103 protein-coding genes, 1 tRNA gene and 1 riboswitch (1 of these 105 cut by a window edge) are annotated in these 113,989 nt (G+C 64.6%); of the genes, 58 read left to right on the top strand and 46 right to left on the bottom strand.

What is annotated here, in order from left to right:
• The 3 genes in view from DV027_RS08100 to DV027_RS08090 are tightly spaced (each overlapping or abutting the next) and all read left to right on the top strand, a layout consistent with a single transcriptional unit that may run on beyond the window.
• Window positions 1-886, top strand: the 3' portion of a protein-coding gene (locus DV027_RS08100) for a glycosyltransferase (RefSeq protein ID WP_130731360.1). Its footprint begins 257 nt before the window's first position; 886 of the gene's 1,143 nt are visible here — the last part of the coding sequence; the start codon falls outside the window, past its left edge; it ends in the stop codon at window positions 884-886.
• Window positions 883-2,088 carry a glycosyltransferase gene (locus DV027_RS08095; protein ID WP_130731359.1) on the top strand — a complete coding sequence of 402 codons (1,206 nt, stop codon included), beginning with the start codon at window positions 883-885 and terminating at the stop codon, window positions 2,086-2,088. Before DV027_RS08100 ends, DV027_RS08095 begins: the two co-directional genes overlap by 4 nt.
• On the top strand, window positions 2,085-3,050 hold the full coding sequence (locus DV027_RS08090) for a glycosyltransferase family 2 protein (protein ID WP_130731358.1): 966 nt from the start codon (window positions 2,085-2,087) through the stop codon (window positions 3,048-3,050). The genes DV027_RS08095 and DV027_RS08090 overlap by 4 nt, the downstream gene beginning before the upstream one ends.
• A 104-nt stretch (window positions 3,051-3,154) precedes the next feature.
• Here the strand turns inward: DV027_RS08090 and DV027_RS08085 are convergent, their stop codons facing one another.
• On the bottom strand, window positions 3,155-4,486 hold the full coding sequence (locus DV027_RS08085; protein ID WP_130731376.1) for a UDP-glucose dehydrogenase family protein: 1,332 nt from the start codon (window positions 4,484-4,486) through the stop codon (window positions 3,155-3,157).
• Between the two features lie 322 nt (window positions 4,487-4,808).
• Between DV027_RS08085 and DV027_RS08080 the strand changes: the two genes are divergently transcribed.
• From DV027_RS08080 to DV027_RS08025, 12 genes are all read left to right on the top strand, one after another.
• Window positions 4,809-6,287, top strand: coding sequence for a mannose-1-phosphate guanylyltransferase/mannose-6-phosphate isomerase (locus tag DV027_RS08080; protein WP_130731357.1), 1,479 nt, complete (start codon window positions 4,809-4,811; stop codon window positions 6,285-6,287).
• A gap of 352 nt (window positions 6,288-6,639) precedes the next feature.
• A complete protein-coding gene (locus DV027_RS08075; protein WP_242621795.1) occupies window positions 6,640-8,139 on the top strand; it encodes an exopolysaccharide biosynthesis polyprenyl glycosylphosphotransferase in 1,500 nt (499 codons plus the stop codon).
• Between the two features lie 38 nt (window positions 8,140-8,177).
• Window positions 8,178-8,993 (top strand): WecB/TagA/CpsF family glycosyltransferase, encoded by an 816-nt coding sequence (locus DV027_RS08070; protein WP_207303450.1) that lies wholly within the window; start codon window positions 8,178-8,180, stop codon window positions 8,991-8,993.
• 41 nt (window positions 8,994-9,034) lie between these two features.
• A complete protein-coding gene (locus tag DV027_RS08065; RefSeq protein WP_130731355.1) occupies window positions 9,035-11,209 on the top strand; it encodes a GumC family protein in 2,175 nt (724 codons plus the stop codon).
• Between the two features lie 19 nt (window positions 11,210-11,228).
• Window positions 11,229-12,380 carry a glycosyltransferase family 4 protein gene (locus DV027_RS08060; RefSeq protein ID WP_130731374.1) on the top strand — a complete coding sequence of 384 codons (1,152 nt, stop codon included), beginning with the start codon at window positions 11,229-11,231 and terminating at the stop codon, window positions 12,378-12,380.
• Window positions 12,380-13,858 carry a flippase gene (locus tag DV027_RS08055; protein WP_130731354.1) on the top strand — a complete coding sequence of 493 codons (1,479 nt, stop codon included), beginning with the start codon at window positions 12,380-12,382 and terminating at the stop codon, window positions 13,856-13,858. The genes DV027_RS08060 and DV027_RS08055 overlap by 1 nt, the downstream gene beginning before the upstream one ends.
• A 13-nt stretch (window positions 13,859-13,871) precedes the next feature.
• Window positions 13,872-15,248, top strand: a complete 1,377-nt coding sequence (locus tag DV027_RS08050) for an outer membrane beta-barrel protein (RefSeq protein WP_130731353.1) — start codon at window positions 13,872-13,874, stop codon at window positions 15,246-15,248.
• A gap of 59 nt (window positions 15,249-15,307) precedes the next feature.
• A complete protein-coding gene (locus DV027_RS08045; protein WP_130731352.1) occupies window positions 15,308-15,898 on the top strand; it encodes a polysaccharide biosynthesis/export family protein in 591 nt (196 codons plus the stop codon).
• A 198-nt stretch (window positions 15,899-16,096) separates the two neighbouring features.
• A complete protein-coding gene (locus DV027_RS08040; RefSeq protein ID WP_130731351.1) occupies window positions 16,097-17,248 on the top strand; it encodes an acyltransferase family protein in 1,152 nt (383 codons plus the stop codon).
• 200 nt (window positions 17,249-17,448) lie between these two features.
• Window positions 17,449-18,525 carry a dTDP-glucose 4,6-dehydratase gene (gene rfbB / locus DV027_RS08035; RefSeq protein ID WP_130731350.1) on the top strand — a complete coding sequence of 359 codons (1,077 nt, stop codon included), beginning with the start codon at window positions 17,449-17,451 and terminating at the stop codon, window positions 18,523-18,525.
• The gene (gene rfbA / locus DV027_RS08030; RefSeq protein WP_130731349.1) at window positions 18,522-19,421 is read left to right on the top strand and encodes a glucose-1-phosphate thymidylyltransferase RfbA; all 900 of its coding nucleotides are present in this window, start codon (window positions 18,522-18,524) and stop codon (window positions 19,419-19,421) included. Before rfbB ends, rfbA begins: the two co-directional genes overlap by 4 nt.
• A 233-nt stretch (window positions 19,422-19,654) precedes the next feature.
• Window positions 19,655-20,425, top strand: a complete 771-nt coding sequence (locus DV027_RS08025) for a glucose 1-dehydrogenase (protein ID WP_130731348.1) — start codon at window positions 19,655-19,657, stop codon at window positions 20,423-20,425.
• 176 nt (window positions 20,426-20,601) lie between these two features.
• Here DV027_RS08025 and DV027_RS08020 read toward each other — a convergent pair whose 3' ends face one another.
• The 5 genes from DV027_RS08020 to DV027_RS08000 all read right to left on the bottom strand — a co-directional run bounded on the left by DV027_RS08020 (window position 20,602) and on the right by DV027_RS08000 (window position 25,167).
• Window positions 20,602-21,147: a DUF4232 domain-containing protein gene (locus tag DV027_RS08020; protein ID WP_130731347.1), complete on the bottom strand. Its 546-nt coding sequence runs from the start codon at window positions 21,145-21,147 to the stop codon at window positions 20,602-20,604.
• Window positions 21,144-21,596: a hypothetical protein gene (locus DV027_RS08015; protein ID WP_130731346.1), complete on the bottom strand. Its 453-nt coding sequence runs from the start codon at window positions 21,594-21,596 to the stop codon at window positions 21,144-21,146. The genes DV027_RS08020 and DV027_RS08015 overlap by 4 nt, the downstream gene beginning before the upstream one ends.
• A 14-nt stretch (window positions 21,597-21,610) precedes the next feature.
• Entirely contained in the window at window positions 21,611-22,960 is a 1,350-nt protein-coding gene (locus DV027_RS08010) for a voltage-gated chloride channel family protein (RefSeq protein WP_130731345.1), read from the bottom strand.
• 111 nt (window positions 22,961-23,071) lie between these two features.
• Window positions 23,072-23,151, bottom strand: a riboswitch (Fluoride riboswitch).
• Between the two features lie 164 nt (window positions 23,152-23,315).
• A complete protein-coding gene (locus tag DV027_RS08005; protein ID WP_130731344.1) occupies window positions 23,316-24,260 on the bottom strand; it encodes a 2-hydroxyacid dehydrogenase in 945 nt (314 codons plus the stop codon).
• A 364-nt stretch (window positions 24,261-24,624) separates the two neighbouring features.
• A complete protein-coding gene (locus tag DV027_RS08000) occupies window positions 24,625-25,167 on the bottom strand; it encodes a Dps family protein (RefSeq protein WP_130731343.1) in 543 nt (180 codons plus the stop codon).
• A 280-nt stretch (window positions 25,168-25,447) separates the two neighbouring features.
• On the opposite strand from DV027_RS08000, the gene DV027_RS07995 reads away from it, so the two are divergent.
• Window positions 25,448-26,425 (top strand): hypothetical protein, encoded by a 978-nt coding sequence (locus DV027_RS07995; RefSeq protein ID WP_130731342.1) that lies wholly within the window; start codon window positions 25,448-25,450, stop codon window positions 26,423-26,425.
• An 82-nt stretch (window positions 26,426-26,507) separates the two neighbouring features.
• Here the strand turns inward: DV027_RS07995 and DV027_RS07990 are convergent, their stop codons facing one another.
• From DV027_RS07990 to DV027_RS07965, 6 genes are all read right to left on the bottom strand, one after another.
• A complete protein-coding gene (locus tag DV027_RS07990) occupies window positions 26,508-27,338 on the bottom strand; it encodes a phosphoenolpyruvate hydrolase family protein (RefSeq protein WP_130731341.1) in 831 nt (276 codons plus the stop codon).
• On the bottom strand, window positions 27,338-28,546 hold the full coding sequence (locus DV027_RS07985) for a Tm-1-like ATP-binding domain-containing protein (protein WP_130731340.1): 1,209 nt from the start codon (window positions 28,544-28,546) through the stop codon (window positions 27,338-27,340). Before DV027_RS07985 ends, DV027_RS07990 begins: the two co-directional genes overlap by 1 nt.
• Before the next feature lies 1 nt (window position 28,547).
• On the bottom strand, window positions 28,548-29,675 hold the full coding sequence (locus DV027_RS07980; RefSeq protein WP_408884458.1) for an arabinose transporter: 1,128 nt from the start codon (window positions 29,673-29,675) through the stop codon (window positions 28,548-28,550).
• A 34-nt stretch (window positions 29,676-29,709) separates the two neighbouring features.
• Complete coding sequence (locus DV027_RS07975) at window positions 29,710-30,006, bottom strand: putative quinol monooxygenase (RefSeq protein WP_130731338.1); 297 nt, start codon at window positions 30,004-30,006, stop codon at window positions 29,710-29,712.
• A 78-nt stretch (window positions 30,007-30,084) separates the two neighbouring features.
• Entirely contained in the window at window positions 30,085-31,446 is a 1,362-nt protein-coding gene (locus DV027_RS07970) for an aminotransferase-like domain-containing protein (RefSeq protein ID WP_130731337.1), read from the bottom strand.
• A gap of 250 nt (window positions 31,447-31,696) precedes the next feature.
• On the bottom strand, window positions 31,697-31,975 hold the full coding sequence (locus tag DV027_RS07965) for a hypothetical protein (RefSeq protein ID WP_130731336.1): 279 nt from the start codon (window positions 31,973-31,975) through the stop codon (window positions 31,697-31,699).
• A 44-nt stretch (window positions 31,976-32,019) separates the two neighbouring features.
• Between DV027_RS07965 and DV027_RS07960 the strand changes: the two genes are divergently transcribed.
• Window positions 32,020-34,155 (top strand): beta-N-acetylhexosaminidase, encoded by a 2,136-nt coding sequence (locus DV027_RS07960; protein ID WP_130731335.1) that lies wholly within the window; start codon window positions 32,020-32,022, stop codon window positions 34,153-34,155.
• A gap of 111 nt (window positions 34,156-34,266) precedes the next feature.
• Here the strand turns inward: DV027_RS07960 and DV027_RS07955 are convergent, their stop codons facing one another.
• Both DV027_RS07955 and DV027_RS07950 read right to left on the bottom strand, forming a co-directional pair.
• Entirely contained in the window at window positions 34,267-35,619 is a 1,353-nt protein-coding gene (locus DV027_RS07955; RefSeq protein WP_130731334.1) for a purine-cytosine permease family protein, read from the bottom strand.
• Window positions 35,620-35,741: 122 nt separating this feature from the next.
• The gene (locus DV027_RS07950; RefSeq protein ID WP_130731333.1) at window positions 35,742-36,428 is read right to left on the bottom strand and encodes a hypothetical protein; all 687 of its coding nucleotides are present in this window, start codon (window positions 36,426-36,428) and stop codon (window positions 35,742-35,744) included.
• Window positions 36,429-37,028: 600 nt separating this feature from the next.
• On the opposite strand from DV027_RS07950, the gene DV027_RS07945 reads away from it, so the two are divergent.
• Window positions 37,029-37,613 (top strand): hypothetical protein, encoded by a 585-nt coding sequence (locus tag DV027_RS07945; RefSeq protein WP_130731332.1) that lies wholly within the window; start codon window positions 37,029-37,031, stop codon window positions 37,611-37,613.
• Window positions 37,614-37,778: 165 nt separating this feature from the next.
• On the opposite strand, the gene DV027_RS07940 is transcribed toward DV027_RS07945, so the two are convergent.
• Complete coding sequence (locus tag DV027_RS07940) at window positions 37,779-39,200, bottom strand: TolC family outer membrane protein (RefSeq protein WP_130731331.1); 1,422 nt, start codon at window positions 39,198-39,200, stop codon at window positions 37,779-37,781.
• Between the two features lie 92 nt (window positions 39,201-39,292).
• Entirely contained in the window at window positions 39,293-39,979 is a 687-nt protein-coding gene (locus DV027_RS07935) for a protein-L-isoaspartate O-methyltransferase family protein (protein ID WP_130731330.1), read from the bottom strand.
• A 181-nt stretch (window positions 39,980-40,160) separates the two neighbouring features.
• On the opposite strand from DV027_RS07935, the gene DV027_RS07930 reads away from it, so the two are divergent.
• The 3 genes from DV027_RS07930 (at window position 40,161) to msrA (ending at window position 43,941) form a co-directional block, all read left to right on the top strand.
• A tRNA-Cys gene (locus DV027_RS07930) sits at window positions 40,161-40,234 on the top strand.
• 331 nt (window positions 40,235-40,565) lie between these two features.
• Complete coding sequence (locus DV027_RS07925) at window positions 40,566-43,259, top strand: valine--tRNA ligase (RefSeq protein ID WP_130731373.1); 2,694 nt, start codon at window positions 40,566-40,568, stop codon at window positions 43,257-43,259.
• A gap of 127 nt (window positions 43,260-43,386) precedes the next feature.
• Complete coding sequence (msrA, locus tag DV027_RS07920) at window positions 43,387-43,941, top strand: peptide-methionine (S)-S-oxide reductase MsrA (RefSeq protein WP_130731329.1); 555 nt, start codon at window positions 43,387-43,389, stop codon at window positions 43,939-43,941.
• A 91-nt stretch (window positions 43,942-44,032) separates the two neighbouring features.
• Here msrA and DV027_RS07915 read toward each other — a convergent pair whose 3' ends face one another.
• The 5 genes from DV027_RS07915 to DV027_RS07895 all read right to left on the bottom strand — a co-directional run bounded on the left by DV027_RS07915 (window position 44,033) and on the right by DV027_RS07895 (window position 49,603).
• A complete protein-coding gene (locus tag DV027_RS07915; RefSeq protein WP_130731328.1) occupies window positions 44,033-45,394 on the bottom strand; it encodes an ABC transporter ATP-binding protein in 1,362 nt (453 codons plus the stop codon).
• Window positions 45,395-45,403: 9 nt separating this feature from the next.
• On the bottom strand, window positions 45,404-47,047 hold the full coding sequence (locus DV027_RS07910) for an ABC transporter permease (RefSeq protein WP_207303453.1): 1,644 nt from the start codon (window positions 47,045-47,047) through the stop codon (window positions 45,404-45,406).
• A gap of 71 nt (window positions 47,048-47,118) precedes the next feature.
• Complete coding sequence (dut, locus tag DV027_RS07905) at window positions 47,119-47,580, bottom strand: dUTP diphosphatase (RefSeq protein WP_130731326.1); 462 nt, start codon at window positions 47,578-47,580, stop codon at window positions 47,119-47,121.
• The gene (coaBC, locus tag DV027_RS07900) at window positions 47,577-48,806 is read right to left on the bottom strand and encodes a bifunctional phosphopantothenoylcysteine decarboxylase/phosphopantothenate--cysteine ligase CoaBC (RefSeq protein WP_130731325.1); all 1,230 of its coding nucleotides are present in this window, start codon (window positions 48,804-48,806) and stop codon (window positions 47,577-47,579) included. The genes dut and coaBC overlap by 4 nt, the downstream gene beginning before the upstream one ends.
• Entirely contained in the window at window positions 48,806-49,603 is a 798-nt protein-coding gene (locus DV027_RS07895; protein WP_130731324.1) for a class I SAM-dependent methyltransferase, read from the bottom strand. The genes coaBC and DV027_RS07895 overlap by 1 nt, the downstream gene beginning before the upstream one ends.
• A 29-nt stretch (window positions 49,604-49,632) precedes the next feature.
• On the opposite strand from DV027_RS07895, the gene mutM reads away from it, so the two are divergent.
• The 6 genes from mutM to gyrB all read left to right on the top strand — a co-directional run bounded on the left by mutM (window position 49,633) and on the right by gyrB (window position 57,657).
• Window positions 49,633-50,487, top strand: coding sequence for a bifunctional DNA-formamidopyrimidine glycosylase/DNA-(apurinic or apyrimidinic site) lyase (gene mutM, locus DV027_RS07890; protein WP_130731323.1), 855 nt, complete (start codon window positions 49,633-49,635; stop codon window positions 50,485-50,487).
• Window positions 50,488-50,617: 130 nt separating this feature from the next.
• Complete coding sequence (rpsT, locus tag DV027_RS07885) at window positions 50,618-50,887, top strand: 30S ribosomal protein S20 (protein WP_130731322.1); 270 nt, start codon at window positions 50,618-50,620, stop codon at window positions 50,885-50,887.
• A gap of 367 nt (window positions 50,888-51,254) precedes the next feature.
• Window positions 51,255-52,718, top strand: a complete 1,464-nt coding sequence (gene dnaA / locus DV027_RS07880; protein ID WP_130731321.1) for a chromosomal replication initiator protein DnaA — start codon at window positions 51,255-51,257, stop codon at window positions 52,716-52,718.
• 108 nt (window positions 52,719-52,826) lie between these two features.
• Window positions 52,827-53,951, top strand: a complete 1,125-nt coding sequence (dnaN, locus tag DV027_RS07875) for a DNA polymerase III subunit beta (RefSeq protein ID WP_130731320.1) — start codon at window positions 52,827-52,829, stop codon at window positions 53,949-53,951.
• Window positions 53,952-53,973: 22 nt separating this feature from the next.
• Window positions 53,974-55,098: a DNA replication/repair protein RecF gene (gene recF / locus DV027_RS07870; protein ID WP_130731319.1), complete on the top strand. Its 1,125-nt coding sequence runs from the start codon at window positions 53,974-53,976 to the stop codon at window positions 55,096-55,098.
• A gap of 90 nt (window positions 55,099-55,188) precedes the next feature.
• Window positions 55,189-57,657, top strand: coding sequence for a DNA topoisomerase (ATP-hydrolyzing) subunit B (gene gyrB / locus DV027_RS07865; RefSeq protein WP_242621794.1), 2,469 nt, complete (start codon window positions 55,189-55,191; stop codon window positions 57,655-57,657).
• A 6-nt stretch (window positions 57,658-57,663) separates the two neighbouring features.
• Here the strand turns inward: gyrB and DV027_RS07860 are convergent, their stop codons facing one another.
• Window positions 57,664-58,344 (bottom strand): HAD hydrolase-like protein, encoded by a 681-nt coding sequence (locus tag DV027_RS07860; RefSeq protein WP_130731318.1) that lies wholly within the window; start codon window positions 58,342-58,344, stop codon window positions 57,664-57,666.
• Between the two features lie 344 nt (window positions 58,345-58,688).
• On the opposite strand from DV027_RS07860, the gene glmU reads away from it, so the two are divergent.
• From glmU to DV027_RS07825, 7 genes are all read left to right on the top strand, one after another.
• Entirely contained in the window at window positions 58,689-60,056 is a 1,368-nt protein-coding gene (glmU, locus tag DV027_RS07855) for a bifunctional UDP-N-acetylglucosamine diphosphorylase/glucosamine-1-phosphate N-acetyltransferase GlmU (protein ID WP_130731317.1), read from the top strand.
• Window positions 60,056-61,879 carry a glutamine--fructose-6-phosphate transaminase (isomerizing) gene (gene glmS / locus DV027_RS07850; RefSeq protein WP_130731316.1) on the top strand — a complete coding sequence of 608 codons (1,824 nt, stop codon included), beginning with the start codon at window positions 60,056-60,058 and terminating at the stop codon, window positions 61,877-61,879. The genes glmU and glmS overlap by 1 nt, the downstream gene beginning before the upstream one ends.
• A 68-nt stretch (window positions 61,880-61,947) precedes the next feature.
• Window positions 61,948-62,943 carry a glycine oxidase ThiO gene (gene thiO / locus DV027_RS07845; RefSeq protein ID WP_130731315.1) on the top strand — a complete coding sequence of 332 codons (996 nt, stop codon included), beginning with the start codon at window positions 61,948-61,950 and terminating at the stop codon, window positions 62,941-62,943.
• Between the two features lie 22 nt (window positions 62,944-62,965).
• The gene (thiS, locus tag DV027_RS07840) at window positions 62,966-63,166 is read left to right on the top strand and encodes a sulfur carrier protein ThiS (protein ID WP_130731314.1); all 201 of its coding nucleotides are present in this window, start codon (window positions 62,966-62,968) and stop codon (window positions 63,164-63,166) included.
• Between the two features lie 5 nt (window positions 63,167-63,171).
• Window positions 63,172-63,942, top strand: a complete 771-nt coding sequence (locus DV027_RS07835; protein ID WP_130731313.1) for a thiazole synthase — start codon at window positions 63,172-63,174, stop codon at window positions 63,940-63,942.
• Window positions 63,939-64,562, top strand: a complete 624-nt coding sequence (locus DV027_RS07830) for a thiamine phosphate synthase (protein WP_130731312.1) — start codon at window positions 63,939-63,941, stop codon at window positions 64,560-64,562. Before DV027_RS07835 ends, DV027_RS07830 begins: the two co-directional genes overlap by 4 nt.
• A 226-nt stretch (window positions 64,563-64,788) precedes the next feature.
• Window positions 64,789-67,410, top strand: a complete 2,622-nt coding sequence (locus tag DV027_RS07825) for a cation:proton antiporter (RefSeq protein WP_130731311.1) — start codon at window positions 64,789-64,791, stop codon at window positions 67,408-67,410.
• Between the two features lie 114 nt (window positions 67,411-67,524).
• Here the strand turns inward: DV027_RS07825 and DV027_RS07820 are convergent, their stop codons facing one another.
• The gene (locus tag DV027_RS07820; protein ID WP_130731310.1) at window positions 67,525-70,257 is read right to left on the bottom strand and encodes a DUF4175 domain-containing protein; all 2,733 of its coding nucleotides are present in this window, start codon (window positions 70,255-70,257) and stop codon (window positions 67,525-67,527) included.
• The gene (lysA, locus tag DV027_RS07815) at window positions 70,254-71,624 is read right to left on the bottom strand and encodes a diaminopimelate decarboxylase (protein ID WP_130731309.1); all 1,371 of its coding nucleotides are present in this window, start codon (window positions 71,622-71,624) and stop codon (window positions 70,254-70,256) included. Before lysA ends, DV027_RS07820 begins: the two co-directional genes overlap by 4 nt.
• A 78-nt stretch (window positions 71,625-71,702) precedes the next feature.
• Between lysA and cdd the strand changes: the two genes are divergently transcribed.
• A complete protein-coding gene (cdd, locus tag DV027_RS07810; protein ID WP_130731308.1) occupies window positions 71,703-72,101 on the top strand; it encodes a cytidine deaminase in 399 nt (132 codons plus the stop codon).
• 12 nt (window positions 72,102-72,113) lie between these two features.
• Here cdd and DV027_RS17475 read toward each other — a convergent pair whose 3' ends face one another.
• Complete coding sequence (locus DV027_RS17475; protein WP_165399143.1) at window positions 72,114-72,275, bottom strand: hypothetical protein; 162 nt, start codon at window positions 72,273-72,275, stop codon at window positions 72,114-72,116.
• Complete coding sequence (argH, locus tag DV027_RS07805; RefSeq protein ID WP_130731307.1) at window positions 72,272-73,702, bottom strand: argininosuccinate lyase; 1,431 nt, start codon at window positions 73,700-73,702, stop codon at window positions 72,272-72,274. Before argH ends, DV027_RS17475 begins: the two co-directional genes overlap by 4 nt.
• Before the next feature lie 48 nt (window positions 73,703-73,750).
• On the opposite strand from argH, the gene DV027_RS17470 reads away from it, so the two are divergent.
• From DV027_RS17470 to DV027_RS17465, 11 genes are all read left to right on the top strand, one after another.
• Window positions 73,751-73,909, top strand: coding sequence for a hypothetical protein (locus DV027_RS17470; protein ID WP_165399140.1), 159 nt, complete (start codon window positions 73,751-73,753; stop codon window positions 73,907-73,909).
• A 43-nt stretch (window positions 73,910-73,952) separates the two neighbouring features.
• On the top strand, window positions 73,953-74,771 hold the full coding sequence (locus DV027_RS07800) for an N-formylglutamate amidohydrolase (protein WP_130731371.1): 819 nt from the start codon (window positions 73,953-73,955) through the stop codon (window positions 74,769-74,771).
• 29 nt (window positions 74,772-74,800) lie between these two features.
• A complete protein-coding gene (locus DV027_RS07795; protein WP_130731370.1) occupies window positions 74,801-75,670 on the top strand; it encodes a shikimate dehydrogenase in 870 nt (289 codons plus the stop codon).
• Between the two features lie 5 nt (window positions 75,671-75,675).
• Window positions 75,676-76,305, top strand: a complete 630-nt coding sequence (gene coaE, locus DV027_RS07790; RefSeq protein WP_130731306.1) for a dephospho-CoA kinase — start codon at window positions 75,676-75,678, stop codon at window positions 76,303-76,305.
• On the top strand, window positions 76,302-76,982 hold the full coding sequence (gene dnaQ, locus DV027_RS07785; RefSeq protein ID WP_130731305.1) for a DNA polymerase III subunit epsilon: 681 nt from the start codon (window positions 76,302-76,304) through the stop codon (window positions 76,980-76,982). The genes coaE and dnaQ overlap by 4 nt, the downstream gene beginning before the upstream one ends.
• Window positions 76,983-77,077: 95 nt before the next feature.
• Complete coding sequence (locus DV027_RS07780; protein ID WP_130731304.1) at window positions 77,078-79,420, top strand: adenylate/guanylate cyclase domain-containing protein; 2,343 nt, start codon at window positions 77,078-77,080, stop codon at window positions 79,418-79,420.
• Window positions 79,417-80,313, top strand: coding sequence for an MlaE family ABC transporter permease (locus tag DV027_RS07775; RefSeq protein ID WP_130731303.1), 897 nt, complete (start codon window positions 79,417-79,419; stop codon window positions 80,311-80,313). The genes DV027_RS07780 and DV027_RS07775 overlap by 4 nt, the downstream gene beginning before the upstream one ends.
• A 2-nt stretch (window positions 80,314-80,315) precedes the next feature.
• A complete protein-coding gene (locus tag DV027_RS07770; protein ID WP_130731302.1) occupies window positions 80,316-81,011 on the top strand; it encodes a P-loop NTPase family protein in 696 nt (231 codons plus the stop codon).
• Entirely contained in the window at window positions 81,011-81,961 is a 951-nt protein-coding gene (locus DV027_RS07765; protein WP_130731301.1) for an MlaD family protein, read from the top strand. Before DV027_RS07770 ends, DV027_RS07765 begins: the two co-directional genes overlap by 1 nt.
• Entirely contained in the window at window positions 81,958-82,860 is a 903-nt protein-coding gene (locus DV027_RS07760) for a hypothetical protein (RefSeq protein WP_130731300.1), read from the top strand. Before DV027_RS07765 ends, DV027_RS07760 begins: the two co-directional genes overlap by 4 nt.
• Before the next feature lie 23 nt (window positions 82,861-82,883).
• Complete coding sequence (locus DV027_RS17465) at window positions 82,884-83,051, top strand: DUF4304 domain-containing protein (RefSeq protein ID WP_165399142.1); 168 nt, start codon at window positions 82,884-82,886, stop codon at window positions 83,049-83,051.
• A gap of 488 nt (window positions 83,052-83,539) precedes the next feature.
• Here DV027_RS17465 and DV027_RS07755 read toward each other — a convergent pair whose 3' ends face one another.
• From DV027_RS07755 to sucC, 7 genes are all read right to left on the bottom strand, one after another.
• Window positions 83,540-85,000, bottom strand: a complete 1,461-nt coding sequence (locus DV027_RS07755; protein WP_130731299.1) for a SulP family inorganic anion transporter — start codon at window positions 84,998-85,000, stop codon at window positions 83,540-83,542.
• A 31-nt stretch (window positions 85,001-85,031) separates the two neighbouring features.
• A complete protein-coding gene (locus DV027_RS07750) occupies window positions 85,032-85,559 on the bottom strand; it encodes a 6-pyruvoyl trahydropterin synthase family protein (RefSeq protein ID WP_130731298.1) in 528 nt (175 codons plus the stop codon).
• Entirely contained in the window at window positions 85,552-86,292 is a 741-nt protein-coding gene (gene queC, locus DV027_RS07745; RefSeq protein ID WP_130731297.1) for a 7-cyano-7-deazaguanine synthase QueC, read from the bottom strand. The genes DV027_RS07750 and queC overlap by 8 nt, the downstream gene beginning before the upstream one ends.
• A 2-nt stretch (window positions 86,293-86,294) precedes the next feature.
• Complete coding sequence (gene queE, locus DV027_RS07740; protein ID WP_130731296.1) at window positions 86,295-86,930, bottom strand: 7-carboxy-7-deazaguanine synthase; 636 nt, start codon at window positions 86,928-86,930, stop codon at window positions 86,295-86,297.
• A gap of 87 nt (window positions 86,931-87,017) precedes the next feature.
• Window positions 87,018-88,028: a biotin synthase BioB gene (bioB, locus tag DV027_RS07735; RefSeq protein WP_130731295.1), complete on the bottom strand. Its 1,011-nt coding sequence runs from the start codon at window positions 88,026-88,028 to the stop codon at window positions 87,018-87,020.
• 109 nt (window positions 88,029-88,137) lie between these two features.
• Window positions 88,138-89,010, bottom strand: a complete 873-nt coding sequence (gene sucD, locus DV027_RS07730; protein WP_130731294.1) for a succinate--CoA ligase subunit alpha — start codon at window positions 89,008-89,010, stop codon at window positions 88,138-88,140.
• Between the two features lie 5 nt (window positions 89,011-89,015).
• Entirely contained in the window at window positions 89,016-90,215 is a 1,200-nt protein-coding gene (gene sucC / locus DV027_RS07725) for an ADP-forming succinate--CoA ligase subunit beta (RefSeq protein WP_130731293.1), read from the bottom strand.
• A 186-nt stretch (window positions 90,216-90,401) separates the two neighbouring features.
• On the opposite strand from sucC, the gene DV027_RS07720 reads away from it, so the two are divergent.
• The 10 genes from DV027_RS07720 (at window position 90,402) to mltG (ending at window position 99,547) form a co-directional block, all read left to right on the top strand.
• The gene (locus DV027_RS07720; protein ID WP_130731292.1) at window positions 90,402-91,226 is read left to right on the top strand and encodes an acyl-ACP desaturase; all 825 of its coding nucleotides are present in this window, start codon (window positions 90,402-90,404) and stop codon (window positions 91,224-91,226) included.
• Between the two features lie 36 nt (window positions 91,227-91,262).
• On the top strand, window positions 91,263-92,144 hold the full coding sequence (locus DV027_RS07715; protein WP_408884457.1) for a Dabb family protein: 882 nt from the start codon (window positions 91,263-91,265) through the stop codon (window positions 92,142-92,144).
• Window positions 92,145-92,181: 37 nt separating this feature from the next.
• Window positions 92,182-92,940, top strand: coding sequence for a glycine betaine ABC transporter substrate-binding protein (locus DV027_RS07710; protein ID WP_130731291.1), 759 nt, complete (start codon window positions 92,182-92,184; stop codon window positions 92,938-92,940).
• 8 nt (window positions 92,941-92,948) lie between these two features.
• Window positions 92,949-94,223, top strand: a complete 1,275-nt coding sequence (locus DV027_RS07705) for a class I SAM-dependent methyltransferase (RefSeq protein ID WP_130731290.1) — start codon at window positions 92,949-92,951, stop codon at window positions 94,221-94,223.
• 6 nt (window positions 94,224-94,229) lie between these two features.
• Entirely contained in the window at window positions 94,230-94,757 is a 528-nt protein-coding gene (locus tag DV027_RS07700) for a YdcF family protein (protein ID WP_130731289.1), read from the top strand.
• Window positions 94,758-94,814: 57 nt separating this feature from the next.
• Window positions 94,815-95,801, top strand: coding sequence for an ACP S-malonyltransferase (gene fabD, locus DV027_RS07695; protein WP_207303449.1), 987 nt, complete (start codon window positions 94,815-94,817; stop codon window positions 95,799-95,801).
• A 68-nt stretch (window positions 95,802-95,869) separates the two neighbouring features.
• Window positions 95,870-96,625 carry a 3-oxoacyl-[acyl-carrier-protein] reductase gene (gene fabG / locus DV027_RS07690; RefSeq protein WP_130731368.1) on the top strand — a complete coding sequence of 252 codons (756 nt, stop codon included), beginning with the start codon at window positions 95,870-95,872 and terminating at the stop codon, window positions 96,623-96,625.
• A gap of 256 nt (window positions 96,626-96,881) precedes the next feature.
• Window positions 96,882-97,121, top strand: a complete 240-nt coding sequence (locus DV027_RS07685; protein WP_003618476.1) for an acyl carrier protein — start codon at window positions 96,882-96,884, stop codon at window positions 97,119-97,121.
• Window positions 97,122-97,213: 92 nt separating this feature from the next.
• On the top strand, window positions 97,214-98,479 hold the full coding sequence (fabF, locus tag DV027_RS07680; RefSeq protein ID WP_242621792.1) for a beta-ketoacyl-ACP synthase II: 1,266 nt from the start codon (window positions 97,214-97,216) through the stop codon (window positions 98,477-98,479).
• A gap of 57 nt (window positions 98,480-98,536) precedes the next feature.
• On the top strand, window positions 98,537-99,547 hold the full coding sequence (mltG, locus tag DV027_RS07675; RefSeq protein ID WP_130731286.1) for an endolytic transglycosylase MltG: 1,011 nt from the start codon (window positions 98,537-98,539) through the stop codon (window positions 99,545-99,547).
• Window positions 99,548-99,599: 52 nt separating this feature from the next.
• Here the strand turns inward: mltG and DV027_RS07670 are convergent, their stop codons facing one another.
• The 8 genes from DV027_RS07670 to DV027_RS07635 form a co-directional block, all read right to left on the bottom strand.
• Window positions 99,600-100,415 (bottom strand): lipid-binding SYLF domain-containing protein, encoded by an 816-nt coding sequence (locus DV027_RS07670; RefSeq protein WP_207303448.1) that lies wholly within the window; start codon window positions 100,413-100,415, stop codon window positions 99,600-99,602.
• Between the two features lie 126 nt (window positions 100,416-100,541).
• The gene (locus tag DV027_RS07665; protein WP_130731285.1) at window positions 100,542-101,330 is read right to left on the bottom strand and encodes an inositol monophosphatase family protein; all 789 of its coding nucleotides are present in this window, start codon (window positions 101,328-101,330) and stop codon (window positions 100,542-100,544) included.
• A 24-nt stretch (window positions 101,331-101,354) separates the two neighbouring features.
• A complete protein-coding gene (locus DV027_RS07660; protein ID WP_130731284.1) occupies window positions 101,355-101,855 on the bottom strand; it encodes an MmcB family DNA repair protein in 501 nt (166 codons plus the stop codon).
• An 18-nt stretch (window positions 101,856-101,873) separates the two neighbouring features.
• The gene (locus tag DV027_RS07655) at window positions 101,874-102,647 is read right to left on the bottom strand and encodes a nucleotidyltransferase family protein (RefSeq protein ID WP_130731366.1); all 774 of its coding nucleotides are present in this window, start codon (window positions 102,645-102,647) and stop codon (window positions 101,874-101,876) included.
• Between the two features lie 8 nt (window positions 102,648-102,655).
• Complete coding sequence (locus DV027_RS07650) at window positions 102,656-103,438, bottom strand: sterol desaturase family protein (RefSeq protein WP_130731283.1); 783 nt, start codon at window positions 103,436-103,438, stop codon at window positions 102,656-102,658.
• On the bottom strand, window positions 103,435-104,541 hold the full coding sequence (locus DV027_RS07645; RefSeq protein ID WP_130731282.1) for an LptF/LptG family permease: 1,107 nt from the start codon (window positions 104,539-104,541) through the stop codon (window positions 103,435-103,437). Before DV027_RS07645 ends, DV027_RS07650 begins: the two co-directional genes overlap by 4 nt.
• Window positions 104,538-105,770 (bottom strand): LptF/LptG family permease, encoded by a 1,233-nt coding sequence (locus DV027_RS07640; RefSeq protein WP_242621791.1) that lies wholly within the window; start codon window positions 105,768-105,770, stop codon window positions 104,538-104,540. Before DV027_RS07640 ends, DV027_RS07645 begins: the two co-directional genes overlap by 4 nt.
• 40 nt (window positions 105,771-105,810) lie before the next feature.
• Window positions 105,811-106,764, bottom strand: coding sequence for a metallophosphoesterase family protein (locus DV027_RS07635; protein WP_242621790.1), 954 nt, complete (start codon window positions 106,762-106,764; stop codon window positions 105,811-105,813).
• Window positions 106,765-106,830: 66 nt separating this feature from the next.
• Here DV027_RS07635 and DV027_RS07630 point away from each other — a divergent pair, with 66 nt between their 5' ends.
• Together DV027_RS07630 and DV027_RS07625 are read left to right on the top strand one after the other, a co-directional pair.
• On the top strand, window positions 106,831-107,823 hold the full coding sequence (locus tag DV027_RS07630) for a diacylglycerol/lipid kinase family protein (protein ID WP_275100985.1): 993 nt from the start codon (window positions 106,831-106,833) through the stop codon (window positions 107,821-107,823).
• Window positions 107,824-107,835: 12 nt separating this feature from the next.
• Complete coding sequence (locus DV027_RS07625; protein WP_165399141.1) at window positions 107,836-108,798, top strand: hypothetical protein; 963 nt, start codon at window positions 107,836-107,838, stop codon at window positions 108,796-108,798.
• Here DV027_RS07625 and spt read toward each other — a convergent pair.
• The 5 genes from spt to DV027_RS17720 form a co-directional block, all read right to left on the bottom strand.
• Window positions 108,782-109,984, bottom strand: a complete 1,203-nt coding sequence (spt, locus tag DV027_RS07620) for a serine palmitoyltransferase (RefSeq protein WP_130731279.1) — start codon at window positions 109,982-109,984, stop codon at window positions 108,782-108,784. The genes DV027_RS07625 and spt overlap by 17 nt on opposite strands.
• 6 nt (window positions 109,985-109,990) lie before the next feature.
• Window positions 109,991-110,242: an acyl carrier protein gene (locus DV027_RS07615; protein ID WP_007400085.1), complete on the bottom strand. Its 252-nt coding sequence runs from the start codon at window positions 110,240-110,242 to the stop codon at window positions 109,991-109,993.
• A gap of 198 nt (window positions 110,243-110,440) precedes the next feature.
• Window positions 110,441-112,183, bottom strand: coding sequence for a fatty acyl-AMP ligase (locus tag DV027_RS07610; protein WP_207303447.1), 1,743 nt, complete (start codon window positions 112,181-112,183; stop codon window positions 110,441-110,443).
• A gap of 53 nt (window positions 112,184-112,236) precedes the next feature.
• Window positions 112,237-113,370 (bottom strand): CDP-glycerol glycerophosphotransferase family protein, encoded by a 1,134-nt coding sequence (locus DV027_RS07605; protein ID WP_130731277.1) that lies wholly within the window; start codon window positions 113,368-113,370, stop codon window positions 112,237-112,239.
• 439 nt (window positions 113,371-113,809) lie between these two features.
• Window positions 113,810-113,989: hypothetical protein (locus DV027_RS17720; RefSeq protein WP_207303446.1), on the bottom strand; the 180-nt coding region annotated here is incomplete at its 5' end.

Genomic DNA, 113,989 nt, shown 5'->3' with positions numbered 1-113,989 from the left:
CACGCTGAGCACGGGCGACCTGATCTCGTTCTGTGACCAGGATGATTACTGGAAGCCCGACAATCTCGCGCGCGTGCGCGAGGTCTTTGTCAGGGACCCCGATGTGATGATGGTCTATCACAACGCGCGTCTTGTCGATGAAAACCGCAGGTCCATCTCCACCTTCTATGCCACGCCCCCCATGCCGCCCGTGGCCCGGGCGCTGACCCTGCAGCCGTGGAGCTTTTCCTACGGGTACATGCAGACCTTCCGCGCCGTGCTCAAGCCCGCCGGCGCCCTGTGGCCGCGCATGCGCGACCATTACAATCCCGGCAAGGAAATGGGGCATGACCTGTTCTATTTCCTTGTGGCGTCAGGCGTGGGCTCGATTGCCTATATTGATGAGGAACTGACCGAATACCGCCTGCACGGGGGCAACACGGTGGGCTCGGGCAAGCGCACGCAGCCCACCTTTCTTGACCGCTGGCGCTACCGGCTGGAAGACCGGGCCGATACCTACCGCTACCTTGCGCGCATGACGGTGCAGGACAGCAACCTGTTTGCCGATCTGGCCCTGACCCCCTCATGGCCTGAAAGCCTGCGCATGCGTGCGCGCACCGCGGCAAGGGTGTGGGGGGCGCTTGAGCCACTTTACACCGCGCGCGCCGAGGTGTGTTCCGCCAGCCTGCCGCGCCGTATTGCCGCCTTCGTGCGGCTGGTGCGCGCGGGGGGCTATAGCGAGCGCTCGTTCTGGACCTTCGGCCCCCGCGCCATGCAGAAGGATGCGGTGCTTGGCGTGCTGCTCGCCCCGCTCGTGCGCCGCTTTGGCCATGAATCCTCCCGCACGGACCGCGCGTGCCATCGCGGCCAGGCCTGTCCCGCCCCCGGCGAGGCCGTGGCGGCATGAACGGTATGGCCGGGACAGGTGCGGGGTCGGTCATGGCGGATGCAACCGCACCGACGGTTGCGATCTACCGTACCCAGATCCTGCCCCTGTCCGAGACATTCGTGCGCGACCAGGCGCGTGGCCTGCGGCGCTGGCGGCCCGTGCTGCTGGGCGAGCGCACCATAGGCCAGCTGCCGCTTGATGGCATGGACGTGCGCGCGCTGCATGACGGGCCGCCCACGTTCGTGCAACGCCTGACCGGCATGGCCGCCCGCATGCTCGAACGCCCCGTGCCGGGCATGCTGAACCTTGCCCGCGGCTTCGCGCCCCGGCTGGTGCATGCCCATTTCGGCTTTGATGGTGTGGAGGCGTGGCCGCTTGCGCATGCGCTGGGCGTGCCGTTGCTGGTCACCCTGCATGGATCGGACATTACCACCCGCATGGAGTGGTTCGCGCGCGGCGGCGGCGGGCAGCGCTGGCGGGCCTATCCGCGCAGGCTCAAGCACCTGGCCAGTATCAGGCAGGTCAATTACGTCGCGGTGTCGCATAGCATCCGCGAGGCGGCGATCCGTGCGGGGCTGCCCGAACAGCGCATTCATGTCTGCCCCATCGGCATCGACCTTGCGCGCTTTCACCCTGCCGGGCCGCCCGTGGCCGAGCGTGCGCCGGTCATCCTGTTCGCGGGCCGACTGGTCGAGAAAAAGGGCTGCCGCTACCTGATCGAGGCCTTTCGTAGCGTGCGCGCGCAGGTGCCCGATGCCCGCCTGCTCATTGCAGGCGACGGGCCGGAGCGCGACATGCTGGCGGGCCTTGCGGCCGATATCGGGGGCATTACGTTCAATGGCCGCTATTCCGCAGCGCAGATGCAGCCGCTTCTGGCGCAGGCGCGGGTGTTTTGCCTGCCCAGCGTCACGGCGGCCAATGGCGATGCCGAGGGCATGGGCCTTGTCCTGCTCGAGGCCCAGGCCTGCGGCGTGCCGGTGGTCACATCCGCCCGTGGTGGCGCCACCGAGGGCATCGAGCATGGCAGGACCGGCTTCGCCTTTGCCGAGGGCGATGTCGCGGCGCTGAGCGCCTACCTGATCCGGCTGCTGCGTGATGATGCGCTTGCCACGCGCATGTCGGAAGCAGGGCCCGCTTTCGTGGCGAAGCACCATGACCTGTCCTACTGGGCAGGCATGCTCGAGAAGATTTACGATAGCATGACAGGACGCACCTCATGACCGCTCCCATGTCCGTCACCCTGGTCATCACGGCGTATAATGCGCAGGATTTCATCATGCGGGCCGTCAATTCGGCGCTTGAGCAGACGCAGCCGCCGCTTGAAATCGTGGTGGTGGATGACTGCTCCACCGACAGCACGCCCGACCTGCTGCGCCGGGTGGCGCGCGCGCATGACATCATCCGTGTCGTGTCCACCCCTGCCAATGGTGGTCCGTCGGTCGCGCGTAATACCGGCCTGGCCGTGGCGAAGGGGGACTGGGTCGCCTTTCTTGATGGCGATGACGCCTTTGCGCCCAACCGGCTTGAAGTGCTCATGGCGCGCGCGGCACATGATGACTGTGATGCCGTGGCCGATGACCTGGGCTATTACGATGCCATGGCAGGCCAGGTGACGGGCCGGGCAATGGGGGCAGGGCAGGTGCCGCTCCAGACCATAAACCTGCGTGATTACGTGCGCCATAACCGTTCAGGCGGCACCGGTTTTGACTGGGGCCTGCTCAAGCCGATGTTCCGGCGTGCGTTCCTCGAGGCGCATGGCCTGCGCTACGACCCGCAGGTGCGGCATGGGGAGGACTTCCTGCTGGTGGTCTCGTTCCTGCTGGCGGGCGGGCGGCTGTGCCTGATCGACCAGCCCACCTATCTTTACACCCAGCGCCAGGGCAGCGTGAGCGGCCGGGCCTCCGGCATGTCGCGCACCGTCATCGCCTATCGTGACATGCGCGACATGGCGCTGGCGCTGGCGCGTGACCCGCGCATCAGCACTGATCCCGTGCTTGTCGACCTGCTGCGCCAGCGTGCCGAGGGGTTGCAGCGGCTTGATGACTCACACTTCGTCTCGGTCGCCCTGCGCGCGGGCGCGGTGGGGGCGATCATGCGGCGCATCATGGACCGCCCGGCCTTCCTGCCTGCCATGATGCGCCAGGTTGGCGTGGCCCTGCGGCGTCGCCTCTGCCATTCGTGAAATCATCAAGGAGTTTCAGGCAGGGCGTGCGTTCCTTGCTTGGTTTTTTTGTTGATTTCGCCTGATCCGGGCCATGCAGGCACCTGCATGGCCCGGATTGTGTTTCAGGCGGTGTGCACCATGTCCGGCCGCCCGAGCGAGATGTAATCGAAGCCCGCTTCCTTCAGGCTCTCGGGATCCCAGATGTTACGCAGGTCAGCAATCTTGCGGCCTGTCATGCGGGCCTTGAGCTTCTCGGGGGAGAGTGAGCGGAATTCATTCCACTCGGTCAGCACCACGAGAATATCCGCCCCCGTGGCGGCATCAAGCGCATCCTTGCAGTAGGTCACGGCCTGGGGCAGCACGGGGCACGCGGTTTCCATGCCCGCAGGGTCGAAGGCGCGGATTTTGGCGCCCCCCTTGTCAAGCTGGTCAAGCACGACAATCGAGGCCGCCTCGCGCATGTCATCGGTCTCGGGCTTGAAGGTCAGGCCGAGCACGCCAATCGTCAGGCCCTTCACATCACCGCCCGCCAGTGCGATCACGCGCTCGCCCATGGCCTTCATGCGCTGTTCATTGACGGCAACCGTCGTCTCGATCAGCCGCACGGGCGAGCCCGCGTTGCGCCCGATGGCGGTCAGCGCGCGCGTATCCTTGGGGAAGCACGAGCCACCAAAGCCGGGGCTGGGGTGGAGGAACTTCTTGCCAATGCGCCCGTCAAGCCCGATGGAGCGGGCGACATCATTCACATCAGCCCCCACCTTCTCGCACAGGTCGGAGATCTCGTTGATGAAGGTGATCTTCATGGCCAGGAAGGAGTTGGCGGCGTATTTGATCAGCTCCGCCGTTTCCAGTCCGGTAAAGACAATGGGGCGCTCAAGCAGGTAGAGCGGGCGGTAGAGCTTGCGCAGGATGTTCTGCGCGCGCTCCGTGCCGCCCGGCTTTGACTGGTCGGTGCCGATAATGACCCGGTCAGGCTTCATGAAATCGACAATGGCGTTGCCCTCGCGCAGGAACTCGGGATTCGACGCCACATCGAAATCAAGGTCCGGTCGCGTCGCGTGCACGATCTTGGCAATCTCGCGCCCGGTGCCTACCGGCACGGTCGATTTGGTCACGATCAGCGTATAACCCTCGGCCACGCGCGCGACCTGCTCGACCGCGGCATAGACGTAACTCGTATCGGCCTGGCCATCGCCCCGGCGCGAGGGCGTGCCCACGGCCACGAATACGGCATCAGCACCCTTTACGGCAGCGGCGATGTCATCGCCAAACGTCAGGCGTCCCGCCTCCACGTTTTCCGCCACCAGGCGGTCGAGGCCGGGTTCGTAAATCGGGATCCGCCCCTCACGCAAGGCGGCCAGACGGTCGGGGTTGGTTTCAACAATGGCAACATCCGTGCCGAACTCTGCAAAACATGTACCGGAGACCAACCCCACGTAGCCTCCACCGATCATAGCAATTCGCACCTGGACCTCCCTGGTCTGTCTGTGAACCTGCCTTCATGCGCAGGTCCGCGTGTAGCGTTTTTCAAATCAGCTTGAAACAATGAAAAAGTAATAAGGCATGTCGGTTCCGGCGTGCCGAATATTTCATGCCAGTGACACACAAGGGCATGAACACGACAAAAATATGTTTGCACACCACATTCTTGACAAAAAAATTCTGGCTTAGTGCGTTCACCACACGAATGTTCGCCTTCTCTCAGTGCCTGTGCCACCCGCAACCGGGGGCCGCGGGCTGGTGTGACATGAAACCCGCAGGACGGAGACACGATCCATGACGTTTATGACAGCGACGGATGTAACCGTACCCAGGCCTGAAACCCCCTTGCCGCCCATCACGCCCATCGTGCTCTCGGGTGGCACGGGCACGCGGCTGTGGCCGGTCTCGCGCGCCAGCCACCCCAAGCAGTTCTGGGCGCTGGCCTCGAATCAGACCATGATCGGTGAAACCCTGCAACGCGCCACGGGCGAGGCCTTTGCGCCGCCCATCGTGGTGTGCAATCAGGCGCATCGCTTTCTCGTGGCTGAACAGCTGCGCGAGAATGGCTGCGAGAACGGCCGCATCATCCTTGAGCCTGCCGTGCGCAACACGGCGGCCGCCATTGCCGCCGCCGCCCTCATGGCCGCACAGGATGACCCCGAAACCCTGCTGTGGATCATGGCCGCCGATGCCGCCTTCCGCTACCCCGAGCGCCTGGCCCCCGTGCTGGAAAAAGCGGCGAAGGTAGCGCGTGAAGGCTATATCGTCACCTTCGGCATGAAGCCCGACGTGGCCGAGACAGGCTATGGCTATATCCGCACCGGTGCGCCGGTGCACCCCGACCGCCCTGATGAGGGCGTGTACCGCGTGACACGGTTCATTGAAAAACCGGATCACCTGCGCGCGACCGAAATGCTGCGCGAGGGGGGGTATGTGTGGAATTCGGGCATGTTCGTGGCTCCTGCCTCGGTCATGCTGGCCGAACTGGCCCGGCACGAGCCCGCGGTGCTTGAAAACGTGCGCACGGCCCTGGACCGCAGCCAGCATGACCTGACCTTCTGCCGGCTTGATGAGGAAGCCTTCCTGCGCTGCCCGAGCGTCAGCATTGATTATGCCGTGATGGAACGCACCGACCGCGCGCTGGTCATTCCCGCCGATCTTGGCTGGTCGGATGTGGGGAACTGGAATGCGCTGTGGGAACTGGGCGACAAGGATGCAGGCGGCAACGTGGTCGTGGGCGACGTGGTGCTCGAGCAGTCCCATAACTGCTACGTGCGCAGCGAGGGCATGCTGACGGCGGTGGCGGGGCTAACCGATATCGTGCTGGTTGTCACGACCGATGCGGTGCTCGCCATCCATCGTGATTACGCGCAGGACGTTTCGGCCCTTGTGGCCCAGCTGAAAAAGGCGAGCCGGACGGAAGCCGAAATTCACAATCGCTGTTACCGGCCCTGGGGTTTTTACGAGGGGCTGATTCAGGGCGAGCGGTTTCAGGTCAAGCGCATCGTGGTCTATCCCGGGCAGAAACTTTCGCTGCAGAAGCATTTCCACCGTGCCGAGCACTGGGTCGTGGTCAGCGGCACGGCGCTGGTCACGCGAGATACGGAAAATCTGCTGTTGCAGGAAAACGAAAGTGTCTATCTGCCGTTAGGCTGTATGCACCGCCTGGAAAATCCCGGCCGCATTCCACTGACCCTGATCGAGGTGCAGTCCGGACCATACCTTGGGGAGGACGATATCGTTCGCTTCGAGGATACATACGGGCGGCAGTAACGTGGCAGCAATGGGGGCATTCAGGGGCAGATGCCCATGAGTGCCCCTTGGGGAAGGGGTGATGCCGGGGGTGTAGAATATTCGTTCCGGTATAATAACGGTTCCATCAAATCGTTAATTTTTTAATAAATTAGATGTGACGGTTAAATCATGATTCCATACTGTGGCAATGACATATTTTGGCCCTAAAATACCCAGAATAATGCCGCTACGGGAACTGGAGTCCCGAAAGTCTTAAAAACAATAAAAAGGCGAAGAGTGTTTGGTGCCCGCGTTGCGTAATGCGGGGAATGGCAAGGGAAGCTGTATCCGGTGGCAGGCTGCGGCCCGCATTGACAGGAGATGTTTCAAAATGAGCGAGGCACTCAGGCATTTGGAAAATGGTGAATCCGACCTGTCGCTATCAACGGGGGTCGATGGCATCTCTTCGCGGTTGCGCCTGATGCACCGGGCAGGTGAAAGCAGCTTTTCCTATCGCCATCCCGTCGTGTCGCAGGTGGTGGTGCTGTCAGATACGATGTGCGTGTGCCTTGCCGTGGTGGCCTGCATCGCCTGGCAGCGCATTTTTGATACGCCCGAACTGTCCGGCGCCCTCCTGCTGGCCAATGTCATGGCAGGCGGCGCGTTCTTCCTGTTCCCCAAGAATGTGCCATTGCTCGACATTCCTGATATCACCCGGCTTTCTTTCCAGCTCCGCTATCTGGCACCTCCTGTCGTGTTTGGCCTGATCGTATTCTGCGCCATTCTGGTCATGCTGTCCTGGCCGGTGGGCGTTGCAATGCGGATGGGCGGCGAGTGGCTGGTCTTTGTCGTGGTGGCGCTGGCGGCTGAACGGATCATCGGCACTTATGTGCTGCATACGGAGGCGATGGCCCATCGCCTGACGCGCAAGGTGGCGATTATCGGTTCAGGCGCGGAGGCGACCCAGATGGCCGCGCGCATCAATACCCGCATGCAGCGCATGTTCCGCCTTGTTGGCATCTTTGATGACCAGGGCAGCAATGTTGACGGCACGATTGATGAGCTCGTGCAGCGCGGGCGCGAGGATGGCATTGATGCCGTCATCATGAGCTTCCCCCCCGCTGAAGGCGGCCAGCAGCATGTGATGGATGTGCTGTGGCGGCTGCGCGGCGTACTGGCCGATGTTTATGTCGTGCCCACGCTCATGACGGAGGACTGCCACTTCTGGCCGGTCGAGCGCTTCGGGCCGTTTTCGCTCACGGTCTTGCAGCGCCGCCCCCTGAGCGAGTGGGACATGCTCGAAAAGCGCGCGTTCGACCTGAGTGCCAGCGTGCTGATCCTGATTGCGATCGCTCCCGTCCTTGCCCTCGTGGCGCTGGCCATCAAGCTGGATTCGCGTGGGCCGGTGCTGTTCTGCCAGCCGCGCCAGGGCTTCAATAACCGTTATTTCAACGTGTTCAAGTTCCGCTCCATGTATACCGACATGGCCGATAGCGGGGCCGCGCGCCAGACCTCGCGCACCGACCCGCGTGTTACGCGCGTGGGCCGTGTGATCCGGCGGCTGAGCATTGATGAGCTGCCCCAGCTTTTCAACGTGCTGCGTGGCGAGATGTCGCTGGTCGGTCCCCGCCCGCATGCGCCCCAGACCCGCGCGGGCGGTCAGCTATTGCATGAGGCGATGGAAGAATACGTGGCCCGCCACCGTGTGCAGCCCGGCATTACCGGGTGGGCGCAGATCAACGGCTCGCGCGGCGAACTTGTCACGCGCGAGGATCTGCGCCGCCGCGTGGTGCTGGACCTGGAATACATACGCGCCTGGTCGATCTGGCTGGATATGAAGATCATCTTCCTGACCATCAAGCGCGAGATTTTCTCACGGAATGCGTTCTGAATTCCTGAACTGCAATAATGATGAACGGTGTATTCAAAATGAACGCGAATACGGAAATAAAACTGGATGATGCCATTGTCGATGTCATGGGCCTGCCCCTGCTCGACATCACGCGCGCTGAAATTGTCACGCGCGTGGTCGACGCCGTAAAGGGCGGGCGCAAGATGGCCATCGTCAACGCCAATGCCCACATGGCGGTTGAATCCCAAAAACATCCGTGGCTGCGCGGGCTGTTCCGCCGGGCGGATATCGCGTTCTGCGATGGCGCGGGCGTGCAGCTCGCCGCCCGCGTGCTGACCGGGCGCCGCCTGCCGCGCACCACGCCGCCGGAATGGATCGGCCCGGTGCTCGAGCGCCTCGGCCCCGAGGCTTCGGTGTTCTGGATCGGAGGCAGGCCGGGCGTGGTCGATGCGGCGGCGCAGGCGTTCTCTGCCCGCTATGGCGTGCGCACGGCAGGCACGCAGCATGGTTTTTTTGACCTCACCCCCGGCTCGCGCGAGTCCACGCAGCTGCTCGGGCGCCTGCTGGCGAGCAAGCCCGACATCATCCTGCTGACCATGGGCATGCCCCGGCAGGAAATCTGGCTGCGCGACAATATCGACCACCTGCCCACCGGCGTGTTCATCACGGCGGGCGCGCTGGTTGACCACGCGGCAGGCCGGGTGAGCCGGCCGCCGCGATGGGTGGCCAATATGGGGCTGGAATGGCTGGTGCGCCTGATGCGCGAGCCGCGCAGGCTGTGGCGGCGTTACGTGCTGGGGCTGCCGGTGTTCGGCTTTTATGTCCTGGTCTACCTGCAGCGCAGGCTCCGCCTGCGGGCAGCCTCCCCCCTCTCACGGAAACTCGCCGGGTAAGCAGCATGAATTATGTTTCCATACAGGGACGGAACCCTTCAATGTCATGGACCGCACAGGATGTCGGCCTCGTCATTCGCCAGACATGCCGCGCCTTCCTGCGGCACCGGATGCTGTTTGCCCTGACCGTGCTTGGCGTGGTGGGGGTAGGGGGCGCTGTCACGCTCTCGCTCAAGCCGCGTTATACGGCCACGGCCACGGTCGTGGTGGCGGGCCATGCGCAGCAGGATCCCCTCGCGCCCAATGGCCAGCAGCAGAACCAGGCGCCGCCGGATGATGAGCTGGTCTCGACGGAGGCTGCGATGATCCACTCGCGCGATGTGGCCGCCGCCGTGCTGGCGCAGCTGCCGCCCCCCACCCAGCCTGCCCATGTCGGCCTGCGCGACCGGTTGTGCCACATGGGGCTGGGTTTCGTGTGTCATGTGGCAAAACCGGTGGACCCGCAGGTGCAGCGCATGCATGAGGAGGATGCCTTCCTCAACAGCCTGACCATCACGCCCGAGCCGCGCACCCAGATCCTTGACATCAGCGTGGTCGATGGCGACCCGGTACGCGCCGCGGCGCTGGCCGATGCGGTGGTGACCAACTACCAGCGCATTGCGCTCGCGCGCCAGACGGCGGACATCAACCGCGTGGCCGCGTGGCTAGACAGCCGCACCGCCGCCCTGCGCCAGCGCTGGCTCGACGCGGTGCAGAAGGCCAACGCCTTTGACAACGCCCACGGCCTGACCAATACGAACGAGGGCAGCACCTCCAGCCCCCTGATCGAGCGCCAGATTGCCGATACGGCCTCCAACCTCAGCCAGGCGCAGGGTCGCCTTGCCGCAGCCCAGGCCCGTGCCGATGCCCTGAAGGATGCAGCCGCCCGGGGCGATGCGCGCGCCGCCGTCGCCCTGTCGCAGGAGCCGATCCTGGTGGCCACCGCCAATTCGCTCATGCAGCTTGAAAGCACGCGCCAGGAGGAGGCGGCCACCTACGGCCCCCAGCACCCCCGCCTGCGCGCGCTTGACCAGCAGATCGCAACCACAAAAGCCAGTCTTGCCGCCGAGACGCAGGCTGCGCTGAACACCATCCGCGAGGACCAGATCTCCGCCCGCGCCGAGGTGGACCGCCTGAACGAAAACCTTGACCTGCTGCGCCAGAAGGCAGGTGGCCAGAGCGGCCCGCAGGCGGAATACCGCACGCTCGACCAGGAGGCGCAGAGCGCGCGCACGGTGTATGAAACCTTCCTCGAGCACGCCAAGGAAGTGGTGGACCGCGCCGCCCTGCTGCAGCCGCCCATCGCCATGGTGTCGCATGCCTCGGCACCGGATGTGCCCAGCTTCCCCAACCGCAAGAAGCTTGGCATTGGCCTGATTGCCGTGGCCCTTGCCGCGGGAGCGGGTGCGGTGCTGCTGCGCGATTACTTCACGGCGGGCTTTACCGAGATCGAGCGCCTGCGCGCCGCCATTCCGCTGCCGCTGCTGGCCGTGGTGCCCAAGGTGGGCGGGCGCAGCGAGCAGACCGTGCGCCGCCATGTGCTCGACCACCCCTATTCCCGCGCAACCGAGGCCGTGCGCAGCCTTGTCATGCAGCTTTCCATGCGGGTGCATGAGGGCGGCCAGCCGCTCTGCCTTGCCATTACCTCCGCCGGGCCGGAGGAAGGCAAGAGCACGCTGGCGCTTTGGATGGCCACCGTGGCAAGGCGTGGCGGGCAGAAAGTGCTGGTGATCGATGCCGACCACCGGCGCGGCATGCTCGACCATTACCTGACCGATGGCACCACGGGCCGCCCCTCGCTGGGCATGAGCGACCTGGTCACGACAGGCACGCGGGTGGCGGACGCGATCCGCACCGACCCCGAGGCCGGGTTTGACTACATCCCGGCAGGGCGGACCATCGAGCACGCCTTCAGCCCCGTCGAAATCCGCCGCCTGCGCGCGATGCTGGTCGAGCTCAAGCATTCGTATGAACTCATCATCATCGACTGCCCGCCGCTGCTGGGGCTGAGCGATGCGCTGGTGCATGCGAACATGGCCGATCAGGTGATTTTCGTGTGCCGGTGGAAGAGCACGGCCCAGCGTGCCGTCATGGCCTGCCTGGAGCGGCTTGAAGCCTGTGGCGCGCACCTTGCCGGCGTGGTGGCCACCATGGTGGAGGATAACGCGATGGACGTGATGGGCTACAGTTACGGCAACAGGGATATCAGGATCCTGAGCCGTTTTGATGAACAGTAAAAAACGGGGGGATGAAACATTGAAAGTCCTGCATATCTGCCGCCAGTTCAGCCCTTCGGTCGGTGGGCTGGAAGACTCCCTGCTCAACCTTGCCAGCAGCCAGCGCCAGAAGCTGGGCATCGATGCCGAGGTGCTGACGCTTGACACCGTGTTCGGTCGCCCCGGCAGGCTGCCGCACCGGGATGTGGTCGATGGCATACCCGTCACCCGCCTGGCGTGGCGGGGTTCGACCAAATACCCGCTGGCGCCGCAGGTGCTGCGGCATATTAGCGGGTTTGACCTGCTGCACGTGCACGCGATCGACTTCTTTTTCGATTTCCTGGCCTGGACATGGCCGCTGCACCGCAAGACCATGATCGCCTCGACCCATGGCGGCTTTTTTCATACAGGCGCGCTCAGGCGCATCAAGGAAATCTGGTTCCGCACCATCACCCCCATCTCGGTGCGGGCGTATGAAAAGATCGTGGCGTGCAGCTACAGCGACGCCGACCTGTTCCGTCATGTGGCGGCGGGCCGCCTGCTCACCATCGAGAACGGCATCAACCAGACCCGCTTCCGTGATGCGGCGTCGCGCACGCCCAACCGCACCATCCTCGCCTTTGGCCGCTTTGCGGTGCACAAGCGCCTCAAGCTCCTGTTCCAGCTTGTGGCCCTGCTGCGTGCCTATAACCCCGGCTGGAAAGTGATCGTGGCGGGGCAGGATTCCAACCTCACGGCAGAGGACCTGCGCCAGCAGGCCCGCGCCTGCGGCATAGAGGACAGCCTGCGCATCGTGCCCGGCCCGTCGGACGCCGAACTGCGCGACCTGATGGGGGAGGCCAGCTTCTTTGGCTGCCTGTCGGCGCATGAAGGCTTTGGCCTTGCGGCGGTGGAGGCCATGTCGGCGGGGCTTGTGCCCATCCTGAGCAACATCACCCCCTTTGCCCGGCTCATGCAGCAGGGTGCGGCAGGGGTGATGGTGGACCCCGACAACCTCGCCCCCGGCGCGCGGGAGGCCGAGGACATGGCCGCCGCCCTGCCCGAGACGGCGGATGCCCTGCGGGCGCGCAACATGGACGTGGCCAGCCGGTATGATTGGCACAGCGTGGCGCATGAATACGCGCAGCTGTACCAGCAGGTCCTGGGCCACGCGCGCCCCGGGGCCAACATGGTTGCGGCAGGGGCGGAGTGATGGCCAGGAGCAAGTTTTCCACCAATTTCCTGTTCAATGTCTTTGGCTCCATCTTCCCCATTATCGTCTCGCTGGGCACGGTGCCGTTCTACCTGCACCTGATTGGCACGGACCGGTACGGCATTGTCGCCATTTCATGGATCCTGCTGGGGTATCTGGGGTTTCTTGATTTCGGGCTGTCGCGCGCCTCGGCCAATGCGCTGGCGCAGCTGGGGCACGCGACCTCACGCGAGCGCTCGCCCGTGCTCATGACCGCGTTTTACAGCAATCTGGGACTGGGCGCGCTGGGCGGGCTGATCCTGTACCCCATTGGCGACATGGTGCTGCTGCACTTCGTGCGCATACCACCCGACCTGATGGCCGAGACACGGCATGCCTATCCGTGGATGGCGGTGATGCTGCCGCTGGGCATGATCAATGGCGTGGCCACGGGGGCGATGGAATCGCGCGAGCGCTTCCTGCTCTCCAACATGCTCAACTCCTCCACCACCATGGCGGGGCAGATCATCCCGCTGATCTGCATCCATATATGGGGGCCACAGCTTACGGTTGTGCTGCCCTCGATCGTGCTGTCACGGCTGGGCATGATCATGCTGTCCTACTGCGTGGTGATGGCGCTGGAATGGCCCATCCGCCCGCTCGACTTTGACGTGACATGGCTCAAGCGCCTGCTGGGCTATGGCTCGTGGGTCAGCATATCGAGCCTGATCAACCCGCTGCTTGATACCTCCAACCAGCTTATCATCGGCGCCACGCTGGGTGTGACATCGGTGGGACAGTATACCGTGCCGATGAACCTGGCCATGCGCTCGCAGGTTGTGGCGACCGCCCTGGCCCGCACGCTGTTCCCGCGCCTGTCCCGCGCCGAGCGTGGCGAGGCAGTTGACCTGACGCGCAGGGCCACCTCCTCGCTCACCTATGGCTTCGGGCTGATCTGCGCGCCGGGCATCGTGTTCTCGGGCGCGTTCCTGCACATGTGGGTAGGGGGCAACTTTGCCGATGTGTCGCGCCCGGTGGCCGAGATCCTGATGTTTGGCGCCTGGACCAACGGCATTGCCTTCCTGCCTTACGGGCTTTTGCAGGGGCAGGGGCGGCCGCATATCACGGCCAAGGTGTCAATGGTCGAGATCCTGCCGTTCTTTTGCGTATTGTGGCTGTTCATCAAATGGTGGGGGCTGCCCGGCGCCGCAGCGGCATGGACCCTGCGGGTCACGATTAATTTAGTTGCACTTTATCTGTTGTCGGATTGCCTGTCACGGCAGACTTGGCGCCTTGTGCCAGGTATGATGATTATGACAGGGGCATTGATTGTGAGTCTGCTGGTTCCCATGACCCTGCTGGTCTCGGCGGGGGCTGCCGTTGTGGTGGGGCTGGCAATGGCCTTCGCCGCCTACCGGCTGGACCCCGGGCTGCATGATATGGTGCACCGGTTGGTGCCACGCGCTGGGGGCAAGCCCCGCGTTACGATTACAGGTTAGGTTAGGGCAGGGTATGAAGGTAGTGCGGTTGCGTGGTCGCGGCGGGGTGCGGCGTGGCCTGCGGTATGGGTCGGTGGGGAGCATGGTGGCGCTGGGGGTAGGGCTGCATGCGCATGCGGCCCATGCCCAGCTGATCCAGCAGCTTTTTCCCTCCGATGTGCCGGGTTATTCCACCGACCTGACCGGCTCGGTCGTGACCCACCAGATGATGGGCCAGCAGAGCGATGGCATCGGCATGGGGAGCTGGCTGCTCAGGCCCAGCGCATCAGAGAACGTGGGTTACAACACCAATACGCTGGGCATTCCCGGCTCCGGCAGCCCGGCGGTGCAGACATCGGCCAATGTCAGCGCCAGTTCACGCTGGCGGCGGCATGCGCTCGGGGCCTCGGTGGGGATGGATGACCACCGCTACCCTACCCAGTCCATCGCCAGCTACACCAACTGGCATGGCAGCATCGGCGGGTCGCTTAACCTGGGCCATGACACGCTCAGCGCTGCGTTCTCGCACTATCAGTACCACCTTTCGGCCACCAATCTGGGCGTGTACGGGGTGGTCTATCCCGTGCCCTACCAGGTCAATGATGGGCGGCTGAGCTATACCAAGGTGTTCGGGCGCTTCAGCCTGATCCCGGCATTCGACTATCAGGATTTCTCGTTCGGCACGGCGCCGGGGCCGATTTCGATCGATTACGATTCAATCAGCCACAAGGTCGAGACCGGATCGCTGACCTCGCGCTACGAGTTCTCGCGCGGGGATGCGCTTGTTGCCGTGCTGCGCGGATCGGCCGCGCAGTTCGACCAGGCGGTCCAGGCGTCGACCAACAACTACGCCGATGGGGCGGGGTTTGTGGGTGTTGACTTCCGCCGCGGGCAGGTGTGGCAGTACCGGCTGCTTGTCGGTGGCGAGACGCGCAGCTTCAAGAATGGCTATAGCCCCTCGGTCAGCACGCCTACCTTCGAGGCCAACGTGGCGTGGATGCCGCGCCGTATCGATACCGTGACCCTGACCGCGGCCCGCCATATCAGCGACCCCGAAACGCCTTTCGCCCGCAACCAGGTCATTACCGACGTGCGGCTGCAATGGGACCATGAACTGCGGCACAATGTGTTCGTGCGTGCCTATGGCGAGTTCGGGGAAAGCAGCTCGCAGTCCAGCCAGCAGACGGAGGGCTCGGCCGTGGCGAGCCTTGAGGGCAGCCGCCTGCAAAAACAGATTCATTTTGGCGGAACAGTGTTCTGGAACATCGATCGCCATGTGCGTGCCTCACTTACCTATAACTATGTCAATAACGCCACATCGGGCGGAAACGTGAATTACCTGAACATCCCGGGGCGTCTTTCGACGTTTACGAGCAATACGGTACTATTGGGTTTTTCCATCTCCGGCTAAGGGGCCACATGGCCCCACCCGGAAAGAGGAAAACAGCATTGAATGATTTGGGAGTGGCCATGTTTGCAATGATACGGAAAACGTGTCGGCCTGGAATACTGCACGCAATCGGTGCCACGGCCCTGCTGGCGCTCGGCTCATGCGCATCGGGGCAGGAACAGTCCTTTGCCCCGGTGGATGGCCGGGCCTATCACCTCGGGCCGGGCGACCAAGTGCGTGTCATCACCTATAATGACCCGCAGTTGAGCAATACTTTTACGGTGAGTGACAACGGCAATATCGACTTTCCGCTGCTCGGCGCCGTGCCGGCATCGGGCTCGGCGCCGGGGGCGCTGGCGCAGCGCATTGCCGCCGACCTGGCCAAGAAGGGGATTCTGTACCAGCCCAGCGTTTCGGTCGAGATTGCGCAGTACAGGCCGATCTACATCCTTGGCGAGGTCAATCATCCCGGCCAGTATCCCTACCAGCCGGGCATGACCATGCTTACCGCCGTGGCCCTTGCGGGTGGCTTTACCTACCGCGCCGTGACCGGGCATGCGACCGATGTGCGCCATGAAGACCTCGATACCCCCGCGCATGAAGGCCGCATCTCACGCGAGACGGTGCTGCTGCCCGGTGATGTCGTGACCATTGAAGAGCGGTTCTTCTAGTCCGTGCAGGGTGCTTCCGGGCTTGCCGCGCAAGGAGCCCGGAAGCATCGCGCCAGCATAAGTCAGTTTTTGGTGAAGCCTGTGCCTGATGGCTTCAGGGTGTGTTGTTTTATTGTAATATAAAGGCGGCATCCGGAAACTTTTATTGTTTTTATGTTTATGAGTTGTTGTTCAGGCAATCTCTGAAGGGGGAATCACATGCCCAGGGCCCGTTCCATCCCCAGCCTGACAGGAGTGCGTGGTGTTGCGGCGCTATGGGTTTTCACCACCCATTTCTATGGTCTGGCTGCCGATATACTGCATATGCCATGGCTGTTGCAGTCGCTTTTCCTATTCAACGGCTTTCGGGGCGTTGACCTGTTCTTCGTTCTGTCGGGCTTCATTCTCATGCATGTGCATGAGGCGCAGTTCCGCATGCCGACATGGCGCGTGATACGGGATTTTTTTATTGTCCGTTTCTTCCGCGTCTATCCGCTCAATACGGTCGTGCTGCTGGCCATCGTGCCACTGGTGCTGTTTGCGCCAGGTTACGTGGCCATGCAGCGCGCCTATACCGACCCCGCCTTTGCCTACAGGGCGCATAACCTGTCCTGGCCCGGCTTTGTACAGACGCTGCTGCTGGTGCAGAGCTGGACAGTGCTGAAACTGGGTGAGTGGAATATCGTATCATGGACGCTGAGCGCGGAAGTGCTGGGCTATATCCTGTTCCCCATGCTGGCCATGATGGCGATGCGCATCACATCCGTGCGCAGTGCCGTGGCCCTGTGCGTGGCAAGCCTGGCCGCACTGGTGGTGATCCTGTTTGCCGCGCACCATGCCAACAACAACCCCACGGGCACGTTTGGCGCCATTCGCATGTTCTTCTGTTTTGCAGCCGGGGTCGTGCTGTACCGCGTCTATCACCTCGCACCTGACAGCACGGAGCGTTATGCGGCGGCCCTTACGCTGGGGGCCGTGGGGTTCATTGCCCTGACCCTGTTCTTTCCGGTCGTGCCGGTGTGTGACGTGTTCGGGTTTACTGCGCTGGTGTTCGGCCTCGCCTACCAGCGCGGCGTGGTCAATGCCGTGCTGGCCTCGGCGCCGGTGGTGTGGCTGGGGCGCATATCATTTTCGTTTTACCTGACGCATTACCTCATCATCGGCATCCTGGCCTGGTGCATGGGGCCGTGGCTGCGGCAGCTGGACCTTGCCGCGGGGCTTGTGGCGGTGGTGGCCATTTTCGCGCTGTGCCTGCTGGTGGGCGTGGTCTGTTACCATCTGGTCGAGCGGCCATCGCAGCGCCTTGGGCGGCGCATCATGCAGCGCATCGATGCGCGTGATGCGATGGTGGCCGCACGGCATATGGCCTGATCGGGCATGCGGTCAAAATCTGAACAGGCGAAGAAAGTTTGTTCATATTTATGACATATAGGCATCTTTAACTACGGCGTTAAGTTATGACGGTTTTGATATGATTGCCAATATTTTCATCTGGCATGTCCACGCGAAATAATTGGCCTGTCGCGTGCGGTGCCCGCACCAGTGCACGCGGCAAGGAAAAGGAATAGGCAATGCGTATATTGATAACGGGAGGCTGCGGATTTATCGGTTCAGCAGTCGTGCGGCATCTGGTCCGGCACACCACGCATGAGATCCTCAATGTGGATGCCCTGACCTATGCCGCAAGTATAAAGGCAACGGAAGATGCCGCCGACAGCGGTCGTTACCGGCTGGAAGTCGCCAATATTACCGACCATCAGGCCATGGACCGGGTGTTCGAGCAGTTCGCGCCCGATGCGGTCATGCACCTTGCCGCCGAAAGTCATGTCGACCGCTCCATTGATGGGCCGGGCACGTTTGTCAGCACGAACATCGTAGGCACCTATACCCTGCTCGAGGCAGCAAGGCGGTGGTGGGTGAAGCAGGACGAGGCCCGCCGCAAGGCCTTCCGCTTTCACCACATCTCGACCGATGAAGTCTTTGGCGCGCTCGAGATGGGTGATCCGCCGTTCAACGAGCATACGCCCTACGACCCGCGCAGCCCGTATTCCGCCTCCAAGGCGTCATCCGACCATCTGGTGCGGGCATGGTACCATACCTATGGCCTGCCCACCTTTGTCACCAACACCACGAACAATTATGGCCCGTGGCACTTCCCCGAAAAGCTGATCCCGCTGGTGACCATCAACGCCATCGAAGGGCGTGAACTGCCGGTTTATGGCAGCGGGCAGAACGTGCGCGACTGGCTGTTTGTCGAGGACCATGCCGAAGCGCTGGTCCGCGCGGTCGAGCGCGGCCAGCCTGGCGAGACCTATGCCATCGGCGCCCGCCAGCCCCGCACCAACATGCAGGTGGTCGAAGCGATCTGCACCATTCTTGATGAACTGCGCCCCGACCTTGCCGGCCCGCATGCGCGCCTGATCCGGCATGTGCATGACCGCCCGGGCCATGACTTCCGTTACGAGATCGACCCCACCCATGCTGAGCAGGCGCTTGAGTGGCGGGCGAAGCATGATTTTGAGCACGGTATCCGCCGCACGGTGCAGTGGTACCTCGATAACCGCGCCTGGTGGGAGGGCATCCGCGCCGCCCGCTACGATGGCCAGCGCCTTGGGCAGACAGGTGACAAGATGGGAACAGCAGCATGAGCGGACACGGTAGCGCAAAGCCGACCAAGGGCATTCTTCTGGCAGGCGGATCGGGCACGCGCCTGCACCCCATGACGCTGGCGGTAAGCAAGCAGTTGCTGCCGGTCTATGACAAGCCGATGATCTTCTACCCGCTTTCCACGCTCATGCTGGCGGGGATACGCGATATCATGATCATTTCCACCCCGGCCGACCTGCCGCTGTTCCGCCGCCTGCTGGGCGATGGCGCGGATATGGGGGTCACCTTCACCTACCGCGAGCAGCCCACGCCCGATGGCATTGCCCAGGCTTTTGTCATTGCCGATGACTGGCTGGATGATTCGCCGTGCGGGCTTATTCTGGGTGATAACCTGATCTTTGCCGACCATCTGGGCAAGCAGATGCGTGCCGCCGCCACCCGGCCAAGCGGGGCCACCGTCTTTGCCTATCAGGTGCGTGACCCCGAGCGTTATGGCGTGGTGAGTTTTGGCGAGGACGGGCATGCAATCGATATTGTTGAAAAACCCACCGAACCCAAATCAAACTGGGCAGTAACAGGGCTGTATTTTTATGATGGCCGGGTACGTGAGTATGCGCGCAGCCTCAAGCCCTCGCCGCGTGGCGAACTGGAAATTACCGACCTCAATCGCCTTTACCTGCAATCGGATGAGCTGCATGTGCAGCGCCTCGGTCGCGGCTGTGCGTGGCTTGATGCCGGCATGCCCGACAGCCTGATGCAGGCCGGGCAGTTCGTGCAGACCATCCAGTCCCGCCAGGGGCTGCTGGTAGGCTCGCCGCATGAGGTGGCCTTTCGCATGGGGTTCATTGATGCCGCAGGGCTTGAAGCCTATGCCAAGCGCATGATCAAGACGGAGCTTGGCAAGGCGCTCATGGCCATTGCCCATGGCGAGGGGTAATGCCTGGGCAGGCCTACCATCATAAGTATGAAAGTTTCATGATGCCGCCTTTTTCAAAAAAAGGCGGCATTCTTTTGGGCTGGCTGTTCAGGGCATCGTTCATATTTAAAGGAGCCTGACGCGTATCATTGAGGCGTAAGGGCAGATACGGCAGGGTAAGAAAAACCTGGCGGCCAGGGCGGTTCGATTTCTGCGGCGCCTGCGCACGGGTTCATCGAAGCAGGAGAGTATTCATGGGACGCGTATCGGGAAAAGTCGCCCTTGTCAGCGGGGCAGCACTTGGCATTGGCCGGGCCACCGCCCAGCTTCTGGCCCGCGAGGGGGCAAAGGTTATCATTGGCGACCTCAAGGAAACCGAAGGCGAGGCCGTGGTGGCCGAGATTGAAGCCGCGGGTGGCGAGGCAATGTTCACGACACTCAACGTAACCGAGGAGGCAAGCTGGCAGCAGGCCATGGCCGCCGTGCAGGCCCGGTTCGGGCGGCTGGACATTGCGGTCAACAATGCGGGCATCGCCTATACCGGCACGGTCGAGCAGACCAGCCTTGAGGAGTGGCGGCGCGTGCAGTCGGTCAATCTCGATGGTGTGTTTTTAGGCACGCGCTACGCCATCGAGGCCATGAAGCCGCATGGCGGCGGGTCGATCATCAACCTGTCCTCCATCGAGGGGCTGGTGGGCGACCCCACGCTTGCGGCCTATAATGCCAGCAAGGGCGGCGTGCGGCTTTTTACCAAATCAGCTGCGCTACACTGCGCCAAATCGGGCTACAAGATCCGCGTCAACTCCGTTCATCCCGGCTATATCTGGACCCCCATGGTGCAGGGCCTGACCGCCGCGACCCCGGACCAGCTTGCCGCCCGGCAGAAGCTGGTTGACCTGCACCCGCTGGGCCACCTGGGCGAGCCCGATGACATTGCCTACGGTATCGTGTTCCTTGCATCGGACGAATCAAAGTTCATGACCGGCAGCGAACTGGTTATTGATGGCGGCTATACAGCCCAGTAAATAACAATTTCCATCGATGGGTCTTTTAAATAACACTCATATGTTAATGTTCTGAATTTAACAGGGTGTATTTTGAATGAACCGTGACGGTTCTTGTAACGTGCCCCCGCAGGATCCTGAGCCTGTGGGGGAAATGATGGGCAGCGGCGCAATCCCTGCAGGGCCGATCAGTGACTTTACGAGTGCGGATGGGCTTCTGGCTCGGGAAATGAGCCGTGAGCCTGACCCTGTCCCGGCGGCCCCACGGTCCATGGCTGCTGCTCAAGCATCGGGGGGCGCTGGGCCGGAGCGCACAGGGCATGGGCAAAAGCATGGCGCACCCGCCCATGCCGCAGGGTCAGCACGAGCGTTGCGGGCGTGATGCACGTGCCAGGGTCGAACACATCGCCCGAAACCCAGCGGAGGGCCGTTGTCACCTCGCCACCCGCAGGCAGTGCGATGGCAGGTGGCGGCACGGCCTGCTGCCATGTCACGGGAATGGAATGGTTCCGGCCATCTTCGAACGATAGCGACCCCATGCTGGCAAGGGAACAGGCCCGCGCCCCCTTGTTGCGCAGCACAAGCCATGTGCCGCTGTGCATCATGCCATTGAACGCGCCCTGCCCATCATCAAGGGTCATGGTCATATGCCGGGCCGTGCAGGCTGACAGGGCGCGCGCCTGTGCATGTGCTGACAGGCCCACCAGCATGGCGGCCAGTAGGGCGGCATGATGACGGTTCATGGGCCGGGCCTTATCGGTCCGGTGGGTTGTGCATCAAAACGCAGCACATGCCCGGTGTCGGGATCAAGATGGCAGTTCCACGTAAAACCCACCCACTGAATTGCGTTTCCGGCCCGCAAAAACTGCCCCCGGCCTGACACCAGCGCGGGACTGGTCACGACCTGGCTGCCAGTTGCCGCATCCTGCAGAAAAAAACGGTGCGGCAGGCCACCCATGCGCACCAGCACCGCCCGCGCGGCATCCTGGCACAGGAAAGTGGTCATCTGCCACGCCATGTCCTGCCCCTGCACGGCGCGGCGCGTGGCGGGGTCGGCAATCCGGCCGATATGCCGGTCGATGATCCGTTTTTCGGCGGCAGAGGGGCCGGGCATGGCAGGCGCGCCACAGGCCGGGCGCAGCATGGCCAGCAGGCCCAGCCCGATGGAGAGGAGGCCGCGCATCGTGTTCATGTTCATGATCCTGTTCATGACTGCCCGCCCGGAGGCCGCCCAAGCCGTGCCTGGCGCAGCGCCAGGCCAGTCATGCTGCCTGCCTCATGCCGCTTGGGCACCGCGACGCGCTGGGACAGGTAGATGCCCGAATGGCCCGAGCACATATAGGCCACGAAACAGCCCGTGGCGAAATAGACGATATCCGCCGTGCCGAACAGTTCCACCCCCATGAGCATGCAGGCCAGCGGCGTATTGGCAGCCCCCGCAAAGACCGCGACAAACCCCACCCCCGCCAGCAGGTCCGCCGGGGCGTGCAGCAACGGGGCCAGCGCATTGCCCAGACCCGCCCCGATGAAGAAGAGCGGCGTGACCTCGCCCCCCTTGAAGCCAGCGGCCAGCACGACCACCGTAAAGACCAGCTTCCATGCCCATGCCAGCGGATAATGCCCGCTACCAAAAAAATCGGTAATCGATGCGCCGCCCGCCTCGGGTGCCACAATGCCCAGCCCCAGATAGTCATGCGAGCCGCACAGCCATACCAGCGCTATGGTCGCGATGCCGCCCAGTGCGGGCCGCAGCCATGCAATCGGGCAGAGCTGGCGCAGGTAACCTGCCAGCCGGTGCACTGATTCCGCAAATACCAGGCTGGCCAGCCCGAAGGCGACCGCCGCCACCATGACCTTGCCCAAAAGCAGAAGGTCGGCATGGAAAAAATGCCCATCCACCCCCGCATAGCCCTGAAAGGCCAGATGATAGGGCACATGTTCCATGCCCCATGCATGGCATGTCCAGTCTGCCAGGATGGCGCTTACGGCCACGGGCACCAGGGCATCATAATCGATGCGCCCGACCCGGATCACTTCCATGCCGAACACCGCACCCGCCACCGGCGTGCCGAACACGGCGGAAAACCCCGCCGCAATGCCGGACATGAGCAGGACCCGGATTTCATACGGGTTGGTCAGGCGCCATGCGCGGCCCACCGCGCTGGCAATGCTGCCGCCCATCTGCACCGCCGTGCCTTCACGCCCCACCGATGCCCCGAACAGGTGGCTGACCACCGTGCCCACCAGCACCAGCGGTGCCATGCGCAGCGGCACGCCGCCGCCGGGTTCGTGAATCTGGTCCACGATCAGGTTGTTGCCCCCTTCCGCCGCGCGACCAAAAACGTGATAGAGCAGCCCCACGGCAACACCCGCCACCGGCAGGGCGTAAAGCAGCCACGGGTGCAGCAGGCGTGTCTGCGCCGCCCGGTCGAGCAGCCACAGGAACAGGGCGCACAACGTGCCCACGCAGGCCGCCATGGGCAGCAGCAGGCTGGCCCATTTGAGCAGGCCCCCGGACTGGCGGGCCACAGCCCGCGCCAATACAGCAATATTCATGGTATTTCGGTAAACCCGGCATTCAGGATGGACTGGCAGGCCAGCCTGGCTGGCCGTGGATCATGGCTGTGCGAAACGCTACACGGATTCCTCCCCTTGTTGCCGTAAAGGCAGTGGGCAGGAATCATCAGCGCCCTTGCGGGCAGCGGTTCGACCAGCATGGTCCGGCAGAATCCATTGCCGTGTTGATCTAAAAAAGCCCGTATTGGCGTAAGGGTCAACCGTGGAAATATGTGGCCCGGCAGGGCGGCTCCCCATCATGAAAAGTTTCAGGAGAACGCCTCCTTTCCGGGGGAAGGGGAGGCGCCCCAGAATCTTTTATTATTTCCCGGCCATCTTTTTCTGGCCTGCGGCTTCAGTATCCCCGCCGGGGGTCGCACAGCAGGGCGGGCCGCTCGTTGCGCTCCATCTGCCCGATCACTTCCACCACATAACGCGCCTGTGCCTCCCGCGAGGCTTCGGAGGCCACATGCGGGGTAATGGTCACGCGCTCATGGCGCCATAACGGATCATCGGGCGGCAGGGGTTCGGGCACCACCACATCAAGCACCGCGCCGCCGAGCACGCCCTCATCAAGCGCGCGGAGCAGGTCGGCCTGCACCACATGGTCGCCACGCCCCACATTGACCAATCCCGCCCCGCGCGGCAGTTGCGCCAGCAGGGCGTAATCGATCATGCCGCGTGTCTGCGGCGTGCTGGGCAGCAGGTTGACCAGAATATCCACCTCGCGCAAAAAATCAGGCAGCCCCTCCGGCCCGGCAAAGGTGCGGATGCCCGGCACTCTCTGCGCCGAACGCCGCCAGCCCGAAACCTGAAAGCCGACCTGTCGCAGCACGCGGCCCACATGGGCGCCCAGATGGCCCATGCCCATCATGCCAACACGGGTCTGGCTGCTGGTGCGCATGCTGGTGCGCGGGTTATGCCAGTGATGCGCATTTTGCTGCACCGCCCATGTCCGCGCCTCACGCAGCAGGCCGAGTGTCGCCCACAACACGTAATCGGCCATCAGGGCTGCTGTCTGCTCGCCCCCCATGCGCACGAGGGGCACATGGTGCGGAAAGGCCGGGTTGTCGAGCAGGTGATTGACCCCGGCCCCGGTGCAGATGATGGCCCGCATGCCCCCCATGCGCGCGAGATCATCTGCCGTGGGGTCCCATACCAGCGCATAATCGTCAGCCGTGATTTTCAGCGCCGGGTCATGCCATGCGGCAAGGGGCAGGTCGGGGGCGACGTGCCCAAAGGCCGCGCGCCATGCGGGCATGGCCGCGGGTCCGTCCGAGCTGATGACAAGCCTTGGCATTTCTTCTCCCATTCCGTGTCCTGCAGCCCTTCAGGCCGTCATGAGAGATTTACGGCCAGGTGGCATGGTCATGCAATGAGTTGCCACCACACCCTGCCATAACGGGCGACCCCTCGGCGCATCTGCTCGTGGCGCGCCATGAAGCCGGGGGCGATGTCATCGCGCAGGGTATGCATGCAGGATGATCGGGGGAGGGAGGGCAGGGCGGCACGTCAGCCAGTTCGGCTGTGTACTGTCGATAAACCAGCGATCCGGGAGCATGTGCCTGCGCCATCAGGGATACCGGTAATCCCGGGTTTGTTCTGGCCGCAGGCAGGCCGTGCCTGCCGGCACCGCCTGCCACGCAATACGGGGCGCAGGCCCGTCAGCTATTCGCGCCAAAGGCCGGGCGGGTTGATTCGAACAGGAACCATGTGCGGCGCTCGGTCTCGTCAATCCAGTTTTCAATCAGGCTGGCTGTCGCCACGTCATTGCCTTCGTCGCACACGGCATGCACGGCGCGCAGGCGCGCGGTCAGGGCCAGGTTATCCTCGCGCAGTTCAGACAGCATGTCCTCGGGGGTCACGTATTCAGCATCGTTATCGGCCACCCTGGTCAGGCGCGCGATCTCGCCCACCGAATGCAGGGTGTTGCCACCGATCTTGCGCGCGCGCTCGGCCAAGGGGTCGGTCATGGCGAAGATCTGGCTGCTCTGCTCATCCAGCAGCAGGTGATAATCGCGGAAATGGCGGCCGCTCATATGCCAGTGGAAGTTCTTGGTCTTGATATAAAGCGCGAAAACATCGGCCAGGACCGCCTTCAGCCCTGCCGCGATGTCACGCACCGCCTCGTGCGCGAGGTCGGTCGGCGTGCCGAGATAGGTCTGCACATGGGCGGCACCTGCTGCAACTGCCTTGTCTGTCATCATGATCTCCGTGGTCTGTCATCGGGTCGGACATGAACGCTGCGCTGCCGCAAGTGCTGCGTCAGCGCCCCTGCGCCCCAACGCATGGGGGGTGGCAGGGTTCATGCCTGCCGTTTGTGTATTGCAATTGATATGCGTTTGCATTATCAATTCACTTACTCACGGCGTTATCAGGCAGTTTTCCCAACCGTCGATTTCCCAGCACAGGGCCGTGAAAACTCATGCGGCATCGCCACCACGTTCCGGCGATGCCGCCCCTTTCCTTTCCCGCAGGGATCATGCCATGAGCGAGACAACAGGCTGCACGGCCGACTGGCACCTTGACCACTCCACCCCTGACCAGCTGCTGCATTACTTTGACCCCCATTACCCCTTTGCCCGGCAGGCCAATGTGCTGGCCCGGCGCTTCCGTGATGTGCAGGCATTGTGCGATGGCGGCGAGGCCACGCCCGCGCTGACCCGGCTGCGCAATGCGCTGGCGTTCCATCTCATCAAGCTGTCGCGGTGGTGGCGGTTTGATTTCTGTCCGCGCGGGGTCACGGGGGTGAACAACCCGCTGTTCCTCACCTACGTCAAGAACCATGCCGAACGCAGCGTGAATGATGAAAGCCTGCTCGATGTCTTTACCGCGCAGCGTTACATGCATGCGGGTGATGGCGGCCACATCTTCATACTGGGGCATGACCCGCGGAGCGATCCTACCATTTCCATTTTATATGGCGTGGACGGGCAGCGGGCGTTCCGGTTTGCCACCGGTTCGCATGGGGCCGAGCCTTTGTGGAACGGCCAGGCCTACCCTGATTTTGCCTCCGCGTGGCTTGCGGCGCGCGCGGTGCATGCGCTCGTTTGCGATAACAGCACGGACATGCATGAATTCGAGACCGCGCAGCGCGAGCATATGTGGGCGCGCACATGGCACCAGCAGCATTTTCATCGCAGCCGCAAGCTGCCGCTCATCCAGCTTTATGCGCAGGCTCAGGCGCAGCTTTCCAACTGCCAGTCGGCCTTTGGCCGCGCGGAAATGAAAACCGTGACCGACCGCCTGGCCTTCACCCTGGCGCAGACCGCCTTCCAGCGGCGTATGACCGTGGCCGACCTGATCGAGGAGAGCGACATGCTGGCCATCAACCTGCGTGCCGCCAACACCATAAAGCAGCGCGCACGCGCCTATGTGGCGACCTGCATCGACCCCATTCTGAAGCCCGAGATGGATATCCTGCTTGACCGCGTGGTCTCTTACGTGCCCCGGCGCTGCCCCTGAGCCTGCGCCCGCCTGCGGGCAGGGGGCGGCATGAAGGCCCGAGGCCCGATGCGCCCCGCCAGCAGGATAAATCGCGACGCGATCAGCGTGTCAGGGCCTTGAAATTGCGGGTCTGCTCGGTCAGCGCGACCTCAACCGGCAGGCGCTCCATGCTTGAGGCACCATAAAAGCCGTGGCAGTCCGGGCAGGCGGAGAGCACTTTCTGCGCATCGGCCGGCATGGCGATCGGCCCGCCATGGCATAGCGTGATGATGTCGGGGCGCACGCCGCGCGCGGCATCGATGATCGCGTTGATCTGCGTAATGCAATCATCCAGCGTCAGCGCCGTCTCCGCGCCGATGGCGCCCCCTGTGGTCAGCCCCATATGGGCCACCAGCACGTCAGCACCCGCTTTCGCCATGTCCACCGCCTGGGCGGGATCGAACACGTAGGGCGTGGTCAGCAGGTCCTTTTTGTGGGCGCGGGCGACCACATCCACCTCAAGGCTGTAGCTCATGCCGGTTTCCTCAAGGTTCTTGCGGAAATTGCCGTCAATCAGCCCCACGGTGGGAAAGTTCTGGATGCCCGAAAACCCGACCCGCTTCACATCATCAAGGAACACATCAAAATCCACGAACGGGTCGGTGCCGTTCACGCCGGCCAGCACGGGGGTGGTGGGCACCACGGGCAGCACCTCGCGCGCCATGTCCATCACGATCTGGTTGGCGTTGCCATAGGCCAGAAGCCCGGCCAGCGAGCCACGGCCCGCCATGCGGTACCGCCCGGAATTATAGATGACGATCAGGTCGATGCCGCCTGCCGCCTCGCATTTGGCGGACAGGCCGGTGCCCGCGCCACCGCCCACGATGGGCGTGCGCGCGGCGATCATGCTGCGAAAGCGGGCGAGGATCTCGCTACGGGGAATACGGGGCATCAGTGCTGGTCTCCATAAAGATGTAAAAATTCATGCGCCAGTGCCGCGGCAAAAGCCGGGTCATTGATCGCGTGGGGAAGGCGGATCAGCCTGCGGCGCGGGGTCTGCTCCAGTGTTTCGGCCAGCGCTGCATAAAAGGCTTCATCGGCGGCAGGGTCATGAAACGGGCCGCCGGGCTGGTCGAGCATGGAAAAACCGCCCTCGGGGTAGAGAAAGCGCACTTCGCCGGGGCAGCGGTTGAGCTGGTGGCCAATCATGTGGCCCATTGCCCGGCATTCCGCTTCATTCGTGCGCATCAGCGTGATCTGGGGGTTATGCTCCACAAACACGCGGCCCTTGTAATGGGCGGGCACGCTGGCGCGGACCCCGAAATTGACCATGTCCAGCCCGCCGCAACTGCCCACGTAAGGCAGCCCCGTGCGGATGACGGCGCCAAGCCGGTCGGCATCGCACGCAAAGATGCCGCCTGCCACGTAATCGCAGAATTCGGTCAGTGTCGTATCGATGAAGCCGCTGATCATCCCGTCATCGGCCAGCCGCTCCATGGCGCGGCCGCCGGTGCCCGTGGCATGGAACACAAGGCAGTCGAACCGGCTGGAAAGCTGGTGCACCACCTGCTCCACGCAGGGTGTGGTCACGCCAAACATGCTCAGGCCGATGGCGGGGCGCGGGTCGGGCACGGGGCGGCAGGGGGTGCGCGCCATGCCCGCCATGGCGTGGGCCGCATTGCCCAGCACCACGCGCGAGATGCGGTTGAGCCCCTCCATGTCCGTAACGGGATAGAGCATGGCAATGTCGGCGCCCCCCACATAGGGCGCGGTATTGCCCGAGGCCACGGTCGAGACCACCAGCTTGGGCAGGCCGATGGGCAGCGCCTGCAGGGCAGGCGACACCAGCGCCGTGCCGCCCGAGCCCCCAATGGCCAGCACGCCACGCATATCGGTACGCGCGCGCAAAAATACACACAGCGCCTCGGCCATGGCCGCTATGGCCCGCCCCCGGTCACCACAGAAAACGTAGCCTTCCCCCTTCGGGTGGCAGCGCGCGACCATGCGGGCGCTGATATCGGCCACGTGCCCCGCCTGCCGCGTGCCGATATCGACAATCAGCGCGGGTACCCCGCTCTCGCGCAGGGTCTGGCGCAGATAGGTCAGTTCGGCCTGCTTGGTGTCGCAGGTGCCCAGAATGTAAACATGGCTTGAATTCATGTCATGCCTCCGCGCGCTGGCGGGCCAGCAGGGCAAGCACAATGCCCGCGCCCAGCGTGGCGCACGCCCCGCCCAGCCCGAACACGACCGCGTAGCCACACCGGTCAGCCAGCAGCCCCGCCAGCGGGCCGGTGGCTCCATAGGCCAGGTCCTGAAACGCCGCGAAGCCGCCCAGTGCCGTGGCCCGCATGGCAGGCGCCACCAGCCGCACCACCTCGACCCCAAGGGCGGGGAACACCATGGAGCACCCCGCCCCGGTCAGCAACGCGCCCGCCAGCGCCAGCATGGGCGAGGGAGCGGCCCAGAGCAGGTATTGACCCGCGGCCTCGACCACCAGCGAGAGCAGCGCCACCCGCAGCCCGCCAATCCGGTCAGGCAAGTGCCCGCACACAAAGCGCCCGGCCACGAAGGCCGTGCCAAAACAGGTCAGCCCCAGCCCGGCGCCGGGCCAGTGGGCGTGGATGAAGCGCAGCGGCAGGAACGCGCCCAGTGCGGCAAAGCCCACGCCCTGAAGGGCCACCGCCATGCCCAGCCAGAGGATTGTGCCCAGAACGTGCCAGAATGGTGGCCTGCCACCCGCATGCGTCGGGGTGGCGGGTATGGTGTGTACCAGCGCCAGTCCTGCCAGCGGCAGCAGGGCGGAGAGGCCCATGAGCACGCCCAGCCCCGCCTGCTGGTACAGCGCCAGACCGATCGGGCCGCCCACGGCAAAGGCGCCGTACATGGCCGCCCCCGTCCAGGCCAGCACGCGGCCCGCGCGCGCCTGCCCCACCAGGCCGATGCCCCAGCCCAGCATGCCCACGATGGTCAGGCTTTCGCCCACGCCCAGCAGGAGCCTGCCCGCGATCAGGACGGCGTAGCGTGCGCCGGCGTGCAGGCCGGGCAGGGCGGCGAGGGCGCAGATCAGGCTGGCGGCCCCATACACCATCAGCCCCGTGCGCATGCATGGCCGGCCGCCTTTCGTATCCGCCATCTGGCCTGCATGGTTGCGGCTGAGAATGGTGGAAAAGAAGGCAATGCCCACGGCAAGCCCCGCCAGTCCGTTGCCGTAACCCGGCCAGTGCAGCACGGCCACCGGAATGGCGGCGAGCGGCAGGGCCACGGCCATGTAGGCCAGGAACAGCGCCATGGCGAGGCGACCAAGGTGGCGCAGTGATGCGGCCTCAGAGTTCACGGGTAATATGTACCTGCAGCGGCGCGGCCAGTGCCGTGGCGAACACGGCCTTCATGGCCTGGAAGTGCGGTGTCTGTTCATGGGCCACGAGGGCCTCGGGGCTGGCCCAGCGCTCGACAAACACGAAAACGGCCGGGTCGTTGATGTCACGGTGGCACTGGTAGGACAGGTTGGCCGCTTCCTGCCGCGACAGCGCCACGCAATGGCGGATGGCCTCAAGCGCCGCCGTTTCGTGCTCCGGCAGGATGCGGAGCGTTGCAATGACCGTGATGGGCTGCGCTGTCATGACAATATCCTCGCCAGATGTGTTGCATGGTGTGGCGAGCATAGGGTGGTGTGACACTTTTCTTCCACGAAGAAAGTGTCACGTGACACTATTGTCCATGCCATCAAGCACATGGCGCAGCCGGTGCAGCGCCTCGCGCAGGGCGGGCAGGGGTGTCGGGCCAAGGCACAGGCGGATGCCCGCCTGGGCATTGGCATCCGCGCAGGTCATGAAGGGCTGGGGCAGGCTCACTGTCACGCCCTGTTTCGCAGCCTCCGCCCCGAACCACTGCGCGCGGGCCAGGGGCATGGACATCCACGCATGAAAGGCATCATAGGGTGGTGGCGCAAGGTGCGGGCCAAGCACGGACCGGGCCAGTGCGCGGCGTCGTCCCGCCTCGCCACGCAGCGACTGCCGCACGGAGGCCGCCGTGCCATCAAGCATCCACTGCGCCATCATGGCATAGGAGAGTGGCGCGATCATGAGCGATGCGCTGAGCAGCGCCTCACGGGCCGCCTGCATGAACCCCTGTGGCGGGGCCAGTGCGCCAATGCGCAGGCCGGGGCTGAGGGTCTTTGACAGGCTGCTGACATAAAAGGTCCGCTCCGGCGCCAGCGTTACCAGCGGGGGCAGCGTGGCATCCTGCACGCAGTCATAGACATCATCTTCAATAATCAGCGCATCATGGCGGCGGCACAGGTGGGTGATGGCGTGCCTACGCTCCGTGCCCATGGTGGCGGTGGTGGGGTTGTGCATGGTGGGCGTGACATAGAGCAGGCAGCGCCCGGGTGTATGCTGGCGCAGGGCGTGCGCCAGCGCTTCGGGCAACAGGCCCTGCGTATCCATTGGCAGGCCCTGCACATCCATGCCCGCCTGCCGGGCGAGGGTGAGCATGCCGGGATAGGTCAGGGCCTCGGTCAGCATGATGGGGGCGGTCCTGCGCGCGGCGGTCAGGGCCACGCCAAGGGCCTGCTGCGCCCCGCTGGTCAGCAGCAACTGGTCGGGCGATAACGCCACGCCGAGTTCGGCCAGCCAGTGGGCCATGATGCGCCGGTGCTCGATATGGCCCGCCACGGGCGGATAGACATTGAACAGCGCCGGATCAACCGAACGGGCAAGGCGGGCCAGCGTGCGGGCCAGTGCGCGGTCGCTGAACATGGGCGGCGGCATGTTGGCCGAAAGGTCAAGAACCGGCCCCGTGCCGTTGGGGCTGGCGGCGATAAAGGTGCCCCGCCCGCGCACGCTGCGCACCAGCCCGCGGCGCTCAAGTGTGGCATAAGCCCGCGTAACGCTGCCAATGCCGATGCCAAGCTGCCAGGCCAGCGGGCGGTGCGCGGGCAGGCGGTCGCCTGATTGCAGTCGGCCGCCAAGGATGTCACCGGCCAGGGCATCGGCCAGCCGTTCGGCGGGGGAGCCGTCGCCTGCGGGCAGGCGCGGCTGCCATGGGGAGCGCAGGCGCATGGCGTGACAGATCTGAATCCTGTTGGGGTGGCCCAGCCATAGCAGGTCGGGGCAGGGGGCGGAACCGGTGCTTGGCGCGCGCCACTTTTTGGCACCCGATATGACGCGGTCAATATGATGCGGCTGGTGCCCCCACGTCCTTGCCCGGTGCGATGCGGGAGGACTGCTGGCAGCGGCGCGAAAAAGCGGCTTTGGACCATGCCGGAGGGCCCGAGGGGCGAACGGGGGATGACGGCGCGGCCGCTGCAGGTCATGGCGGTGGGCATGCCGGGGTTTTGCGCGTGCATGGGGCTGAACGGGTATTGGTGGGGTCATTGATGCCGGGCGCGAGACTGGTGCCGCAGGTGATGGTCAGTCCGTATGCCACGCTGCCGAGAGGCGCGTGCGGGCGGCGCGGCGGATGGCCCCGATGAGGATTGCCAATGCACCTTCTGTAATTATCGCACATATAATATTTTAATGCCGCGTTATGCCCGCTATAGGCGGTGCGGTGGTCCGTCTGGCGCACGGGGGTTGGGTCGTGCTGCATGATGGGGCACGATGCGGGGTGCCTTTAACGGAATGATGTTCATCATGCGCTTTCCCCGCCGTATCCGCCCCTTTGCCATGGTTGGGCTCTGCGCAGGCATGGCCTGCACGCCTGCGTTCCCCGCCCCGGCGCTGATGCCGCAGCCCGTGCAGTACCAGCCGCAGGGCGGCGGCCTGCTGCTTGCGGGCGGGGTGCAGGTGCAGTGGCAGGGCGTGCGCTCGCCCCTGCTGGAGCGCGCGGTGGCGCGTTTCGAACAGCGCCTGGCCGCCCTGAGCGCACGCCCGGCGGTGGCAGGCATGCCTCCGGGGCTGGTGCTGCGCATCAACTGCCAGCATGCCGACCCGGATATGCTGTCGGTTCGCATGCGCGAGCACTACCAGCTGCGCACCGGCGCCGATGGCGCGACGCTGGTGGCCGATGGCCCGGCGGGCGTGCTGCGCGGGCTGGCCACGCTGCTGCAACTCGTTGAACCCGGGGCGGCGGGGCCGGCGCTGGACGGGGCCGAGATTGATGACAGCCCGCGCTTTGCATGGCGCGGCCTGATGGTGGATGTCAGCCGCCATTTCATGTCGCCTGAGGCCCTTGAGCGGCAGCTCGACATGATGGAACTGACCAAGCTCAACGTGCTGCACCTGCATCTGTCTGACGGGCAGGGCTTCCGGGTGGAAAGCCGGGTCTATCCGCGCCTGCAGCAGGTGGCGTCGCACGGGCAATACTATACCCAGCAGCAGGTGCGCGACCTTGTGGCCTCTGCTGCTGATCGCGGCATCCGCATCGTGCCGGAATTCGATGCGCCGGGCCACAGCTACGCCATGCTGCTGGCCTATCCGCAATATGCCGCCCAGCCCGTCACGGCCCCGCTCGACCCCAAACGGGTGGTGCGTGCCGCATTCGACCCCACAAACCCCGATACCTATGTGTTTCTGGCCCGGCTCTACCATGAAATGGCGGCCCTGTTCCCTGATGCCTATTTTCATGTGGGCGGTGATGAGGTGCGGCCTGATGAATGGACGGCAAACCCCCGCATCACCGCTTTCATGCAGCAGCATGGCTATGCCGGCGCCACGGCCCTGCAGGCCGCCTTTACCCGCCGCGTGCAGGCCATCGTGGCGCATGAGGGCAAGACCATGATGGGCTGGGATGAACTGCTTGATGCGCCAGCTTCCCCCGGCATCGTGATCGAGCCGTGGCGTGGCTCGCGCTATACGGCGCAGGCCACGGCGGCGGGGCATCCGGTCGTGGTCTCGGCTGGGTATTATCTTGACCTGCTGCTGCCTGCGGCTGCGTATTACCGTGTTGACCCGCTGGACCCGCTGGGCAATGGGCTGCCGCCCGATCAGGTGGCGGCAGCCCACGCACCGGCGCTTGCGCCCTTTGCCCTCGATCCCGCCGCCTCCATGACCACGGCGCAGGATGGGCTGGTGATGGGGGCTGAGGCGGCGTTATGGACCGAGATCGTGAGCGAGGAGATGCTCGATGCCCGCCTGTGGCCGCGCGCGGCAGCCCTGGCCGAGCGCTTCTGGTCGCCCGCCGCCGTGCGTGATGAGGATGCATTGGCCCGCCGCCTGCCCGTGGTGCAGGCGGAGCTGGACATGCTGGGCAACCGCGCCGCAACCGACCGCCACCGCATGATGGCGCGCCTCGCCCCTGATGGCATTGCCCCGCTTGCCACCCTGCTGGCCGTGACCACTCCGGTGCGCAATTATGCGCTCAACCATGTATTTGGCCCGAGCCACGTCGCCGCCACATCCACCCCGCCGGCGCTGGACCGGGTGGCTGATATGGCTACGCCCGACAGTTTTCAGGCCGCCGCCTTCACGCGCGACGTGGCCGCCTATGTAGGCGGCCAGCATGACCTTGCGCCCGGCCTGCGCGCCCGGCTGGAAACCTGGCGCGATAACGATACGCGCCTGCGCCAGGTCGTGGCGACCCGCCCGGCCCTGCGCGAGGCCCTGCCTGCATCGGGCCAGCTTGCGGAACTGGCTTCAGTGGGGCTGTATGCGCTCGATGGCACGCTGGCCGCGCATCAGGTGCAGGTGCAAGCGGTGCTCCAGACGGCGCAGGCCCAGTTCGCCGCCTCGGCATCGATGCTGGCGGTGCGCACAAGTGCGCAGCCGGCAGGCGACCTGCTCCAGGCCATTACGCCCGGTATTGCAGGCCTTGTGCAGGGGCATATGTAAAAACAGAGGTTTTTAATGAAGCGTTTTGCAAAAAAAAAGCTTCAGAAAAACGCTGTCAAAACTTTCATTCCTGCCCTGTCGCAGGCGTTATCACGAAGGGGATGGGCGCCATTACGCGCGCCTGCGCGTGGTTGTGGCGCGGATATAGAAGGCGGTGGTGACAACCAGCCCCACCACCCATGATATGTCCACCCCATGCAGGCGGCGGGCCAGGCTGCCGGTATGAAACCCGTTCTGCATGAAGGGCACTTCAATGGCGATGCCGATGCCATAGGCGCACAGGGCGGGGATGTTGCAATAGCCATACGCCCCGCCATCGCGGCGGAAAAACGAGGCGACATCATAACGGCCACGGCGCAGCAGGTAGTAATCAGTCAGGTTGATGGCGGTCCACGGCACCATGATGGCCATGAGCAGGTCAAGGAAGGCGGCGTAGGATTTCATGAAACTGTCGGCCATGCCCAGCGCCATGCCCAGCGCAATCGCCACCAGCGTGCAGGTTACGACAAGGCGTTCGCGCAGGGCGGCCCGCCAGTCCGGCACGAAGGTCTGGAGCACGGTTATGGCCGAGAGCGCGCCGCCATACAGGCTCATGGCGTTGCCAAGGGCGATGGAAAGCGACAGCACGATCATGACCGGTGTGGCCTGCCGCCCCGCCAGGTGCGCCAGCGTGGTGGCGACCGATACGCCTGGGCCCTGCAATGCGACCATGCAGCCCAGTATCATGGACAGCGCCGTGCCCACGACCGTGCCGATATAAGTGGTGAGGAAGGCGGTGCGGCGACCGGCTTCATCGGCGGGCAGGTAGCGCGATGAATCCGATACATAGGGCGCATAGGCGATCTGCCACAGCGCCGCGGTGGAAAAGGTGCTGAAAAAACCCGCGACCGAGCCATGCATGTCGCGCAGCGTGCCGGGGGGAAAGGCTTCATAGCCCAGCCACAGGCAGTATAATATGACCGCCCCCGCCACCCAGCTGACCAGCTTCGACCAGGCATGGATGGTGTGGTAGCCCATGCAGCACGGCACGAGGCTCAGCACGGCAATGAGCAGGATCGCGCTGCGCCGCCCGGTCATGGGCAGGGCGGCATAAAGCGCCTGGCCCCCCACCACGAAGTTCGAGGCCACGAAGCCGATATACATGAGCACGACGAGGCCGATGATGGGCACCGCGCCATAAAAGCCGAACTGGCCCCGGCTCTGCACCATCTGCGGCACGCCCAGCATGGGCCCCTGGGCGGCATGCAGCGCCATGAACACGGCCCCCGCCAGGTTACCAAGTATGACGGCAATGGTCGACCACGTGAATGACAGCCCGAACAGCCCCGGCCCGAGTGCTCCGGTCACGACCGTGAGCAGGGTCAGGTTGGTGCTGAACCAGACCGCGAACAGGTCGCGCGCGCGGCCGTGGCGCTGGTCGGGTGGGATCTGGTGTATGGTGTGGGTTTCAAACGCCGTGCTCATCAAACACGTTATGCCTGAGGAACGGCCTTATGGATATATGCCCACCACGATATTGATCGCTTTGCGTTACGATCTGTCCGTGCCGCCACCACGGAGGCGGCACGACGGCACGAGGCAGGTCGTTACTGGAACGGATTGCCCGAATAGGACGGCGCGGTATAGCCCGCGGGCGGCACGACGTAATGCGGCGCGGTATAGGTGGGGGCATGGCTGGGGGCACCGAGCGCGCCGGGGGCGGAAAGGCCTTCCTGTGCGGGCATGGAACCGCTTGTCATGCCTGTGCCTGTGCCTGTGCCTGTGCCTGTGCCTGTGCCTGTGCTGATATCCGTCGGTGTGGTCTGCAGGGGCGGATAATCCGTGGTGGCCGCAGGGGCCGCGGTGCCTGCGCCACGATAGTCATAGGCCGGATCGCTGCTGGTGGGGAGGCGGCCGGCCGGTGCCCTGAGCGCCCCGGTGGGGTCATAATCGGTGGCGGAATAGCGGCCCACGCAGTTCTTGCCACGTTCGGCGGTGTGAATGGCCTCAAGCTGGCCCTTCAGTTCGCCAATTTCCTTGTGCCTGTCACCGCCTGCGCTGCCCACGGGCACGCCGATCAGGGCAACCCCCCATGCATCGGACTGGTGCATGCGGCGTTGATGCATCTCGGCTGACGCGAGGTTTTGCGTATCCATCTGGTCCATCTGGGCCAGTTGGGCGCAGCTCTGGCGCATGAAGGGTTCGGGACTGGTATATTGTGCGCTGATATCCGATGGATTGGCGGCGCATCCAGCCATACCCAGAACACTCAGGCACAGGAGGGTCTTTTTCATAGGTTTCCTGTCAGTCGGTCAATGTTACTTGATGTAACAGACGCCGGGCCGTCAACCCCACAGGAAAAATCGGGAGGCTGTGTTGTCCGGGCCTGTCCGCCGATACTGCATGAAGATTAAGACCCCCCTGTTCTTGTGGCGTTAACAGACCGGGAAGCGGGTGTGGCATTCGCTTCATTGTGATCGTATTTGCCACAACGTCATGCGTCATGCATGCGATGGATGATGCACAAAGTCGCAGGCGCTGCCTGGTTTTGAAAAGAAGCTGCGCCAGAATTTTGCTTGTGATTGCTGGGGGATGTTGGAGGCATCACCGGCGATGTGTCATTGAAGCCAGCCAGCGCGTTGCAAAATCACGTTGCTGCTGCACCGTTCCAATCCTGTCGGGCGGGGCATAATCAAATATATCGACGATATTGCTGCGATCCGCCTGTTCCCCATGCCTGATGACATAGGCTTTCCTGCCACCGTCATCTTCTGGCTCTGATCAGTGAGTCCTGACCCTGTTCAATTATGGTTATTCAAAACCGATCATAAGATTTCAAAATAAAATAGTATACTCAATATAGGTGCCCGCTGTATTGGAGCAGGGAATATAAAATGTCTGATAATCTGGGCGTATCGCCTGCACCCATTATCGTGGTGGCCCATCTCAATGCCCGCCTCCAGCCATTCCAGCGTGGTCACTTCCTTGAAGACCCGCTGGATGCCATCCTTAAAAAGATGGGTATTGGCGAAGTAATGGGTGGGGGCACGGCCCTTGCCCCTGATCCGGTTGGTGTTTCAGCCTGCGATGTGGAAATCGCAGTAAAGGATGGGTCGGAAACCGTGCTGAAGCAGGTCATGCAGGCTCTTGACCTGCTTGGCGCGCCAAAGGGGGCGGAACTGCGCCTGCCGGACGGGGCTGCGCCCATCGCGTTTGGCGTGATGGAGGGCATGGCCATTTTCATGAACGGCACCGACCTGCCAGCCGAAACCTATGCCCGGTCTGATATCAATAAAACAATCGAGGGACCGAGTGCGGCACTTGGCCAGAAAGGGGAGCTGCGTGGTTACTGGGAAGGCGATAGCGAGACCGCGCTTTATTTCTACGGTAGCAGTTTTGCAGCCATGCAGGCGGTGGTTGCCGACTGCATTCAGTCCGATCCCCTTTGCGCCCGGTGCCGCATTGAGCAGATTGCATAAGTGCAATGGGATATGTGCCCGTATCCATGTAAAAAATGATACCCGGATATTAATCCAGCCATAATGGAAAAGTTTTTGGTGAAGATTTTTGCAAAAAGCTTCAAATAACGCTGCCCCCAATAAATATTGCTGCACATGGCGCACAAGCCCCTCTGGCCCCTGCGCCTACCGCCCCGGCTGGTTGGTGGCGTAATCGCTGATGCCCCACAGCCGGTCATGCACGGCGCGGTAATAGGCGCGTTCATCATAAAGCGGCACGTCAAGGTTCAGGTCACGCGCGGTCAGGCGGCCAATGGCGGCGGTGGCCTGATAGGACGAGATGACAAGATTGCCCGCGCTGCGCACCAGCGCAATCTGGGCCTGGAGCAGGGTCTCCTGCTGCTGGAGCACGGAAAGCGTTGAGGTGGTGCCCACCATCACCTGTCGCTGCATGCCGTGCAGGGCTGTGGCATCGGCCTCGACGGCGGCGCGATTGCTTTCTATCGCGGCGCGGTTGGCCTGCATGCGCTGCCAGCTTGCCGCGGCGAGTTGCACGGCGGCGCGGCGCTTTACATCCACCGTATGGGTGGCCTCATTGGCCTGCTGGCGGGCCATGCGCACGGCGGCATACTCGCCCCCACCCTGATAAAGCGGCATGGAGGCATTGACGAGGGCATATTTGTTATTGTTGAGCGAGCGGCCCTCATCCTGGTTGATGCCATGCATATAGGCCGCCTGCGCGCTGACCGTGGGCATGAGGGCGGCAAAGGCCACGCCTACGGCATCCTTTTTTGCCGCCTCGTCAAACAGGGCGCCAATCACGTCGGGGTTGTTCTGCACGGCCTGCGTCATGGCGTCCTGCTCGGTATGAAGCGGCAGGACAAGGGGCTGGGGCAGGGCAAGGTTGTCTGGTGCGTCAACGCCCACAACCTGCCGGTAGGTGGCGCGATCGGCCTGCAGGGTGCCTTCGGCCAGTTGCCGCACCGCGCGGGCATTGGCCAGGGCACCTGCGGCCTGCGCCACATCGGTGTGGGTGATCTCGCCGCCATGCGCGCGCAGTTCGGTGGCATGAAGCTGGGCGGCGTAAACCTGCTCGTTATTGATGTCGATGCGCAGGATCTGCTCATCCTCCACCACATTGACGTAGGCGCTGACCACATCGGAGAAGACCTGCTCCTCAGCCGCGATCAGCCGCGCGCGCTCGGCCATGACCGCATGGCGGGCCTTGTGCGTGCCAGCCGTGGTCTTGCCGCCGGTATAGATGGGCTGCGAAATGCTCACGCCGCCGGAATAGCCGGGGCTGTCATAGCGGCGGGCATAGCCGCTTTCCCCCGATGAGGGTTCCATGCGCATCAGGCCGGAATAATAGGACATGCTCGCCGTGCCCGTAATCGTGGGCCGCCAGCCGCCCAGGGCCTGGGGCACCTGCTCATCGGTTGCGCGCAGGGTCGCGCGTTCCTGCCGCAGCACCGGGTTGCCCAGATAGGCCGCGGCAAGGGCCGCATCCAGCGTGCGTGGCTCCTCCACCGCCTGCGGCACGCGCGCCAGCGCCGTGCCGCTGCACAGGAGGGCCGCACTCCCCGCCCCGATTGCCCAGTTTCCCTTCATGTCCGCCCCTGCCAGCCAGATATGCCAGGCGGACCCATGCCAGCCCGCCCCGACCCGTCTTAGCCGCAGGATGTTGCGTGGGGGTTAACCGGCTAGAACACGAAGGCGGGGGCAGGAGCCAGCTCGGGCAGCAGGGGCACGGCCGCCTCGAACAGGGGCTGCACCGCGCTGCCCTGCGCTGTCGCGGCGATACGGCTGACCGATGTCACGCCCGATGCGGGCGCGATGGCGGCGATGATGCGCCCGCCCTGTGCAAGCTGGTCCACAAGGACCTGCGGCACGGCGCGCACCGCGCCATCGATGAAGATCAGGTCATACGGCGCCGAGGCCGGTGCCCCCTTGACCAGCGGCCCGTCGCACCACTGCACGCCGGGCGCGCAGGCGGCGCACAGGGCCTTGCCCATGGTGGCCAGTCGCGGGTCGGATTCGAGGGCGGTGACATGCAGTTCAAGCGTCATCGCGCCCAGCAGGGCCGCGAGGTAGCCCGTGCCCGCCGCAACCACCAGCACCCGCTCGCCGTGCCGCAGGTCGGCCACCTGCAGCATGCGCCCCGTCACCCGTGGCTCGGTCAGGTAGCGTCCCTCGCCAAGTGGCAGGCTCTGGTCGCAATAGGCGAAGGCCCGCAGCGCATCGGGCACGGCGCGCTCACGCGGGACAGTGCGCATGGCGGCGATAATCGTGGCATCGCCCACCTGCGAGGGGCGAATCTGGGCATCGACCATGCGCTGCCGGGCCGTGACAAAATCGAGGGGCGCGTAATCGGGGTCTGTCCTGTCCATGATGTTTCCTTGAAACACGCTGCCCCATAGGGGGCTGAAGCCGCAACCCGGCCGGACGGGCGAAAATTTTTCCGGCTTTTTTGTATTTATGCGCCGCTTTGATCGGGAAACAACCAGAACGCTGCACACAACGGCTTGACCTGAGATGCATTTCAGCGGATATACGCCCCTGCAGCGCCGAGGTCTGGTGGCAGAATGGTGATGCAGCGGACTGCAAATCCGCGAATGTGGGTTCGATTCCCGCCCAGACCTCCAATCCTTCCCTGACAGGGAAGGACAATCGTTGACACAACCCCCGAAAATCTGCCGTTTTCTTCCCTCTGGCTGTGACAGCCGATGACAGGGAGAGACGCCGAATGACAGGCAAAGTGGGGGTATCCGTGGGGGTATCGCCAACACGTTGGGCGCACCATCCTTGGCCCCGGCCCTCCGGCCCTGCCGTCTTCACCATCAGCACATGATCGGCCTTCGGGCATAAAGATTGCGGGGGCAGGCGTTCCCTTCGCGCCGGTTTGGGGTATATCTGCCCGTGGCCGGGCGCGTTGTCCTGCCCTGCGTCTGATTATGGTGGATCTGGTTTTTCGTGATGCTTGACAAGTCGTTCTCCCCCGCCGGGACAGAAACCTCCCTCTATGCCCTGTGGGAGGCCAGTGGCGCGTTCAGCGCCCGGCCCGACAGCACGGCAAAGCCCTATACCATCATGATTCCGCCACCCAATGTTACGGGCACGCTGCATATCGGCCACGCCCTGACCATGACATTGCAGGACACGCTCATCCGCTGGCGCCGCATGCAGGGGCGCGACACGCTGTGGCAGCCCGGCACCGACCATGCAGGCATCGCCACCCAGCTTGTGGTCGAGCGCATGCTGCAAAAGGAAGGCACATCGCGCCAGGACATGGGTCGTGACGCCTTTGTCGAGCGCGTGTGGGAGTGGAAGGCCGAATCCGGTGGCGGCATTACAAAGCAGCTTCGCCGGCTTGGCGGCTCGCTCGACTGGCAGCGCGAGCGCTTCACCATGGATGATGGCCTGTCGGATGCGGTGAAAGAGGTGTTCGTCACCCTCTACCGCGAAGGGCTGATCTACCGCGACCGTCGCCTTGTCAACTGGGACCCCGCCTTCCGCTCCGCCATTTCCGACCTTGAGGTCGATAACCGCGAGAGCCGGGGCAGCCTGTGGTATATCCGCTACCCTGTTGAAGGTCAGCCGGGCCGCACCATCACGGTCGCCACCACCCGCCCCGAAACCATGCTGGGCGACATGGCCGTGGCCGTGCACCCCGATGATGAACGCTTTGCCGACCTGGTGGGCAAAAACGTCATCCTGCCGCTGACCGGCCGCCGCATTCCCGTCGTGGCGGATGAGCATTCCGATCCCACCAAGGGCAGCGGCGCGGTCAAGATCACGCCCGCGCATGACTTCAATGACTTCGAGGTCGGCCGCCGCCACAAGCTCGACATGCCCAGCGTGCTTGATGAGGAAGCCCGCATCACCCTTGCCGAGATCGAGGGCGAACTCCGCGCGGAGGAAGGGCTGGCCGATCCCGCCTTCGTGCGCACGCTGGCCGGCATGCCGCGCGATGAGGCGCGCAAGGCCATGGTGGCCGAGCTTGAGCGGCTGGAATGGCTGGAAAAGATCGAGCCGCACACCAATCAGGTGCCCCATGCCGAGCGCAGCGGCGCGGTGGTCGAGCCGCGCCTGACCACCCAGTGGTACTGTGATGCCAAGACCCTTGCCGGTCCCGCCATCGAGGCGGTGGAAACCGGCAAGATCGAATTCGTGCCCCGGCAGTGGGAAAACACCTTCTATGCCTGGATGCGCGATATCCAGCCCTGGTGCATCAGCCGCCAGCTCTGGTGGGGGCATCGCATCCCCGCCTGGTATGGCCCCGATGGCCATGTATTCGTCGCCCATGACGAGGCGGATGCCGCCAGCCAGGCCCGCGCCCATTACGGCCAGGACACCACGCTCACGCGTGACGAGGATGTGCTTGATACATGGTTCTCCTCCGCCCTGTGGCCGTTCTCCACGCTGGGCTGGCCGCAGCAGACACCGGAACTGGCGCGCTACTACCCGACCGATGTGCTGGTCACGGGTTTTGACATCATCTTCTTCTGGGTCGCGCGGATGATGATGATGGGCCTGCACTTCATGAAGGACGTGCCCTTCCGGCAGGTGTTCATCCACGGGCTGGTGCGTGACGAGCGCGGGCAGAAGATGTCCAAGTCCAAGGGCAACGGCATCGACCCGCTGGAGATGATCGACAGCTACGGCGCGGATGCCATGCGCTTTTGCATCTGCTCGCTCACCGGTCTTGGCCGTGACGTGAAGCTTGGCCCGAAAAAGGTGGAGGAATACCGCTCCTTCATCACCAAGATCTGGAATGCCGCGCGCTTTTGCGAGATGAACGGCGTGGCCCCGGTTGCAGGATTCAACCCGGCCTCCGTGCAGTCTCCGCTGGGCCGCTGGATCCTGGCCGAACTGGCGCAGGCGGTGGAAGAGGCGAGCAAGGCGCTGGAAGCCTTCCGCTTCGATGAATATGCAGGCGCGTGCTACCGCTTCGTGTGGAACTGCTTCTGCGACTGGTTCCTTGAACTGGCCAAGCCGGTCTTTGCCGCGGGCGACACGGCGGAAGCCGTCGAGACCCGTGCGGTTGCCGCCCATGTTCTGGGTACCATCCTGCGCCTGCTCCAGCCCGTGACCCCGTTCATGACCGACCGGCTGTGGCAGCATTTCGGCTTTGGCGGCGAAGGGTCGCTCATTACCGCACCGTGGCCGCAGCCCGAGCACCTGGAAGGGGCGAAGGACGCGCGTGAGGAGATGGAATGGCTGATCCGCTTCATTTCCGCCATCCGCACCGTGCGTTCGGAAATGAACGTGCCGCCCTCGCGCCTGGCCCCCGTGCTGCTGCGTGATGCCTCCGCCACCACCGTGGCGCGTGCCGCCAAATGGGCGGAAGCGATCGGCCGCATGGCCCGCGTGTCCGAAGTGCAGCCGCTTGCGGGCGAGATGCCGCAGGGGGCAGCCCAGCTTGTGGTGGATGAAGCAACGCTGGTCATTCCGCTGGCCGGGATCATTGACCTGTCAGTTGAGCGCCAGCGGCTGGAAAAGGAATGCGCCAAGGTGGATGGGGAGATTGCCAAGGTCGAGCGCAAGCTGGGCAATGCCGATTTCGTGGCCCGCGCCAAGCCCGAAGTCGTGGCCGAAAACCGCGAGCGGCTGGAGGCGTTCCAGGCAGAGCGCGTGCGGCTGAAAGCGGCCCTGGCGCGGATTGCTTAAAGGAAGAAAAGTTTTTGGGGGCTGCCTTTTTTCAAAAAGGCAGCTTTCTTTCAAAGCTTTTTGAAAAAAGCTTCACCAAAAACTTCTGGAATATTCTCTTCACGCTAACTTGGGGAAGGACGCCACCATGACCGCAAACGCATTGGAGACACTGGTGCTCGGCGGAGGCTGCTTCTGGTGCATCGAGGCGCCGTTCAAGGAACTGCGCGGCGTGCAGGCGATCGAGCCGGGTTATGCCGGTGGCCATACCCCCAACCCCACCTATGAGCAGGTCTGCACGGGCCGCACCGGGCATACCGAGGTGGTGCGCGTTACCTTCGACCCCGCCGAACTTTCATGCGCGGACCTGCTGCGCATCTTCTTTGTCATGCATGACCCCACCACGCCCAATCGGCAGGGCAATGACGTGGGCACGCAGTATCGCTCCGCCATTTTCTGGCAGGATGCGGCGCAGGAAAAAACCGCCCATGCCGTGCGCGACGAGATTGCGGCCCAGCATGTCTGGCCCAACCCGATCGTAACCGAAATTGCGAAACTGGAGCATTTCTGGCCCGCCGAGGATTATCACCGCGACTATTTTGCCCGTAATCCCGGCAACCCGTATTGCAGCGCGGTCATCCCGCCCAAGATCGCCAAGATGCGCCGCCTGTTCCGCGACCGGCTGGTGGATTCCGCCGGTTAGGGAGAAAAGTTTTTGGTGAAGCTTTTTTATTAAAAAAGCTTCGAAGAGCGCTGCCTTTTGAGAACAGGCAGCGCCCGGAAACTTTTATCCGCTAGCTCCGGTCCGTCGGGTCATCATCAAGAAAAAGCTGGTCGGCTTCCTCGTCAAAATCGAACAGTTCCGCATAGCGCGCCCAGCCGATCAGGGTCTGGAGCGTCTGGCGGGCGTAGTTGGGCGACATGCTGTCCTCCAGCTCATCGCGGAAGCGCTCGGCGCTGGCGCGGTGGTTGGGGCGCTCGTCCAGCACGGCGCGGATGGTGCGCACCATGGGAATGTTGTGCAGCATGCTCTGCCACAGGATGTGCTTGCGGATGTCGTGCTCGCTCTGCACAAAGCGCATGCCCTCGGGCGTGAGCAGGATGTCGCCATCCTCAAGCTCGGCAAAGCCCAGCAGTTGCAGGGATTCGCCAAGGGGGAACAGGTCATCAAGCTCAAGCTGCAGGCGGCTGGCGAGCAGCGGCAGGTCGGCACGGCCATGCAGCGGGTCGGCGGCCAGCGTTTCCATCATGCCCACGATGGTGTTCATCGGCAGGGCGGGCAGGGCCACGGCATCGGCCGATATCTGGACATGCTTCATGTCCGGGTCGGTCATGTCCGCCTCCGACACGACCGGCGCGCGGCGTGTCATGAGCGCGTAGATACGGTCCACGAACTGGCGGAAGGCCATGTCCTCGCGGTTGCGCGGATGCTCGAAGGGCACCTGAAGCTCATAGGCCACCCGGCCGGGGTTGGAGGAGAAGATGAGGATGCGGTCGCACATCAGCACCGCCTCCTCGATATTGTGGGTGACCAGCAGGATGGACTGGATGGGCAGTTTCTTCTCCGCCCACAGTTCCACAAGGTCGGTGCGCAGGTTTTCCGCCGTCAATACGTCGAGTGCGGAGAACGGCTCGTCCATCAGCAGCAGGTCTGGCCGCACCACAAGGGCGCGCGCCAGCCCCACGCGCTGGCGCATGCCGCCTGAAAGCTCCTTGGGATAGGCATTTTCATACCCGCCCAGCCCGATCAGGTGGATTGCGTCTTCCGCCAGTTTGTCGCGCTCAGCAGGTGGCACGCCCTGGGCTTCCAGCCCCAGCTCCACGTTTTTCTGCACCGTCAGCCACGGAAACAGCGCAAAGGACTGGAACACAAGGGAAATGCCCGCAGCCGGCCCCTCCAGCTGCCTGCCTTTCCAGATCACCTCGCCCGCTGTGGGCGGCAAAAGCCCTGCGATAATGCGCAGCAGGGTGGACTTGCCCGACCCCGAGCGGCCCAGAAGCCCCACGATCTCGCCACTGCGGATGCTCAGGTTCACGCCATCGAGCACCACAAGGTCGGTCGAACTTTCCTTGGGGTAGGCCTGCCTGCAATTGACGATCCGGACGAGTTCGGCGCCGGTCGGCTTCGGGCTGGGGGGGGCGGCTTGCTGCGGCATCAGGCGCTCTCAGTCAAAAGTGTAATGCCGGGCGGCATAATTGGATAACGGGCGCCACACGGCGCGATTGAGCAGCAGCACAAAGGCCGCCATGACCGCCATGCCCAGACCCACCTGGTCGGTGGCGCCCGCCACGGTGGCATGGGCAATATAGGCACCCAGCCCCTGTGCGCTCAGGGTGGTATCGCCCCAGCTGGCCACTTCGGTGGCGATGGCGGCATTCCATGCCCCGCCTGAGGCGGTCAGCGCGCCGGTGATGAAATAGGGCGTGATGCCTGGCAGCATCACCCGCCGCCACCACAGCCAGCCCTTGACGTGGAAGTTACGCGCCGCCTCGAGCAGGTCGCCGGGATAGGACGAGGCCCCGGCCACAATATTGAACAGGATATACCACTGCGTGCCCAGCAGCATGAGCGGGGTGAGCCAGATATTGCTGTTCAGGTGCCAGTGCACGATCGCGACCACCACGAGCGGAAAGAACAGGTTGGCCGGGAAAGCGGCCATGAACTGTGCCGCCATCTGCGCATGCCGCGCCCGCCGTGGCGACAGGCCGAGCCATATCCCCGCGGGCACCCAGATCACGGAGGCCACCAGCACCGTGATCATGACCCGCAGCAGCGTCAGTCCCCCCAGCGCCATGACATGCGCAACCTGCCCCATGCTGTAATGGGTGTGGGAGAAGGACCATGTCTTCCAGCCGATGGTGAGGGCGCACAGAACGATCCCGGCAATCCAGGCCGCATCTATCAGGCGGGGGGGGATGAGCGCGCGCACGGGGGCAGACGGGCGCGGACCAAGGGCCAGCCAGCCGATGCGCGTCATGGCATCACCCACGCGCAGGCAGAAGCGGCGCAGCAGGTGCGTGCGGCGCAGCAGCACAAGCACCCACGGGTCAGGGGCTGCAAGGCTTGCGCCGTCATCGGTCTGGAAACGCGCCGACCATGCCACCAGCGGGCGGAACAGAAGCTGGTCATACGCCAAAATCACGGCCAGCATGGTGAGGATGGCATAGAAAATGGCGGCAAGGTTACGCTGCTCGATCGCAACGCCCACGTAGGAGCCGATGCCGGGCAGGGCGATATCGGTATTGCCCACCGTGATCGTCTCGGAATAGACGACCATGAACCACCCGCCGGACATGGAGATCATGGTGTTCCACACCAGCGCGGGAATGGCGAACGGCACCTCGAGCCGCCAGAAGCGCTGCCAGGGGGTAAGGCCAAAGCAGCGGGCGGCTTCCTCCAGGTCGGGCGGCACGGTGCGCAGCGACTGGTACATGGCAAAGGCCATGTTCCATGCCTGACTGGTGAAGATGGTGAAGATGGCGGCAAGTTCCGCCCCCATCATCCGCCCCGGAAACAGCCCGAGAAAGAAAATGACCGTAAAGGTGAGGAAGCCCAGAATGGGCACCGACTGCAAGACATCCAGCAGCGGCACCAGCACCTGCCCCGCCCGCCTGCTCTTGGCGGCCCATACGGCATAGGTGAAGGTGAACACCAGCGAGGCGGCAAGTGCTGCGAACATGCGCAGCGTGGTCCGCACGGCATAGCCGGGCAGGTAGGCCGGGCTGAGATGGATGGTTCCGGCCTCGCTTGCGGGAATGGGTACAAGCATGTGACGGCCCGCCGTGGCCACCACGACCGCGCCCGCCATGATGGCAAGCAGGCCGAGCAGGTCCGCTATATTGGGGCGGACGCGCAGGTTACCCGGTTGGCCGCCTGCGCTCACCCTGCCGTGCCCGTACTGCCAAAGCCGCCCGTGCCGCGGGTGGTTTCATCAAGCTCGGCATATTCCACCCACTCACCGCGCACCACGGGGGCGAGCACGCCCTGGGCAATGCGCATGCCGCGCTCGACCACGAAGGGCGCATCGCCTGCATTCATCACGATAATGCCGATCTCGCCGCGATAATCCTCATCAATCGTGCCCGGCGCGTTGGGCAGGGTCACGCCATGCTTGAGCGCAAGCCCCGAGCGGGGGCGGATCTGGAGTTCGTAGCCACGCGGCAGCCCCACGCACAGCCCCGTGGGCACCAGCGCGCGGCCACCCGGCGCAATGGTCATGGGTTCGGTCACGGCGGCGAGCAGGTCCATGCCGGCAGCGCCCTCGGTGGCGTAGGCGGGCAGGGGCAGGTCATGTGCGTGGGCCAGGCGCTTGACCTGAATGGGCAGGGAGGAGAAGCTCATGAAGTATGTCCGTCAACATGCGGTGCGTTGAAAAAGGCTGCGATGCGCGCCACCAGGCGCTGCGCCACCTGCGTCTTGTCCAGCCGGGGCCAGTGGGTGCAGCCCGTGGCATCGATCAGGTCGATCTCGTTTTCTGCCCCGCCCATGATGCCGCTTTCGGGGCTGACATCATTGGCCACGATCCAGTCGCAGCCCTTGCGCAGGCGTTTGGCGGTGGCGTGTTCGACAACCCGCTCCGTCTCGGCGGCAAAGCCCACCACCAGTCGCGGCCGGGTGGGGGAAGGCTGGCCCAGGGTGGCCAGAATATCGGGGTTGGGCACAAGGCGGAGCGCGGGCGGGGGCTGGCCTGCGGTTTTCTTGATCTTCTGCGGCGTTTCATCCACATGCCAGTCTGCCACGGCGGCGGCGCAGACGGCAATGTCGCACGGCAGGGCCTGCTGGCAGGCCGCCAGCATGGCGCGTGCCGTCTCGACGCGCACGGTGCGCACGCCCGGCGGGTCGGGCAGGGTGGTCGGCCCGCTGACCAGCGTCACGTCAGCCCCCGCCGCTGCCAGCGCGCGCGCAATGGCATAGCCCTGCGTGCCCGATGAGCGGTTGGCCAGATAGCGCACCGGGTCGATCGGCTCATGCGTGGGGCCTGCGGTGACCAGCGCGCGGCGGCCGACCAGTGGCTTTTCGCCCCCCAGTCGCGCCAGGATGGCGGCAAGGATGGAGTCGGGCTCGGCCAGCCGGCCCGGCCCGTGCTCGTTGCATGCCATCAGCCCGGTCTCGGGGCCGACAAATTCCACGCCGCGTGCCGCAAGCGTTGCGATATTGGCCTGTGTTGCGGGGTGCTGCCACATCCGCACGTTCATGGCAGGGGCTGCCAGCACCGGGGTATCGGTGGCCAGCAGCACGGTGGTGGCGAGGTCATCGGCCAGGCCCGCGCTCATGCGGGCCAGAATATCGGCGGTGGCGGGGCAGACCACGATCAGGTCACTGCTGCGCGAGAGCGCGATATGGCCCATCTCGCTTTCATCGGTCAGGGAGAACAGGTCGCTGAACACGCGCTCGCCGCTCAGGGCCTGGAGCGAGAGGGGGGTTACGAATCGGGCGCCCCCTTCCGTCAGCACCGTGCGCACGCGGATATCGTGTTCCCTGAGCCTGCGGATGAGATCAAGCGCCTTGTAGGCGGCGATTCCCCCACACACCACCAGCAGGACAGAACGGTCTGCCCGTGCCACCATCAGATCTTCCAGCCGGAATGGATGGCTGCGATCCCGCCAGAGAGGTTCTGGTAGGACACGCGCTCAAGCCCTGCCTCGCGCATCATGTCGGCCAGCGTTTCCTGATCGGGGAACATGCGGATGCTCTCGGCGAGGTACTGGTAGCTCTCGCGGTCCCCCGCAATCGCCGCCCCCATGCGCGGCAGCACGTGGAAGGACCAGGCATCATAGACGGGTGCGAAGGCTGCAACCTGCACGCGCGAGAACTCAAGGCACAGGAACCGGCCGCCGGGGCGCAGGATGCGACGCGCCTCGCGCAGCACCTGCAGCTTGTCGGTGCAGTTGCGCAGGCCGAAGGCGATGGAGACGCGATCCACCGAATTGTCGGCCAGCGGAATGGCCTCGGCATCCACAGCCAGGAAGTTGAGGCCCGACACCAGCCCGCGCTCCATCGCGCGGTTGCGGCCCACCGTGAGCATGCTCACATTGATGTCGGACAGGATGGCAGGCCCGCCCCCGCCGCGCAGCCAGCCGAACGAGATGTCGCCCGTGCCACCGGCCAGGTCGAGCAGCGACAGGTCGGGGTGGGGGGCGAGTTCGTTGACGAAAATCTTTTTCCACGCGCGATGGATGCCCAGCGACATCACGTCATTCATGATGTCGTATTTGGAGGCCACGCTGTCAAAGACTTCGCGCACCATGGATTTCTTCTCGCGCAATGGCACATCGCGGAAGCCGAAATCGGTGGTATCCGCATGGCGGTCATCGGGACGGCCGGCGGAAGGGGAGGGATGGTATGGCTGGCTATTGTCGGTCATGATGCACAGGTATAACCCCAGATGAGGCCATGCCGGAACTCCCTGAAGTTGAAACTGTGATGCGCGGGATGCGAGTGCATCTTGAAGGTCACACTATTTCCCGCGCCAGCACGCACCATACGGGGCTGCGCTGGCCGTTTCCCCCCGGTCTGGCCCGTGCGCTGGAAGGCCAGCGGATCGATGGATTCGCCCGGCGGGGGAAATATATCCTCATCACCCTTTCCGGCGGCATGGTGGTCGTGCTGCACCTGGGCATGTCCGGGCGCGTGCTGCTCTCGCGCCCGACTGAAGCCGAGCGTGTGATGCCGCCCGCCCTGCACGAGCATCTGGTGATCGAGACCGGGGAGGGCGCGCGCTGCGGGCTGGTCGACCCCAGGCGCTTCGGCATGGTCGACCTGGTGCCGGTGGCGGGCGTGGAGGGCCATCGCCTGCTGGCAGGCATGGGGCCTGAGCCGCTGGGCAACCGCTTTGGCGGCGCGTGGCTTGCGGCAAGGGGTCGTGGGCGGCGCACGAGCATCAAGGCGCTGCTGCTTGACCAGCGCGTGGTGGCGGGGCTTGGCAATATCTATGTGTCCGAGGCGCTGTTCCGTGCGCGCATCCACCCCGCGCGGGCGGCGGGCGAGATCAGTGCCGCGGAATATGATGAACTGGCAGCCCAGGTCCGCGCCGTGCTCGACGAGGCGATTGCCGCCGGTGGCTCAAGCCTGCGTGATTATGTGCAACCCGATGGGGAACTCGGCTATTTCCAGCATGCATGGCGCGTCTATGGGCGTGAAGGGCTGGGATGCCCCGATTGCCCCGGCCCGCCTGCGTGCGATGGGGTGGAACGCATCACCCAATCGGGGCGTTCGAGCTTCTTCTGCCCCCGATTGCAGGAGGCTTGAGACGATTTAGGCAAAGACTTGTCTTGACGAATACGGTCAGGGTGGACTAGATCGCCAGCCTGATATGGGATGTCCGCACGATCGGGTGGCGGACCGCCGTAACCTGATTTATGCAGATGAACTGAGAGCAATGGCCAATACAGCATCCGCGCGCAAGCGCATCCGTCAGAACGAACGCCGCAACGCCCGCAACACCGCACGTCTGTCGCGCGTACGCACCTTCGTGAAGAAGATTGAAACCGCGATCGCCAGCGGCAAGAAGGACGACGCCGTGGTGGCCCTGCGTGAGGCACAGCCCGAAATGCAGCGCGCCGTTGGCAAGGGCGTTCTTCACGCCAACACGGTTGCCCGTCGTATTTCCCGCCTGTCCGCCCGTATCAAGTCTCTCGCTGCTGCGTAAGATACGGCTGGTTTCTTTCATCTGAAAGAAGGCTGGAAGTAATAAAGGAGGTCGTCTGTCGCCATTATTGGCGATGGCGGCCTTTTTTTATTATCCGCATCTTGCTGGTGTGAACGGGTTTTGGCGGGGTCGGGGCAGATTCCCGTTGCTTCGCCCGATTCCGTGCTCTAAATTATGGGGATAATTCCAGCGTCATCGGTGGTCCTGGCCGATAGGGTCGGGCTGTTGGGTCGTGCCAATGGCACGGCTTGTGGCCTGTCCTGTGGGGAGGGGCCGGTGGCGCGGGGTGGTGGAATGGAGCGGGGTGACGGCAGGGGCATGCGCGCAGGCGGTGTCCTTTTCGTGCCCCATGTGGCGGGGAGCGGATATGACGGGCGGACTGGAAGGCTACGACGCGGTTGCGGAAGCTAACGCGCAGAAAAGTGTGCTCGCCATCCACTGGTCGCGCATCTGCGAGCGGCTGAAGGCCGAGGTGGGTGAGGTCGAATACCGCACCTGGCTGCGCCAGATCACGGTCGGCCCGGTGGAGGAGGACGAGATCACCCTCTACCTGCCCACGCGCTTCCTGCGTGACTGGGTGCGCGGGCAGTACGGCGACCGGCTCGGCGCGCTGTGGCATGCCGAAGTGCCTGCTATCCGCCGGGTCGAGTTGCAGGTGGCCCGCCCCGCAGCCCAGCCCGCCCCGACCGCCGGGGCGCAGGAGGCCACGCCCGCCCCGGCTGCTGCCGTCGCCCCAAGCGAACCGGCGGCCCCCGCGGCAGCGCCCCAAGCGGCGGAAAGCCCGCGCCAGGCCGAGGTGCGCAGCGACCTTGCCGCCCCGCTTGAGCCGCGCTTCACGTTTGACACCTTCGTTGTGGGCAAACCCAACGAGTTCGCCTATGCCTGCGCCCGCCGCGTGGCCGAGCGCCCGTCCAGCCCTGGCTTCAACCCCCTGTTCCTGTATGGCGGCGTGGGTCTGGGCAAGACCCACCTCATGCACGCCATCGGTGCGGAACTGCTGCGTGGGGGCAAGGTCTCGGTAGCCTACATGTCGGCCGAGAAGTTCATGTACCGCTTCATCGGGGCCATCCGCTCGCAGTCCACGCTCGAGTTCAAGGACCAGCTGCGCTCGGTTGACGTGCTGATGATCGATGACCTGCAGTTCCTCATCGGCAAGGACAACACGCAGGACGAATTCTTCCACACCTTCAACGCGCTGGTCGATGCCGGGCGGCAGATCGTGGTCTCGGCCGACAAGTCGCCCTCTGACCTGTCGGGGCTTGAGGACCGGCTGCGCACCCGCCTTGGCTGCGGCATGGTGGCCGATATCCATGCCACGACCTTCGAGCTGCGCATCTCCATCCTTGAGGCCAAGGCCGCCGCATCCGGCGTGGTGGTGCCGGCCAAGGTGCTGGAATTCCTGGCCCACAAGATCACCTCGAACGTGCGCGAGCTTGAGGGCGCGCTCAACCGGCTGATCGCGCATGCCAACCTGTTTGGCCGCCCCGTCACCCTTGAGGCGACGCAGGATGTGTTACACGACATCCTCAAGGCGCATGACCGGCGCGTCACCATCGAGGAAATCCAGCGCAAGGTGGCCGAGCACTGGAACACGCGCCTGACCGACATGTTCTCCGCCCGCCGGGGCCGGGCCGTGGCGCGGCCGCGCCAGGTGGCGATGTACCTCGCCAAGCAGCTCACCAGCCGCTCCTACCCCGAGATCGGGCGCAAGTTCGGCAACCGCGACCACACCACCGTCATGTATGGCGTAACCAAGGTGGAGCAGCTGATGGCGCAGGACCCCGCCTTTGCCGAGGACGTGGAACTGCTGCGCCGCATGCTCGAGACCTGACGCATTTCCCGCGCACGCCCCTTTACCGCTGTTGCTTCAGGCTGCTAGACAGGTCTCCCCCGTTTTGTGCTTTTTCGGGTGCTGCGGGATGTGGAGGATATCGTACCGATGAAGTTGAAGGCTGACCGCGTAACGCTGCTCAAGGCACTGGCCCATATCCAGAGCGTTGCCGAGAAGCGCAATACCATCCCCATCCTGGCCAACGTGCTGATCAATGTCACTGATGGCGCCATGACGCTGACCGCCACCGACATGGAAATTGCCGTGGTCGAGGGTATGGCGGCGGAAACGCTGCGTGATGGTGCGGTCACGGCGCCGGCTGCCGTGCTGTACGAAATCGTGCGCAAGCTGCCCGATGGCGCGCAGGTCGAATTCGACCACGCCGGGGGCGATGCGCCGCTGGGCCTGCGGGCGGGGCGCTTTGCCACCAGCCTCAACGTGCTGGACGTGGATGACTTCCCCTCCATGATGGCAGGCAGCCTGCCGCATGAATTCAGCATTCCCGCCCAGGTGCTGCGCGGCCTGATCGACCGCACGCGCTTCGCCATCTCCACCGAGGAGACGCGCTACTACCTCAACGGCATTTTCCTGCACGTGGCCGAAGGCGAGGCCGGTCAGGTGCTGCGCGCGGTTGCAACCGACGGCCACCGCCTGGCCCGGGTCGAGACCGAACTGCCGCCGGGCAGCGAGGGAATGCCCGGCGTGATCGTGCCGCGCAAGACCGTGGGCGAGCTGCGCAAGCTGCTTGATGAAGGGCCGGAGCAGGTCGATGTGGCCCTGTCTGACACGCGCATCCAGTTCACCATCGGCAACATCACGCTCACCTCCAAGCTGATCGATGGCACTTTCCCCGAATATGAGCGCGTGATCCCGCACGGCAATGACCGCATCCTGCGCGTGGGCAAGAAGATCTTCTCCGATGCGGTGGCCCGTGTCGCGGCCATCAGCCAGGAGCGTTCGCGCCCGGTCAAGCTGAGCATGGCGCATAACCTGCTTACCCTGTCCGCCGCCAGCCAGGATCAGGGTTCGGCCACTGAGGAACTCGACGAAAACCACGTCTCCTACGATGCGCCGCCCATCGAAATCGGCTTTCAGGCCCGGTACCTCAACGACATTACCGACCAGGTGGAAAAGGAAGTGGAATTCGCATTCTCCGACAGTTCCGCCCCGACCATCGTGCGCGATGTGGACAGCCCCTCGGCGCTGTACGTGCTGATGCCCATGCGCGTTTGAGCGCGCCCCTCATTACGGCAGCATGGCCTGCATAACCCGGCTGGCGCTGACGGATTTCCGCAACTACCGCCGCCTGTCGTGGCAGCCGGCGCAGCCGGTCACGGTCATTACCGGGCCGAATGGCAGCGGCAAGACCAATCTGCTCGAGGCCGTGTCGCTGCTTGTTCCCGGTCGTGGCCTGCGGGGCGCGCGCATGGATGAACTGCCCCGGCATGGCGCCAGCCTGTGGGGCGTGGCCGCACAGGTTGAGGGCATGGACGGGGATGAAGCCCTGTCCGCGCAGTTGGCTACCGGAGCCGACCCGCTGCGCCCCGAGCGCCGGGTGTTCCGGGTGGATGGGCAGGCCCTGCGCAACCGCGATGGCGTGGGCGAATATTTCTCTGCCGTCTGGATCACGCCGCAGATGGATCGCCTGTTCCTTGAAGGGGCAGGGGGAAGGCGGCGTTTTCTTGACCGGCTGGTGCAGGCGCTTGAACCCGGCCATGCCCGTGAACTTGCCGCCCATGACCGCGCCATGGCCCAGCGCAGCCGCCTTCTGGCCCAGCGCAACCCCGATCCAGCCTGGCTTGTGGCCCTTGAGCACACCATGGCCCGCCATGCAGTGGCCACCGTTGCTGCGCGGATGGATATGGTCAGCCGCCTCAATACCGATGAACAGGCGCTGGCCGATGGTTTTCCCGCCGCCCGGCTGGAACTGGAATGCGACATTGCCGCCCACCTCGCCACCCGGCCTGCGTTAGCCGTGGAGGACTGGCTGGCTGGGCAGATCGCGCACACGCGCGGCATTGACCGCCAGCGCGGCGGCTGCCGTTTTGGGGCGCACCGCACCGGGCTTGCGCTGGCTGACCGGGTGAGCGGGCGCGCCGCCGTCCAGTCCAGCACGGGGCAGCAGAAGGCGCTGCTGCTGGGCATCGTGCTGTCGCATGCGCGCATACTCGCGGCATGCCGGGGGCAGGTGCCCATGCTTTTGCTCGATGAGCCGCTGGTGCATCTGGATGAAGCCCGCAGGCAGGCCCTGTTCCGCGCCGTGGGCCGCATGAATACGGGCGTGTTCCTGACCGGAACGGACGCCGAACAGTTCGCCCCCCTGCGCAGCCATGCCGCATTCGAGACGCCGGGTGCCGGTAATCTTGCCCATGAGGCCTGATTTGCGCGCGGAATGCTGGTTACGCCGGGCGGTTGGGGCTATAATGCATTCTGATATTTTGTTGTTGTCCGCTGTGGAGCATCTGCCGGCATGTCCGATCAATCCAGTCCCGATCAGAAACACGATGCCGAGGCCAAGGGCACAGTAGCCCCCGTGCCTGATTATGACGAGGCATCCATCTCGGTGCTGCGGGGGCTGGATGCGGTGCGCAAGCGCCCCGGCATGTATATTGGCGATACCGATGACGGCTCGGGCCTGCACCACATGGCCTTCGAAATCATTGATAACGCGGTGGATGAGGCGCAGGCCGGGTTCGCCACCGGCTGTGTTGTCACCCTCAATGGCGATGGCAGCGTGACCGTGCGCGATGACGGGCGTGGCATTCCCACCGGCATGCACCATGAGGAAGGGGTGAGTGCTGCGGAAGTCGTGCTGACCAAGCTGCATGCGGGCGGCAAGTTCAACCAGAATTCCTACAAGGTTTCCGGTGGCCTGCATGGCGTGGGCGCCGCGGTGGTCAATGCCCTGTCCGAATGGATGGAAGTGCGCATCTGGCGCGATGGCAAGGAGCATGTGATCCGCTTTAAGGGCGGCGAACGTGACGAGGCGCTGCGCGTAGTGGGTGAGAGCAGCGAGCCGCGCGGCACGCAGGTCACCTTCAAGCCCAGTGCCGAGACCTTTGCCAAGGTGGAGTTCGAGTTCCCGATTCTCGAGCGCCGCCTGCGTGAACTGGCCTTCCTCAACTCCGGGCTCAGGATCGTGCTGCGCGATGAGCGACACGAACCTGCGCGCGAGGAAAAATTCTATTATGAGGGCGGCCTGTGCGCCTTTGTGGAATGGCTCGACCAGGGCAAGACCGCCATCGTGAACCCGCCGATTACCGGCAGCCTCCAGAATGAGGAAAACGGCATCAAGGTCGAGTTTGCGCTGACATGGAACGACAGCTTCCATGAAACCATGCTCTGCTTCACCAACAACATTCCGCAGCGCGATGGCGGCTCGCACCTTGCGGGCTTCCGCCAGGCGCTGACCCGCGTGGTGGGCCGCTATGCCGAGGCCAACGCCACCAAGAAGGACAGCCACGCGCTCAACGGCGAGGACATGCGCGAGGGCCTGACCGCCGTGCTCTCGGTCAAGGTGCCCGACCCCAAATTCTCATCGCAGACCAAGGACAAGCTGGTCTCGTCTGAAGTGCAGCCGGTCGTGCATGCGGCGGCTGCCGACATGATCTCCCACTGGTTCGAGACCCACCCCAAGGAAGCCCGCCACATCGTGGCCAAGGTGATGGATGCCGCCGCCGCCCGTGAGGCGGCGCGCCGCGCGCGCGAACTCACCCGGCGCAAGGGCGTGCTCGATATTTCCTCGCTTCCCGGCAAGCTCGCGGACTGCCAGGAACGCGACCCGGCCAAGTCCGAACTGTTCATCGTCGAGGGTGACTCGGCAGGTGGCACGGCCAAGCAGGGGCGCGACCGGCGCTTCCAGGCGATCCTGCCGCTCAAGGGCAAGATCCTGAACGTGGAGCGCGCGCGCTTTGACCGCATGCTCGGCTCGGCTGAAATCGGCACGCTGATCACGGCGCTCGGCACCGGCATCGGGCGTGGCGACGTGGAGCATGGCGGCTTCTCGATCGAGAAACTGCGCTACCACCGCATTGTCATCATGACCGACGCCGACGTGGATGGCTCGCACATCCGCACGCTGCTGCTGACCTTCTTCTTCCGCCAGATGCCCGAACTGATCGAGAACGGGTACCTGTATATCGCCCAGCCGCCGCTGTACCGCGCCAAGCGCGGCAATGACGAGCGCTACCTCAAGGATGACGCGGCCCTTGAATCCTACCTGCTCGACAAGGCGCTGGCCAATGCGGCGCTGCATTATGCCGATGGGCGCGAGGTGCAGGGCGAGGCCATGCGGGCTGAGGTGCACTTCATCCGTGACGTAACGCGCGCGCTCTCGCGCCTGTCAGCCCGGGTGCCGGTATGGATACTGGAGCAGGCGGCCATTGCGGGCGTGCTGCGCCCGGACCTTAACACGGTGCCCGAGCGCATTGTGGACCTGCAGGCGCGGCTTGATGCCATCTCGCCGCCCACCGAGCGCGGGTGGAAGGTGGCCGTAAGCGAAAGCGGGCTGGAGATGGCGCGCAGCGTGCGCGGCGTGGGCGAGGTCTACCGGCTTGAGGCCACCACCCTGCGCAGCGCGGAAGTACGCTGGCTGGCCGAGCGCCATGACCGGCTGGTGAAGGATTTTGCAGGCCCGGTCAGCCTTGTGCTCGATGGGGTGCCGCATCCCTTCCACGGCCCGGCCTCGCTGTATGAGCGGATTCTGGCGCAGGGCCGCAAGGGCCTGTCGATCAACCGCTTCAAGGGCCTGGGCGAGATGAATGACGAGCAGTTGTGGGAAACCACGCTCGACCCCGCCATGCGCACGCTGCTGCAGGTCAAGGTGGGCGATATTGAAAACGCGGCGCAGGTCTTCTCCACCCTGATGGGCGACGTGGTCGAACCGCGCCGCGACTTCATCGTGGGCAATGCGCTCAAGGTCGCCAATCTCGACGTGTGAGGCGGCTCAGCCAGGCCGCAATTCGCCTGCCAGATGCGGTATTTCGGTAATGGAATCGGCGCCTACCGTGGCCCCGGCTTCCATTTCCGGTCGCCCGTAGCCCCAGCGGGCGAATATGGCAGGCACATGGGCGCCGGTGGCGGTGGCCACGTCATTATGGTGGTCGCCGGTCATGATGGCGCGGGCCGGGGTGCTGCCTGCCTGTTCAATTGTGCCCAGCAGGTGGCGCGGGTCGGGCTTGCGCACGCCAAAGCTGTCGCCCCCGCCCACGGCGACAAACCATTTTTCCAGTTCCATGACCTGAAGGATATGCCGCGCCGCCGCCACGGGCTTGTTGGTGCAGACCGCCATGCACCAGCCTGCCGCGTGCAGGGCCGCCAGCGTCTCGACCGTGCCGGGAAAAGGGCGGGAATGGTCGGTTGAATGCGGCGTGTAGCGTTCCATGTAGCGGGCCGTGGCCTCGGCGCGGTTGATGCGGGCGGCTGCAGGGCCGGCATGGTCGAGCAGGCGGCTGACCAGCACGGCTACGCCATCCCCAATCATCGGGCGCACGGCCTCGGGTGTTAGGCCCGGCAGGTTGTATTGCGCCAGAAGCCAGTCGGCGCAGGCCGCAAGGTCGGGCAGGCTGTCGATCAGCGTGCCATCCATATCAAAAACCGCCAGACGGGGAGGGGAGGATGTCATCATGAAGCCCTTTGACTGTCTGGTGTCGAGGAAGCCTGACCCCGCGCGGTCCTGCAAGTCATAAGAGATTGTTTGAAAACACGTCATTGATAAAAAATCAGGAAAGTCCCAGGCGTCGCCTTTTTCTGAGGAGTTTTGGAAAAAGCTTCACCAAAAAGCTTACGGTTTCAGGGTATTGTTTGAGCAGGCTTTTTGGGCCTCAACCGAGAGGCTTGAATTTTTATGTTTTTTATCAATCTGTTATTATCAAGCAGCAACACCGTAGCATGCAGACATCCGAAGTGATGCGCCCGCATGCGGATAAGGGTTTGACAGGGCAGTCAGGTGCGGAGTACCCGCACACTGCCATGAACACCGACACAGAGACCGACCAGTCCGCCTCCGCCTCGCCCCTGTCGACCGCTGTTATTCTGGCGGCAGGTCGCGGCACGCGCATGAAATCGGAGCGGCCCAAGGTCATGCACCCGCTCGCGGGCCAGCCCATGCTGCGCTACCTGATTGATAACGCAGCCGAAGTATTTGACCGGATTGTCGTCGTCGCCGGGCCGGGCATGGATGACGTGGCAGCCCTCGCTGCCCCGCACACGGTGGTGGTGCAGCATGACCGGCTGGGCACGGGCCATGCCGCCCGCCAGGCCGAGGCCGCGTTTGGCACGGGTGATGTCGCGGTGCTGTATGGCGATAACCCGCTGATTACGCCCGGCACCATGCGCGCCCTGCTGGCCCGGCGCCGCAGCGATGACACGGGCCTTGCCCTGCTGGCCATGGAACCGGCTGATCCTGCGCGTTACGGTCGCGTGGTCACGCGCGATGGGCTGGTGCAGCGCATTGTGGAATGGGCCGATGCCACTCCCGCCGAGCGCGCCATCGGCCTGTGCAATGCGGGCGTGCTGTGCGCCGATGCCGCCGATTTCCGCCGCTGGCTGGGTCAGATCGATAACAGCAACGCGCAGGGCGAGTATTATCTGGGCGATGTCGTGGCCCGCGCCGTGGCCGAAGGGCGCAAGGTGCGCGCGGTCATCGCCCCCGAGGATGAACTGCGCGGCATCAATTCCCGCGCCGAACTGGCCCAGGCAGAGGCCTGCGTGCAGGCCCGCCTGCGCCTTGCCGCCATGGCGGGTGGCACGACCCTTGTCGCACCCGACACCGTGTTCCTGTGCGCTGATACGGTGTTCGAGCCCGATACGGTGGTGCACCCCCATGTGGTGTTCGGGCCGGGGGTGCATGTCAGGCGCGGCACGGAAATCCATGCGTTCTCGCATATCGAGGGGGCAACGGTCGGCCCTGATGCCCAGATCGGTCCCTATGCCCGCCTGCGGCCGGGCACCGATGTGGGGCAGGGCGCGCGCGTGGGCAACTTTGTCGAACTCAAGGCCACCACGCTCGGCGCGGGGGCCAAGGCCAACCACCTGACCTATCTGGGTAATACCACCGTGGGGGCAAGGGCCAATATCGGCGCGGGCACCATTACGTGCAATTATGATGGCGTGTTCAAGCACCGCACGGAAATCGGGGCCGAAAGCTTCATCGGGTCGGATTCGGTGCTTGTCGCCCCCGTGCGGTTGGGTAAAGGGGTGATTACGGCGGCCGGCAGCGTCATTACCCATGACGTGCCCGATGACGCCCTGGCCATTGGCCGGGCGCGGCAGGCGGACAAGGCGGGCTATGCCCGCACGTTCCGCCAGCGGCTGAAGAACAGGAAGGAACAGGGCTGATGTGTGGCATAGTCGGGGTTGTTGGCAGCAATCAGGCCACGCCGGTCATTCTTGATGCCCTGCGGCGGCTTGAATATCGGGGCTATGATTCCGCCGGTATCGCAACGCTTGAGCACGGTCATGTCGAGCGCCGCAGGGCTGCGGGCAAGCTCGACCATCTCGCCTCCCTGCTCGCGCGCCTGCCGCTACCGGGTGTGACCGGCATCGGCCACACGCGCTGGGCCACCCACGGCGCGCCGACCGAGAACAATGCCCACCCGCATGGCACGGAGCGCGTGTCGGTGGTGCATAACGGCATTATCGAAAACTTTGAGGAACTGCGCCGCGAACTCGAGGCAGAGGGCCAGGTCTTCTCGACCGATACCGATAGCGAGACCATCGCCCAGCTGGTCGACTACCACCTGCAGCGCGGCCTCCCGCCACGCGAGGCCGCGCATGAATGCCTCAGGCGGCTGGAAGGGGCCTATGCGCTGGCCATGATCTTTGCCGGCCATGACGGCATGGTCATCGGTGCGCGGCATGGCGCGCCGCTGGTGGTGGGCTTTGGCGATAACGAGATGTTCCTCGGCTCCGACAGCCTGGCCCTGGCGCCGCTCACCCGCCGCATCGCCTATCTGGATGATGGCGACTGGGCGGTCATCACCCCCGCTGGCGCCACGTTCTTTGACATGGCGGGCAACCCGGTCGAGCGCCCGGTCAAGATGACGGCGCTGATCGCGGCCTCGGTGGGCAAGGATGGCTACCGGCACTACATGGAGAAGGAGCTGCACGAGCACCCGGTGGTGATCGGCCAGACGCTCCAGCGCCTGATCGACCCCGCCACCCGCCGCGTGGTGATGCCCGACCTGCCGTTTGACCTGGCCAGCATTCCCCGTGCCGTGATCACCGCCTGCGGCTCGGCCTTCTACGCAGGCATGATCGGGCGCTACTGGATCGAGCAGTACGCGCGCCTGCCGGTCGATATCGACGTGGCGAGCGAGATGCGCTACCGCAACCCGCCGCTGGCCCATGGCGGGCTGGGGCTGCTCATCTCGCAGTCTGGTGAGACGGCGGATACGCTGGCCGCCCTGCGTGGCATGCGGGCGGCGGGGCAGCATATCGTCTCGGTGCTCAATGTGGAGCAGAGCACCATGGCGCGCGAAAGCGATGCAGTGCTCGGCACCGTGGCGGGCCCCGAAATCTCGGTTGCCAGCACCAAGGCGTTCACGGCCCAGCTTTCCGTGCTGGCGTGCCTGACCATCGCCTTCGCCCGCGCCCGCGGCATGATTGACGCGGCGCAGGAAGAACGCATGGTGACCAGCCTGCTCGACCTGCCAAGCAAGGCCACCGAGGTGTTCGAGCGCCATGACGAGATCCGCCGCATGGCCGCCATCGTGGCGGGCGCGCGTGATGTGCTGTATCTGGGCCGCGGGGCAATGTTCCCCGTAGCGCTTGAAGGCGCGCTCAAGCTCAAGGAAATCACCTATATCCACGCCGAGGCCTATGCCGCGGGCGAGATGAAGCATGGCCCCATATCGCTGATCGACAGCACCGTGCCGGTCGTGGCTACCGTGCCGTCGGGGCCGTTGTTTGAAAAAACACTGTCCAACCTGCAGGAGGCCAAGGCCCGTGGCGGCCGCCTGCTGGTGTTTACCGACATGGCGGGCGCGCCCCGCCTGCGCGAAATTGCGGAATGCGTGGTGGCGATCCCGACGGTGGATGAGTTCGTGGCACCCATCCTGCAGACCATTCCGGTGCAGATCCTGGCCTATGAGGTGGCGCTCATCAAAGGCACGGATGTGGACCAGCCGCGTAATCTCGCCAAATCCGTTACTGTTGAATAGACACGCGCAGGCACGCTGGCACACTCGCCGCCAGTATGGATGAACCAGCACAGGGGCACGGCAGGCACATGACAGCACCAACGGCATTTCCCCAGGGTCCGGGTCCGCGCGTTCTGGTGCGCGGTGCCGGGGTTTCGGGGCTGACGGCGGCGGTGACCCTGGCCGAACGGGGCGCGCGGGTGGTGGTGCATGAATGTGGTCCGCGCGTGGGCTGGGGCGCCTCATGGAAGGCAGGCGGCATGCTGGCCCCGTGGTGCGAGGCCGAATCCGCAACGCCGGAGGTGACTGCCCAGTCCCTCGCCTCGCTCGACTGGTGGGATGCACATGTGCCCGGCGTGGACCGCAACGGCACGCTGGTGCTCGCGCCTGCGCGTGACGTGCGCGAGATCATGCGCTTTGGCCGCCGCACCTCACATTATGAAACCATTGGCGAGGCCGAGATCACGCAGCTTGAGCCGGACCTGGCCGATCGCTTCTCGCGTGCGCTGTTCTTTGCGGGCGAGGGCCACGTCAACCCGCGTGATGCGCTGGCGGCCCTGGCCGCGCGCGTGGTCGAGCTGGGGGGTGAAATCCGGTTCAACGTGCCGGTGGATGAACAGCCCGCAGGCTTTGACTGGGTGGTGGACTGCACCGGCATCGCAGCCCGCGACGAGTTGACCGACATGCGCGGCGTGCGCGGCGAGATGCTGCTGCTGCGCTGCCCCGACGTGACGCTGCACCGCCCGGTGCGCATGCTGCATCCGCGCATTCCCATTTACATCGTGCCGCGTGCCAACCATGTGTACATGGTGGGGGCCACCATGATCGAGAGCGAGAACGCAGGCCCCATGACCCTGCGCTCGATGGTGGAAATGCTGGGCGCGGTCTATGCCCTGCACCCCGCCTTTGGCGAGGCCGAGATACTCGAAACCGGCACCGGCCTGCGTCCCTCCTACCCTGACAACATGCCCGCCGTGCGCTATCGGGGGCGGCATATCCATATCAACGGCATGTATCGCCATGGCTTCCTGCTCTCGCCCGTGCGGGCGGCGGAGGCGGCCGATATCGTGTTCGGCGCGGCGTGAGCAGTCCCTACAGGAGCGTTCCATGCAGATAACGGTAAATGGCGAACGTCATGACGTGCAGGCCACAACCCTGAGCGCCCTGCTTGACGAGATGGGCTATGACGCCACCACCCGCATCGCCACGGCGGTAGATGGCTGCTTTGTCGCGGCCAGTAAGCGTCCGGCCCTTGCGCTGCATCCGGGCGCGCAGGTGGAAATTCTGGCCCCCATGCAGGGAGGATAATCGCAATGACCCTATTCTATGGCACCGAACTCACCTCGCGCCTGATGCTGGGCACGGCGCAGTATCCCTCGCCTGAAATCCTGGCGGATGCCGTGCGCCGGGCCGGGGCCGGGGTTGTGACCGTATCGCTGCGGCGCGAGGCGGCGGGCGCGCGCGCGGGCCAGGCGTTCTGGGAGCTGATCCGCGGGCTCGACGTGCCCGTGCTGCCCAACACGGCGGGCTGCCACACCGTGCGCGAGGCCGTGACTACGGCGCAGATGGCGCGCGAGGTGTTTGGCACCGACTGGATCAAGCTCGAGGTGATTGGCGAATCCGATACATTGCAGCCTGACATGTTCGCCCTTGTCGAGGCCGCGCGCATCCTGACCGAGGACGGCTTCAAGGTTTTTCCCTACATGACCGAGGACCTGGTGGGCGCCGAGCGCCTGCTGCGCGCGGGCTGCGAGGTGCTGATGCCCTGGGGCGCCCCGATCGGCTCGGGCAAGGGGCTGAACAACCTGTTTGGCCTGCGTGCGCTGCGCGCGCACTTCCCCGATGTGCCGATGGTGGTCGATGCGGGCATTGGCGTGCCCTCGCATGCCGCGCAGGCCATGGAACTGGGCTATGACGCGGTGCTGATCAACACGGCAGTGGCCAAGGCGGGCAACCCGGCTGAAATGGCGCGCGCCTTCGCCATGGCGGTCGAGGCCGGGCGCATGGCCTATATTGCCGACCCGATGGAGGAACGCGACATGGCCGTGCCCTCCACCCCCGTCATCGGGCAGGCCGTGCTATGAGCCACGCAGCACTGCCCTCGCGCATCTACCCGGTTGTGGATGAGGCCCGCTGGGTGGGCCAGCTGGGCCAGGCGGGCGCAAAACTGATCCAGCTGCGCCTCAAGGATATGGCCCCCGAGGCCCTGCTGCGCGAAATCCGCGCAGGAATGGCTCAGGCACGCCAGCATGGCGTGTGCCTTGTGCTCAATGATTACTGGCGCATCGCGATCGAGGAGGGGGTGGATTACATCCATCTCGGGCAGGAAGACCTTGATACGGCGGACCTGCCCGCCATCCGTGCCGCCGGGATCAGGCTGGGGGTGAGCACCCATAGCGAGGCGGAACTCGAGCGCGCGCTTTCCGTCAGGCCCGATTATGTGGCCCTTGGCCCGGTCTGGCCCACCAGGCTGAAAAAGATGCCATGGGGGCCGCAGGGCACGGCAAAACTGACGGCATGGAAGCAGCACATTGGCGACCTGCCGCTGGTTGCGATTGGCGGCATTACGCTCGAGCGCGCGCCTTCATGCATTGTGGCGGGAGCGGACTGTGTCTCGGCAGTGTCTGATTTTATCCGCATGCCCGACCCGGCGGGTCAGGTAAAGGCCTGGCTTGCTGCTACAGCCACCGCGCGCCCACTGTGAAAAAGTGGAACATAATGTGATGGGCATTGTGTTGTTCGTGCAACGCTTCTGTGGCATTATTGGTACTGACGTTTCTGGTCCTTGAAGGAATGTCTTTTACGGCCAGATATTGGTTTCATGACGCCGGATTCTGCCGCACTGATACGTGATGGACATAATCTGTTCATGGTCGGTCGCTAGGGTTGGCCTATTATATATTGATGTGGCCGGAAGGCGGGGATTTTGAATGGAGATAGCGGGTCTGGCAGCAATCCTGATGGCGATTGCCGTGCTGCTTGTCGTGGTCAGCGCGGTCCAGCCGCTTGCCCGCCGCCTCGAACTGTCCGCAACCGTGCTGCTTGCCATCGTGGGCATCGTGATCGGTGGTGCTGCGGATCTGGTGCTGCGCAACAGCCATCTGGAAATATTCAATGGCGCGGCGGAAACGCTGCTGGATTTTCCGCTTAACAGCGAAGCGTTCCTGCTTATCTTCCTGCCCATACTGGTTTTCCAGGGCGCGCTCGGCATTGATGTCCGCAGGCTCGCGCATGAAACCGCAACCGTGCTGCTGCTGGCCGTGGTGGCGGTTGCCGTTTCCACCGCCGCCATCGGTTTCGCGCTTTATCCGCTGGCGGGCATGCCGCTTGCGGTGTGCCTGCTGCTCGGCTCCATCGTGGCCACGACCGACCCGTCGGCGGTTGCGGGCATCTTCAAGGAAATCGGGGCGGCCAGCCGCCTGACCCGACTGGTGGAGGGCGAGGCGCTGCTCAATGACGCGGCGGCCATTTCCATCTTCACCATCCTGCTCGGTTCCATCACCTCGCATCACAAGATCATGCTGGGCGGGGCGGTGCTGGAGTTCCTGGTCTCGTTCATCGGCGCGCTCATCATCGGCATCCTGTTCGGGCGGCTGGTGCTCATGATGATCCCGGCCCTGGGTGCCGCCCCCGCCGCCGAGGTCACGCTGACGGTGGCGCTGCCCTACCTGTCCTATATCGTATGTGATGAATTCCTTGGTTTTTCGGGCGTGGTGGCCACGGCGGCCTCGGGGCTGACCATCTCCATCTATGGCCCGTCCACCTTCCGGCCCCAGACCTGGCGCTTCCTCAACGAGTTGTGGCAGCAGCTTGTGTTCTGGGCGGGGTCGCTGGTGTTCGTGCTGGCCTCGATGCTGGTGCCCCGCCTGCTGGTGGGCATGACGAAGTGGGACTGCGTGCTGATCCTTGTGGCCGCGGGCGCGGGGCTGCTTGCGCGCGGGGCGGTGGTGTTCGGCATGCTGCCCGTCCTTGCCGCGACAAAGCTCTCGCCGCCGGTGCCCACGCCGTTCAAGGTGACAATGGTGTGGGGCGGCCTGCGCGGGGCGATTACGCTGGCGCTGGCGCTGGCGGTGACGGAAAACGAGCATGTCTCGAGCAGCATCGCGCACTTCATCGGCATCATCGCCACGGGGTTCGTGCTGATCACGCTGTTCGTCAACGGTCTGTCGCTGCGCTACCTCGTGCTGTTCCTCAAGCTTGACCAGCTGCCGCTGATCGACCAGGCGCTGCGCCACCAGATCCTGGCCATCGGCCTGGGTGAAGTGCGTGACCAGACGCGCGACGTGGCGGGCGAGCTTGGCTTTTCGCCCAACGTGACCAGCACGGTGGTCGATGTGCTCGACCGGCGCGTCCATTCGGAGGAACAGGCCAATACATTCGATACCGCACTTGGCGACCGCCAGCGCGTGACGCTGGCGCTGATCGTGATCGCCAACCGCGAGCGCTCCATCCTGCTCGACCTGTTCCGCATTCAGGGCCTGTCGCGCCGGGTGATGGAAACGCTGCTGCGCTCGGCCGAGGCCATGGTGGATGGCGCGCGCCTTGAAGGCCGCTTTGGCTATGTGCGCGCATTGCGGCGCAGGCTGCGGCCCTCGCTGCGCTTTCGCGTGGCGCAGTTCATCCACCACCGCTTCAATTTCGACACCCCCCTCATGTACTGCATGATGGAGCGTTTCGAGATGCTGATGATCGGCTATTTCGTCTCGCTGTCACTCACGCGTTTCATGCGCCAGCGCATGGAGCCGACGCTTGGCGTGCGCATCAGCGAGATCGTGGGCGAGGTGCTGGGCCGGCAGTGCAAGCTGCTTGATGAGGCGCTGCAGACCCTGCGGCTGCATTACCACGGTTATTCCGAGGCGCTGGAAAACCGGATGCTGCGCCAGATCGCGCTCAGGCTGGAAGAGGAAAAATACGATACCCTGATGTCGGAATCGCTGCTGAGCGAGGAGCTGCACCGCGAACTGCACCGTGATGTGGAACACCGCCGCGAGCAGCTTGATTTCAGGCTCAAGTTCAACATCCGCGCGGGGATTGAAAGCCGTATCCACAATTTCCCCCTCTTCGAGGGCGTGGCCGATGGCGTGCTGCATGACATCGCGATGAAGATGTCGATCCATTTCTCCACGCCGGGCGAGCGGCTGTACCGCAAGGGGCAGAAGGTACATACGGTCTATTTCATCAGCGCGGGCCTTGCCGAGACGCATTACCCCAAGCATGACGTGCGCTTCGGGGCCGGTGCCGTGCTTGGCGGCGAGGAAGCCCTGAAGGAAGGGCGCGTGGCGGCAACCAGCCGGTCGTTGCAGTTCGGGCATTTCATGACCATGAGCGCGCGCGACTTTCGCAAGCTGGTGGAGGATTATCCCCATATTGGTGAAAACCTCGAGCGCCTGATACAGGCGCGTGCCAGGGGCGAACTGCCCGATGCGCAACTGCTGCCCGGCGATGGCGCGGAAATGGCGGGGCGCGCACCCTCCTATGATGCGATCGACCTCGCCACGGCCCCGGTGACACAGGCCATACCGGTGCGGGGAAGCGGCTCAGGCAATGCCTGAAGCCGCTTGAAACAGAAGAAGGTTTTTGGTGAAGCTTTTTTCAGAAAGCTTCGTCATCTGTCACTTTTCTAAAAAAACGACCGTTTCCCGTGCCCGCCTTCCTGAACATTATGTTCAGAACGGGCGGAGCAGGCGGTCGAGATATTCCAGTTCCTCTGGCGGTCGGGTGCGGTCGGCATCGCGGCGGCGCAGTTCCTGCTCGATCTCGCGCGCGCGTTCACGGCTGGCATTGTCGGGCAGGTGGGTATCGTTATCCATGCCGGCATGGGTGCCGCCGCTCTTGCGGCCAAGCGGGTCACGATCGCCCTTGTCACCGGCCTGCTGCTGTTCGTCATCCTCATCATCCGGGTCGCCGGACTGGTTGCCGCCACTGCCGTGTGAACCCTTGCCCTTGCCGTTATCAGACAGCATGGGCAACAGCACGCTTACGGTGCCCTTGCTGCTCTGGCTGCGCATGGACTGGCGCATCTGCTGGTTGCCCTGCTGCAGGTCAGCCAGCACTTTTTTCTCCGCCGCCGCAGCCTCGGGGTCCTTGCCCGCGCCAAGGGCGGCACGCACCGCCTTCATGTCGGTCTGGGCCTTGTCGAGGGCGGGCATGTCCTTGCCCATGGCCTGCTTGAACTCACGCTGGAGCTCATGCAGGGCGCGGGCGAGGGCATGCTGCACGGCGCGGTCGGCATGCTGCTGGGCCGCGCGGGCCTCGGGTGTCAGGCTGGGTGGCGGGGGTGGGCCTGCCTGCGCTGCGGCCGGGGGCATCCCGCCCTGGGGCGTTATGCCAAGCTGGCGCAGAAGATCGGTTGTGGACATGGAGGACAGGTCGCCATCATCCTCATCCATGTCGGTCTGGCGGCTGGCGGCCTCGCGTTCACGCTGGTGCTGGTCCTGGTCAAGGCGCGACTGGGCGTGATCGAGCAGCTGCGACTGGCGGGTGACCAGATCGCGCAGGTCACGGCGCAGTTCGCGGGCCTGCTGGCGGGCCTGCATCTGCTGGGCCAGCTGCATCATGTCCTGTGGGGTGGCGTTGCGGATGCCGTCCGCCATGTCTTCCATCTGCTGGAGTTTCTGCATGGCATCGGCATCGCGGCCCGATGCGGCATCATCCTGCAGCTGCTGCATCATCTGGCCCAGATTCTGCTCGCCCTGCAGGGTCATTTCCGGCATGGCGGGAATGGCGGAATGCTGGCCCAGCGCCTGCATCTTGCGCGCGATCGCATCTTTCAGCGCCTGCATGCGGTGCTGGAGTTCGGCCTGCTGCTGGGCATCCTGCCCCCTGGGGCCCAACTCGCGCATATGCTCAAGCTGCTGGCGCACGGCTTCCTGCGCGGCCTTTACGCCAAAATCCGCCTGTTCGTTATCAATGTCGCGGCGGTTGTGCTCCACATCAAGGGCCAGAAACCACAGCCGTGCGGTGGCCTGGGCAATGGCGGGCTCATCGCTTACATCGTCGTTGCCCAGCAGGGCGGCGGTGCTGGTCAGGGCCAGCAGCAGGCCGACATGGTGGGTCAGCACGGTATCGGCCTGCCCCAGCCCCACCAGTTCGCGCGCGGCCTGGGCCCGGTTCTCGCGGTGCAGGGCAAGGCGCTTGCGAATATCCAGAATGGCCTTGGCCACCGGGTTCTGGAACGCGCGCGCGCCGATGCGCAGCTTGACGGGGGCGGAGGTGGCGGTGGTGCCGCTGTGGCTGGTGGCCACGAGACGGGCGGTCACGTCCTCGCCCGCCCATGGGTTGTCTGACAGGTCGGGCGTTGCCACGCCATCAGCCGTGCGGGGCTGGCCATTGAGTGGCAGGGGCACGCGCAGGATGTCGTTTGGCCCGTCGGGCATGACCAGTTCGGCGTGCAGGCTGGCAATGCCGTAGGGCTGGGCCACATGGTAGGGCAGGCGCGTGCGCCATTCCCCCTCGCTACTGCCGGGGTTTGGCCCCCAGGCTACATCCGGCAGCGGGTTGGGGGTTACGTGCAGGTTCCATTGCGCCAGCGTGCGCCCCCGACCACGCAGGCGCAGCGTGCCGCTGGCCAGAAGGGGGGCGCTCGCACTCCAGCTTGCCTTGCCCAGCGCGTGAAAGGCATGGGGGCCAATGGCGGGACCGGACTGGCTGGCCTGCATGTGCAGGGCGGGCGTGCCATCCAGCCCGTTCAGCGTAACACTGAGCACGGCCCCGGCGGGAATGGTGGCGGTGGCATGGGTGGCATCAAGAAAGACCGGGGCGCCGGGCGCGTAATCGGGCAGGGTGATCCAGGCATTGACCTGCGGGGCGGGGGTATCGGCATCATCCGTGCCGGGCAGGAAAGCAGCGGTGATCCGGCTGGCGGCATGGGGGCCGGTCCAGGCCAGCCCTCCGGCCAGCAGCACCGCCAGCACGGGGGCCGCGCGCACCCAGCTCGAGGCGGGCAGGCGCAGATGCGGCCAGCCACCGCGCAGGTGATCGAGGGCCGCCATGGTGCGGTGCAGGTGCAGCTGCCACAGTTCATGCAGGGCGGGCGTGCCGGTATTGGCGGGCCGGTCATGCAGGGTGCGTAGCGGCTGCCCTGTCAGGCCTGAGGCCTGCTCCACGCGGCGGTCGGTCTCGGTGGCGGTGGGGGGGCTTACGGCCTGCCACAGCCGCCAGGTGCGCCAGGCAACGGCCCCGCCCAGCCCCAGCAGCGCCAGCGCATGCACGCTGTCGGGCAGGCGCTGGGGTATGCGCGCAAGCCCCAGAAGGGCCACGCCCATGGCTGTGCTGGCGGCAGGCAGCATGAGCGGCCACAGGCGCTCGGCCCACAGGGCGCGCCGGGCCTGACCGCGCGCGCGCGCAAGGCGTTGCGGCAGGTTGCCGCCTGTTCGGATGCTGTCCTGCCCGACGGTCATAGGCCTCCGCCAGCGGGGGTAAGGGTCTGGTCCACCCACTGGGGAACATGGTCGGCGGCCCAGAGTTCCTCAACGGGCTGGCGCGGGCGGATGACAGCCCAGCGATTGCCATCGACCATCACCTGCGCTGCCAGCGGGCGGTCGTTATAGGTGGAGCTCATCACCATGCCATAGGCGCCGCAATCCAGCAGGGCCACGCGTGCACCTGCCTGCAGGCAAGGCAGGGTGCGGTCGTGGCCGAAGGTATCGCCACTTTCGCATACGGGACCGACCACATGCACCGTCTCGACCGGGGCTGTCGCATCTTGCGCGGCAAGCGGCAGGATGCCGTGCCATGCATCATACAGGCTGGGGCGCATGAGGTCGTTCATCGCCGCATCGAGCACCAGGAAGGGGGGCATGCCGTCATAGCCGCGCTTGCGCAGGATGACGGTGCTCAGCAGCACGCCCGCGGGCCCGGCCAGCCAGCGCCCCGGCTCAATGGCAAGGCGCGTGCCCAGCCCGCCGAGTTCGGCTTGAATGACTGCGGCCAGCGCTTCGGGCGCGCCTTCGGTTTCATCGCGGTAGGAAATGCCAAGCCCCCCGCCGCAGTCAAGCGCGTCGACCACCAGCCCGCGCGCGCGGATGGCCTGCACGAGTGCGGCCAGCCGGGCATAGGCGGCGCGGTAAGGCTGCATGCGCACGATCTGGCTGCCAATATGCATGGCCAGCCCCACGGGGCGGATGCCGGGGAGTTCGGCTGCGTGGGCATAGAGTTCAACCGCGCGGTTGAACGGAATGCCGAATTTGTTGTTGGCAAGCCCGGTAGTGATCTTGGCATGCGTTCCCGCATCGACATCGGGGTTGATGCGCAGGGCAATGGCTGCCTCGAGCCCTTCGGTCTGCGCCGTGGCGGAGAGGAGTTCGAGTTCCTCCGCACTTTCCACATTGATCTGCAGAATGCCCGCGCGCAGCGCCAGCCGCATCTCGTCAGCGGTCTTGCCCACGCCCGAGAACACGATTTTGCCCGCCGGGATGCCCGCCGCCATGGCGCGGCGCAGTTCGCCGCCGCTGACCACGTCGGCCCCCGCACCCTCAGCCGCCAGAATGCGCAGCACGGCCAGATGGTCGTTGGCCTTGACCGCGAAATGGATGGAAACCGGGCGGCCCGTCGCACCAAAGGCATTGGCCAGCCTGCGGTAGCGCGCGCGCAGCGTGCCAGCGCTCATGACCCATGTGGGCGTGCCCAGCGCATCGGCTATGGCGTTGAGCGGCACGTCCTCGAGCACGAGCCCGTCCATGGCGTGCATTGACAGCGCGGGACGGACGGCCAGAAGGTCGGCGACGGAAGGGTCCTGTCCGCGACAGGGGAGGGGAGTATCAGCCATGATGCCTGCACGATACCGCCTTGCCGCATCCCTTCCAAGGTGGTTGACGCAGGAAAGAACACGAAGGACAGCTCCATCATGAATCACGACCCCGTGGCACGGGCGGCAATGGCCGTGCGCGCCCATGCCTACGCGCCCTATTCCCGCTTCCAGGTGGGGGCTGCAGTCGAGACCGCGGATGGCCGGGTTTTTGCCGGCTGCAATGTTGAAAACGCGGCCTACCCCGAGGGAACCTGCGCCGAGGCAGGCGCCATTGCGGCCATGGCGGCGGCGGGCGGGCGCCTCATCCGGCGCGTGGTGGTGTGTGGCGGCACGGGGGCAGCCTGCACGCCATGCGGGGGATGCCGCCAGAAGATAAGGGAATTCGCACCCCCCGAGGCCGAGATCACCATGATCTCGCCCCAGGGCACGGTGCTGGTGGTCCATACGCTGGCCGACCTGCTGCCCGACAGTTTCGGGCCGGGCAACCTGGCCTGACCGGCGCGTGCCCTAGCGGTCCTTGTCGGGGTAATTGTTGTAGATGGCCTTGCTGGGACTGTGCGGGTTGCCAATGCGCCCGCAGGCGCCAAGCGTGGCACTTATGGCCGCCAGCATGGCGAGCGTGAGCATGAAGCGGGGCGCGCCCCGGCGCAGGATGGTCAGCGTGTTCATTTCTGTGCTCCCAGTGTGTCAAGCCAGCGCGTGGCCTGTGTGCGCACGTTATCGGCCGCCGTGCCGCCGAGGCTGGTGCGCGAGGCGATGGAGGAATCGACGCTCAGCACCGAGAAGATGTCCTGCGTGATGCCTGCTTCCTCTTCCTGCATTTCCGCAAGGCTCAGCTCGGCCAGGCCCACGCCTTTCGCTTCCGCCTTGCCCACGAGGCGGCCGGTCACGTGGTGCGCGGTGCGGAAGGGCACCTTGAGCACGCGCACCAGCCAGTCGGCCAGGTCGGTCGCGGTGGAGAAGCCGGACCCGGCATAGGCGCGCATCTGCGCCTCGTTGACCGTGAGGTCGCGCACCATGCCATCCATGGCGGCAAGGCACAGGGTGGCGGCATCGGTGGCGGCGAAGACGGGTTCCTTGTCTTCCTGCATGTCTTTGGCATAGGCCAGCGGCAGGCCCTTCATGACCGTAAGCAGGCCCACCAGCGCGCCGGTAATGCGCCCGCCCTTGGCGCGCACCAGCTCGGCGGCATCCGGGTTGCGCTTTTGCGGCATGATGGACGAGCCGGTGGTGAACGCATCCGACAGGCGGATGAACGAGAAGGGGGCCGAGCACCAGATCACGATTTCTTCCGCCAGGCGTGAGAGGTGCATCGCCATGATGGACAGGGCCGAGAGATATTCCAGCGCGAAATCGCGGTCCGACACGGCATCGAGCGAGTTGGCGGTGGGCCGGTCGAAGCCCAGCGCATGGGCCGTCATCTCGCGGTCGATGGGGAAGGACGTGCCCGCAAGCGCTGCCGAGCCGAGCGGGGATTCGTTGAGCCTGCGCCGGGCATCGCTCAGGCGGCCCCGGTCGCGCGCCAGCATCTCGACATAGGCCATGAGGTGGTGGCCGAAGGTCACGGGCTGGGCGGTCTGCAGGTGGGTGAAGCCGGGCATGGGGGTCGCCGCATGCTCAAGCGCGCGGCGGGCGAGTGCCCGCATGAGGGCGGCTGCCTGCTGCTCCAGCCCGTCAATCGCATCGCGCACCCACAGGCGGAAATCGGTCGCCACCTGGTCGTTGCGCGAGCGCGCGGTGTGCAGGCGCTTGCCCGCCTCGCCAATGCGATCGGACAGGCGGGCCTCGATATTCATGTGAATATCTTCAAGGGCGGTGCTGAACTCGAACGTGCCCGCCGCGATCTCGCGGCCGATCTGGTCCAGCCCCTCGGTAATGGCTTTGGCGTCCTCGCCGGAAATGATGCCGGTTTTCGCGAGCATGGCGGCATGGGCCTTTGATCCCGCGATGTCCTGCCGCCACAGTGCTTTGTCAAAGCCGATCGAGGCATTGATGTCCTGCATGATGGCCGCAGGCCCCCCGGCAAAGCGCCCGCCCCATTGTGCGTTCGCCTTGTGCGCGTCCTGATCCGTCAGCGTTTTTGCGTTCCCCGGCATCCTGTGTTCCAGCTACCCCAAGTGTGAAAAGGATTATGGCGCGCCTTCATGGCTCAATGCCATTGCGCGCAGCGCACCCTACCGGCGCGGCGCGGCAGATACAATCATGGCGCGCCGCAATCCTGCGCGGGGGGAGGGGCTGGCGCGGGGCGGGGTTGTGGCGTGCTGGCCCGGCAGGGTCTTTCACTTGGCGGGCCGGGGCTGTAATGTCGGCCCCCAACCCGCCCATGGCAGAGGACGTTACGCCACAATGCACCATGCAGCCCTTGCGCAGGAGCCGTCACGTTTGCTGACCCCGGCCGACCCGGCGCCGGTCATCCAGTTCGGCCCGTCGGCGCTTGATGGCGTGGCCACGGCAGGGGGGCTGCCCTTCGTGCTGGTCAGCGACCATGCGGGCCGGGCCATTCCCGCCGCATTGGGCGACATGGGGGTGAGTGCCGCAGACCGGGCGCGCCATATCGCCTGTGACCTGGGCATGGCCGAAACCGGGCGCCTGCTGGCCGAAAAGCTGGGCTGCGTGCTGATCGAGCAGGCCTATTCCCGCCTCGTGATCGACTGCAACCGCGCGCCGGGGCACCCCTCATCCATCGTGCGCGAAAGCGACGGCACGCTTGTGCCCGCCAATGCCGATCTCAGCGCCGATGCGGAAGGCTGGCGTGTGGAGGAAATTTTCCTGCCCTATCACCAGAAGATCCGTGGCGAGATTTCCACGCGGCTCGAGGCTGGCCTGCCCGTGGTGCTGGTCTCGCTGCACAGCTTTACCGATTGCATGAACGGTCAGGCGCGGCCGTGGCATACGGGCGTGCTACACAATCGCAACCCCGCCTTTGGCCTGCGCGTGCGCGACCTGCTGGCAGCGGAAGACGGGCTGGTGGTGGGCAGCAACGAGCCCTATGCGCTGACGGATGTGAATGACTATACCGTGCCGGTCCATGCCGAAGGACGCGGCCTGCCGTATCTGGAAATCGAGATCAGGCAGGACCTGATCGCAACCCCGCAGGGGCAGGCCGAATGGGCCGCGCGGCTTGAGCGCATCCTGCCCCGGGCCTGGGAAGAATACCGCCACTGAGCAGGAACACGCCGTTCATGAACAACACGATGGAACGCAGCCCCCGTATTGACGGGCACACCAGGCTTGCAGGAGTGATCGGCTGGCCGGTGGCGCATTCACGCTCGCCGCTCATGCATAATTTCTGGCTGGCGCAGGGTGGCATCAACGGCGCCTACGTGCCGCTGCCCGTGCGGCCCGGCGCGTTTGATACGGCGGTCAGGGGATTGCAGGCCGCGGGCTTCAGGGGGGTGAACGTGACCATCCCGCACAAGGAATCCGCCTATCGCATCGTTGACCGTCTTGACCGTTCGGCCCGGCGTTCAGGCTCGGTCAATACGCTGGTCTTTGCCGCCGATGGCCAGATCGAGGGCTATTCCACCGATGGTGACGGCTTCGTTGCCAATGTCGAGGCGCATGGTGTTGCGGTGAGCGGCGGCCGCGCCCTTTTGCTCGGCGCGGGCGGGGCCGCGCGCGCCATTGCCGCAAGCCTGCTCGACCGGGGCGTGCAGGTTGTCATTGCCAACCGTACCCGCGCCCGCGCCGAGGCCCTGGCAGCCCTGCTTGAGGGAATCGAGGTGGTTGACTGGGCGCGGGCCGGTGAGGCGCTGGCGGGCTGCACGCTGCTGGTCAACACCACCTCGATCGGGATGGAAGGGGCCGATGACGCTGCTTTCCCGCTCGATCTGGCGCAGGCCGATGCCGGGCTTGTGGTGTGTGACATCGTGTACGTGCCGCGCCAGACCGGCCTGCTGCGCCTTGCCGCACGCCACGGCCTGCGCACGGTTGATGGGCTGGGCATGCTGATCCATCAGGCCGGGCTGGGGTTTGAAAAATGGTTTGGCGCGAAGCCTGCCATCGGCCCGGAGGTCGAAGCCCTGCTTGATGCCGACCTGCGCGCGGCCCACGCGGGGGGCTGAACGCCATGCGGGTGCTCGGCCTTACGGGCGGGATCGGCATGGGCAAGTCCACCATGGCGGCCCTGCTGCGCCGCGCGGGCCTGCGCGTGTTCGATGCCGATGCCACGGTGCGCGCGCTTCAGGCCCCGCATGGCCGCGCGCTGCCCGCCATTGAAAAGCTGGTACCCGGTTGCGTGCGCGATGGCGTGCTTGACCGCGCGGCGCTGCGGCGCGCGGCGCTGGCCGAGCCTGCCATCATGCGCGGGCTTGAGGGTATCATGCACCCTCTGGTGCGGGCCGCGCGCACGCGCTTCCTTGAGCGGGCGCGGCGTGATGGGTGCCGGTGGGTGGTGCTTGATATTCCGCTCCTGTTCGAGACCGGGGCCGAGCGGATCTGTGACAGGGTGGTGGTGGTGAGCGCGCCCGCCCCCATCCAGCGCGCGCGCGTGCTGAGGCGTGGCACCATGACGCCCGCGCAGCTTGATGCCGTGCTGGCCCGCCAGATGCCCGATGCCGCCCGGCGGCGCAGGGCCGATATCGTCATTCAAACCGGGCTGTCGCGGCATGACACGCTGCGGCAGGTCAGGCGCCTGCTGCGCGCCATGCACGCCGCCAGCCCCGCCGCATGGGCGGCCCATAAAGGAAAGCCCGCATGAAACGCTCCATCCTGTTTGATACGGAAACCACGGGGCTCGACCCGCTCAAGGGTGACCGCGTGATTGAAATCGCGGCGCTGGAACTGATGGGCGACCTGCCCACGGGCAATAATTTCCATGTGCTGATCGACCCCGAGCGCGACGTGCCCGAGGAGGCATCCCGCGTGCATGGCTTTACCTATGCCGACCTTGAGGGAAAGCCGAAATTTGCCGAGATTGCCCCCGGTTTCCTCGAGTTCGTGGGCAGTGACCCGCTGGTCGCGCATAATGCGCGCTTCGACTTCGGCTTCCTGAACGCGGAACTCGCCCGCGCCCGCCTGCCTGAACTTGATATGGGCCGCATGGTCGATACGCTGGACATGGCGCGCGAGCGCTTTCCCGGCATGCCCAACAGCCTTGATGCGCTGTGCCGCCGCTTTGGCATCGACCTCTCCGCCCGCACCACCCATAACGCCCTGCTCGACTGCAAGCTGCTCGCCGAGGTCTATCTTGAACTGACCGGCGGCCGCCAGCGCGGGCTTGGCCTTTCGGTGGCCGAAGGGGGGGGCGGCATTGCCACCTACACCTACGCACGGCCAGCAGGGCATGTGACCGTGCGCGTGCGCCCCGACACAGCGGAAATCGAGGCCCACCAGGCCTTCGTCGCCGCCCTGTCCGACCCCGTGTGGCTGAGCTGAATAGGCGGTATGTAACAAAGGGAGTGGCCGTTCGGGCGGCTTTGGTCTAGGCTTGCCCTTCCACCGGCCCTGATGTGTTGAACAGGAAGAGAGCATTGTCCACGGACGAGATTGTCGATCCCACGATTGCCCCTTCCGATCAGGTCAAGCGTTTCCTGCTGCATGTGGGCGTGCCCGTCGGGTGCGTGGTGGGCATCATTGCCATCATCGCAGGCTTTGGCTGGCATTCCTACCGCACGGTGCGCACCGGCGCCCTTGCCCTGACGCATGAACTGCTGGTCAGCCAGCAGGATTACATCGCCAAGGAAGTCAATTCCTTCCTCGCCCCGGCATCGTCCGGCAGCGTGGTGGCGCGTGACATGCTCGAACATGGCGCGCCCGCGGTGGAACAGAAGATCTTCATGGGCTACAGCAGCACCATGCTGCGCAACGTGCCGCAGATCCAGTCCTTCTACATCGCTGATGGCGATGGCAATTTCAGCACGCTCGAACATGGCGAGAACGAGCAGGAAGTGGCTCTGACCACCCTGGTCAGGGAGGCGAACAAGCCGTCCGTCTTCACCCATGAACTGCGTGACGCCAATGGCAAGGTGCTCAGGCAGTGGCAGACCCCCGGCGGCAGCTACGACCCGCGCGGCCATGCCTGGTTTGCCGATACGGTCAAGGCGGGCCAGTTGCACTGGACCCATCCCTATATCGTGGAAGTGACGCGGCAGCTGACGCTTACGGCAGCCATTCCCTATAAGGGGCAGGATGACAAGACCTATGTCTATGCCATCAACATGTCGCTGGCGCATCTGAACAAATTCCTCAATTCCCTGCGCATTGGTGAAAGCGGCAACGCCATCTTGATGGATCGCGACGGGCATGTGCTGGCAGGCCACGGCATGCAGGAGGCCGAGGCCGCCGCAGGTGGCGACCCCGACAGGATGAAGCTCGACCCGAATCACTTTCCGGTCATGACCAAGGCGTTTGATGAATACCGCGTTCATGGCGATGGGGCGCGCACGGTCCGTGTAAAAGGCAAGAACTACGTCACCATCACGGCCAACCTGCCGGTTGGCACCGATAGCTGGGTGCTGCTGCTCGTGGCGCCGGAGGATGACTTCTCGCAGTTCGCCATGGCGGATGGGCGGCAGAACCTGCTCTTTACCGTGCTGGTCGTGATTCTGGCCTCGGGGCTGGGCCTGCTTTTGTTTTTGCAGGCGCGCCGGGCCGACCACATGCGCGCGCAGATTGCCAGGTCCCGCGCCGTGGCCACATACGAGAGCCATGCCCTGCAATCGGTCGCGACCTACCCGGACCTGTTCAATCCCGAAGATAACGCCCTGCTGCTGACCGAGACCCTGGCCGACCAGTCCCATGCCCGCCGGGCCGCCATCTGGCGTATCCTGCATGACGGGCATACGCTGATGTGCATCGATTCCTACGACAGGCAGCAGGATGTGCATTCCGGTGGCTTCGAGATGGCCACCACGGACCTCAAGACCTTTTTCGATGCCGTCTCGCATGGTGATGTGCTGACAACGGAGAATGCGGCGGCCGATGAGCGGGTCGGGGCGTTCTACCGCATCTACATGCGCTCGTTTGGCAGCCGGGCGCTGTTCTGCAGCCCCATTCTGGGCAGCAGCGGCCCGGTTGGCGTCATCACGCTTGAGGATGCGCCACGGGCGGGGATTGTCTCCCATTTCGTGGAGATGATGGCAGGCGTTACGGCGGCACGCTTCTCCGCCCAGCATTACACGGCGGTGGCCGCCGCGCGCGAGGAACTGGAATCCGAGCCTTCGCCCGATGAAGTGCCGCATGATCCCAGCCAGGGCTTCCTGCTGGCGCCCGGCAGCCTGGGCATGAACGGCCAGCCCTCGGCGCAGGACCTGGCCAATATGGAAGGGTTCTTCCCTGCCGTGGCCATCATGGTCATCAGCCTGTCGGACATGGTCATGACAGCCCAGAACGACCCGATGGCCAACCTCAAGCTGATCGATTCAATGGCGGGCATGCTGCAGGACATCGCCCGTCAGTGCGGGCTGTTCTCCATCCGCATGCTTGGCCACCGCGTGGTGTGCGTGGCGGGCTGCTCGCACACGCCCGACAAGGGAGCGGTCTTCCGCATGGCCAATGCGGCGCTGATGATGCGTGAAAACACGCTGGCCGTCCTGGCCAAGGAAGACCTCGACCCCGTCTTCCGCATCGGCATTGATGTCGGCCCCGTCTTTGGCGGCATGCTCGGCAACGCGCCGCAGGCCTTCAACCTGTGGGGCGATGCCATGGGCATGGCCGAGATGATGGCGCAGGGCGCGCCCGATGTCGGCACCATTCAGGTGACGGAGGACGTCTATCACCAGCTGCGCCAGAACTTCCTGTTCCGTGAGCGCGGGCGCTTCTTCATTCCCGGCGCGGGTCTGACGCGCACCTATGTGCTGGCCGGGCGGCGATGACACAGAACGCTCCCCCGCCGCCCGAGCAGCAGGCATCAAGCGTGCTGGCCCAGATGGCCCCGCCAGAGGAGAGCGGGGATACGGACCGTTTCGCTACGCTGGTCGGGCGTTTCGCGCCCTGGCTTGCGGCACTCGGGCGGCTGACGCGCCACCAGGTCCGCTTCACGCTCCTGCTGATCGGGGCGGGGTGGGGCACGCTGCGCGAGAGCCTGCGCCCCAATTCATGGCGTCGGCCGGTCATCTATGAATTCCGCGCTACCTTGCGGCAGGTGATTGGCGGCGGCTTCCTGAGCATTGTCATTACCGCAACCCTCGCGGGCCTGATGGTCGTGTCGCAGGCGGCGTACTGGCTGGGCTATGCCGGCATGGCGCAGATGACGGGCTCGATCCTGGTATCGGTGCTGGTGCGTGAAATCGCGCCCATTCTCGTGGGCATCATCCTGATGGGCCGCAGTGGCATGCTGTCGCTGACCGAGATCGGCATGATGGTGCTTGGCGGCGAGGTGCGCGGCCTGCAGGCGCGTGGCATCGACCCCTTCCTGGCGCTGGTCATGCCGCGCACCTTCGCCTTTACGGTGGGTGGCTTTACGCTGGGCATGATCTTCGCGGTCGTGTCGCTGCTCATGGGGTTTGTGGTGGCGCATGCCAGCGGTGCGATCACCTCCTCGGTCTGGACGTTCTTCTTCAACGTGCTGGCCGCCATGACCACGTGGGATTACCTCATCATCCCGCTCAAATTCGTGCTTGTCGGTTTCTTTGTCGGGCTGGGGGCGTGCATTTCGGGGCTGACCGTCAGCAGCAACGATACGATGGCCACCATCATGCCGCGCGGCTTCGCCCGCGGGATCATGCTGGTGCTGGTGGTCAATATCCTCTTCATGCTGGATTTCTGACCATGGCAGCAAACGCGCCCCTGCTGGAACTACGCGACGCCGTGCCCTCGTTCGAGGAAAGCGGCCTCATGCCCGCGCCCTACAACCTGCGCATCATGCCGGGTGAATGCGCGGTGATCGACTGCCGTGACTTCGAGCGCGCCGCCATGTTCGCTGACCTGTGCACGGGCATGATCCCGCTCACGCAGGGCAGCATCAAGTTCATGGGGCTGGACTGGAGCACGCTGTATGACCGGCAGCTCAACGCGCTGCGCGGGCGTATTGGCCGCATCTCGCGCCATGGTAGCTGGCTGAGCCTGTTCGGCACGCATCTCAACATCATGCTGCCGCACCTGTACCATACGACAGACCCGTTCGAGCACGTGGTCCGGCGCGCAACCGAGCTTGGGCATACTTTCGGCTTTCCCGGCCTGCCCATTACCGCGCCAGACCGGCTTTCCAGCGCGGATCTGGCGCGGGCGGCCTGCGTGCGGGCCTTCATGGGGCGACCGGACCTGCTGATACTGGAAGATATCTCGGACATGCTGCCAGAAGAGACGGTCCTGCCGTTTTTTGAAACGATGACCGCTGCGCGCGACCGTGGCTGCGGGGTGCTGTGGTTCGTCCGCTCCTCTGCTGCGTGGCATGCCTATCGTAAGGCGGTGAATATCCACATGCGCCTTCTTGACGAAGGTCTTTTTTCCCTGCGGGTGGTGTAATGGTGCAGAAACAACAGTCAGACGGAATCCGGCAGCTTGTGCGCGTCCGTTACGCCGATGAATGGGTGGGCATCCTCGTTCTGGTCGCCCTTGTCATCCTGTTTGGCGCGGTGATCGAGGCTGGCGTGCTGCGCGACTGGCTCACGCCCGCGGGCAGGCTGCGCATCGTGCTGCCTGAAGACGGGGTGAGCGGCCTTTCCGTTGGCGATGACCTCGAGGTGATGGGCATCCATGCGGGCACGGTGCGCCGCGTGCGCATCAACCCCTCGGGCGGCATGTACGCCGTTGCCGAGATCGACCCCGACATCGAGCCCTATATCCGCCACGACAGCACGGCCATCATCCGCAAGCGCTTCGTGGTGGCAGGGGCGAGCTATATCGACATCTCGCGTGGCGTGGGCGAGAAGCTGGACTGGAGCTACGCCGTGCTCAGCGCCACCAACGCGCCCAACCCGGCCGATACCATTACCCAGACCTTCAGCGATATCCGTGACCGCGTGATCCCGGTTCTTGATAACGCCCAGCACATGATGGCAACGCTCGATGCCACCATTACCGACATGCATGCGGGCAAGGGCTCCATCGGGCGGCTCATGACCAATGATGACCTGATCCGCCAGGCGGAACAGATGATCACCAGCCTTGACGCCACGGTCAGCCAACTGACCCCGATCGAGAAGCAGCTTGGCACCGTGATGGACAAGGCCAGTGCCTCGATGAGCAACGTGCAGAAGGCGACGGGCGACCTGAGCAATGCAACACCCGCCATCACCAGCAACCTGAAGGATGCCAGCCAGCAGCTTCCGGTCCTTCTGGTGCAGGCCCAGACCACGGCCGCCAGCCTGCAGAAGCTGGTTGACCAGATGCGGGGCATGTGGCTGCTGGGCGGCAGCGGCAACAAGGTGAAGAAGGGCCATGCCCGTCTTCCCGCGCAGAAGGTGCAGCCATGAAGATGAAAAAAAACTATGCGGCACTGGGCCTTGCACTGGGCCTTGCCGCCTGCGGCGGGGCGCAGACCCCCCCCCCCCCGACCGACAGCACCCTGTCGCAGGACATGGATACCGGGCGCGATGCCGTGGGGCTTGACCGCCTTGCAGTGGCCGAACAGCAGTACCGTGCGGCAGGCCAGCGTGCCGTGGCGCGTGATGACGTTACGGCCATAGGCGATGCAGGCTATAATCTGGCCACCGTGCAGCTTGATGAAAACAAGCCGCAGGATGCGCTGGCCACCATTACCTCAACCCGGGCGGCGCTGGCGCTGCGCGGGCAGACGACGGATGATACGGGGCTGGACCTGGTGCAGGCCGGCGCGCTGCACCGGCTGGGCCGCGAGGGGGAAGCCGCGCAACAGGCCGCCCTTGCCGCGGGCGCGCAGGATCCTGACATTGCCGAGAAAGGCCAGTTCATCCGTGGGCTGATTGCCGATGAGAGCGGGGATCATGCGACACTGGCCTCGGTCGCGGCGTATTTCGAGACGCTGACCGGCAAGCTGCCCGATAGCTGGAGCGCGGATGCCAGGGAGATGGCGGCCCGCAACCTGCTCGCCACCGGCGGCAGCGCCCAGACCGCCTGGCAGGATGCGCTGCAGGCCGCGACCATCCGCCAGACACAGGTGCATTACCGCGACATGGCCCGCGCCCTTGGCGTAGCCGCCCGCGCGGCGACCAGGGCAGGCAATGCACAGGCGGCAGCCCAGCTTTATGCCCGTGCCAGCCAGAGCGCGCGACAGGCGGGTGATACGACGGCGGCCGACCAGTGGGCCAAACTTGCAGGCACGGCCACGGTGACCGATCCTTTTGCCGTGCCCGCCGCGACTTCGGCCACGGGCAAGGGAAAAAGCACGAAATAGCCACTTGATGGCGACCGGGGCGCGTGCCCTCTACACACGAGGCCAGGCAGGTGACCCATACCCGCGCGGATATGGACCGTGAACTGAAGGCCAGCGTTGTACCATGGTTGCGCCAGCAGGGGTTCAGGGGATCGCTGACCCACTTCCGGCGTGCCGATCCCGATGCAATCGACCTGCGTGGTGGCGGATAGTGCTGGAAGTGCCCCGATGCGCGCCACAGGACTATACGATGGCCCGGGGACATTCATATCGCCGCGCAAGGTGATGGCGTGGCACATGAAGTGCAAAAGGGAGTGTATTACCCCGGAGGATACGTATCTCAAGGCGAAGTGGTTCAGGTTTGACCAGCATGCGCCGCAGGAACTTGCGGCAGTCACGATCGAAAAACTGTCTGATCCAGCCTTGTGGCCATCGCTGCCTGTGGCGCCGCCCCCCGGGCAAGCCTCCGGGCTGGAATGAACCGCGCATTCTGCAGCGCGGCATGATGCGGTAGGGCGGTGCCTCTTCGGACCAGCAAGGCTCCGGCCAGATCCGGATCATGGCCCAGCAGGTATGGGTCTCCCATTCCCTGCCGTGACTGCTGGCCGCAGGCGGCCATCATGCCGCCTGCATGACACAGGCCAAACGGGCCTGAATCTGGCGCAGCAGGAGGGTCATGCCCGCCCGCCAGAAGATCCTTTCAGGTCAGGTTTTCCAGCCCGGTATGCCGCTCGATCAGCGTGGCGCTGGCCGTGTTCAGCCCGGTCAGGCGCACCTGCATGCCCAGCGCTTTCATCCGGCCCACCAGTTCTTCCACGGCGCCAGCGGCGGTCATGTCCCACAGATGGGCATGGGTGAGGTCTATGGTGATGTCGCGGGCGGTGTCATGCAGGTCGAACGCATCGGTAAACCCGTCGGATGAAGCAAAGAACACCTGCCCGTTCACGATATAGGTGCGGCTGAGGCCATCGGGTGAAAGCGTGCTGGAGACCGACAGCATGTTCGACACCTGAAAGGCGAAGAACAGGCCATTGAGCAGCACGCCCACGGCAACACCTGCGGCGAGGTCATGCGTGCCCACCACAACCGCAACGGTAGCCAGCATGATGATGCTGGTCGTGCGCGGGTGGTGCGCCAGATCACGCAGGGACCCCCATGAGAACGTGCTGGCCGAGACCATGATCATGATCGCAACGAGGGCGGCCACCGGCACCTGCGCCACCCACGGGCGCAATGCTACCATCAGCAGCAGCAGGAACGCGCCCGCCACGAAGGTGGAAAGCCGCCCCCGCCCGCCATAGCGCAGGTTGCCCACCGTCTGGCCAATCATGCCGCAGCCTGCGATGCCGCCAAACATGCCGACTGCAATATTGGCCACGCCAAGGCCCATGCATTCCTGTTTCTTGCTGCTGTGGGTGTCGGTCATGTCATCGACCACGCGGGCGGTCATCATGGATTCGAGCATGCCCACGCTGGCCATGGCCAGGGCGTAGGGTGCTATGATGCCCAGAGTATCAAGCGAGAATGGCACATCAGGCAGGACCAGATGCGGCAGGCTGTCGGGCAGGCGGCCCAGATCGGCCACCGTGTGCAGCGGCATGGGCCAGGCCACGGCCACCACCGTCAGCACCACGATGCAGATGAGCGGCGAGGGGATGGCGGTAAAGAAGCGCGGCACCATGTAGATGATGACAAGCCCCAGCGCGATCATGGCATAGGTATGCCACGTGACATGCAGCATGTGCGGCAGCTGGGCCGAAAAGATCAGGATGGCCAGCGCGTTGACGAACCCGGTGCGCACCGGGCGCGAGACATAGCGCATGAGCACGTCGAGCTTGAGAATGCCGAACAGGACCTGCAGCAGGCCGCACAGGAGCGTGGCCGCCAGCAGGTACTGCACGCCATGCCCGCGCACCAGCGCTGCCGCCACCAGCGCCACCGAGCCCGCGGCCCCCGAGATCATGCCTGACCGCCCGCCCGTGAACGCAATGACCACGCTGATGACAAAGGAGGCATAAAGGCCAACGGCCGGGTCCACCCCCGCCACGAAGGAAAACGCGATGACCTCGGGGATCAGCGCGAATGTGCCGACCATCCCGGCCAGGGTGTCGCGCGTGATGTTGCCGAACCATTCCTGGCGGTAGCGGGCAAGTGCTGACATGTAAAAAACGGGACCTTTCAGGGTAGGGGAATCAGGTGTCGGCTATGGTCATGTCCGCGCGCCGCCACCAGCATCGGGGGGCCGCGCGGGGCTGGGGCAGGACCGCGAGCGGGTCGCCGCTGTAACGGACCGTGTTGGTGGGCGTTTCCTGTATTTCGATGGCCGCACAGGTCAGCGCCCCGCCATCGGCGGCAAGGAAGGCATTGAGCTTGGCCATGAGCAGGCAGGCCAGCAGTTCGGTCGTGGGGTCGCCCGGCGTGACCATGATGCGGGCCGCGCGCCCGGGTTCATGCTGGCGGAACCACGCCAGCAGCGGGTCGCCCTCGGCAAGTTGCAGCGCATGGTCGACATGGTTGTCGATAAAGCCATGCCACACCCCCTTGGCGCGTTCGAAGGGCATGACCATGTTCGCGCCGCCATCAAGCGGCGCGGGTGTTGCCGCGCGCAGGTGCACGCGCACGTATTCATTATGCCCGTGCGGCAGGGCGCAGCGCTCGCTGCTGCCTGCCAGCAGCCGGTGCGCCATGGAAAAGCGGCGGCTGAAAACCAGTTCAAACATGGTGTTTCTGTGCCATGAACCGCTCCCACCCCGCCTTGCGCAGCAGGCAGGCCGGGCATGTGCCACACCCATGCCCCCATTCATGCAGCACGCCGCGCGTGCCGAGGTAGCAGCTGTGGCTCTCGTGGTTGATCAGCCGCACCAGTGCCGCGCCACCAAGCTGCTCGGCCAGCTCCCAGGTCTGGGCCTTGTCGATCCACATGAGCGGGGTATGGAGGATGTAATGGCTGGCCATGCCGAGGTTGAGGGTGACCTGCAGGGACTTGATCGTGTCATCGCGGCAGTCGGGGTAGCCGGAATAGTCCGTCTCGCACACGCCAGTCACGATGTGGCGAATATTGCGGCGCGCGGCCAGGGCTGCGGCAAAGGTGAGGAAGATGATGTTGCGACCGGGCACGAAGGTGTTGGGCAGGCCGCCTTCGGTCAGCGCAATTTCCGCCTCGCGCGTCAGCGCCGTGTCCGACACGGTGCCAAGGGCTGCGAGGTCAAGCGTGTGGTCGGCGCCGAGGCGCTGCGCCCATGTGGGGTTGAGCCGCGCCATGCCATCGCGCAGCGTGGCGCGGCATTCCAGCTCCACCGCGTGCCGCTGCCCGTAATCAAAACCCAGCGTTTCCACCCGGCCAAACCGCGCCAGCGCCCAGGCGAGGCAGGTGGCTGAATCCTGCCCGCCGGAAAACAGGACCAGGGCTGCTTCGTTCTCGGGCCTGGAGGGAGGGGGAGGGGAAACGCTCATGTTCAGGGGATCCCGATCAGCTTGTGGGTCTGGAGCGACAGCCGCCATTGCGGGTGGCGCATGCAGTAGTCAACCGCTGCCGCCGTGTTGTGGTCGCGGCGCGCGTCATCCATGGGCTGGAGCCAGAACTGCCCGAAATCCAGTTCCGCCACCTGTTTGGGCATCAGGTCGGGCTGGGGGTAGACCAGCTTGAGTTCATGCCCCGATTTCTGCACCAGCACGGCGCCCGCCTTGGGGCTGACGCACAGCCAGTCTATACCGGCGGGGGCGGGCAGGGTGCCGTTGGTTTCCACCGCCACTTCAAAACCGCGTGCATGGACTGCGGCAATCAGCGCCGCATCAAGCTGGAGCAGGGGTTCGCCGCCGGTAAACACCACGAAGGCCCGCGCGGTGTCAGGACCGGGCCATTGTGCGGCGATGGCATCAGCCAGGGCATCGGCATCAGCAAAGCGGCCGCCGCCCGCGCCATCCGTCCCGATGAAATCCGTATCACAGAACTGGCAGATGGCCTTTGCACGGTCGCGCTCCAGCCCGCTCCACAGGTTGCAGCCTGCAAAGCGGCAGAACACGGCGGTGCGGCCAGCCTGTGCGCCCTCACCCTGCAGGGTGGGGAAGATTTCCTTTACGGTATAGGACATGTTCCAGATTTCGTGATGCACGTGGCCAGATGAACAGGGCCAGCATGGGAAAATGCCCCGGCCGGTCCCCGCCCGGCCGCGTCGGGTTCAGCCCTGTTTGTGTGATGTATGCATGCCCAGCCGGTCCAGCAACTGCCGGTCGCGCAGGGCGGCGGGATTGGGCGTGGTCAGCAGGCGTTCGCCATAGAAAATGGAGTTGGCACCCGCCAGGAAGCACAGGGTCTGGGCTTCATCGCTCATGTCCTCGCGGCCTGCGGCAAGGCGCACGCGGCTGGCGGGCATGGTGATGCGGGCGGCAGCGATGGTGCGCACGAATTCGATCGGGTCAACCGCCTCGGCCCTGTCGGCCAGCGGCGTGCCTTCCACGCGCACGAGCATGTTGATCGGCACGCTCTCGGGGTGGCGGGGCAGGCTGGCCAGGGTGGCGATCATGCCCGCGCGGTCGGTGCTGTCCTCGCCCATGCCCACGATCCCGCCACAGCAGACATTGATGCCCGCGTCACGCACGTTCTCCAGCGTATCGAGCCGGTCCTGGAAGGTGCGGGTGGAGATGATGTCGCCATAATATTCGGGCGAGGTATCGATGTTGTGGTTGTAGTAGTCCAGCCCGGCATCCTTGAGCTTGTGGGCCTGGCTGTTGTCGAGCATGCCCAGGGTCACGCAGCTTTCCAGCCCCAGCGCCTTCACGCCCTCGACCATGGCGCACACGGTCTCGAGGTCATGCTCCTTGGGGCTGCGCCACGCGGCCCCCATGCAGAAGCGCGCGGCCCCCGCGGCCTTGGCGGCGCGGGCTTCCTTCAGCACTTCCTCCACGGCCATGAGGCGGCTGGCCTTGACACCGCCATCCTCATGCACCGCGCTCTGCGGGCAGTAGGCGCAGTCCTCCGGGCAGCCGCCGGTCTTGATCGACAGCAGGGTGGATATCTGCATTTCCGTGGGGTCAAAGCGTGCGCGGTGCACGGTCTGGGCACGGTAGATCAGGTCGGGGAAGGGCAGGGCCATGAGGGCCGCGACTTCATCGCGTGTCCAGTCCGTGCGGACGGGGGGCATGGCGGTGCCATGCAAGGGCAGGGTATCCGGGCTGCTCCCATCGGGCATCGGGCTCAGGTCCTCTGGCAGGGGGTGGAAAAAACGCTTCCGGCTGTGCCATACAAAACCGGCGATGGCCACTCTTTTATTCCTATGGCGCCATCGCCGGAAACGGGGGTCAGCCTAGCACGCGGGCCAGTGTCGTGCCCAGTTCGGCGGGGCTGGGGGCGACATGGATGCCCGCCTCGCGCAGGGCCTCGATCTTGGCGCCTGCGGTCTCGTGCCCGCCGGTAATGACCGCGCCCGCATGGCCCATGCGGCGGCCGGGAGGGGCGGTGGCACCGGCAATGAAGCCCACCACGGGCTTGTGCGTGCCGCTGGCGCGGATCAGTTCCGCCCCGTCGATTTCCGACGTGCCGCCGATCTCGCCGATCATGACGATGGAATGCGTGTCGGGGTCCTCGATCATGCGGGCGAGCACATCGGTGAAGTCCATGCCCTTGACCGGGTCGCCGCCAATGCCCACGCAGGTGCTCTGGCCCTGGCCGATGGCGGTGGTCTGGGCCACGGCCTCATAGGTCAGGGTGCCCGAGCGCGAGACGATGCCCACATGCCCGCGGCGGTGGATGGGACCGGGCATGATGCCGATCTTGCATTCATCAGGCGTGATGATGCCCGGGCAGTTGGGGCCGATGAGCAGGCTGCCCGACAGCTCGAGGGCGGCGCGCACGCGCACCATGTCCTGCACGGGAATGCCCTCGGTAATGCACACGATCAGGGGAATGCCTGCGGCAATGGCCTCAAGGATGGCATCGGCGGCGCCGGCGGGCGGCACGTAGATGACCGATGCATCAGCCCCGGTCGCATCCCGCGCCTGGGCCACGGTGTCGAACACCGGCAGGCCCAGATGCACGCTGCCACCCTTGCCGGGGGTCACGCCGCCGACCATGTGGGTGCCGTAGGCCAGCGCCTGCTCGGTGTGGAAGGTGCCCTGCGCGCCGGTAAAGCCCTGCGTGATCACCTTGGTGGATTTGTTGACGAGAATGGACATGCGCTTCAGGCTCCCGCGTTACGGACGGCGGCTACGATCTTGCGGGCGGCATCGCCCAAATCATCGGCGGGGATAATGGTCAGGCCGGATTCAGCCAGCAGCGCCTTGCCGCGATCGACATTGGTGCCCGCCAGACGCACCACCAGCGGCACGTTCAGCCCGGTCTCGTGTGAGGCGGCGATGATGGCCTCGGCAATCACGTCGCAGCGCATGATGCCGCCAAAGATGTTGACCAGGATGCCGCGCACCTTGGGGTCGCCGATGAGGATGCGGAAGGCCGCCGCCACGCGCTCTTTTGACGCGCCGCCGCCAACATCGAGGAAGTTGGCCGGCTCCTCGCCTTCCATCTTGATGATGTCCATCGTGGCCATGGCCAGGCCCGCGCCGTTGACCATGCAGCCGATATTGCCATCCAGCCCCACATAGGCCAGGCCGTATTCGGCCGCCTCGCGCTCACGGGGGTCTTCCTCGTGCTCGTCGCGCAGCTTCGCAATCTCGGGGTGGCGGTAGAGCGCGTTCTCGTCGAACGACATCTTGGCATCGAGGGCAAGCAGGTCGCCCGCCCCGGTCACGACCAGGGGGTTGACCTCGACAATGGCGGCATCAAGGCTGGTGAAGGCGGTATAGGCCGCGCGCACCACGCTCTGGAACGCGCGGATCTCGCGTCCCTTCAGGCCCAGGCGCACGGCCAGTGCGCGTGACTGGTAGTCGCACAGGCCCTTCGCGGGGTCGATATATTCCTTGAAGATGCGCTCGGGCGTGCGGGCGGCGACCTCCTCGATCTCCATGCCGCCATCGGGCGAGGCAACAATGACCACGCGCCCGGTCACCCGGTCGACCAGCATGGAAAAATACAGCTCGCGTGCGATGTCGCAGCCGGATTCGACATACAGCGTGCGCACGAGGCGGCCCGCAGGCCCGGTCTGCTTGGTCACGAGTACCTGGCCAAGCATGGCGTGGGCGGCCTGTTCCACCTCGGCGGGCGTGCGGGCGAGGCGCACGCCGCCCTTGCCCTCGGGCTTGCCCGCAAAATGCCCGGCCCCGCGCCCACCGGCGTGGATCTGCGCCTTGACTACGGTAACCGGCGCGCCCAGCGCCTTTGCTGCGGCGGTGGCCTCATCGGCGGTGGTGGCGGCATGTCCTTCAGGCACGGGCATGCCGTAGGAGCGCAGGAGCGCCTTTGCCTGATATTCATGAATATTCATGTGGCGACCCAATCTGTCGTTCTTATTGGCGGTGTCGGGCTAGCCCCCTAGCATGATTTGGCAGCGCAATGACAGGGGGTGGGATGGTGTCAGGATTGGCGTAAACATGAAACATGTGTCATGTCCTCTTCATCAATGGCACGCTGTGCGCGCCTTAATGGAGAAAAAATACAAGAGCAGGTTGCGATGAAACACTGGCGCATTGAACAGATGAACTGGAACAGTTTCGACCCGCAACGGGTGGACCCTGACATGATACCTGTCATCAAGGCAGCATCGGTCGTGGAGCGTAATGGCCTTGATTATGCCCGCTACCTGAAAAACGTCTTTGCCGATGACCCCGCCTTTGCCCGTGCGGCGGATAACTGGGCGGTGGAGGAAGTGCAGCACGGCGATGCGCTGGGCCGCTGGGCCATGCTGGCCGACCCGAGCTGGGACTACATGGCCGCCTTCACCCGCTACCGGCAGGCCTACAGCCTCGACCTTGACGTGAATGCCTCCATCCGTGGCTCGCGCACGGGGGAGCTGATCGCGCGCTGCATGGTCGAGACGGGCACGTCCTCCTTTTACAGCGCCCTGGCCGATGCCACCGACGAGCCGCTGCTCAAGGCCATATGCAAGCAGATCGCGGCGGACGAATACCGCCATTTCAAGCTGTTCTATGACCATATGCGCCGCTACCTGCGGCGTGAGCGCCTGGGCGCATGGCAGCGCACCCGCATCGCCCTGGGCCGGGTGACGGAAAGCGAGGATGACGAACTGGCGTCCGCCTTCCACACCACCAACGAGCCCGCCTCCACGCCCTACGACCACCGCCGCTGCATTGCGGCCTACATGTCGCGTGCGCTGCGGCTGTACAAGCCGCGCCATGCAGTGCGGGTTACGGGCATGATTCTGAAAACCATTGGCTGGACGCCCCACGGGCGGCTGAGCGGGCTGATCAGCAGTGCGGTGTACCGCCTGCTCATGATGCGCCAGCGCAAATTCGCGCGGATGACCGCCGCAGCCTGACCCCGTGCTGCCGCATGAAAGGAACGAAGACTGAAAATGAAGGTGCGTGACATCAGGGCGGGACAGGCTGCCATCATCGCGGCGGGCTGCCTGTTCATGGCGGGAACCGCGTGGGCGGATGACGCGCCTGCAACGCCCGCCCCGGACGCCGCCGTGGCCCCGGTTCCGGCCCCGATTGCGCCTGTGCCCCCGGCTCCGGCTAAGGTTCCGGCATCAACTGCTCCTGTGGTTCCGGCTCAGGCTCCGGCATCAGCCGCCCCTGTGGCCCCGGTTCAGGCTCCGGCCTCGACTACTCCTGTGGCTCCAGCTCAGGCCCCTGCATCAGCCGCTCCTGCGGCCCCGGTTTCAGTCCCGGCCCCAGCCGCCGCTGCGGCTCCCGCTCCGGCCAGTGCGGCGGCAGCGCCAGCCGAGCCGCCGGTCAGCGATGCCACGCGCGCTGAACGGCTCATGGCCTCGCAGGTGGGGCTGCTGCGCTTCACCTCGGCGGACTTTCATCGCGGCCTTGTGCGCCATATCGTGCTGTTCCGCTTTCTGCCCACCATCACCGATGACCAGCGTGCGGAGGTGGTGCGCCGGTTCCTGGCGCTGGCCCGCACGTCGCGGCGCGAGGATGGCTCGCCCGTTGTCGTCTCGATCGAGACCGGCGCCCAGATCAGCGGCGAGGGCGCGGATGAGGGGCTGCAGCAGGCCTTCGTGGTCACCTTCCGCTCGGAGGGGGATCGCAATTATTACGTGGGCCGCCCGGTCGTGACGGACCCGGCCTATTTCGACCCCGCGCATGAAGCCTTCAAGAAATTCGCGGCACCCTATATCGTCACCACCCTCGTATTTGACTATGCCGTTGCATCCGCGCATCCCCAGAACAGGGCGCCGGTCCAGACCGGGCACGCGGCGCAGGTTCCCCAGCAGCAGGGCTGACGGGCCGGGCACACTTGCCACCAAGGAGTGAAACTACATGACCACCGTGACCCTCGGGCACCTTGATGAAACCGTGCAGCAGGCCTCCGCCGCCGCTGTCGCCCGCGTGCTTGAAGCCTATGAGCTGGAAATCGAATACGTCGTTGCCCCGCGCGCGGAGATGATCGAGCACATGCGCCGTGGCGATGTGGACCTGTTCGTCTCGGCCTGGCTGCCTGATGTCGATGCCGCCTTCCTCGCCCCCGAGCTGGGCATGGAAGCCTTCGGCCAGCTTTATCGCCCCGCCTTTGGCTGGGGCGTGCCCGAGGCCGCGGCCACGGGCGTGACCTCGGTTGCCGGGCTTGCCGCGGCCGACTGCCCCGTAAGCCGCGAGATCGTGACCCCCGCCTCGCTGCTCGACCGGGTGCGCCAGGTCGTGGCCGCCTATAACCTGACCGAGGCGGGCTACACCATCGCCGCACGCCCCGATGCGGAGGCATATGACCACGCAGCCCGGGTGCTTGAGGCCAGCCTGCCCGAGATCATTCCCGCCTGGCAGCCTTCCTTCGTGCATTACGGCCAGAAGCTGCTCGCACTCGATGACCCCAAGGGCAGCTACGGCGCGGAGCAAGAAGCCCGCATCCTGCTGCGCTCGGCCGCCCGGCCCGAAATGGATACCGACCTGCTTGACGAGCTTGATGAACTGACGCTGGGCAACAAGGTGGTCAGCGCGCTCGACCATGCCATGCGCTTCGAGGGCATGAGCGCTGAAGACGCCGCCGAGGCCTGGCAGCGCGGCAAGCTGCTGCCGCGCTGAGGCCCGTCATGACCCGTGATGAAAGCGCCATCCCCACCCCGCATGACGGGCGTGATGCCGGGCTGCTTGCCCAGTACGAGCATTACCCCTATCCCGCCCGCGACCCGCGTGAGGAAAAGAGCAGGCTGCTGATCGGCAGCCCCAGCCACCTGCGCGAGATCGATTACTGGGTGTTTGGCGCCACCCGCCCGCGTTCGCAGCCATTGCGGGTGCTGGTGGCGGGGTGCGGCACGGGTGATGGCGCGATCATGCTGGCCACCCACATGGCGCGGGCCGGGCGGCCGGGTGAGGTGCTGTGCCTCGACCGCTCGCCCGCGGCGCTCGACATTGTCAGCAAACGCGCTGCGGTGCGCGGGCTGGAGAACATGCGCTTCGTGCGCGGCGACCTGACCGATATCGCGCAGGTGGCCCCCGGCCCGTTCGACTACATCGACTGCTGCGGCGTGCTGCATCACCTGCCCGACCCCGATGCGGGGCTTGCGGCCCTCGAGCGCGTGCTTGCGCCCGGTGGCGGCATGGGGCTGATGGTCTATGCGCCTTATGGCCGCACGGGCGTGTATATGCTGCAAGATGCCCTTGAGCGCCTTGCCCCGGTGGATGAGGCCCCGAAGGGGCGGCTCGACGTGGCCCGCCGCGTCATGCGCCATCTGCCCGCCACCGCCTGGCTGCGGCAGAATACCAATTTTGGCGATCACCTGACCGGGGGCGACGCAGGGCTGTATGACCTGCTGCTCAACCCGCGTGACAGGGCCTATGACATAACAGCCTTCCACGCCCTGCTGGACCGCGCGGGGCTGGCGGCGGCCTGCCTGATGGAACCCGCCCGCTACGACCCCGCCCTGCTGCTGCCTGACCCACGCCTGCGCGAGCGGATTGCGGCCCTGCCCGAACGCGCCCGCCAGGCCGTGGCGGAGGACGTGGCCGGCAACATGGCCACCCATGTCGCCTATGTGCGCCGCATGGGCGAGCCGGTTGTGCGGGCCGACCCGTTTGCGCCAGATGCCGTGCCCGTCATGCGCGAGATTCCCGGCCTTGAACTCGCCCGCATGATGGGGGGCGATGACCGGCTGCCCTTCGCGTTCGGCACGCTTCAGGTGGCCATTGCCCTGCCGCCGCAGGCGCGTGGCATCCTGCCGCTGATCGATGGCGAGCGCACGGTGGCCGATCTTGCCGCCATCATGGAAACGCGGGGTGTCTCGGCCAGCCGCTTTGCCAAAATCTGGGCGCAGATGTTCACCACGCTGGAATCGCTCAACCGGGTGCTGCTGCGCGCGCCTGCCTGAGGGACCATGCCACAGCCGCCGCTGCCCATCGTCATATTCGGCGCAAGGCTCCAGCCTGATGGCGCGCCGGGCCGCACCCTGTGGTTGCGGGTGGCGGCCGCCTACACCTTTGGCGCGGCCCGTACCCCGGTGCTGTACGTGCCTACCGGAGGTGTGTCGCCCCCTTCGGGCCTGCGTGAGGGCGATGTCATGGCCACCATGCTGGAAGCCGCGGGCGTGCCGCCTGATGCCGTGCTGGTGGAAGGTACCGCACCCGACACGCTGGCCTCCGTCATCGCCTGCACGCGGCTGCTGCGCCAGCGCGGGCATGTGGGGCCGGTGGCGGTGGCCAGCAGCGCCTATCACCTGCCACGCTGCCTTGTGCTCATGCGCATGATGGGCTGGCCGGTGGTGCGCGTGCCGCCACCACCCGTGCCCGCCGCCCGCCGGTGGGGCAGGCGGTGGTTCTGGCGCCTGCGCGAGGTGGCAGCCGTGCCGTGGGATGTGCTTTTGCTGGCAGCCTACCGGCTCCGCGCGGGGCGCGATGGTGATTGACACTGCCCGCCCCAGCCCGCATCACGCGGATGAACCCAAGAACCATAGTTAGTCTGGATGGAAGTCATGCCTGTGCAAGCCTTTGTTTTCCCCGGTCAGGGAAGTCAGTCAGTTGGAATGGGGCGCGACCTCGCCGAGGCCTTCGCCCCGGCGCGCGAAGTGTTCCAGGAAGTTGATGAGGCGCTGGGCCAGCATCTCTCCAAACTCATGTTCGAAGGCCCGATGGAGGACCTAACCCGCACCGACAACGCCCAGCCCGCGCTCATGGCCGTCTCGCTGGCCGTGCTGCGGGTGCTGGAGCGCGAAGGCGGCGTGGAGCTCAAGCGCGACGTGGCGCTGGTGGCGGGTCACTCGCTGGGCGAATATTCGGCCCTTGCGGCTGCCGGTGCGCTGGGCATTGCCCAGACCGCCCGCCTGCTGCGCCTGCGCGGCAACGCCATGCAGGCTGCCGTGCCGCCGGGCAGGGGCGGCATGGCGGCCCTGATTGGCGTGGGCATGGACATGGCGCGCGCCGCCAGCCTGTGCGCAGAGGCCGCGACGTTTGCCGATGAGGCAGGCAGGACCCACAAACAGATCATCGAAGTCGCCAACGACAATGGCGGCGGCCAGGTGGTCGTGGCGGGCGAGATGGCGGCGATCGACCGCGTGATCGAGCTGGCCAAGGCGCAGGGCGTCAAGCGCGCGCTCAAGCTGCCGGTCTCCGCCCCCTTCCACTGCTCGATGATGGAACCCGCGGCCGAGGCCATGCGCAAGGCGCTGGACGAGGCCGAGATCAAGGCCCCCGTCGTGCCCGTGGTAGCCAACGTAACGGCGGCCAAGGTGAGTGACCCGGCCACGATCCGCGACCTGCTGGTGCGCCAGATTACCGGCACCGTGCGCTGGCGCGAAAGCGTGGATGCGATGGTGGCCATGGGCGTGGACAGCTTTGTCGAGATCGGCTCGGGCAAGGTGCTGGCGGGGCTGGTCAAGCGCATCAATGGCGATGTCGCGACCCGCTCGGTCGGCACGCCGGCCGATATCGAAGCCTATCTGGCCGCGCGCTGAAACAACGCCCCCCGGCCCGCGTGCCGGGGGCATTCTGATTGATGGATACCGAAGGGAACGGACAGCTCATGTTCAGGCTGGATGGAAAAGTAGCGCTGGTAACCGGTGCATCGGGGGGAATCGGGCGCGAGATCGTGCGCGCGCTGCATGCGCAGGGGGCCACGGTGGTGCTGTCAGGCACGCGCCAGGCCGTGCTGGAGGAGGTCGCGGCCAGCATCGGGGCTGAAGGTGGTGCTGACCGCCTGCATGTCTGCCCCGCTGACCTGTCGGATGCCACGGCGGCCGATGCGCTGGTCGCCGCAGCCGAGGAAACGGCAGGTGCGCCGCTTGCCATTTTAGTCAACAACGCGGGGCTGACGCGCGACACGCTTGCGATTCGGATGAAGGACGAGGACTGGAGCCGCGTGCTGGACGTGGACCTCGCCGCCCCCTTCCGCCTGTGCCGCGCAGCACTCAAGGGCATGCTGCGCCGCAGGGCTGGGCGCATCATCAACATCGCCTCCGTGGTGGGGGTGACGGGCAATGCAGGCCAGGCCAACTACGCCGCCGCCAAGGCAGGCATGATCGGCATGGGCAAGTCGCTGGCGCAGGAGGCGGGCAGCCGTGGCGTGACCGTGAACACGCTGGCGCCGGGCTTCATCCAGACCGCCATGACCGACGTGCTGCCTGAAGCGCAGAAGGAAAAGCTGGTCGGTTCCATCCCGCTCGGCCGCATGGGCCAGCCCGGTGACATCGCACCGGCGGTGGTCTATCTGGCATCGGATGAGGCCGGATGGGTCACTGGGGCCACGCTTCATGTCAATGGTGGCATGGCGATGGTCTGAGCAATGTGATATTTTGCTGGACAGCGGGCCTGAAGTGACAAAAAAGATAGTCCTGACAGCCCAGCTGTCCCCTTAATTGCGGGGCGTGCGGACAGGAAATGCAAACGCCGCCTTGGCGATTGCATCAAAACCGTGCTAATCGCCCGCAGCTTCGTCCGAAGCGGGCCGGTGTACGTCATCGGTTTGCAGGGACGTTACAGGACGAACACGTTTCGAACCGCCCGTTTCTTTAGGGGCAGACAGGAAGCAGAGACAGATGAGCGAAATCGCCGATAAGGTTAAGAAGATCGTAGTCGAGCACCTTGGTGTTGACGAAAGCAAGGTCACCCCGGATGCCTCTTTCATCGACGATCTGGGCGCCGACAGCCTCGACACGGTCGAGCTGGTCATGGCGTTCGAGGAAGCGTTCAGCGTCGAGATCCCCGAGGATGCAGCTGAAAAGATCACGACCGTGAAGGACGCGATCGACTACATCGAGAAGCAGAAAGCTGCCTGATCGACCCGTTTGTCGATCAATAGTTATTACGAATTCAGTCAGGTATCGTTACTTTCAGGAAGCAGGGCGGGTTGATGCAGTCTACCGGATCAATGTCTGGACAGCGGCGCGTTGTCGTAACCGGTATGGGTATGGTCAGCCCACTCGGACTGGGTGTTGAGCGCAACTGGTCGCGTATCGTGGCCGGAGAGAACGGCTTTGGCCGCATCTCATCGTTCGACGCCTCTGACCTGCCCGCGCAGGTTGCGGGCGAAGTGCCCGCAGGGCCTACGGAAAGTGGCGGCCTGACCCTTTCGGACTGGGTGCCCGTCAAGGACCAGAAAAAGATGGACCGCTTCATCCATCTCGGTCTTGTCGCGGCCACCGAGGCGGTCGAGGATTCAGGCTGGAAGCCGGAATCGGAAGAGGATCGCTGCCGCACCGGCGTCATGATCGGCTCTGGCATCGGCGGTCTTCAGACCATCTACGAGGCATCCGTGACGGTAAAGGAAGGCCGGGCCCGCAGGCTTTCGCCTTTCTTCATCCCGTCCGCCCTGATCAACCTGGTCTCGGGGCATGTCTCGATCAAATACGGATTCAAGGGGCCGAACCATTCGGTCGTGACCGCCTGCGCCACCGGCGTGCACGCCATTGGCGATGCCGCCCGCATGATCATGCTCGGCGATGCCGACGTGATGGTGGCCGGTGGGGCCGAGGCCGCCGTGTGCCCGCTGGGCATTGCGGGGTTCTGCTCGGCCAAGGCGCTGTCTACCCACTTCAATGACACGCCGGAAAAAGCCTCCCGCCCGTGGGACCGTGACCGCGATGGTTTCGTGATGGGTGAGGGCGCCGGTATCGTGGTGCTGGAAGAATATGAGCACGCGAAAGCGCGCGGCGCCAAAATCTACGCTGAGGTGATCGGCTATGGCATGTCGGGGGATGCGCACCACATCACGGCGCCTGCCGCAGGCCATGAAGGCGCGTTCCGCGCCATGCAGAACGCCGTGCGCAGCGCGGGCCTGACCACGGCTGACATTCAGTACGTCAACGCCCATGGCACCTCCACCATGGCCGATGACCTTGAGCTTGATGCCGTCGAGCGCCTGTTTGGCGATGATGCGCGCAAGCTGGCCATGTCTTCCACCAAATCGGCCACGGGGCACCTGCTGGGTGCAGCAGGCGCGGTCGAGGCGATCTATTCCATCCTCGCCATTCGCGACAATGTGGCCCCGCCCACGCTCAACCTCGACAATCCCTCACGCGAGAGCGTGATCGACCGGGTGGCGCATACGGCGCAGGAGCGCAAGATCGACACCATCCTGTCCAACAGCTTCGGCTTTGGGGGCACCAACGCCAGCGTCATCCTGCGCGGCGTGTAGGACCGGGGCGCCCAAGGGCGCCCCTTTTCATTTCAGGCATAGGGCGAAGGAGCGGGCGTGCGCAGGGTTCTGGCGGTATGTGGGCTGGCATTTCTCGTGCTGGTGCTGTCAGGCCTTGGCACCCTGTTCATGGGCGTGCGGCAGTACAATGCCCCCGGCCCGCTGGCTGAGCAGCGCACGCTGGTCGTGCCCCATGGCGGAACCGGGCAGGTCCTGGCCAGCCTGCAGGCTGCGGGCATTGTCGAGCAGGGCTGGCTTGCGCAGAAGGTGTTCGAGGCCGCTACCGTGCTGACACGCGTTGATGGCGCTTTTCATGCCGCCGAACTGGTCTTTCCCGCCCATGCCTCCATCCATCAGGTGCTGCTGGTGCTGCGGCATGGCAAGCCGGTCGTGCACAGGCTGACCGTGCCGGAGGGGCTCTCCGCCATCCAGATCGCCAACCTGCTGGAACACGCGCCCTTTATGGATGGCAGCTTTCCTTTCCCCGATGAGGGGTCGGTCATGCCGCTCACCTATGATTATGAATGGGGCATGCCACGCGCGCAGATGCTGGCGCGCATGCAGCATGCCATGGACCGCGCCATCGATCAGGCATGGGAAAGCCGCGTGGTGGATCCGGCCATCGTCAACCGTCACGACCTGCTGGTGCTGGCCTCCATGATCGAGCGTGAAACGGCCATTGCATCCGAACGCCCCATGGTGGCGCGCGTGTTCCTCAACCGCCTGCATCAGGGCATGCGGCTTCAGTCGGACCCGACCGTGGTCTATGGGCTGAACAAGGGGGCAGGGCCGCTGGGGCATGCGCTCTCGCATGCCGACCTGCAGCAGCCTACGGCTTACAATACGTACGTGATTGCTGGCGTGCCGCCGGGGCCGATCTGTTCGCCCGGCATGGCGGCCCTTTATGCCGCAGCCCATCCGGCTCAGGGCGACCAGCTTTATTTCGTGGCCAATGGACTGGGCGGGCATGATTTTACCAGCACGCTTGATGACCATAACCGTCATGTGGCGGCTTTCCGGGCCAGCAGGCGCGCAGCAGCGCAGGCCAGCCCAGGCACGAATGACTGAAAGCTTCAAAAGAAATGCCGCCTTTTAAAAAGGCGGCACCCGGACGTTTCTGTTACTGTGCAGGCAGGCTCTGGCTGCTCACCGAGCCAGAAGGCGCGGTTTCCATGGGCTGCTGGGGCTGCGTGGTGGGGGTGGTGGTCTGGCCGTTCTTGTCCGGGCGGCTTTGCGCGGCGGCCAGCACTTCGGTCAGGGCGGAGCGCAGAGGGTCGGCACCCGAGTTGTTCACCCGCATGGACACCACAATATCTTCCGGTCCTACAATCTGGTTGTAATAGGCGCGGTTGGCCGCACTGTTGACCCGCATCTTGGAGCCACCAAGGGCAGCGCCTGCAAACAGGCCCTTGGATTTCTGCACGCCCTTGATGGAGGTGTTGTGCTCGCCCGCCGTGCCGGCTTCCAGCCCGGAACCCGATGAGGCGAAGGAGGTGCCGACATCCGCACTGAGTTTCATCTGGCTGTCGAGCAGCGACTGCACGCCCTGATCTGTCATGACGAACAGCATTACCTGCACATCCTGCATGCCGAGCTGGAGGCCAAAATTGGCCGATGACATGCGGTAGAAGGCGGGATCAGACCAGGAGCCATGGGCATCACGCGTGAGGAATACGCAACCGCCACCACCGCCGCCAAAAGCGATCGACATGCGGAACACAGAGGGGCAGACAATCACGCCACGCGATTCGGCCAGGTAACGGGTAACCTTGCTGCCCGCCGTGGCGCCTGAGAACATGTCACGCACGGTCAGCGTGGCGCGGTCCACCAGGCTCTGTTCTTCTTCCATGCTGGCGGCCATCGCGGCGTGCAGCGGCATCATCAGGGCCAGCGTGGCGAGTGACGTCCTGATGAGATGAAACTTGTGCAAACCCATGCTCCCTTTCCGATTCGTCACGGCAGATCCACCAAAACGGTCCGTGCACTGGAGTGGTCTGTGTTCATGGCTGAATCATGGCTCTCAAGGCAAGCCTGCGTGGCATGATCCAGCCCTATATTGCCGTTATTTAAGGGAGACGCCCACCGCCTGCGACAGGGCATCGGCAATGCCGGGGGCGGCGGCCAGGATATGGATGCCATCCTCCAGCCCGCCATCGCGCAGGAAGGGCGAAACCTTCGCCCCTGCCTCCTCCAGAAGCACGAGGGCGGCGGCCACATCCCACAGGTTGATGCGAATTTCCAGATAGCCGTCCTGCCGCCCGCAGGCGACCTCGGCCAGGGCAATGGCGCCCGACCCGCCTGAGCGCGGCATGGCGCCAAGATTCAGGATGGCGTCGATCTTTTCCTGGAACACGCCCGGCGGCACGCGGTTGCTCCAGCCCATCTCGATCAGGGAGGTGGCGGGGTCGGTCACGGGAGAGGCCTGGATGCGCGCGCCGTTAAGGAATGCGCCATGCCCCTTTACCGCCGTATAGGTCTCGCCCAGCATCGGGGCCTCGATAATGCCGGCCACGGGGGTGTCGCCATCCATCAGGCCAAGCGAGATGCACCAGCGGTTGCGCCCGCGCGCGTAGTTGGAGGTGCCGTCGATCGGGTCCACCACCCAGCGCAGGCTGCCGGTGCGGGTGCGGCCTTCTTCCTCGCCCTGAAAGCCATCCTCGGGGAACAGCATGCCGATTCGCCCGGAGATGAAGGCCTCTACCGCGCCATCGGTTTCGGTCAGCCAGTCCTGCGCGCTTTTCTGGGTGCCCTTGGGGCCGCCGGGGGCGGGGCGCATCTTCATGGCAAGGGCGGCGGCATCGCGCACGACGGAGCGGGCGGCTTCAAAACGGGTCAGGATGGCCTGTGACATGGGTAACCTTTCTTGTGGAATACTCTATTCTACACGTAACGCCGTTTTCACCGCATGTTCCACCTGCGGCATGTCCACCCGGCCCAGCCGTTCGGCAGCCTGCATGGCGAACTGTAGCGTGAGCTTGCGCCTGCGCGCGGCGGCAAGCGGGCTGCGCTGCGGGTGGCGGATGATGGCGCAGTCCATGCAGGTGGCCGCCTGCATGGCGGCAGGGCGGGTGGCGGCAATCATCAGCCCGGCTGCCTGTGGCACGATGTGGCGGGGGAAGTCCTGGTTGACCGCGAAATAGAGCTGGTCGCACCATTGCAGGTAATCGGGCCATTTGTGGTCGGCACGAAAATCCGGCAGGCCGGACTTGATCTCGATGCACAAAAGGTCGCCCTGCGGTGTCAGGGCCATGATATCGGCCCGCCTGCGATCGGGCAGGACGAATTCATGCAGCACCGCCCACCCATGCATCCGGCACATCTGGCTGACACCCGTGCGGATGGCGGACTGGAGCTGTGGCGCGGATGGGCGGTGCATGGCGTAAGGCCGTGGGCCTCAGGTCGCGGGCAGGGGGGTGGAGGCGAGCAGGTGCGTGACCAGCTCAAGGTCGGCGGGCTTGTCCACATCCACGGCGGCGCGCCCGTTGGGCAGCTCGATCATGGCCACGCGTGCGTGTGAAAGCTGGCCGATGCGGCGGCATACATCCGCACGGGTCAGGCGGCGCAGCACAAAGCGCAGCAGGATGCCCAGGCCGAGTGTGCGCGCCATTTTAAGCGGGTTCTTGCGGTCGGCCTCGAGCTTCTGCCACAGCCGGATCACGCCGGCCGCCGCAGGCGTGCGGAACAGGAACATGTTGCAGCCCGAGAAGGCACCATCAGCCAGGCGGATCATGGTGCGCCTGGTGCCCGGCACATCACGCAGGATGTCGCGTTCCATCGCAATGCCCGCGGCCACGTCGGCCCCGCTTTCCTGTGCCTTCTGCACGAAGCTGCGCACCCAGGCGGGTTCGAGCAGGGCATGGTCGGCGGTGGTGACCAGCAGCGGCGTGCCCAGCGTGTCCAGCGCCTTCATCACGCTGGAACTCGGCCCGGACGCGGGGGGTATGAAGGTGACATTGTCAGGCACGATGCCCGCGAGCACCTCGGGGCGCTCGATGCAGATGGCGATCCTGCCAATGCCCTCGACCGACTGGAGCGCCGCGATGACCCGGCTGATCATGGGGCTGCCGCCAACCGGCAGTAGGGCCTTGTGCGAAATACCCGCCGCCTGCGCCATGGGGTCGGGCCGTCCCGGCCTGCTGCCGGCCAGGATGAGAACATTCAGCGCCATGCCCGTGCTCACGCCGCGTTCCGGGTGGTGTTGGCGCCATCGGGGCGGTCGCGCGGGGGGGAGCCGGTCTCTTCCATCACCCAGGGGTAGCGATGGGCTTCCTCGATGTCATAGCCAAGGTTGAACACGGTGGGGCTGCGCGGGCAGCCGCGGGCATCGGGGTAGTAGCTGTGGAAGATGCGGTCGGCCACGAAGCTGGTGATGCCGTAATTGCCGTTCTCGTTATGGAAGTGATGCAGCACGTGGCGCTGCTTCATCAACTGGATCCAGCGCATGCGCGGCTTGTAGTTCAGGTGCTGGATGCAGTGGAAGAATTCATAGATGCACGTAATGGTCAGCCCCGCGCCAAAGGCGGCACCCGAACCCGCCAGCCCGCCAATGGCGTAGCCGATGGGAATGGTGACGATGGCAATGGTGGGAATGGTGTTGAGCGGCGAGCCGAACAGCACGTCCAGCAGGTGGGGGTCCTGGTGGTGATCGAAGTGGATGCGCTTCCACAGGGAGGCGCTCCATTTCATGCGGTAGAGGAACCGGCCGTGGAGGATGAAGCGATGGATGCCATACCAGACCAGCGGGTAGACCAGCACCACCGCCGCGATGCTGATGGCGACCGGCACGAACGACGTGTAGGCGTACACCATGACCGCGTAGCTGGCGATGGCCAGCACGAAATACAGGAGGATGGTGGGGTAGGTGAGGTAGGCAATCCAGAGCTGGGACAGGTTCATCTTGCCCAGGTCGAAGCTGCGGCCTGTGCGGATGGAACTGTTCTTCAGGGTATTTGTAATCATCGCTCTTCGATCCTCAGTAGCACGGTGATGACGCCAAGGATGAAAATCAGGATCCCGACGAATATCGCCATAAGCGAGGGCAATGTTCCCGCATTGCCAAGCGCGCGGAGCAGCCCCTGGAACACGACAAACAGCAGGCCCGCGCCGAGGCACCATATGGGTAACCAGCTGCGCGTGCCAGCCCGGGGGGGGATATAGACCACCGGCACGGCGAGTAACAGCATTACCGCGAACGTGACCGGTAACATGATGCGTCCCAGTATTTCGGTTATGAAAAACGAGGACGACTGGCTGGAAGGCATGGTGTCGTTCTGCTCGGCCAGCATGGTGCCGATGGACTGGGTGAAACTGACGGTAATCTGCATCAGGTAGCCCGGCGTGAGCGTGTCGGGCCAGTCAAGGCGCACGGGCTGCTCGGGCGTGTCGAGCAGGTCGACGCGGGTCGGGCTGATCACGCTCAGCACGCGCGTGGGCGTGCCATACCAGTGGCCATGCATGTAATGCACGTCCTTCAGGGTCGTGACCTTTTCCAGCAGGCTCTGGTGGTCGCGGTGGTAGACCGTGACACCGTCAAGCGCCTCCCCCCCGCGGGAAAGGTAGTTGATGTTGATCAGGTCATCGCGCGCGCGCAGCCAGTAGTTGTGCGATACCGTCGCGGCGTCGGGTGTCGTGGCGTTCCACCATTGGGCGAGGTGCTGCTCCGAGCGCGGCGTGATCTGGTCATTGACCATCCCGCACAGCACGCCAAGGCCGATGATGGTGGGCAGGAACAGCTTGATCAGCCCCGGCGTGGACAGGCCGGCCGCCCGCATGATCGAGATTTCGTTCGATGTGGTCAGCTGCAGCAGGGTGAGCAGCGCGCCAATCAGCACGGCGATGGGCATGGCATTGCCGAACAGGAGCGGCAGGTGCATGACCGCGTAGTACAGCACCCCGGACAGGCCAAGGTGGCGGTGCATGATTTCGGTCACCTGCTCCAGCAGGGCCAGGATTTCCATCAGCGCCACGACGATGATGGCCGTGGTGAACACCTTGGCCAGCAGCTCGCGTGAAAGATACCCGAGCAGGACCGTGCCGCTGGCCAGGCGCAGGCGGAGCCTCATGCCTCTTTTTCCTGCATGCGTCGCGGCAGGCCATCCGCCGAGAGCTGCCGTGGCGGCAGGCTTGGCCCCGGCGAGAGCAGGGTGCGCAGGCCGCCCGCCTGCCGGATCAGCATGCCCACGCACACCCCGGCGAAAATGACAGTGGGTAGCCAGATGACCAGCAGCGGGGACATGTGCATGTTGGCGACGAAGCTCATGCCCATCTGCAGCGTGTGGTCAAAGCTGACCAGCGTGATGGCGGCAATGGCCAGGCCTGGATTGCCCTTCTGGCGCTTGCGCACGCCCGCGAGCGCGCAGGCCAGGATGGGTATGAACGGGATGGAGGCCGTGCGCGCTAGGCGGAAGTGCAGCTCGGCCAGCATGTAGGACGGGCTGATGCCGGGATAGCCGTGGCGGATGCCGTAATACAGCTCGGGCACGGTCAGTTCGCGTTCCGTCTCGCCGCGTTTGCGATAGGCTTCATCATCAAGCTTGGCCTCACCGGAGATGAGGCGGGTCGTGCGGGTAAAGCCGGTGATGGTGGGGGACTTGTCGTGCGTGTCGGTCACGATGGTGCCGTTGACGAGGTCAAGCCGCATGCGCGAGCCGTCGGCAGGATTGTACAGGTAGCCCTTCTGCGCGGTAATGTAGCGCACGCGCGTCTTGTCCGAATTGTCGCGGATGAAGACGTGGAACAGCCGCGAACCTGCATGGTCCACGTTCTCGGCCGTGAGCATGATGTCATCGGATATGGCGAACATCCTGGATTGCAGGTGCGGCGTCCAGCCCGCATGGCTGGCGAAATAGAAGGCCGAGCGGTAGTCATAGCGCGCGTAAGGCTGGATGAAGCCATAAAGCGAGAAGGCCAGCACGCCAAAGACCGCCCCCGTCAGCACGAAAGGCTGGCAGATGCGGAAGATCGAGACCCCGCTGGCCGTCAGGGCATCGATTTCATGGTTGGCGCTCATGCGCCGGATAATGGAAAACACGCTTACGCACATGGCCGCCGGCAGCGCGAGCCCCAGGTAATGGGGGATCAGGTCGCTGAGCAGGCCGAAAAATGTCTTCATGGAGCTGCCATTGGCAGCCAGCATGTTGAACAGCACCAAAAGCCGCTCCAGCAGCAGGGCGGACATGACCACGCCCAGTGCGATGGAAAACGGCGGCACGACCTGCCGCAGCAGGTAGCGGTCCATGGTGTTGGGACGCAGCTTGGCCAGAATCCCGTGCTGTAAAGACATGCGGCTCATCTAGGCGTGCTTATATCCGAAAAACGATACGGGGGAGGACTCATTCAAAAATAGTTTCCTGCGTTGTACCCATTACGCCCCCCGCCGGAAAGAAACGCCTTGTAACACCAAGCGTATATCCCCCGTCGCGTGGCGTGATGGCAATCCGGTTCCATGCCGCCGCATGCAGCGGGTCATGCGCGCGTGCCGATGCCGATGCAATGCCCAGTACCGGCACGGCACCAGCAGGGCCAGGCAGGGAAGACAGGGTGGAGGTATGGATATGGCCATGGAGTACCATCTCCGCGCCTTCGCGTGCAATGCTATGGGCGAAATGCTGGGGATCCCTGAGCGCCTTGCGGGCCGTGGCGAGGCCCGGTACGGGCGGATGGTGAATCATAACAATGCGGCACAGCCCCTGCCTGCCTGTTTCGTGCAGTATTGTGGCCAGGCGCGCGGCCTGGCGCGCGCCCACGCGGCCCGTCGCCCGGAACCACGGCGTTGGCACCGCCGAACTCACCCCGATCAGCGCAACCGGGCCCACCCGGCGCACGAACGGAAAAGGGAGTGCGCCCATCCAGGGCTGCCACAGCCCTACGGTCTGCTGCCAGTTATCATGCACAAGGGTGTCATGATTTCCCGGTATGACTGTGCATGGCGCGGGCATCTGTTCAAGCCAGCGCAGGGCGTGGCGGCATTCTCCCGGCAGGCCCATGTTGGTCAGGTCGCCGGTCAGCGCGATCATGTTCACATGGGCGCTGCCGATATCGGCCATCACGCGGGCCAGAATTTCCGGGCGGTGCAGGAAACGGCGGCGCCGCTTCCATGAAAGGTGGCTGAACAGGCGCTTGTTCAGCTTCTCGCGCAGCCGCGGGGGCGACATTTCCGTCGGCAGGTGCGGGTCGGAAAGATGGGCTATGGTGATGGTGTTCAAGCTGCTGTCTTTCCCTGCATCAGGCCGGTCAGCAACCGGGCCGGGCCGTGTTATGCCTGCCGGTGTGGTGATGCGTTCCATCGTTTCGTGCCTTGCAATAGAAGGCAGATGGTTGCTTATGGCCTGTAAGTCAAATTTCAGACAGGGATGGAATCATCAGTGACCGGACGTTTTGCGCTTGTTTATAACCCGCGCAGCCGGCGGAACATGGGCGACAAGAGTTCGTATGCCCCGATGGCCCGTAGCCTTCTGGGAGAGAATTTCATTGATCCGGCCGACCGTTCCCTTCTTGATGCCGCAATCGCGCAGCTGGCCGCGCGCGACATGGGCTGTATCGTGGTCGATGGGGGGGATGGCACGGTCAGCGATGTGCTGACCGCCATCCATCGCCATTACGCGCCCGCGCGTTTTCCTGCCCTTGCCATCCTGCCTTCGGGCAATACCAACCTGATCGCGGGTGACGTGGGCTTTGGCCTGCGCGGGCAGAAAGCACTTGACCGGCTGCTCAGCCTTGCTGCCGCCGGTACGCTGCGGGGGAAGGTGCGCAGGCGCTGCGGGCTTGTGGTTGAATGGCCCGAGGCCGAGGGCAAGCCTGCGGTCGTGGGCATGTTCCATGGGGCAGCCGCCTTTACGCGCGGTATCGAACTGGCCCACCAGCCCGCCATCTTGAACAATTACTCCCATGAAATGGCGGTTGTCGTCTCGTTCCTGTCTTCGGTCGCGCATCTGTTCACGCGGCGCTCGCGGCAGGAATGGATGCGGGGCAACCCCATTACGCTCAAGGCGGGTGCGCGCTCCGTGCGGCATGGAAACTGCTTCCTGTTCCTGTCCAGCACGCTCCAGCGCCTGCCGCACGGCATATGGCCGTTCTGGAACGTGGCGGGCGGTCGCTCCGATGTGATCAATTACCTGCATGTGGCAGGCCAGCCCTCGCGCCTTGCGGCTGCTGCCTGGGCGCTGTTGCGGGGGCGGCACCCGGCCTGGCTGCGGCATAATCCGGATTACTGCAGCGGTTGCGAGGAGCGGATTGAAATGGCGCTTGAATCCGACTTCGTGCTCGATGGGGAAGTCTTTTCCCCCGGCGCGTCTGGCCGGATCGTGCTGTCCGCCACGGCACCCATCGATTTCATTCACGCCTGAGGAATGCTGACCATGGCCGATCCTTCCAGCCGCCTTGCCGCGGCAGGCCGCATTGCCCATACGCTGGCCAGTGAACTGGTCCAGCCGGTTCCGGCCTTTGTCACGCAGTTCGTATGCGATCTGCTGGGGCCAGCGCAGCCGCTGGGCGTGCTCTTTTACGGCTCCGTGCTGCGCGAACCTGACCCCGATGGCGTGCTGGACTTTTATGTCATCGTGGAGCGGCTGGAGGATTGGGGCGCAGGCTACTTCGCGCGTGAGGCCAATCGCCTGCTGCCACCCAATGTGGAATATCACGAGATTCCCGTTGGCGGCCGTATCATCCGCGCCAAGGTCGCCATCCTGTCGATTGCCCAGTTCCGGCGCATGACGGGGCGGGCCACGCTGGATACCACCATCTGGGCGCGGTTCTGCCAGCCGGTCAGGCTGGTCTGGGTGCGCGGGCCGGAGGCGGCCGACGCCATACTGGGCTGCCTGGTGCGCGCCATGGGGCAGGCCGGGCGCTGGGCGGCAGCGCTTGGCCCTGAACAGGGCACGGCGGATGAATTCTGGCTAGCGCTGTTCGCGCATACTTATGGCGCGGAATTGCGGGTGGAAAACGGGCGCAGGCCATCTGCCCTGCTTGAGGGGCGCGAGGCGCGTTATCGTGCCCTGCTGCCTGATATATGGCTGGCTGATGGCCTGCCGTTCTCACGAGAGGGGGATCGCCTTGCCCCACGCCTGACACCACAACTGCGGCGCAGCATGCATGAAGGCTGGTGGCTGCGCGGGCGGCTGGGGCGGGTGCTCAATGTCAGCCGCCTGTTCAAGGGCGCTTTCACGTTTGAAGGGGGCGCGCGCTATATCGCCTGGAAGATCAGGCGGCATTCCGGTATTGAACTGCCGCTCGGGCCATTTTCCGAGCGGCATCCGCTGATCTGCCTGCCGTATCTGTTATGGAAGCTCCGGCAGGCAGGGTTCTTCAGGCGGCGCGGTTGAGCCCAAGTTCGCGCGCGACTGTCGCGAAGACATCAACAGCCTTGTCAATTTCCGCAGGCGTATGCGTGGCCATGACGGAGGTGCGCAGCAGCGGGTGCTGGTCCGGCGTTGCGGGCGGCAGGCTGAGATTGACGTAAACCCCAAGGTCGAGCAGCCGGTTCCAGAATGCCACGGCAACCGCCACGTCATCCAGAATGACCGATACGACCGGGCTCGCCTGCGGGCCGGTGCGCAGGCCCGCCGCCTGGAGGCCCGCATGCAGCCTGCGGGCGTTGTCCATCAGGCGGATGCGCAGTTCGGGGTGGTTTTCCAGTTCCGTCAGGGCTGCCATGGTCGCGGCAATGACTTCCGGCGGCAGGGAGGCCGTGAACATGTAAGGCCGCGAGCACAGGCGGATCAGGTCCAGCCCTGCATGGTTGGAGACACAGTAGCCCCCCACCGTGCCCAGGCTTTTGGAGAAGGTGCCGACCACGAAGTCCACATCATCTTCCACGCCATCGGCTTCGGCCACGCCACGCCCATGCTTGCCCATCACGCCAACGGAGTGGGCCTCATCGGCCAGCAGCCAGGCCCCGGTCTCGCGCTTGACGGCAGCGAATTCCGCCATGGGCACCACATCGCCCATCATGGAATAGATGCCTTCAACCACAACAAGCTTCGCACCCGGCGTGCCCTCGAGGCGGCGCAGGCGCTTGTGCAGGTCATCGGCATCGTTATGGCGGAAGCGGATCACCTGCGCATGGCCAAGGCGGCTGCCATCATAGATGCTGGCATGGCTGTCGGCATCAAGCAGCAGGTAGTCATCCTTGCCCGCAAGGGCGGAAATGGTGCCAAGATTGGCCTGATAGCCCGTGGAGAACACCATACAGTGCCTGCGCCGGAAGAAGGCGCAAAGCCGTTCCTCCAGCTGGCGGTGCAGACCCTGCGTGCCATTGGCAATGCGCGAGCCGGTCGTGCCCACGCCATAGGCTTCTGCCGCGGCGACCGCAGCCTTGATCGCGGCGGGGGACTGGCTCAGCCCCAGGTAGTTATTGGTGCCGAACAGCAGCGTCTCGCGCCCTTCGATCAGCCCCACCGTTGAGGAAATGGGCTTTTCGATCACGACATCGAAGGGGTTGCGGCCGCCGCCAGCGGTTACGGATGCGAGGGCGGAGGCCAGGCCTTCATATTTGGAAAAAATCGACATGATGCGTCAGGAAGCCTGCTTGAGGGAAACAATGCAGGCAGCCAGGTCATCAATGGTGCGGATATCGGCCAGCCGGTCAAGCGGCACGGAAACATCAAGGGTATCCTCGATTTCCATGACGAAATTCATGACGGCCAGTGAATCAAAGGCCAGATCTTCAACGATCTTGCTGCTGCCATTGATATCACGGGGAACCTTGGGGTTCGCCAGCAGCGTCTTCACGATCAGCGCGGAGACGCTCGCTACCGTTTCACTCATTCCTACATCCTTATGGCATGTCCGGCCTGCCAGGGGCAGCGGATCAGCATGAATGGTCGCCCCGCGCATGTGGCGGGGAGGGGACTGCAATCCGTCCCCTTATTGCAAAGCCTTATGCGCGAAAAACAGGTTTTTGGCCAGTCCTGCTTTCCATCCTGAACTGACGTGGCAAGGCCGATGGACGGCTTGCCAGACGGGTCAGACCACGGAAACGGAAGATGATGTTTCCAGCGGCTGGAACGCCCCCGAAAGCAGCATGGCCCGCGCCCGCGCCCGCGTCAGCTTGCCCGATGAGGTCTGCGGCAGGGTATGGGGCGGCACCAGGATGATGGACACATCAACCCCATGCTGCCGCCGGAACAGGCTGGCCGTTTCGGTTTTCAGCGTTTCACGGGCCTCAGGCGAGGTGGCGCGGCACTGCACGAGGGCCACGATCTTCTCGCCTTCATCCTCATCAACCGAGAATACGGCCACGTCACGGCTGCGCAGGGTGCTGATTTCGGTCTCGGCCGACCATTCCAGATCCTGCGGCCAGATGTTGCGGCCGTTGATGATGATCAGGTCCTTGGCGCGCCCGGTAATGACAACCTGCCCGTTGAGCATGTAGCCAAGGTCGCCGGTATTGAGCCAGCCCTCGGCATCGACCACGCGGGCGGTTTCCTGCGGGCGGCGGAAGTAGCCCTGCATCAGGCTCGGGCCGCGCACGTAGACGGTGCCGATCTCGCGGTCGCCAAGCACATGGCCCTGCGCGTCACGGACCTCGAGCTCGTGCTGCGGCAGCACTTCACCGCACAGCACGAAGGTGCGCAGTGCGCGGGCCGGATCGTTGGAGGGCACGGCCTTGCCCTGCGTTTCAAGCGCGCGCAGATCGATCGTATCGGTGCAGATGCCCGCGCCGAGCGGGGCGAAACTGATGGCCAGCGTGGCCTCCGCCATGCCGTAGCTGGCGGTAAAGGCCCCGCTGTCAAACCCGGCGGATGCGAAGCGCTGGGCGAAATCCTCAAGGATATGGTAGCGGATCATGTCGCCGCCAATGCCCGCCACGCGCCACGAGGAGAGGTCAAGCTCGATCGAGGTGGCGCGACGTGCGCACAGTTCATAGCCAAAGGAGGGGCTGTAGGAGATCGTGCCGCGATTGCGGCTGATCAGGTCCAGCCATACATGGGGGCGGCGGGCGAACTCACGCGTGGGCAGCATGTCAACGCTGAGCTGGCAGGTCATGGGCGTTAATAAAAAACCAACGAGTCCCATGTCATGATAGAGCGGCAGCCACGACACGCAGCGATCGCCGGTTTCACGCACCTTGAGTCCATTGAGCGCAATGGCATGCGCATTGGCCATGCCCGAGCGCTGGGTTACGGCAATGCCCATGGGGAAACGCGTGCTGCCCGAGGAAAACTGCAGGTAGGACAGGTCATCCGGTCCGACCGGGGGCAGGGTTTCAACCGTAATGGGCGTTTGCAGCAGTTCGGCTGGCGTGCCGGAGAACTTCAGGTCCAGCCCGCTGGTGATCTCGTCCGTCCATGAAGCGATGATCGAGGCAATGACCACGGCCGATGCCGCAGCCCCCTCGATCATGCCGCGCAGGGTGGCGACATACCCTTCGCGCCCGCCGAAGGCGACGGGCAGCGGCAGGGGGGCAGGCACCAGCCCGGCATACTGGCAGCCAAAGAAAATGCGGGCGAAGTCACCATCGCTTTCCGCCACGATGGCGACGCGGTCGCCCGGCACCAGCCCCAGTGACAGCAGGCGCCTGCCGGTCTCGATCGCCTGTTCGCGCAACGTGCTGTAAGGCAGCGTTTCGAGCAGGACGCCCTTGCCGGAATAGATATTGAAGCCGCTCTTGCCCTGGGCGGCATAGTCCAGCGCAGCCGGGAACGACGAAAAATCGCCGTAACGACGGGGCAGACCAGAATCGGAGGGGGTCGGGAGGCTTATCATTTCCGGTAATTTGACTTCCACAGACGTATCTTGAAACGGCGAATGGGCGGTGTTCAACCAATTACCCTCAAAAAGTCAATAATCGATTTCGCGCCTCTGGCCGCCGTATCTGCCGGCGGCTCAAACCCGAATGTGTCGCGTATATACTCTTTTTGCCGATCAAGGAAATTTGCATGTGACAGGAAAGCATTGTCAAGGTCATTGCCTGTCGCCTCCACATTTTCCACAACGGGGCCAAGGGTCCAGCTCTCATAATTGGGGTCTCCGCGCCACGCGGTCCGGTGCGCGTTGAGGAACAGGCATGGGCGCGGTTTGATAAGGAATTCACTAACCTGGCTGCTGACATCGCCCAGATAGAGATCGGCGGCCATGGTATAGGTCATATCGACGCTTTTATCGCTGCCAAGGTCAATGATCATATGGGGGCACCGGGTAAAGGGCGCCAGCATTTCCATACTTTTCTCACGATTGGTATCGAAAAGCCGGTAATGCGGGGCAAAGATGAGATTGTATTTTTCCTGCTGCGCAAAATATTCCAGCAATTTCATGCCAAATCGTGGCCATGATGACAGGCTGCGACTGAAGTGCGGGTTATAGAGCACCGTGGGGCGCCCATTATCAAAAAGCGGGCGCGCCTGAATATGGAGCCGGCGCACCATGTCAAATTTGGCATAGATTCCAGTGGTATAGTGCCCATCGCGCAGCGTGCCCGCGTGGAGCAGCCGTTCTTCAACCTTATGGCCTGCCATTAGGATATAGTCGAATTTCCGCACATCATTGGTAAAGCCGATGGCCCGGTCTCCCGCGCCATGCCGGGTCCAGATGAGGCGGGGATTATGGACCCCCATCTTGCGTAAATAGAGCGATGTACGCTCAGGAATCACAATGGCCTGAAACTTGTTGAAATAATTTCTGTTCAGAAAAAGCACGGCCAGTTTGCTCAGGGGGGTCGGCCCATGCTCCTTTATATGATCACGGATCCACTCGGGCATGGCCAATGTATCAAAGGTAACGGAAGACTCCGGATAGAGGTGCGAAAGCTGGCGCAGGCGTGCGGCACGTTCCTCTGTCAGGCTGGCAATATGAACCCGAACATCTTTGTACAGGCGCGCCATTTCCAACGCGATCGGGAGCGAATGGAATTCCTGGTGCGGCTGGGCAATATACGGGAAAAGGATATGATGCACTTAAAGTAAGCCTGGCAGCGCGCTTAAAAACAAGATGACATAGTTCTATCCCTATTTGCCCACCCAACAAGGAAGGTTTTGCAGGATAGCATACCTGGTTGCCAATAAGGGTGTGACATTTAATGAAATCTGCCTTGCGATAAATCAATTCGAAGCGGAATGAAACGATGAACGCTTCGACCATATATATAAGCCGTTCCCATGCTTGATGATTAGGAAGCCGCTGGCGACCTGATCGGCCTCAGGAAATTGCGTTCGTCGCTCGGGCTGTCACGCTGATTGCGAAAGCTAATTGCCTGTTTTGGCCCATGCGCCAGATATCCGATGTCATGGCCACGACACCGGCTTTACGGAAAGGAGGGGCTTGCCCCTCCTTTTTTCATATAATTTTCATTCTGGTGCATTTTTTTTGGTGCGGATTGTGAATGTTATGTGTGTTTTATGGCTGAATACCGTGTTTTTTCCGGGTTTTTGGCGTGGCGTTGACAGGGGGGGCTAATATCCGTAAAAGCCCCTTCACCGGACGGCGATGCTGCTCCGGCGGGTTCTTTGACAAGAGAATAGAGAGAGTATCTGGAAGGGATATGCTGGCGGCGCGATTGTTGTCTTTAGGGATGAT

The organism is Komagataeibacter xylinus, assembly GCF_004302915.1.
GTDB lineage: Bacteria > Pseudomonadota > Alphaproteobacteria > Acetobacterales > Acetobacteraceae > Komagataeibacter > Komagataeibacter xylinus_C.
This window is presented reverse-complemented; position numbering and strand designations above follow the sequence as displayed.

Bases quoted from the DNA above. Each gene is read 5' to 3' on its own strand.
- DV027_RS08095 (WP_130731359.1), top strand. From the start codon at position 883: ATGAACGGTATGGCCGGGACAGGTGCGGGGTCGGTCATGGCGGATGCA.
- DV027_RS08090 (WP_130731358.1), top strand. From the start codon at position 2,085: ATGACCGCTCCCATGTCCGTCACCCTGGTCATCACGGCGTATAATGCG.
- DV027_RS08085 (WP_130731376.1), bottom strand. From the start codon at position 4,486: ATGATCGGTGGAGGCTACGTGGGGTTGGTCTCCGGTACATGTTTTGCA.
- DV027_RS08080 (WP_130731357.1), top strand. From the start codon at position 4,809: ATGACGTTTATGACAGCGACGGATGTAACCGTACCCAGGCCTGAAACC.
- DV027_RS08075 (WP_242621795.1), top strand. From the start codon at position 6,640: ATGAGCGAGGCACTCAGGCATTTGGAAAATGGTGAATCCGACCTGTCG.
- DV027_RS08070 (WP_207303450.1), top strand. From the start codon at position 8,178: ATGAACGCGAATACGGAAATAAAACTGGATGATGCCATTGTCGATGTC.
- DV027_RS08065 (WP_130731355.1), top strand. From the start codon at position 9,035: ATGTCATGGACCGCACAGGATGTCGGCCTCGTCATTCGCCAGACATGC.
- DV027_RS08055 (WP_130731354.1), top strand. From the start codon at position 12,380: ATGGCCAGGAGCAAGTTTTCCACCAATTTCCTGTTCAATGTCTTTGGC.
- DV027_RS08050 (WP_130731353.1), top strand. From the start codon at position 13,872: ATGAAGGTAGTGCGGTTGCGTGGTCGCGGCGGGGTGCGGCGTGGCCTG.
- DV027_RS08045 (WP_130731352.1), top strand. From the start codon at position 15,308: ATGTTTGCAATGATACGGAAAACGTGTCGGCCTGGAATACTGCACGCA.
- DV027_RS08040 (WP_130731351.1), top strand. From the start codon at position 16,097: ATGCCCAGGGCCCGTTCCATCCCCAGCCTGACAGGAGTGCGTGGTGTT.
- rfbB (WP_130731350.1), top strand. From the start codon at position 17,449: ATGCGTATATTGATAACGGGAGGCTGCGGATTTATCGGTTCAGCAGTC.
- rfbA (WP_130731349.1), top strand. From the start codon at position 18,522: ATGAGCGGACACGGTAGCGCAAAGCCGACCAAGGGCATTCTTCTGGCA.
- DV027_RS08025 (WP_130731348.1), top strand. From the start codon at position 19,655: ATGGGACGCGTATCGGGAAAAGTCGCCCTTGTCAGCGGGGCAGCACTT.
- DV027_RS08020 (WP_130731347.1), bottom strand. From the start codon at position 21,147: ATGAACCGTCATCATGCCGCCCTACTGGCCGCCATGCTGGTGGGCCTG.
- DV027_RS08015 (WP_130731346.1), bottom strand. From the start codon at position 21,596: ATGAACACGATGCGCGGCCTCCTCTCCATCGGGCTGGGCCTGCTGGCC.
- DV027_RS08010 (WP_130731345.1), bottom strand. From the start codon at position 22,960: ATGAATATTGCTGTATTGGCGCGGGCTGTGGCCCGCCAGTCCGGGGGC.
- DV027_RS08005 (WP_130731344.1), bottom strand. From the start codon at position 24,260: ATGCCAAGGCTTGTCATCAGCTCGGACGGACCCGCGGCCATGCCCGCA.
- DV027_RS08000 (WP_130731343.1), bottom strand. From the start codon at position 25,167: ATGATGACAGACAAGGCAGTTGCAGCAGGTGCCGCCCATGTGCAGACC.
- DV027_RS07995 (WP_130731342.1), top strand. From the start codon at position 25,448: ATGAGCGAGACAACAGGCTGCACGGCCGACTGGCACCTTGACCACTCC.
- DV027_RS07990 (WP_130731341.1), bottom strand. From the start codon at position 27,338: ATGCCCCGTATTCCCCGTAGCGAGATCCTCGCCCGCTTTCGCAGCATG.
- DV027_RS07985 (WP_130731340.1), bottom strand. From the start codon at position 28,546: ATGAATTCAAGCCATGTTTACATTCTGGGCACCTGCGACACCAAGCAG.
- DV027_RS07980 (WP_408884458.1), bottom strand. From the start codon at position 29,675: ATGGCGCTGTTCCTGGCCTACATGGCCGTGGCCCTGCCGCTCGCCGCC.
- DV027_RS07975 (WP_130731338.1), bottom strand. From the start codon at position 30,006: ATGACAGCGCAGCCCATCACGGTCATTGCAACGCTCCGCATCCTGCCG.
- DV027_RS07970 (WP_130731337.1), bottom strand. From the start codon at position 31,446: ATGCGCCTGCGCTCCCCATGGCAGCCGCGCCTGCCCGCAGGCGACGGC.
- DV027_RS07965 (WP_130731336.1), bottom strand. From the start codon at position 31,975: ATGCAGCACGACCCAACCCCCGTGCGCCAGACGGACCACCGCACCGCC.
- DV027_RS07960 (WP_130731335.1), top strand. From the start codon at position 32,020: ATGCGCTTTCCCCGCCGTATCCGCCCCTTTGCCATGGTTGGGCTCTGC.
- DV027_RS07955 (WP_130731334.1), bottom strand. From the start codon at position 35,619: ATGAGCACGGCGTTTGAAACCCACACCATACACCAGATCCCACCCGAC.
- DV027_RS07950 (WP_130731333.1), bottom strand. From the start codon at position 36,428: ATGAAAAAGACCCTCCTGTGCCTGAGTGTTCTGGGTATGGCTGGATGC.
- DV027_RS07945 (WP_130731332.1), top strand. From the start codon at position 37,029: ATGTCTGATAATCTGGGCGTATCGCCTGCACCCATTATCGTGGTGGCC.
- DV027_RS07940 (WP_130731331.1), bottom strand. From the start codon at position 39,200: ATGAAGGGAAACTGGGCAATCGGGGCGGGGAGTGCGGCCCTCCTGTGC.
- DV027_RS07935 (WP_130731330.1), bottom strand. From the start codon at position 39,979: ATGGACAGGACAGACCCCGATTACGCGCCCCTCGATTTTGTCACGGCC.
- DV027_RS07925 (WP_130731373.1), top strand. From the start codon at position 40,566: ATGCTTGACAAGTCGTTCTCCCCCGCCGGGACAGAAACCTCCCTCTAT.
- msrA (WP_130731329.1), top strand. From the start codon at position 43,387: ATGACCGCAAACGCATTGGAGACACTGGTGCTCGGCGGAGGCTGCTTC.
- DV027_RS07915 (WP_130731328.1), bottom strand. From the start codon at position 45,394: ATGCCGCAGCAAGCCGCCCCCCCCAGCCCGAAGCCGACCGGCGCCGAA.
- DV027_RS07910 (WP_207303453.1), bottom strand. From the start codon at position 47,047: ATGGCGGGCGCGGTCGTGGTGGCCACGGCGGGCCGTCACATGCTTGTA.
- dut (WP_130731326.1), bottom strand. From the start codon at position 47,580: ATGAGCTTCTCCTCCCTGCCCATTCAGGTCAAGCGCCTGGCCCACGCA.
- coaBC (WP_130731325.1), bottom strand. From the start codon at position 48,806: ATGGTGGCACGGGCAGACCGTTCTGTCCTGCTGGTGGTGTGTGGGGGA.
- DV027_RS07895 (WP_130731324.1), bottom strand. From the start codon at position 49,603: ATGACCGACAATAGCCAGCCATACCATCCCTCCCCTTCCGCCGGCCGT.
- mutM (WP_130731323.1), top strand. From the start codon at position 49,633: ATGCCGGAACTCCCTGAAGTTGAAACTGTGATGCGCGGGATGCGAGTG.
- rpsT (WP_130731322.1), top strand. From the start codon at position 50,618: ATGGCCAATACAGCATCCGCGCGCAAGCGCATCCGTCAGAACGAACGC.
- dnaA (WP_130731321.1), top strand. From the start codon at position 51,255: ATGACGGGCGGACTGGAAGGCTACGACGCGGTTGCGGAAGCTAACGCG.
- dnaN (WP_130731320.1), top strand. From the start codon at position 52,827: ATGAAGTTGAAGGCTGACCGCGTAACGCTGCTCAAGGCACTGGCCCAT.
- recF (WP_130731319.1), top strand. From the start codon at position 53,974: ATGGCCTGCATAACCCGGCTGGCGCTGACGGATTTCCGCAACTACCGC.
- gyrB (WP_242621794.1), top strand. From the start codon at position 55,189: ATGTCCGATCAATCCAGTCCCGATCAGAAACACGATGCCGAGGCCAAG.
- DV027_RS07860 (WP_130731318.1), bottom strand. From the start codon at position 58,344: ATGATGACATCCTCCCCTCCCCGTCTGGCGGTTTTTGATATGGATGGC.
- glmU (WP_130731317.1), top strand. From the start codon at position 58,689: ATGAACACCGACACAGAGACCGACCAGTCCGCCTCCGCCTCGCCCCTG.
- glmS (WP_130731316.1), top strand. From the start codon at position 60,056: ATGTGTGGCATAGTCGGGGTTGTTGGCAGCAATCAGGCCACGCCGGTC.
- thiO (WP_130731315.1), top strand. From the start codon at position 61,948: ATGACAGCACCAACGGCATTTCCCCAGGGTCCGGGTCCGCGCGTTCTG.
- thiS (WP_130731314.1), top strand. From the start codon at position 62,966: ATGCAGATAACGGTAAATGGCGAACGTCATGACGTGCAGGCCACAACC.
- DV027_RS07835 (WP_130731313.1), top strand. From the start codon at position 63,172: ATGACCCTATTCTATGGCACCGAACTCACCTCGCGCCTGATGCTGGGC.
- DV027_RS07830 (WP_130731312.1), top strand. From the start codon at position 63,939: ATGAGCCACGCAGCACTGCCCTCGCGCATCTACCCGGTTGTGGATGAG.
- DV027_RS07825 (WP_130731311.1), top strand. From the start codon at position 64,789: ATGGAGATAGCGGGTCTGGCAGCAATCCTGATGGCGATTGCCGTGCTG.
- DV027_RS07820 (WP_130731310.1), bottom strand. From the start codon at position 70,257: ATGACCGTCGGGCAGGACAGCATCCGAACAGGCGGCAACCTGCCGCAA.
- lysA (WP_130731309.1), bottom strand. From the start codon at position 71,624: ATGGCTGATACTCCCCTCCCCTGTCGCGGACAGGACCCTTCCGTCGCC.
- cdd (WP_130731308.1), top strand. From the start codon at position 71,703: ATGAATCACGACCCCGTGGCACGGGCGGCAATGGCCGTGCGCGCCCAT.
- DV027_RS17475 (WP_165399143.1), bottom strand. From the start codon at position 72,275: ATGAACACGCTGACCATCCTGCGCCGGGGCGCGCCCCGCTTCATGCTC.
- argH (WP_130731307.1), bottom strand. From the start codon at position 73,702: ATGCCGGGGAACGCAAAAACGCTGACGGATCAGGACGCGCACAAGGCG.
- DV027_RS17470 (WP_165399140.1), top strand. From the start codon at position 73,751: ATGGCTCAATGCCATTGCGCGCAGCGCACCCTACCGGCGCGGCGCGGC.
- DV027_RS07800 (WP_130731371.1), top strand. From the start codon at position 73,953: ATGCACCATGCAGCCCTTGCGCAGGAGCCGTCACGTTTGCTGACCCCG.
- DV027_RS07795 (WP_130731370.1), top strand. From the start codon at position 74,801: ATGGAACGCAGCCCCCGTATTGACGGGCACACCAGGCTTGCAGGAGTG.
- coaE (WP_130731306.1), top strand. From the start codon at position 75,676: ATGCGGGTGCTCGGCCTTACGGGCGGGATCGGCATGGGCAAGTCCACC.
- dnaQ (WP_130731305.1), top strand. From the start codon at position 76,302: ATGAAACGCTCCATCCTGTTTGATACGGAAACCACGGGGCTCGACCCG.
- DV027_RS07775 (WP_130731303.1), top strand. From the start codon at position 79,417: ATGACACAGAACGCTCCCCCGCCGCCCGAGCAGCAGGCATCAAGCGTG.
- DV027_RS07770 (WP_130731302.1), top strand. From the start codon at position 80,316: ATGGCAGCAAACGCGCCCCTGCTGGAACTACGCGACGCCGTGCCCTCG.
- DV027_RS07765 (WP_130731301.1), top strand. From the start codon at position 81,011: ATGGTGCAGAAACAACAGTCAGACGGAATCCGGCAGCTTGTGCGCGTC.
- DV027_RS07760 (WP_130731300.1), top strand. From the start codon at position 81,958: ATGAAGATGAAAAAAAACTATGCGGCACTGGGCCTTGCACTGGGCCTT.
- DV027_RS07755 (WP_130731299.1), bottom strand. From the start codon at position 85,000: ATGTCAGCACTTGCCCGCTACCGCCAGGAATGGTTCGGCAACATCACG.
- DV027_RS07750 (WP_130731298.1), bottom strand. From the start codon at position 85,559: ATGTTTGAACTGGTTTTCAGCCGCCGCTTTTCCATGGCGCACCGGCTG.
- queC (WP_130731297.1), bottom strand. From the start codon at position 86,292: ATGAGCGTTTCCCCTCCCCCTCCCTCCAGGCCCGAGAACGAAGCAGCC.
- queE (WP_130731296.1), bottom strand. From the start codon at position 86,930: ATGTCCTATACCGTAAAGGAAATCTTCCCCACCCTGCAGGGTGAGGGC.
- bioB (WP_130731295.1), bottom strand. From the start codon at position 88,028: ATGCCCGATGGGAGCAGCCCGGATACCCTGCCCTTGCATGGCACCGCC.
- sucD (WP_130731294.1), bottom strand. From the start codon at position 89,010: ATGTCCATTCTCGTCAACAAATCCACCAAGGTGATCACGCAGGGCTTT.
- sucC (WP_130731293.1), bottom strand. From the start codon at position 90,215: ATGAATATTCATGAATATCAGGCAAAGGCGCTCCTGCGCTCCTACGGC.
- DV027_RS07720 (WP_130731292.1), top strand. From the start codon at position 90,402: ATGAAACACTGGCGCATTGAACAGATGAACTGGAACAGTTTCGACCCG.
- DV027_RS07715 (WP_408884457.1), top strand. From the start codon at position 91,263: ATGAAGGTGCGTGACATCAGGGCGGGACAGGCTGCCATCATCGCGGCG.
- DV027_RS07710 (WP_130731291.1), top strand. From the start codon at position 92,182: ATGACCACCGTGACCCTCGGGCACCTTGATGAAACCGTGCAGCAGGCC.
- DV027_RS07705 (WP_130731290.1), top strand. From the start codon at position 92,949: ATGACCCGTGATGAAAGCGCCATCCCCACCCCGCATGACGGGCGTGAT.
- DV027_RS07700 (WP_130731289.1), top strand. From the start codon at position 94,230: ATGCCACAGCCGCCGCTGCCCATCGTCATATTCGGCGCAAGGCTCCAG.
- fabD (WP_207303449.1), top strand. From the start codon at position 94,815: ATGGAAGTCATGCCTGTGCAAGCCTTTGTTTTCCCCGGTCAGGGAAGT.
- fabG (WP_130731368.1), top strand. From the start codon at position 95,870: ATGTTCAGGCTGGATGGAAAAGTAGCGCTGGTAACCGGTGCATCGGGG.
- DV027_RS07685 (WP_003618476.1), top strand. From the start codon at position 96,882: ATGAGCGAAATCGCCGATAAGGTTAAGAAGATCGTAGTCGAGCACCTT.
- fabF (WP_242621792.1), top strand. From the start codon at position 97,214: ATGTCTGGACAGCGGCGCGTTGTCGTAACCGGTATGGGTATGGTCAGC.
- DV027_RS07670 (WP_207303448.1), bottom strand. From the start codon at position 100,415: ATGGGTTTGCACAAGTTTCATCTCATCAGGACGTCACTCGCCACGCTG.
- DV027_RS07665 (WP_130731285.1), bottom strand. From the start codon at position 101,330: ATGTCACAGGCCATCCTGACCCGTTTTGAAGCCGCCCGCTCCGTCGTG.
- DV027_RS07660 (WP_130731284.1), bottom strand. From the start codon at position 101,855: ATGCACCGCCCATCCGCGCCACAGCTCCAGTCCGCCATCCGCACGGGT.
- DV027_RS07655 (WP_130731366.1), bottom strand. From the start codon at position 102,647: ATGGCGCTGAATGTTCTCATCCTGGCCGGCAGCAGGCCGGGACGGCCC.
- DV027_RS07650 (WP_130731283.1), bottom strand. From the start codon at position 103,438: ATGATTACAAATACCCTGAAGAACAGTTCCATCCGCACAGGCCGCAGC.
- DV027_RS07645 (WP_130731282.1), bottom strand. From the start codon at position 104,541: ATGAGGCTCCGCCTGCGCCTGGCCAGCGGCACGGTCCTGCTCGGGTAT.
- DV027_RS07640 (WP_242621791.1), bottom strand. From the start codon at position 105,770: ATGAGCCGCATGTCTTTACAGCACGGGATTCTGGCCAAGCTGCGTCCC.
- DV027_RS07635 (WP_242621790.1), bottom strand. From the start codon at position 106,764: ATGGAACGCATCACCACACCGGCAGGCATAACACGGCCCGGCCCGGTT.
- DV027_RS07630 (WP_275100985.1), top strand. From the start codon at position 106,831: ATGGAATCATCAGTGACCGGACGTTTTGCGCTTGTTTATAACCCGCGC.
- DV027_RS07625 (WP_165399141.1), top strand. From the start codon at position 107,836: ATGGCCGATCCTTCCAGCCGCCTTGCCGCGGCAGGCCGCATTGCCCAT.
- spt (WP_130731279.1), bottom strand. From the start codon at position 109,984: ATGTCGATTTTTTCCAAATATGAAGGCCTGGCCTCCGCCCTCGCATCC.
- DV027_RS07615 (WP_007400085.1), bottom strand. From the start codon at position 110,242: ATGAGTGAAACGGTAGCGAGCGTCTCCGCGCTGATCGTGAAGACGCTG.
- DV027_RS07610 (WP_207303447.1), bottom strand. From the start codon at position 112,183: ATGATAAGCCTCCCGACCCCCTCCGATTCTGGTCTGCCCCGTCGTTAC.